This is a genomic window from Psychroflexus torquis ATCC 700755, from assembly GCF_000153485.2.
Taxonomy (GTDB): domain Bacteria; phylum Bacteroidota; class Bacteroidia; order Flavobacteriales; family Flavobacteriaceae; genus Psychroflexus; species Psychroflexus torquis.
On record NC_018721.1, the window covers coordinates 1,268,209 to 1,383,551 of the forward strand.

The window sequence follows — 115,343 nt, forward strand, 5'->3', positions numbered from 1 at the left end:
TTAAGTTGATAATAAATTACACAATAATAAAGAAGTACTCCTCTTACCCTCGAAAACTATCACCAAAAATCAACTAATACCAAATTAGTTTTTAAATGATGCATTAAAAATTTGAATTATACTACGACGTAGCTCAGCACAGGTTTTTTAATTGATTGAAATTAAAAATAATTAGCATAGCAATAGTTACGATAATTGTTTTTGATAAAAAGCAGGTGAAAAAAGCCTGTGCCGAATTCGTATCGGTAAAGCGATTTATTGAGACATTATAGGTTTAAATTGGTATAATACTCAAACTGCAGGAAAATGATAAAAAACAGCAGATTCTTACACAAAAAAAGCGTGATCTCCCTAAAAAGTACCTTATTTAGATAAGAAACTGAATAAAAAGGGATGCAAAGCACTCTAAAAACTATCTTCTCCTCTTGTAAGGTTCTTGCCAACTCATTGAATTCCCCCTTATTTAAAAATACAGGATCAGTCAACAAATCATATAGCGGACTCCACTGAGCCTGCCTGTCGTGACTAGGCAGGACATATACTTAGTTACTTAGGCAAAGTATTATTTCGGGTCTGGAAAGCAAATTGGTCCAATTGCACCTCCTTTGTAATTTAAAGCGATATTGTCTTTAAAATGAATATAATTACAACCTTGTTCGAATTCACGTTTCATATATTCTTCAGATTTTTCTTTGTATAATGCATATGAATATTGTCCTAGTCCACTTCTTGCAAACCCAATTATAGTTATTTCACTATTCTCTATTGAAATGCAATTAACCTCTTCAAGCATAGTTTTTACCTTAAGTAGAGTAGAATTCTTCCAATTCAAAATTTTTAATTTTTCATTTAAAGAATCAGAACCGTATTCCAAGTTTCGTCCTTTTGATATAAGTTTTGATTTTCCGTCAGTTGTTTTTTTGTAGATTTTTAAATCAATTGCAGCTGGCATAGTTAAAATATGGCTTTCGAGTACAAATTCAATCGACACAATTAAACTATCTGAAATCAAATGAGAAAATCTAGAGGGTAGACTAACCAATTTTTGTTCGTTTTTTTCAAGATTCCCAATTAATTCTGACTTGCTACTTTTTGGTAGGGAATACATCATTAATAAAAATTCTTTTGATATTTCATTTCCCTCGGAATATGCTGTTTTTAGCTCTTGAACTTTATCAGGATGAACATCTTTAATAATGACTTGAAATAATGAGTCTTTATCTATGTTTTTATTAAATTCTTGAGCATTGATGGAATTCAAAATAAAAATGTTCACAAGAAGTAGTAGTATTTTTTTCATATGCTTGCTAATATATGTGTAGCACCTTCGGATTCATATTCACTATCAAAAATCACACTATATGAGTTTGTATTAAGTCTTTTGAGTTCGCTTAATTCTTCTAAACTAGAACCATTAATAAATCCTGAACCTCCTAAATACATAATGATAAAATGATGCTCGATATTATATTTTCTTAGGATTTCCCTAAAGTATTTAACATCGTTTCTTCCTCTACACCTAAAATGATGTTACCCTCCAATTTCAACAAATCAACTACATCCAAGTTCGCTAATAGTATTTGAAATATACCGTTTTATGTACTTTTTGAGATGTTTTTATCTACAAATGATTTAACATAAGCTGAAACAGCTTCTGAATTTATCACAGCACCAAGACCTAAAAAATAACTTGCAGCGTTTTCATCTTTTCTAATAACCGATTCAGAAAGAATACCTACAAATATAAGTCGAGTCCCCATTATAATACCTCCACTATGGCCATAACTTCCTTGGTTGAATATGAAAACGGGACTACCGCTAGAACCAGGATATACACCTGCATCTATTAAAAATTTTTGTTCGCCATTAAAATTGTTCCAAATTGGTGATGATGTAATACCTCTTCTAATTAAGGGAGTTAGATTAACACGGTCAAGTAGTCCGCTTGGATAACCGATAAATGTAACATCTTCAATTGCACTTAATTCTTCAATTTGTTTTTTAGAAGGGATTATAGATTCATCAATCGTTCTATAAAAAACAGGTGTATTATTACTATTTAATTGATTAATTAATGGAGCAATTGGATGTATAGCTAAATCTAAATCTTTGTTTGCAGTCGATAAAAATGTAGCAGCACTTAATTCAACTCTTATTTTATTTATCTTAGGAGGCTTGTCTCCTTCAAGAGCAACGAATTCAGTGATTATTTGCTTTGCATCTGCAATAACGTGGTTATTTGTCACTAGCAATGGAACAGATTTTTCATCATCCAATTTGTGATTAATAATGAATCCTGTTCCGAATGATTTCTCTCCATTATTTCTTTCCACCCAAATTGGAAAAGTTGTATAGAGTAATTGTGTGCTTATATCATTTAAGTTCATATTTTATTTCTTTTGTACGTTATCAGGATTTGGAACCTTATTTAGCAGGTCTGTGGATAGGTCAGAGATAGATTTATTATCAGTGCTCCTAATAAAAAAGTAGGATGTTCCTGTAATTGCATATATAATAGGAAATCCAACAAAAACCAATTTCCCTAAATTTGTGTCGATTTTTAATGATGAGAAAATTCCACTAAAAAAACCTCCAATAAGAATTGCTGTAATAGCTAACAATATTTCTTGCCAAGGAATGTTGCTTTTACTATGTTTATCTAAAGTACCTCTAATATCTTTTAAAACAGAGGCTCTGACTTCTACAACAAAATCATTAGCTTAATCTTCTGGCACTGTTACAGAATATGTCCGAACAGAGGTGGTAAGGTTTTTATCTCCATCCAATTTAACCACATAATCAGGCGGTGGGATAAATTCTACTTTCGGTTCAAAATCTTTTTCCTCCATAATTTATTTTATTGTGCATAACGTGATGTTTATAAGAAAGTTGCGGTTTTGCGTGCGAGGATTTTCCGTAGAAAAATCAGGCGTAACAAAATTGCAACAACCTTTGGTTAAGCCTAAAACAGCAATTATTTTTATACGGTGTTAGGCAATATTTTTATACTTTTTTTGGTGCTTGTTTTATTCTTATCATTATATCTTTTCGTTCTGACCAGTCACATAATTGAAAACCTTTACTGTTACATAATTCAATTAGTTTCTTTTCGTTTTGCTCACAGATACTTTTTAAATCAAGAATTATTTGAGAAATATCTGTTCTAATAATTTTATTTTTATCTACTGTTTGAAGCCAAATATGATTAATCTCTTTATTGCTATGAGTTAAGTCTGGCATAGTAAATTCAAATTTTGGGCCATATTCAATTCCGCTGATTAATGTCATTGGGCTTATTTCGCTTGTAACTGGATTTTGGTAAAACCAGATTAAAATTCCATAAAAAGGACTTCTGTTTTTTAGTAACGATTCATTTATTCTTTCATTCAAATGCTGAAGTGTATTCCTAAAAGGATTTACGTGTTTAATCGAATTCAAAACTTCGTAATTACTATCAGATGGTAATTCTTTATAAATCTTAATAAATCGAGAAGTATGGTCTATTACATTCCAAGCGTGATTAAAAATAGCGGAAACACCTTCTTTCTTGTTTTCAGGTTTTGATATTTGTAATAATCTGTCCTCAAGACAAGAATAATTATGTTCAATCATTTCGAACGTAATTCTTATCGAGTCGAAAATCAAGAGTTGTTCTCCTTTCAATTCTCGCGGCAAATATTTTAAAGGCGAATTTTCACTTAAGATTTTCATTTTTTATCTAATGTTGCTAACATCCGTATAAACCCTATTCAAATCTTCATTATTGGGGATATATCTATTTTGGACGTTGTATTATAAGTATCATTAAAACTAACACTTTCATATATAATATCTAATGGACTTTTATGTTTTTTTCGGGAATAGCTAAAGATGGTCTGTAGTTTTTTACGCTTGCGGAGATATATGAGGTAAAGCGGCTTGGACGCGGCTTACTGTTAGCACGAGTCCCATATCTTATTTATTTTCAGCACTCTAGGACTAATCAACTTTTGGACAAGGTCATTTAACAAAAAATGAGCGTGATTAAAACAACACCCTATTGCTAAATGGATGTAATCCTGTCGATTTATAAAATACTGAGCAGCAATAATTGCTCTTAAATAATAAATCATTCCAGAGAAGTCATCCACAAACTGCTGAACTTCATCATAGGTCTTAAATTTAGCAGCTGAACTCGTTTATGGATTATTTCTAGTGACCTAGTTTATGAACCGGTTGGTTCGATAACAGTTCAAATCTATTTTGAAATTCAGTGGTGTGAATGCCAAAAACTTTTTGTTGGCTGAGTTGTATTCTGCGATGGAAAAGATAGTGTTTCAAAGTTTTCATGAGTCTTGTTTTTAAAATTGTTAGTTAGCTTCAGATTATCTGTAGCGTCTTTTCAAATTCCAATTGTAAGAATTTGTCTCTTTTAGTCGTCTTGAAATACTGTTGTTGTTTAAGGTTCTCATAGTTCTAATGTTTTAAGTTATATGTGTTTCTCTTTAATAGACGACGGACTTCTATGTTTGTTACAGTACCATGCTAAGCAAAGTACTTAATTTAGCATACTATTAACAAATAGCCGATTTATTCTTAGGTTTTGTGGCTTGTAGCCTTCCGTTTGTAAATCAATAATGAGATTTACAAACGAGGTACATACTAGGGGGAGTTACATTTTTAATAAGTCAGTTGCTAATGTGACTTTGTATTTCGTGAAATTAAAGAATGCCATTATGAATCTAATTCTTTTAATAAAGGAAGGTGAGAAGTGTTGCCAAACTGATTTTATACAGGGTTTTTAACAATGAAAACTTAGCTCAAACTTAAAATTTATATCTTTCGAGGAGCTTTGATAACCGATGAAACTAATTTTGTTACTTATTTAATTCCAGAGGTGCTCTTTTCACAATAAAAACCTCAAAAGCAGATGAGGGGTATAGTAATGAATAAAGATTCTATTATTCAAGATGTGACGGTTATAAACAAAAACTTAGGAAAATTTTCAAGAACTAATTCTAATGGCATTTTCAATGCAAGGGCAACTATAGAAGATACCTTACTTTTTTCTCATCTTTCTTTCAGCACCTTCAGTAAAAAAATAACTTATAAACTTTTGGAACAAGACACGTTAAGGATTCAAGTTCCAGATATGAGCAATCGCTTAAAGGAAATTCAAGTTAACGCTTATTCCAATATTAATGAAGTGTCCCTGGGGATTATAGACGAAAAACCCATCCGGCTTTCCAAGAACCAAAGGCGGTTAAAAACAGCAGGTGACTTTAAGCCTATTCACCTTCTAGCCCTTTTAGGGGGAACATTGCCTTTAGACCCGATCATCAACAAGATCTCTGGCAGAACCAAAAAACTGCTAAACTTCATCATAGGTCTGAAATTTAGCAGCTGAACTTTTTTGTGGATAATTTCTAGTGACCTAGTTTATGAACCAGTTGGTTCGATAACAGTCTAAATCTATTTTGAAATTCAGTGGTATGAATACCAAAAACGTTTTGCTGGCTGAGTTGTATTCTGCGATGGAAAAGACAGTGTTTCAAAGTTTTCATGAGTCTTGCTTTTAAAAGTGTTAGTTACCTTCAGATTATCTGTAGCGTCTTTTCAAATTCCAATTGTAAGATTTTGTCTCTTTTAATCCTCTTGAAATACTGTTGTTGTTTAAGGTTCTCATAATTCTAATGTTTTAAGTTATATGTGTTTCTCTTTAATAGACGACAGACTTCTATGTTTGTTACAGTACCATGCTAAGCAAAGTACTTAATTTAGCATACTATTAACAAATAGCCGATTTATTCTTAAGTTTTGTGACTTGTAGCCATACGTTTGTAAATCAATAATGGAGGTTTAAAAACAGAGAACCGACTAGGGGGAGTTGCATTTTTAATAAGTCAGTTGCTAATTTGACTTTGTATTTCGTGAACTTACACCATGCCTTTTTGAGTCTAGTTTTTTTTATAAAGTAGAATGATAAGTGTTGACAAACTGATTTTATACAGGGTTTTAAACAATGAAACCTCAGCTAAAAAATAAAATTTATATCTTTAGAGGAGCTTTGATAACCGATGAAACTAATTTTATTACTTATTTAATTCCAGAGGTGCTTTTTTCACAAGCAAAACCTCAAAAGCAGATGAGGGGTATAGTGATGTATAAAGATTCTATTATTCAAGATGTGACGGTTATAAACAAAAACTTAGGGAAATTTTCAAGAACTAATTCTAATGGCATTTTCAATGTAAGGGCAACTATAGGGGATACCTTACTTTTTTCTCATCTTTCCTTCAGCACCTTCAGTAAAAAAATAACTTATGAACTTTTGGAACAAGACACGTTAAGGATTCAAGTTCCAGATATGAGCAATCGCTTAGAGGAAGTTCAAGTTAACGCCTATCCCAATATCAATGTAGTGTCCCTGGGGATTATAGACGAAAAACCCATCCGGCTTACCAAGAACCAAAGGCGGTTAAAAACAGCAGGTGACTTTAAGCCTATTCACCTTCTAGCCATTTTAGGGGGAACATTGCCTCTAGACCCGATCATCAACAAAATCTCTGGCAGAACCAAAAAACTGAAAAAATTGGTCAACTTCGACCAAGATGAAAAGGTGTTTGACTTTATAGTCCACACTTATGAAGAGTACATCAAGGGAGACCTTGGGATTTTAGAAGAAGAATTTAATAGGTTTATCTATGTCCTCGCAAGCGATCCGTCAATTCTAAGCTCTATAGAAGAAGGTAATAGCTCACAGCTCAAATTTTTCATTCAAAACGCGGCGATTCCCTTTAAGACGGCTGCTGCCAAAGTTGATATGCCAAAAGAGGATTGATTCTTCCTTTCAGTTTAATCAGTTTGACTTGGTTTACGATAAATTCGATTATCTACTATTGATCTATAATTAAATCCCACTTTTGAAAACAAAAATTCAAAAACTGCTATCTTATTTTTTGAATTTTCCTTAGTGATATTGAATGTTCTAAACAAAAATTTAATGCCGAAATTTTGGGCTGTAAGGCCATATTTTAAGCTATAAACTCTATAAGACTCTATCTATTTTGAGCTAATATGAAGTTTAGTACAATAGTTAGTTCTCCGAATTTTTTTTTAAATGGCTTACGCACTTCTATTAATCCTATGTTTTTGAAGGAGTTCAGATTTAACCCATCGTTCAATCTTGCCATTTTTTTTACAAGCTGATCTAGTAAGTTTAGGCTAAACATATCAGTTTTTTAATTATAAGTACTGGATTTATATTCATACTCCATTCAAAAAAATACCCTGAAATAATTCTGAAATTGGACTATCTATAATAGGAATATTCAGAGATAGATAGGGTCCTATTGAACAAATAGATTTCTAAAATAACCAGGGTGTTTGTTCAAATAAAGCTGGCCTAAATGGCTGTAGACGGCAAAAATGAGATCTAAAAGTCTTGTTTTTAAAAGTGTTAGTTACCTTCAGATTATCTGTAGCGTCTTTTCAAATTCCAATTGTAAGAATTTGTCTCTTTTAGTCGTGTTGAAATACTGTTGTTGTTTAAGGTTCTCATAGTTCTAATGTTTTAAGTTATATGTGTTTCTCTTTAATAGACGACGAACTTCTATGTTTGTTACAGTACCATGCTAAGCAAAGTACTTAATTTAGCATACTATTAACAAATAGGCGATTTATTCTTAGGTTTTGTGGATTGCAGCCTTACGTTTTTCAGGCTACCTATCTAGAAAATTTAAAGTGAGGAATTGCAAAATATTAATTAGTTAAACTAGTGAACCTCATCATAATTTATTAAATGAACTAATGGTTAGTAACCCTAAATACAAACAGATGCCCTTTCAATTTAATTTTCCCCATTCACAGTAAAAAGGACAGGATTATTCAGATTTTTCATTGTATCAAATACAAATAGAGCGGAAGTCCTATAGTAATGTTAAGCGGAAATGTGATCGCTAAAGCCATGGGTAAATAAAGACTCGGGTTTGCTTTAGGAGCTGCAATTCTCATAGCAGCTGGAACAGCAATATAAGATGCACTTGCAGCTAGAATAGCGAGTAATAAACGATCCCCTGTTTCTTGTATCACATAAACCGATAATAAAGCAACGACACAACCATTTATAAGTGGTACTACGATTGCAAAGACTAAGGCAAACCAACCTTTTTTGATAAGAACACCTATTTTTTTACCACTAGTAATCCCCATATCTAATAAGAATACAGCTAAAAAACCTTTGAACAAATCTGTTGTAAAAGGTCTTATACCAGCGGCTTGAGCATCACTTGCTATGTAACCAATAACTAGACTTCCTAGGATAAGAACAACGCTACCGTTGGTGATAGCATGTTTTACAAGACCCCATATTTTGCTAGCAGATCGCTCTTCCCCTTTGGAACATAAGCTCATTAAAAGCACACCTACGATGATAGAAGGCGCTTCCATGAGCGCCATCACAGCAACCATATGACCACCAAATGGAATCCCTTCCATTTCTAAATAACTTATTGCAGTCACAAAGGTCACCGCACTTACAGATCCATAAGCAGCTGCAATTGCCCCTGCATTCTCAATAGAAAATTTTAGTCTTAGAATGAAAAAAGTATATAAAGGAATTAGTATTGACAAAGCGAGTCCTATGAAAACAGCCCAATAAATATCCGCTGTAAATTCACTATGCGATAGCTCTTGACCACCTTTAAAACCTATTGCAAACAATAAATAAAGCGAAATAAACTTTGATGAACTTTTAGGAATTTCAAGATCACTCTTAACTTGGGAAGCAAGTATTCCTAAAATAAAAAAAAGCAATGCTGGATTCGACAGGTTATCTGTCAAAAGATGAAGATCCATAGTGATTTGTTAAAGAACTGAATTAATCTATGACTTCTATTTCTAGGACACCATTGATTTTAATCTTTTTACCCGTTAATTTTGCTTCAATACAAATGGCTTTGAATTCTTTTCTTTTTTCGATTAACTCAGTCACACGACTATCATCGTAACCACTATAACTACTTACATTTTCTTCACACATAGATAGTCTGTTTAACTTATGAAAATTGATCTTCTCTCTGATGAGTCTACTAATGACTTCTGATGCTTCTGACGGTATAAATACTCCATCTACTAATTGAACTTTACTGAGTACTTTTTTACTTATTGACATCCTAGTAGTTATTTTTAATATTCTTAATATGAGGTAGTAGTGCTAATGCAGCGATTAGAAAAACAATGAAAAGCGACATCATTAAGAAAGATGACATGGGATGTTTCTCTATGACGCAAATAACAATAACGACCAGATAAGCTATACTTAATAAGGCTGTACCTACATATCTCATTACTCGATAAACACAATCCAATTTAACTTCTTGTAAAAGTTGAAATGATCGCTCCGGTGGCATCGAGTGTTCATTACATCTTCTGGTTTTAAATTGCTGTGGCATGATTTATCAAATAAAATATAAGCCACAAAGATGCAAAGTTCAATCCATTAATTTTAATTTATATTTGTAATGAAATTCATAAGTAAATATTATGTATTGTATCTGCTTAAAATAATTAAAAAATGAAGTCTTACAATAGCATCTGAAGCATTAATACCAAATTATACCAATTTAGTTATTAAATGCCGTATTAAAAGCCTTTAGAAAATGATGGTTTCCTGTTATAGATTTAATGGTTTCAGGTTTCATTTCGCAGACCATTTCGCTTAGCCATTCTTTTAAACTTTTCATCGATTCGAATCTTTGATTCTTAAATCGATTTTTAATGTATTGCCATACTTGTTCGCATGGGTTTAGTTCAGGATTGTATGGGGGTATTCTTAACAAGACTATATTTTGTGGCACCTCTATATTTTTTGTAGAATGAAACCCTGCATTATCAATCACTACAATTTTATATTCCTTTGGATTATGTGTTGAAAATTCCCGCAGATAGGCTTGAAATATGTTAGTACTTACACCATTTATTTCCCAAACAAAAGAGTCTCCGTTTATTGGAGAGTAACTACCATATAGATAGGTCGTTTTATAAATCTGTTGATAGGTCACTATTGGCTTTACACCGCTAGCAGTTATGTATTTTCCAAGATGATTCATCATTCCAAATCGAGCTTCATCTTGAAAGTATAAATTAACAGAGTCGTAACTATCTTTATTAAGACTAATTCTAATGTTATCTAGCGTATTAGGGAGTTTTTAAAAAAGCTTTTTCAGCCTCTACATCTTTTTTGTAGTGAGATTTCCTAGGAGTCTTGGGTTTTGTTTTAAAATGTTGAATCAAATACTCACGGATCCGTTGGTACTTAACAACTACGCCATACTCTTGTTCTACCCAATTTTGAGCATCCCAGTATCCCAAAAAAGGATTATTTGGGTCATGTACTCTTTGGGATAAACCCTTATGTATTTGTGGTGTAATAATTTTAGACGTTTTATTTTTAGGCTTATCAGTTAACATCATCTCAACCCCACCAGCATTGTAGTTCACAATCCACCTTTCTAGGGTTCTGATATGAATCCCTAAAAAATCAGCTAATTCTTGTCGGGTTTCAAATTTGCCAGACTTAATGGCTAGCAAACTCTTTAAACGTTTTTCTGCTTTTAAGGTTTTCTGTTTTAACAAGAGTTTGTTTAGCTCCGAATCTGATTCCTTGATCTCTAAAATTGCTTTTCTTCCCATTCATAAATATACGAAAAATATACGGCAATACAAAACATATTTGGTATTAGACCTATAATGACGCAATAAATCGTTTTACCGATACGAATTCGGCACAGGCTTTTTTCGCCTGCTTTTCATCAAAAATAATTACCGTAGCTAAGGCTATGCTAGTTATTTTTGATTTCAATCAATCAAAAAACCTGTGCTGAGCTACGTCGTAGTATAATTCAATTTATTCATACGGCATTATAAATATAATTTGGTATAAGACTACTGTATAGATGTTACGCTTTCGCGAAATCGAAGCTTATAAGAATTTCCTATAATTACATTTGCTCTGAAAAATTACCAATAAAAAAAGAGACCGTTAAGCCTCTTTTTTATACATAAATCACTCTACATTTATTTCCCAACAATATGCAACTCGACAAAATTCTTGTCCAAATACATGGTTTGAGTTTTTTGATCATAGTTTAAATCTTTAAAAGATATCTTGACATTATCTACCTCAATATATTTGATTTTAAATGGAAGTCCTATAAAATTAAAACGCAACGTTTCATATTCTGTCATGTATTTCCCATCTTTATATTGAGAAATAATGATTTCTTTTTCCTTTCCTTTAAAACTTAAATTTCTAAGACTGAAACGTCCTTTTTTATAGTCATAACCATCTGCTGCATCTTCATAGACAATAGATTTTTCTTTGCCTCTAGTGTAATAAACATCTAGCGTTAAAAATTCGATTTTCTTCTCTCCTACATACTGCATTACAGGATAACGCGGTATAATAGCCCCAGACTTCACAAATAACGGGATCTCATGAATATCTGCGTCCACCCATACTTCTTTCCCTCCAGTAATTGTTTCCCGCGTCCAGAAGTTGTACCACTCGCCTCTTGGGATGTACATTCTTCGTCCTTTGGCATTAGGTTCTAATATAGGACAGACTAAAATTTTATCACCGAATAGAAATTCGTCATTCCTATAATGGGTCTGCGCATCTTCTTGATCATAAACGACTAGTGATTTTAACATAGGCGTTCCTTCTTCAGCATACTGCCAGAAAGTGGTGTATAGGTAAGGAAGCAGTTTATAACGCAGCTCAATAAACTTTCTTGTAATATTAGTAATGTTCTCATCAAATGTCCACGGCTCTTGATCACCATGATCACCGCTAGAATGCACCCGACAGAAAGGATGAAAAACACCTAGTGCAATCCATCTTGCAAAAAGCTCTCCAGTGGGCTGCTCTGCAAATCCGCCTATGTCAGATCCTGCAAATGACATTCCTGAGAGTGCCATGCGCTGCGCTTGGATATTTGCAATACTCAAATGTTCCCAAGTTGCTACATTATCACCAAACCAGCTGGAGGAATATCGTTGTGTACCAGAATAAGCAGATCTTGTGATGACAAATGGACGTTTGGGATATATATATTTCTTTACACCTTCATACGTAGCCCTAGCCATTTGAGCACCATAAATATTATGTGCTTTTCTGTGAGAACATGGGTGTCCATCATAGTCATGACGCACGTCATCTGGAAATGTTTTATTAGGCACTCCCATAACCGCAGGCTCGTTCATATCATTCCATATACCAGCAAGTCCATTATCTGCAATCAGTCCTTTAAACAAGTCTGCCCACCAGGCTCTTACTTTAGGGTTGGTATAATCTGGAAAATAACATTCTCCTGGCCATACCTTTCCTTTCATATAAGGACCATCAGCTCGTTTACAAAAATAATCGTTTTCCATAGCTTCTTGATAGACATAATAATCTGGATCTACCTTGATCCCTGGATCTATGATCGCGATGGTCTTAAAACCTTCTTCTCTTAAATCGCTGATCATTTTAGTAGGATTGGGAAACTTCTCATTATCCCATGTAAAACAACGGAAACCGTCCATGTAGTCAATATCCAAATAAATAGCATCACAAGGAATTTGTAGCTCGCGGAATTTTGACGTGATCTCTCTTACATTACTTTCTGGATAATAGCTCCATTTACACTGGTGAAAACCAAGCGCCCATAAAGGTGGTAATTCTGGTTTACCAGTAAGCTCTGTATAAACACTTACCACACTAGTTACCTCTGGACCATAAATAAAATAATAATCCATGTTCCCCCCTTGCGCCCAAAAACTGGTCACATGATGACGCTCTTGTGCAAAATCAAAGAAGGATCTAAAAGTGTTATCAAAGAAAATACCGTAGGCAACTTTGTTTTGAAGACCTATGTAAAAGGGCACATTCTTATAAAGCGGATCTGTGGTTTTTCCAAATGCATATTGATCTGTTCCCCACATTTCAAATCTTTTGGCACGCAAGTTATTATCTGCTGGCTTATCGCCGAGACCGTAATAACTCTCACCAGGCTTTGCTTTCTTAGACATTTTCACTACCTCGCCACCATATTGATAACTTTCTTCATAATGAAAACCCAACTCATCTTCACAAATAATAGTTCCTGTGAGGTCAAAAATGCGAGATTTTAAATCGGTCTTTGCGATATGACATACGATCTTTGAGGTAGTAATCTCGTAGAAATTTTTCTTTTCTACAACACTAAGTTTGTTATAACCTCTATTACTAGTAGCTTCTACCGCATAAGAAAAATCTTTCTCAAGTTCACCGCCCGTACCATATTTAAATCTTATAACGCTGTCACGAAAGATTTGTACCTGCAAAATAACACCGTTATCAGCATGAAAAGTGAGCGTATCTACCACATGATCAAAAGAGGTTAATTTCCCTGGAAAGACATTTCCTTGACTGTGCAATTCTGTATTTGTAATCATAGAATAATGGTGTTCAGTACGTTAAAAACAACTTTAAGAAGATTGTTCTGATAAATGAAAATAGGAAAAACCAACTAAATTACCACGTTATAATTGAGATAGTTACGCCATGAATAGGATTGTGAATTTGATAAAAAACGGGGCTAAAATTGAGGAATTCACAATAAAATACGATTATATTTTTATTTAATAAAAGAAAAATAGTGAACAAAATCGCAAAACATTAATTATTCATATATTATACCAAAGTAAGCCTGCTAAATTAACAAATCTCTAAACTCCATAAACCAAAACTCCCAAAGGCGGCAATCTCAATTCTATACTTTGCTTCCTATTTTGCCAGTCTTTTTCTTGAGGCGTGAACGATTTTTTCACTACCCTATCAGATCCTCCATATTTCATCTCATCACTATTAAATAACAATTTATATTTCTTACTAGTTGGTAATCCTATGCGGTAATGATCTCGAACTACAGGGGTCATGTTACAAACTACCACTAGATGAGAATCCTTTCCTTTTCTTATATAACTGATCACAGAATTCTCGTGATCATCATAAGAAATCCATTCAAATCCCTCCTTACTAAATTGTTTCTCGTGTAAGGCTTTTTGTTTTTTATACAGCCTGTTCAAGTCTTTAATCACTTCTTGAATTCCTTGATGTGGCTCAAAATTAGTAAGGTGCCAGTCCAGACTTCCATTAAAGTCCCACTCTTCATGCTGTCCAAATTCTGATCCCATCATCAATAAAGTCCCTCCTGGATGTGTGAACATATAAGAATAAAGCAATCTCAGATTAGCAAACTTTTGCCACTCGTCACCAGGCATTCTTCCTAGAATGGAGCTTTTACCATAGACCACCTCATCATGAGATAAAGGCAACATAAAGTTTTCAGTAAATGCATAAGTCATGGAGAAGGTCAAATCATTTTGATGGTGACGTCTGTAAATGGGTTCTTTTTTAAAATATTGCAATGTATCGTGCATCCAGCCCATCATCCACTTCATCCCAAAACCTAAGCCTCCGACAGAGGTAGGCGCGCTGACCATAGGAAAGCTGGTGCTTTCTTCGGCAATGGTTTGTGTATCTGGATAATTGAGATAAACGGCCTCGTTCATTTCTTTAAGAAAAGCGATCGCTTCAAGATTTTCTCTACCGCCATATATATTAGGATCCCATTCTCCTTCTTCTCTGGAATAATCTAAGAATAACATACTAGCGACTGCATCTACTCGCAAGCCATCGATGTGGTATTGATCGAGCCAAAACAGCGCATTAGAAATTAAAAAGCTTTTTACCTCATTACGACCATAATTAAAGATCAAGGATTTCCAGTCTTGATGATACCCTCTTTTTCTATCTGGATGCTCGTATAAATGTGTTCCATCAAAATAACCTAATCCATGTGCATCTTCTGGAAAATGTGATGGTACCCAATCGAGTAGGACACCTATTCCAGCGTTATGACAGGCATTTACCAATTCTTGGAACTCTTCTGGATATCCAAATCTTGCCGTAGGAGCAAAATAGCCCGTGATCTGATAGCCCCAAGAAGGATCATAAGGGTACTCCATAATAGGCATGAACTCGATATGTGTGAACTGCATCTCTTTTGCATAAGCTACCAGATCAATAGAAAGCTCATGATAACTCAAGCTTCTATTCTCTTCCAGTTTCCTTTTCCAGCTGCCTAAATGAACTTCGTAAACAGAATAGGGTGCATCAAGTGCATTATTTTTCTTGCGTGATGTCATCCATTCTTGATCGTTCCACTTGGGTTTATAATCATATACAATACTACCCGTGCGAGGTGGATGCTCACAACGACGTGCGTAAGGATCAGCCTTTTCTGTAACTATATTATTATGTGAAGACTGGATTTTGTATTTATAAGTCGCGCCATGTGCTACGCCAGGAATAAATCCTTCCCAAATACCGCTGCTGTCCCAACGCACTTGAAGTTGGTGTTCCTTTTCTGTCCAGAAATTAAAGTCTCCTATGACAGAAACAGTTTTGGCACTAGGTGCCCAAACGGCAAAATAAGTTCCTTCCACGCCATCAATATTCATGACATGAGAACCAAACTTCTCATACAATCGGTAGTGTTTACCGCTCTTGAATAAATCAATATCAAAATCTGTAAAGCGACTGTATGTAATTACATGAGCCATCATTTAAAGAGAAAATCCTTTAGGGATGACAGCATTTTTCTTAATCACAACAATTCCGTCTTTTATGACATACGTAGCTGTTTCCGTATCTGTCAAATGTTTACCCCCATTAATTCTTACATCATCTCCTATACGCGCATTCTTATCGATAATGGTATTTTCTATAAAACAACGTTCTCCTATTCCCAAAAGCACCTCTGGCTTGTCTTTTTCCATGGTTTCTAGCGTCTCATAATCATCATTACCCATCATATAGGTATTGATCACTGTTGATTCCTTACCTATTCTTGAACGTATTCCTATGACAGAACGCTCGATTTTTGCGGCATGAATGATACAACCTTCAGCAATGACTGCTTTATTTAACTGCGTACCTGTTATTTTTGAGGTGGGCAACATTCTTGCGTTGGTATAAACGCGTTGCTTGAGATCATAAAGATTGAACTCTGGGATATTGTCGGTAAGACCAATATTAGCCTCAAAAAACGAATCTATATTTCCTATATCCGTCCAGTATCCTTCAAATTGATAGCTCAATATATCATACTTATCAATAGACTGAGGTATAATTTCTTTACCAAAGTCAATGGTACTTTTATCGTTCATTAACTCGATCAATAGGTCTTTATTAAAAATATAGATTCCCATACTAGCGAGGTGAACCTTCCCTTGTTTTTCCATATTATCACTTACTGGACTGGTCCAGTCTGGTAATAAGCTTGTTACTGGTTTTTCAATAAACGAGGTAATAGTGTTATTATTATCCGTCTTAAGAATACCAAAAGATGGTGCGTCTTTTGCATTCACGGGAATCGTAGCTAGAGATATTTTTGCTCCTGCATCGATATGTGCTTGGATCATTTCATTAAAATCCATTTGATACAACTGGTCCCCTGAAAGTATGAGTGCATATTCAAAATCATGTCTTAAGAAATGGTGCATGCTCTGTCGCACGGCATCTGCAGTTCCTTGGAACCACGCTTTATTATCAGGAGTTTGCTCTGCTGCAAGTACATCTACAAATGCAGAACTGAAAAAGCTAAAGTGATAGGTATTTTTAATGTGTCTGTTTAAAGAAGCCGAATTGAATTGAGTCAACACAAACATCCTTTTGATATTAGAATTAATACAGTTAGAAATTGGAATATCAACTAATCGGTATTTCCCTGCAATAGGAACCGCTGGTTTGGAACGACTCTCCGTAAGAGGATACAATCTTGTCCCTTGTCCACCACCTAAAATAATACTTAAAACTTTGTCATTAATCATAATCAGTTAGTTATAGAGTTATAAAGTTGTATATACACACTGGCAGATCGGTTCCAAGAATGGTCTATGCTCATGATCTGTCTTCTTATTTTTTTAAATTTTTTTTGGTCTTTAAAAAATGTTGCTGCTCTCTTTATGGAAGATACCATTTGTTCTACCGTGGTATCTGAATGGGTAAATCCAAAACCTCCATCTTCCACATCTACAATAGTATCTTTTAAGCCACCTATGCTTCTTACTACTGGAATGGTTCCATATCTTAAAGAATACATCTGGTTCAATCCACAGGGTTCTACTCGAGATGGCATCAATAAAAAGTCTGCTCCGGCATAAATCACATGCGATAGCTCTTCATTATAGCCAATATAAGCATTGTATTTGCCTTTAAATTTATCTTTAAGGTCCACAAGTCCTTGTTCTGTTTCAGGATCTCCTGAGCCTAATAATAAAATAGAGACTTCTTGATGATTTAGAACTTGCTTAAAAGCTTCTGGAAAAAGATCAGATCCTTTTTCATAAACCAGTCTTCCTATAAAAACAAAAAGGGGCTTATCAACATCTAAATCATAAGTGTCACATATCCATTTTTTATTAGCTTTTTTACCACTCAGGTTTCTGAATACTGTATAATTCATTTTTAAGTAGGAATCTGTTGCGGCATTCCAAACCTGAGTATCGATCCCATTGAGAATACCAATACATTTATCAGCTTCATGACTGAGCAATCCTTCCAGACCATTGGCCGCTATTTTTAATTCTTCCATATAACTAGGAGAAACCGTATTGACTCGCCAGGCACATTTTATAGCACAAGCCAGCGGGTTTATATTTCCATACCAATCTAATAAACCAGAGTGTTCTTCATTAAATGCAGGAATCAAATCGATTTGCTCATAAGAAAACCAGCCTTGATATTGAGCGTTATGAATACTTAAAACACTGGGTATATTTTTAAAAGCAACAAATTCATCGCAATGTTGCATCATAAAGGGAATCAATCCCGTGTGATGATCGTGGCAATGAATCACTTCTGGTAATTGCGTTTGTTTACCTAACCAGTGTAAAGCAACAATTTGAAAAGCCATAAACCGCTCTGTATCATCGCTAGAGTAAACATAACTTTTAAAAAGCAGCTCAGGAATATCGATCAAATTGAGTTCAAAACCCAGCTCTAAATTTAAGAGTTGAAGCACGTTAAATTTATATTCTCTGTCCGCTAATTTAAGCTTCCCTTCATCAATTTTTTTGAATTTATTTTTAGCAATAAATGCCAGGTCGTAAAAGGGCATTATAACGCTAGCTTGCTCTCCTAGATCATTTTGATATTTAGGAAGTGCTCCCACAACATCTGCCAGACCGCCTACTTTGGCCACTGGATAACACTCTGCACTTACGTGTGTAATTTTCATAATACTAATTTAGTATCTCACACAGATTAAATTGAATTAACCGGCGTTATTTTTAGAGACCTAAATATAATGGAAGAAACTGATATTTACATAAAATTATCCAATAATAAAAAGTGGATCTGTCGCCTAAATAATAGCTTCGTTCATATCTGAGAAAATTTCAAAGGGTTTTGAACTAAATTTATTTTCATAAAGCGCTGTATTCCAATTCATAGCACTATGAGTAACTCTGGACATAGCTTTTAAATTATCAATCTCAGCAACTTTTAAATAAACCAGAGGATTAACAAAATAGGAATTTACTCTATTTGTTATATAAACCTTCTATAAAATGTTTGTCTATCATCGCTCTTAAAGTTTGAGCATGCTCCACAACCAGTATCTCCCCTTCTTTTATTTGGTTGACTAAGTAATTTTTAAAAACAAAAACCTCAGAAGACCCTAGGTCGTAATACTTTAATGTGTTAATAAATAGGTACACCAGTAGGAGTGTTTTTTAAGGTTTAAAATTGGTGTATTTATTTTTTTATCTCTTTACCGTCCCTGCCATACTCTGTTGTTTTGGTGGTGCTTATTCCTCCATTAGGATTTTACGTTGTTATAATTTTAACGTATAAGTTTTCACCACAGGTATACACAGATTTTTTGATGCGTAGTTCGTATTCAAATTCTTCGATTAGCTCAGGGTATTCACCTCTAGACTTAGAGCGCTTCGCGATTTTTTATTCCTTATGTAATGTTTCAATAGTTAAGAAGTCTTCTATTTTTAATTCTTTTACCATTTTCAAAACTGATTTTCTTTATAACATCATTATTTTTATTAGCAAGTGATGTCTTTTTTATTAAAAAAAGCTAGGCTATTGGTTTTTTGTACCTATCCAGACTGTCCCTTTTGCTGTTCTATAATAGGTCATGTCATCGTCTGTGTGAATCATTGGGTTTCTATTTAGTTGCTTTTTGTACCATTTCTGACTAGCGGTATACTCTTTTTTAGAAGCATACACCTCTACTGTTTCGGCTATGTCTTCATTGGTGAAATTATATTCATCCACAGCGTATATCCAAGTAAAGGAATCTAACTCATTTTTTAGTTTTCCATAATTTTGAGTGGGCATTATTTTTTGTTTTTCTGGTCGATAGTAAGTGCTATCATAAAAATTTAAATAGCCATCTATAGCACAAACAACTTGTGAGTTCTCAATAAAAGGTTGATTCAACCATACAGCCAAATAATAGGGTTGATCTAGTGTTTTTAATTGTGTTTCCCAACTATTAAAAATTTCGACTAAACTTTCTATAATTAATTTACGTGCTTTGCGTTGCGGTTTTGGTATTCCTGCACCTGTTATAGAAATATCGCTAAAAGGTCGTACCCACACTTTCTCGTAATTTCTTTGGTAGTGAAGTAGGTAGTCTAGATCTAGGATAAGGCTATCGTTTTTCCAGTTTTCGATGTTCTTAAAAATACGCTGATGTCCTCTTAGTTTTTTTGTGTCCATGTGATTTTTTTATGTCCTTTTAGTGACTGTAGAAGTACTCTGGAATAGTTAGCCAATTGAATTGGCTAACTATTCCAATTAAATAATTATTATTTCTATTATTTTTTTAATCAACGCTACTTTGGTTTCTACTTTTAAATGAAAAGATTTTAAATCTTCACCACATTTCAATTTTAAAGAAATAGAAAATTATAAGGAAACCTTATATCACATTTAAGTATATTTCCGAAACATTATTTTTATCATTAAAACTGATAGATTCAAATATAAGTACATGTTTTATGGAATTCAAATATTGAGAACAGAATAGACTTTTTTAAGATTTTAGATATTTCTATAATCCTAGGTGACTTGATTACAGGACTAGAATAATACTGAATTTAAGTTATTACCAAAAATTTTAGCTTAAAAATAAAGTACTTTAACTCTGTAATTACCAAACTTTCCAATCATTTTCAATCGTTTCGTTTCGGCTAGTAGGCTGTTGTAATCCGTTGGTTATTTCTTTGACTTGTTCACTTACCAATTGTTTTAATTCACTAACAGTAATGGTTTCTTTCTCTATTAACTGATTCAAAATACAATAAGTAAAAACACCATTTTTAAGATCACCGCGTTCTTGAGCAAATTGTGTGCCTGCTGCTGCCGAAATTATTGTAGCCCCTGTAGCTCTATCTATATTATGAAACAGTTCTTTCATTAACTCGAAACTATTTTTCATACCCATTTTTGGGTTTTTACTTTTTACTACAATAGTACCTTTTAAGCCTTCTATTTCGTTTTCAACATTGGCAATAGCTTCTACTTCATCTTTATCTACTTCACCACTGTGACAAGCATCAATTAATAAAAGTTTCTTTCTGGAAGGGATACCGTCTAACAAATACTCCAAATCGTCATAGGGAAGTCCATTTTGTTCAGGTGAATTAAAATTAACATTGTAGGTTCCCAAATAATAATCTAGGTCTTTACTTAGCAAACCATGCCCTGAAAAACTGATGATGACTTTGTCGTCAACAGTTAAGTTTGTTAACCTTTTTTTAAGTGCTAGAATGTTTTTAATCGTCACATTTTGGTTGAACAAGGTGTCAATTTCTATTTGATTGCCATATTTTTCTTTGAGTTGTGCTGATAAATCTCTGATGTCCTTTACTGAGTAATTTAAGTCATGACCTTCTTCTTTATACAGGTCTATACCTATACCCACAAAATAGAGTTTTTCTTTTATATTTTCCTTTGGTGTGTAATTTATATAAAGTGGTAGGCGATAACTTTCAATTCCGTTAACATTCAAAACGGATGTTTCTATTTTATTTTTTCCTTTTGATAGTTTAACGACTAGCGTGGTATCAATAGAATTCGTTTTTTTATTTCTTACAGAAATACCTTTACTGCCATAAACAGGTACTTCATTAATCCATAAATTAAAACGGTCTAGTAAATAGGTGCTGTCCAATGCCTTTATGTGTAATTTTAATTCCGAATTATTTTGTTCATAAGCAATTTTATCTCGGTTGTAAAAATCACTTTCAGGAATGGAAAACCCCAGTTTAAAGCTTGTGGTATCTATTCCCAATTTTTTAATCCGTTTTTGCCATGCTTTTTTATAGGCTTTTATCATGGTTGTATCCTTAGAACCCGCAATACCACCGAGTACTTCTAGAACTTTATCTGGTCGGTTGTATTTTACATCTAATTGTTCAAAACCAATCGTTTGTAGACCTTTTATGTAGTAAAGTTTAGAAGCAGCCTTTTTAGTAGCAAAGTAATATCCGCTGGGAAGAAGCCATAGAACTTCTTTATTATTAAAAACAAATTGTTTAACGAGTTGTTTGCCTGTTTTTACATCCCTAATAATAATGAAGCTGCCATCCGAAGATATTTCATTAGCAATACCATTTTTTTTTCTCTTATTTTCAAATTGAATACTATGTAATAATTTTTTAGTTGAAAGGGCCCATATCTTTTGGGTTTTATCTTCTGATAATGTCAATAAATCTTGATTAACTTTATTAAATTGAGCAAAAGTTGCATTTGAGCTATAGCCTTTTAAAGTGTGTAGCAACTCCCCTTTATAAGCATCCCATACTTTTACAGTCCCATCCCTTGAGGTAGTAACTGCCATTTTTCCGTCTGGACTTAATGTTGTGAAAATAATTTGATCCGAATGGCCTATTAGTTTTTTATATGGGTTTGCCAATCCATCTTCAATTTTCCAAATAATAGCAGTTTTTGAATCTTTATATGAAACGGATAGTTCAAAATTCTCGAATTCATTGTTACCTCGTTTTGAGTCTTCTAAAATACTTATCAAACTTCCATTAGAAACATTCCAAATCCACTGTGATTCTTTCATTATTAATTCATACCCCATACCAGCATCTTCAATGAGTCTCATATCTGATTTAGTTAGCAGATATCTACTATCTGAAGAAAATTCTGAAGACACAGCAAATTCTGAAGACACAGCAAATTCTGTATCTAAAACATGTGCTAATTTGCCTGTGCTTAAATCCAATACTTGAGATTTTCCAGTATGGGAGACAATGGATAAGTATTTTTGATTTTCACTCACTGAAGTATGCCTTAATTCATCAACACTTGGGAAAAAAGAATGAATAGGTTTCCCTGTCGTAACGTCATACATATTAAATCCATTACTAGCACCTATATTGGCACTATATTGACTAAAAGAAGTACAAGCATTTACTAAAAAATACTTATGGTTTGGACTTATAGTAAATCCGCATTCACCGTCGTAAAATCCAGGAATGCTATAGATTGTTTTTTTTGTATTCAAATTATATCCAATAATAGATTTATTCTTCATTTGAAGAATAATATCTTCGTTTAAAGAATTCTTTAAGATGGCTAACGTTTTTGATTGCTGGAAAGAAATTGATTCTACTTTCCTTTTTATATTTATAAAAATTTGTGAATCACCATTATAGAAATTTACTGCAAATAATTCAGCGTTAGTGTTTAAAACGACACTTTCCACTTTGTCATTTAGTTTGAAGCTATTAATTAATTTATCAGAATATAATAGTTCTGTACTTTTCTTTCGCTTAGAGTTTGTTATTACAGCATAAGCCTTTGCCTCATCTGGAGAAAATTCATCTGTATTTATATCATTCCCTACGTCAAAACTATTTAAGAGATAGCCAGTAGAAGATTCCCATAACTTGACTCCATCTGAAGAAGATGAAATAATAAATTTACTATCAGTGCTAAAATTAAATGATGCTAACGGATATTTATGCCCCAAAGGCAAGCCAAGTTTTAGCTCTTGGCTAACAACCATAAATGACACCAAACAAAGTAAAATGGCCGCATATATCTGTTTTGGTACTCTTTTCATCCTTTAGGAATATCTGATTAAATTTATCTTTACTTCTTTTTTTTACGGTCTTCACAAATATTCCAGCCAATTCAATTGACTTTTATTTTTCAAATTATTCAATTTACAACTAGTTATTAATCAATTTTAGGATTTCTATCATCAACGCTTCTTTAGTTTTGGCTTTTAATTCAAAAGATTTTAAATCCTCACCACATCTCAGTTTTAAAGAAATAGAAATAGTATTATCATCCATAGTATACCCTCCGCTAATTTTACAAGCATTAGGAAATTTTGCTGAGTCAAAATAAACCAATGGTGAGCTTATTCCTTTTGAGGCTAACAATGATAATTCTTGGTTTAATAATTCGGAAAGCGCAATATTATCTTCAAAATCATCTGCATTCACTAAAGTAGATCTTACAAATACGGTCTTAGGACTTGCTAATGGTATTGCTTCTTTATCATTATTTCTAAGCATACCAATATCAAAGGAACCTCCTTTAGGTATTAGTAACTGTGGCTCTTGCACGCCTCCAATACCTTCTGCTAATTTTGGCACCGTTTCTCTAGCGTAATTCATGATGGTAAGTATATCAACATATGTATCCTCTTTTAGAGCGGCTCCTTTCATCGCTTGTAAAATAGAATACGTAAGTAACCCTTGTCCATACATGCTTGCTTCATAGCTTACAGCATCTGCTGCAGATCCTGAAATAATGTACATGCCTGTGCGGTCTTTCATTCTGTCAATTGCTTTTATTTGAGAGGGTTCAATATCACGTTCTGCAATGAGATTATCTACCGCTTTACCAGAACCACAAGCATCAATAATCATCACTTGTTTTAATGCGGGAATTTCCTTTAGCCAATCCACCCATTCCGCAGTAGAAATTGTATTATTATCTCTAATTGCTGGATCATTATAGGCTTCATTACTTGTAGCTGTAGCTTGTGATGTAAGGAAGTAGAAATCACCTTGATTGCCTCCCCAAGTGATGCCATGACCACTTAAATAAACGGTAATAATGTCTTCTGCATTAGCTTTAACGCTAATCTCCTTAAATATCTTTTTAATATTTTCTTTAGTAGGTAATTGATCAGATTTTGAGGTGATGGTATAAATATGCGTTCTATTTTTACTAAACAGGTTCTCTGCACCTAATTGCATTGCTTTAGAGATCGCTTCTGCATCATTAACGGTGTACTTTAAATTCAATTGATCATTAGCATAATCTCCTACGCCAATAACAACTGCAAAAAATTGTGGCTCTGTTAAAACTTCTTTTTTTATAATTGATTTCCCTTTAGCTCCTCTTCCTTGCACAAAACCATCTTCTGATGATGCTTTTACGGTAATTTCATTTTCTCCTTCTAAAAGATAAGGATGGTCTTTGATAGATACAGATATAGTTTGCTCACTTAATGTATAATCCATGTCGGTTGGTCTTATATCACCAACAGCTTCTTTACCATTAATAAATAATGATACTTTGCCATAACCGCCTTCTCGTTTTGTTAAGTATATGGTAACCCCATCTTTATTAAATTTTACTATTTCAACTTCAGGCTGCAATTTTAGTTCGCTCATATTACGAACATCAGGTAGCTTTTCTCCTTTCATTACTTTCTCCCAGAGTCCTGGTAACCAGTAGCGATCTTTTAATTGATCAAATTCTATGACCTCCAAACCTTTGGTCCAATACATTATTTTCATTGCTTCTGGTGATGCATCGAAAAGGCCAGAAGGATGGATGTGTACCCATTTTTTAGGATCACCTCCAATCATGTAATACGTAATTATTCTTCCAAAAGCTATACTCCATAATACAATACTTCCATCTTCAGATGCAGATATAAGAAATGTATCAAAACTTGTATCAAAGCTATCTAGAGAGTTAACAATTGCACCATGAGCTCCTAATCGTTTAAACTGGGACCAACCTATATTTGGTTGTAATACTTGAAAACCAATACTTCCTTGATTTGTGCCTACCCTTAGGTATTTGTTGTTAAAAAGTGTTAGACTTTCTGTACTTTTTTCTTGTCGTAATCGTAACCTGTTTCCAAAACCATGGGTCGGTATACTAGAACTAGCAGATAAAAACCCTGTTATCTTGTTGTATTTTATCTTGCTTAATTTTACTATACTATCAAGAACATTACCTAATTGCTGCTTACGCAAATATTCAAAAATACTAAAGCTGTATGGAGTATGAATGAACTCTGTTTTTGGTTTATCAAAACCTTTCAACTTACCATTATCAAGTGAAAGTATGAATTCTTTTAAATCATTATCTACGAAATAGAATTTTCGATCTAAAGGGTTTATGGAAGCAAATAAGATGGGTTCGATCTGATTTTGTAATAGGGAAATAACACTTCCATCCGCAAGACTAAAATTCTCGATTTTTTTATTATTAAAAATAGAGAAAGAATTGCTTTTTATATGAACCCTTATATCTGTAGGATTACCTTTAAATGAGGTTTTCTGAACAATAGTTTTAGAAGTAATATCTAAAATTTTAATAGAATCTGATGTGACCCAGGCTAATTTATTTAATACAGACTCAAGTTTTAATAAACTTATTGCCTTATTTTCCTCCTCAAAAAGTATGGTAATTATTCCTGTTTTAATATCTAATTCACTTAATGAATTCTGCTTATCAAAAAAGTAAACTTTTGACTTTAATGCATCAACTTGAAAATCAATGATAGCATAATCGATGTCAATAGTTTTTATTTCAATGTTCTTCCTGAAATTCCAGAGTTGTATAGAATTTTTGTAAAACAGTGCTAAAATATCTTTTTCTACAAATAAGAAGTCCTTTAGTTTTTTAAATTTCTTCCTAAAAATTTGAGTTTTTGATGCATCAAAAATTGTGATTATGCCTTGTTCACTTCGCATACCAAAAATTTTCTCTAAACCACACGCCTTTGCATCTATTGTATTGTCTCCCTTTAAAATGAACTCAAATTTTGACTGGTCTCTGATACTTATGAACTGAACTACAAAATTTTGATAAATTCCAATAATAAATGTTTTTGAGGGATCAATTTTAATAGAGTTTAGTTTTTGTGGGGTTTGAGTGTGATGATTTTCCGCTAAAATATTTTTTTCTGAATGGTTAATATTAAAGAATTCTTTCTCATTTTTTAGATCATATAATGAGGCACTGTTCTCCGAGTTTCTTACAAGAATTAAACTATCAGAAAAAAACCCAAATTCTTTTGAGTTTATTATATAGGGTATACTTGTGATAAGTTTTTCAGCTTTTATATCCCAGATTTTGATAGTGTTATCTCTTGAAATAGAGGCTATAAATTTACCACTTAGACTGTATATAATGTCTACTATAGTATCCGTATGTCCTACTGGAAGTCCAATTTTTATTTCTTGACCATACATGATATTAGTAAACAAAAAAAACAGCACTGTCAGTTTACATTTTAGAATTATTCTCATTTTTTAACACTATCTATTACTATTAAAAATAAAAAAATCCGGACAATATTTAAATATCATCTGGATTTAACTTTTGTTGTCAATAATAGGTTTAATTGTAAAAAAGAAAACTTAATTACAGATGAAATTTAACGTGAATTACTTTCTGTAAGTTTGTAGGTAAAGTAACTATCACAGTCTCCAGTGGCTTCCCATTCATAAGACCCTCCAGAAGTCATGCAATATACCTCAGTATATCCTCCAATAACCGTTACACTACCTTCATCCCAAGGGTGTACCCAACCTTCAAAATAACCATCTACATAAACCTTAATATCAAACCCTGTATAATTATCTACGTTAATTGTACAAGTAGAACCGCGAGTTGCAGCAGGTTTTGCAACCGCAACATCCGGAGCATCACAAACAAAGTCTGTTTTGATATTTGGATTTTCACCCCTAGTTTTAGGCACTTCTGTTCCAGTAATCTCGACTAATTTAGTTTCTTTTTCTTGACCAAAAGAATTAAAAGACACTAATAAAAATAGAAGATTAACCAATAGTAATTTTTTCATTTTGTTAAATTTTTTAGATTAATAATGCTGTAATATTATGACTAATTTTAGAAAAAAACAATTTTTGTGTTAATTTTTTCTTATTTTATTCATAAGTAAGTCATTTGTCCTGAATTATTTTTGTTTAGAACAGCAAAACTATATTAATTCAGGATTTAATGTTTTTATGAGTTTCGTAAATTGAAGAATAAACCTATAAAAGGTTTTAGAGTACCTTTTTAAAGTATTACAAAATGAACTAAAGTTTGCCTTTGAAAAGTATTAAAAGCTATCAAAAAAAGTGCAACCCAATGCGAAACTGAATTATTGACAACAAATTCTTACATAATTTAAGTAATTTAAATTTCAAAAGAATTGATTTTGAGCAGGTATGCTCACTTTAATAATTTTATTAGTCTTTTCCAAACATAAAAAAGTATTACTTTAGCAAAAAATTAACTTATAAATAAGAAACTTTCTAATAATCTTCATGTGTGAATTTTAAAAATTTTACAAAAGCCTTGCAGAGCACTCCCTATTTATTTGGAATTACATCTAACCATTTTAAAATTAATTTATACCTGCCACTATGAAAAAAATAATAGTAACACTACTTATCTTTTTTAGTTTTCAGTTAGCAAAAGCTGAAAAATACGCCTTAATCATTGCAATTGGAAATTATGACTATAAGACAACAGGATGGAGTAAAATTAGTTCAACAAACGATGTACCGCTTATAGAACAGACGCTAATTAACCAAAATTTCAAGAAAGAAAACATCACTCTTTTAATTGATGAAGCTGCTACTTTTGCTGGAATTAAAGCGGCTTTAGACAACCTGTTAAGTACAATAAAACCAGATGACATTGTTGTCATACATTATTCTGGTCATGGACAGCAAATTTATGATGATGATATAGACGAAGAAATCGATGGTAAAGACGAAGCTTTAGTTCCTTACGATGCCAACTCTAGATATAGTGATGCTTATACAGGACAAAATCATTTTAGAGATGATGAATTAGGAAATTATATCACAAAATTAAGAAATACACTTCAAACAAAAGGTCAATTATTATTACTTCTAGACAGTTGTCATTCGGGTTCATCAACTCGAGGAGGAAGTGCTAGAGGAAGTAAATCTGTTTTCGCACCTGTTGGTTGGGAATCTAAAAAGACAGAAGTCGAAAAAGGAAGTGATATGACCGAAAAATCTAAGGAAAAGCTTACTGAAAACGCTGCTCCTTTTGTACTTATTTCTGGAGCCTCAGCGAATGAACTAAATTATGAATATAAAGGATTCGGATCTTTAAGTTACGCCTTTTCTAAAGCCATGAGTAAATTAGGTAGTAATTACTCCTACAATCAATTGTTTGCCAAAATTAAAGCTGAAATGAATATTATTTCACCTAAACAATCTCCAACCATTGAAGGAGATAAGAACATGGCTTTATTTAATGACAAATATATTAAACAAGAGCCTTATTTTGAAGTAGTAAGTATTTCGAAAGATACTATTGTAAAAATCCAAGCGGGTAGATTACAAGGTTTATTTGAAAATACAACCGTTAATATTTTACCTGCAGCTACCACTAAATTTACAGAGGAGGCTGTTTTAGCCAAAGGCACTATTACCCTGTCAAAATTTAATGAGGCTGTCATAAAACTTGATAGAGACTTGCCAGATGCAAACGAAAAAAACTATTGGGTTTTTATAGATGAACTCTCTTACGGAGATATTGCAGTAGATATTTATTTTCATGAGTCTTTAAAAGACCAAGCAATAAAAGATGGTGTTGCCAATTTCTTGTCTGAAAAAAAATTAGGAAATATTGTTAAAGATAGCCTAATGGCAGATGCTGTTTTAATGCAAAATGGAAATACAATAACGCTTAATGCCACAAATGGGTTAGATGCAGTAGATAAAGATGCGAACACAAGAGGTGCTACTTCTGTTGAAGATATTAATAAAAAAATATTTAATTTTTCTCAAGGACAATATCTTAAAAAGTTTGAAATAAAAAATTATGATTATGAATTCGATTTTAAATTAATTCCTGTTGAATTTGACGAAGCAAAGCGGGTGGTTAAGAATTTATTGAATCCAAAAGATTTTGAAAATGAAAACGGAATACTTCAAGTAAGAGCTGGGGTAGATGACGTTGTATTACAAGTAACTAATAAAGGTAATAAACCATTCTATTTTAGTATTATCGAAATTTATGACACAGGATTAATTCTTCCCCTCATGCCAAATGTTAATTGCGACCTAAACGATGATGAAAGAAAATTGGCCCCGGGCCAAACGATGACCTTTAAAGATTGTGTTTTTTCTTTTGCACCGCCTTATGAGAAACTATTATTAAAAGGGTTTGCTTCATCAACTCCCATAAATTTCCAATCTACTGTTGAAACCAGAGGAGCAGATACTCGTGGTTCTTCAAATCCGTTAGAAAAATTTTTATCAAATAGTTATTCTCAAAGCAGAGGTCGTACTTCAACTAAAGTAACTGGTAAATTAGAAGGTTTTAGTACGGAGTTAATATATGAGATTGTAAAGGAGTAAGCTATGAGAATTTTATTAACCTTTTCTGTTTTATGGGCCGGCAACGGGTCATGGCAAAGATAAATAGTCATACAACTCGACTGGATTAAAATCTTTACAAACTTAATTGTAAATGATATAGACTTAAGTAGAGTTAACTTTTTTAATGCGTCCATCAGGAAAATTTATAATGACTTTATGAAAAAAAAAATAAACCTTAGTTTTTTGATCATTTTTTTATTTTTCCAATCTAATACTTTTGCACAAACCGATAAAGGCAATAATGATTGGAATGAAAGTCTTAATACAGGTATTCAAGCCCTAAACACGAAGTCATTTAATTCTGCAGAATCGGAATTAAAAAAAGCTTATAGAATAGCTATTTCTGTCTTTGATGAGAACTCAGAGAATTTAACAACTACAGCCTATTATTATGCAATAACTCTTATGCAGTTGGATAAAAATATAGAGGCTCAAGAACCTATGGAAATGGCTTTAACTGGTTTTAAATTTTTACACGGAGAAACTAGTGAGCAATATGCCACAGGATTGTCAATTTTAGCCAATATTTATTTAAGGAATAAAGTTTATAAATTGGCAGAGGAAAAATACTTAGAGTCCAATGAGGTTTTAAAAAACATGTATGGAGAAAATCACTATATGTATGGTATTGCCTTAACAAACTTCGCTGCTTATTACAGAAAAATAGAAAACTATAAAAAAGCACTCGAAACCCTTAATGAGGGCTTCGCTATTTTAAAAGATAATCCAGAATTTGATCAGCAATATTACAACAACTTAAGATATAATAACCTTTCGGAAATATATCAGGGTCTTGGAAAATTAGAGGAAGCGCTTGCAATTGAAGAAGAATCTTTAAACTATATTAAAATCAATTATGGAAAATTCACGACCAACTATGCCAATATACTAACAAGCATTGGAGGTATAAATATTGATTTAGGATATTTCAATAAAGCAGAAAAACACCTAGAAGAAGCTGCGTTTATCTTTGAACAATTAGAAAACTTAGAGAATGAAGAGGCATTAGGAAACACCTATTTGTTTATGGTGGCTTGTTATGTAGAGACATCAGATTATAAAAAAGCGTTGTATTATGCAAGTGAAGGTATTAGATTAACTAAATTAGAATCTAATACTCCGCCATTAAACGCTCTTAATTACTATGGAATTTTAGGACGATTAAGTTGGGAATTAGGAGATTTTACACAGACTAAAGAATATTTTCAAAAAATTATTGATGGTACAATTAAGTCTATAGGCATAAACGCACCTCAACTGCCCGTTTTAAAGTCAAATTTAGGCATGTGCTATAGAGAACTCGAAGAAACAGACAAAGCAATACAACTCACTCAAGAGGCTTTTAATATGGCTAAAGAAATGGAGTATTCCATTAAAGACAAAGAATACAGGACATGTCTAAATAATTTAAGTATACTATTATTAGATCAAAAAAAATATGAAGAGGTTATTAAAAATTTAAAAACCATTTTAGATGAAGAAGATAAATCATATCCTAATTATTGGCTAAAAGCGGTCGATCTAGCTGGTGTTTATATGATGAATAACCAATGCAATGAAGCTTTAAAATTACTTGAAAAAGCAATTGGAAAAGTAAAACAGTTTTATGGAAAAGAAGATCCAAACTACATAGCGACATTAAACAGTTTAATTATTGCACAACGTTGTGAAAAAAAGTATCAAAATCTGATAAATAATATTGAAGAAGCTAATCAATTAACTAAAAATCAATTATTAAAAAGATTTAGTTTTAGCCCCGAAAATCTACAACGTTTTTTTCTTGCAGATCTTGAGTATTCATTTAATTTATATGAGACCATAGGTTTAGATTTTAAGAATGATAAACTAGCTATCATTAATTTAGAAAATCAATTTTTGTTAAAAGGCCTCCTTTTAAATCAGTCTAAAAATATTACTGAAAAACTTGCAGATTTAAATGATGAGGTAATCAACTTACAGATAGATGAATACATAAATAACAAGCAACTTCTAAACAGGTTAGAAGTTGAAAAAAATCTTAATAATGAAGAGGTTTTAAATGACTTAAAAGCTAAAATTAGCAGATCTGAAGTAGAGCTAGTTCAACTTTATAATAAAAAGTTTAAAAAAACTATAGATTTTAATAAAAGTTGGAAAAAAGTACAGAAAAAACTAAAAGATAATGAAGTTGCTATCGAATTTTCAAGATTCAATAATATTTCATACCAGTCTTTAGACAGTACTTTTTACATGGCATATATCATTAAAAAAGGAGTAGATAAACCGGAGGTTATAAAACTTTTTGAAGAAGATCAATTATTAAAAATAGTAACATACGCAGGAGGTCTAAACCAGCTAAATCTATCACGGGGTTCAAAAGCATCAAATGTGGGTGATAAAATTAAAACCAATTCTCTTTATAATTTAATATGGAAACCACTAGAACAGTACTTGACTAATATTGAAACCGTTTATTACGCTCCTTCTGGTTTACTTCACAATATATCTTTTGCTGCCTTGAATACAGATAATCGCTTTTTAATTAACAAATACAATCTCTATCAGTTAAGCAGTACTTTTGAGCTTGCACAAGGCTTTGAACAACCCACTCCAGATAATATTCTTCTTATAGGAGGTATTGAATATGACTATTTAAAAAAGGAAACTCAAAAAAAAATAGTTAAAAACGAAAGTAAGCCTTTAGATTTATTAGCTATAAATTCGGAACGTGGAAAAGGTAATAAATGGAGTTATTTACCTGGGACTTTAAACGAGATTAATAATTTAAAAAAATTACTAATTGATAAAAATAAAAACTCTGAAATTTTAAAAGGTGATGCGGCAACTGAATCAAGATTCAAAAGCTTAAGTAATAATAGTCCAAATATTATACATATCGCTACTCATGGTTTTTTCTTTGAAAACAAATCAAAATCAAAAGACTTTTTATCATTTTCAGATGAAAACAGAAAATTTAAAGCCAATGAAAATCCATTAAAAAGAACAGGGCTTTTGCTGAGTGGAGCAAACTACGCTTGGATTAATGGAGATAACCCTTTTGAAATTGACAATGGTGTTTTAACAGCCGAGGAAATATCAACGTTAGATTTGTCCAATACAAAAATGGTGGTGCTTAGTGCTTGTGAAACAGGACTTGGTGATATTGATGCTAGTGAAGGAGTTTACGGTTTACAACGTGCCTTTAAAATGGCTGGAGTAGATATCATTATAATGAGTCTTTGGGAAGTTCCTGATGAAGAAACCGCAGAATTTATGAACCTTTTTTATAGCAATTGGCTTGGAGGAATAGACGTAAGAATTGCCTTTAACCAGACCCAACGCAGCATGTCTAATAAGTATAAAGATCATCCAGAGAAATGGGCTGCCTTTGTGTTATTTGAGTAAAAAATAAAAATTTATGTTATGAGAAAGATTTTGATCATATTCATTTTAAGTATTTCATTTTTGGGGTTTTCTCAAGAAGAAGAGATTCTTGATTTATACAACCAAGCAGAACAATACAAAGAACAACAAGACTATCAACAAGCAGTAAACACTTATAAACTAGTATTAAATAAAGCTAAAAGCACCTATGGTAAGTCCCATGAATACTATGGTATATTTTTAAATAATTTGGCTTTGTTGTACAAAAGTATGGGGGACTATCAAAAAGCATTGCCTTTGTATCTAGAAGCCCTTGAAAATAAAGAAAAGGCACTTGGAAAAGAGCATTCGGAATATGGAACAACTTTAAATAATTTGGCTGGTTTGTACAAAAGTATGGGGGACTATCAAAAAGCCTTGCCTTTGTATCTAGAAGCTCTTGAAAATACTGAAAAGGCACTGGGGAAAGAACATTCATCTTATGGAATTCGTTTAAATAATTTGGCTTATTTATACAAAAGTATGGGAGACTATCAAAAAGCCTTGCCTTTGTTTCTAGAAACCCTTGAAAATGCTGAAAAGGCACTGGGGAAAGAGCATTCAGATTATGGAATTCGTTTAAATAATTTGGCTGGTTTGTACAAAAGTATGGGGGACTATCAAAAAGCCTTGCCGTTGTATCTAGAAGCTCTTGAAAATACTGAAAAGGCACTGGGGAAAGAACATTCATCTTATGGAAAATATTTAAATAATTTGGCTGGTTTGTACTATAGTATGGGGGACTATCAAAAAGCATTGCCTTTGTTTCTCGAAGCCCTTGAAAATACTGAAAAGGCACTGGGAAAAGAGCATTCAGAATATGGAATTCGTTTAAATAATTTGGCTGGTTTGTACGAAAGTATGGGAGACTATCAAAAAGCATTGCATTTGTTTCTCGAAGCACTTGAAAATACTGAAAATGCAATGGGAAAAGAGCATTCATCTTATGGAATTAGTTTAAATAATTTGGCTTTGTTGTACAAAAGTATGGGGGAATATCAAAAAGCATTGCATTTGTATCTAGAAGCTCTTGAAAATACTGAAAAGGCACTGGGGAAAGAACATTCATCTTATGGAAAATATTTAAATAATTTGGCTTTGTTGTACCAAAGTATGGGGGAATATCAAAAAGCCTTGCCTTTGTTTCTCGAAGCACTTGAAAATACCGAAAATGCACTGGGAAAAGAGCATTCATCTTATGGAATTAGTTTAAATAATTTGGCTTTGTTGTACAAAAGTATGGGGGACTATCAAAACGCCTTGCCTTTGTTTCTCGAAGCACTTGAAAATACTGAAAAGGCACTGGGGAAAGAACATTCATCTTATGGAAAATATTTAAATAATTTGGCTTTGTTGTACCAAAGTATGGGGGAATATCAAAAAGCCTTGCCTTTGTTTCTCGAAGCACTTGTAAATACCGAAAAGGCACTGGGGAAAGAGCATTCGGAATATGGTATATTTTTAAACAATTTGGCTGGTTTGTACGAAAGTATGGGGGACTATCAAAAAGCATTGCCTCTTTTAATAGAATCTAATGACAACATTCTAAACCAAATAAAACAAAATTTCTCTTTTCAAAATGAAAAAGGAAAAGAAGCATTTATTAATAATATTGTGAGTGCTGGTTTAAATAAATTCTCACAATTTAATTATACAACTGATAATTCTTATTTAGAAAGTATTTCTGTAGGAACTAATAATATATTAACGAGCAAAGGTTTATTACTTAATGCTTCAAAAGATATTTTAAGTCTATTGGAGAGTCTTGATGATGAAGAGCACAATGATAAAATCCTACAATTTAGAGCTCAAAGAAAGTATATCAATACACAACAGCAGTTAACAATAGATAAACGTGTAAAGGATTTTACAGAACAAAAAGAAACCCTAGAAGAATTAGAAAGAGAACTGGTTAAACTGTACAATATAAATTTTGGTGAAGACCTTAACTATGTTAAAGACTGGAAAAAAACACAACTTAAAGACAACGAGATAGCTATAGAATATACACACTTTAGATATTTCAACAAAAAATGGACAGAAAGTACCATGTATGTTACTTACCTCTATAAAAAAAACTGGGAAACTCCTAAAGTCATCAATCTTTTTGAAGAAAAACAACTCAAAAAATATTTATCCTCATCAAACAACCCCAACATACTATATAAAACCAGAGGCTCCAAAGCTAAATCTACAACGGCACAATTGGCAGTTGCAGATAGTATCTATAATTTGGTTTGGCAACCTTTAGAAAAATATGTAGAGACCAGTGAAAAAATATATTTTTCCCCAGATGGTTTGTTACATAAAATAGCGTTTGCAGCATTACCCAATCCAGATAATAAACTCATTGGAGAAGTCTATGATATAAATCAAATGGGCAGTACAGCAGATGTTGGCATGAATATTAAATACCCAAACTTAGAGGATGTTCTGTTAATTGGTGGTGTGAAATATGATTACCAAATAGATTCTACAAAACAAAAAAAAAAATTACTTACAGCCTTTTAGAAAGCAAAGAGTTATTAGGAGATACAATCAACAGAAATATTTCTAGAAATGGTTTTAATTATTTAGAGGGAACAAAAAAAGAAATAACAGACATAAAAGCCTTGCTAGGTAAAAGCAAAGAACTTTCTGGTTACAATGCAACAGAAACAGCTTTTAAAAAATTAAGTGGCAATAGTCCATCTATATTGCATATTGCTACGCATGGTTTTTTCTTTCCAAAATTGAAAGAAAAACCAAAAAAGTCAGAATTATTAGGTCAGAAAAATTCTTACAGATATCAAGAAAATCCTTTACTTAGATCTGGTTTGTTGTTTGCAAATGCAAATTATTCTTGGCAAAACGGTAACAACCCCTATGAAGAAGATGATGGTATTTTAACAGCCTTAGAAATTTCTAATTTAGATTTAAAAAACACAGATATTGTTATTCTAAGTGCTTGTGAAACTGGTTTAGGAGATATTGCTGGTTCTGAAGGTGTTTATGGCTTGCAACGCGCTTTTAAAATGGCAGGCGTAAAAACCATTATAATGAGCTTATGGGAAGTACCAGATGCAGAAACGGCTGAGTTTATGAATTTATTCTATAGTAAATGGAAAAAATATAATAACCCCAAAAAAGCGTTTAAAGAATCTCAACAGGTGATGATGAATACATATAGAGATGAGCCACAAAAATGGGCATCTTTTGTGTATTTTGAGTAAAACCATTTAGTCATCCAAATAATAAATCATTGGTTATGAATCATATTCATTAATAACGATGGCGTACATGTTTTTTGCTCCACTTCCATGATAGATATAAGGTTTTATCCAATCTAGAAAAGTCTCAATTCCATAATCATAATTCTTTCTATTAAATATTGATTATACTATACAAGAACCGGATTCTTCGTATAATTTATTTACAATAGCAGAAACACCAAAATAGGAACTTGCTCCCATTAATTTTAAGCAATTTTCAGGAAGATTTGGGTCAATTTTATCAAGAGAGATTTGTTCACCCATTAAATATTTAATAGTACGAATTATAATATCAGGTGTTTCCTTTTTTAGTCTTGCACCAAATATTAATTCAGTATAATCTCCCACGTTTACTTGCGTTTAATTAATGCTAACAGTTAATAGCGCTTATTAACTTTTTTTTCCATACAAATACTAATCAAACAAAACCCAATCTAACTCTAAGTTTTCTGATCTAGAAGTTGGTTTTTGTTGATTGTTTGTTAATTTCTTTACACTTTGATAAATATAATCTTTAAGCATTGAAATCTTTATAGATTGCTTATTGTTAAATTTATCTAATGTTAATTCCTCCATCGCTTTTATAAAACTATAAGTAAAAACCCCATTACCCCATTTTTCGCTTTCAAAAGCATATTCTTTACCTCCAGCAGCAGAGATTACAAAAGATCCATTACCTCTATCTGAATTATTAAATGACGATTTCATAATTTCAAAACTTGTTTTAAAACCACTTTTATTTGATTTAATTATAGATCCTTTTGCGCCTTTAGGAATGTATGAAGTTACATTTTCTACCTTTATTTCAGTTTTATTTATTTCCTCAGCATCAAGCTCTCCACTATGGCAAGCATCAATTAAAAGTAACTTTTTTCTAGCAGGAATCCCTTCTACTAATTGTTGAATATCAGCATAGGATACTCCTTTAATATTTGGTTTATCAAAATCAATATCATGGGTTGCAAAATAGAAATCATTTGCATCATCTACCAAGCCATGACCAGAAAAAGAAATGATAACAATATCATTAATATTTGTGTTTTTTAATTGTTCCTTAAATGCTAAAATATTTTCTTTTGTAGCGTTTAAATTATTTAAAGTGTCTATGTGAATTCTTCCTTCAAATTTGGATTTAAACAATTTAGATAAGCTTCTTACATCTTTATCTGCAAATTTTAAATTCATAGTAGCGTCTAAATATTTAGAAACGCCAATTCCAAAATAATAAACTGTTGGTTTCTCATTATTTTCATAGGTAACTTCTAAGTTTAAAGGCTCACTTTTTACTCCTTCTTTATTAATTCCCAAAACAGTGATTTTATTTATTCCATTACTTAAAGTTATAGACTCTTTAAAAATATTTTGAATCGGCTTCTTTTTTAAAACGGGAACTCCGTTAATATAAACAAGTAAAGAATCTAACTTTACTTCTGTTTCTAGGTTTAGGCTTACGCCATTTGTTTTAGATATAGATGTGATAGCATCTCTATTTAAAAGTGAAATTTGAGGCTTTACAATAGCTAAATAATCTGTTTTTTCTGAATAACCAGAATACGCTAACCTTTTTAAAAAAGCCTTTTTATAAACGTCAATTAATTTTGGTTTTGTGTACCCTAATTTAGATAGAATTATATCTGGCCTATTTAAAAATAATTCATAACTGACTAATGGGAATGTTTCAAAGTCTTTTACAAAATGGTATTCTCTGATGATTTCTTTAGGAATAAAAAACTTTAAATCATCATTAAAAAAAGCTTTATAAACGTTTTCATTCTTTTTATGAATGGTAAAACTAGCTATTATTTCTAAAGATTCTAAATCAACTACATCTATAAATCCGTTTTTATAATATACAAAAAGCTGTTTTTCTGAACTTGTAAGATATGTTGCAGAATCATAATTTAATTTAATTTTTTTTACTGAATTTTCATCATCTAATTTCCAAAAAAGTAATTCTTGATTGTGAACACCAGCTAGTAGATTCTTGCTTTTTATAAAAGAAAATGGTGAAGAATTAAATTGAAATTTTGCTTCTTTTGGCAAGTTGTATTTAAAATTTGAAACAATTCCGTTACCTGTTACTTTTCCTTTTAAAACAGCGCCTTCTTTATTGTTCTCTTTGTAGATTATATTGTCATTTTTTAACGTTGCTAAAAATGCTGTATTTTTAACTTTTTGTTCTTTTTTACTATAAATATCACTAATTATAAAATAGTCTCCATTGATACCATTTATATAAGAAAAGCTTTCTGTAAAATACGCTCCCAAATTATATTTAAATTTTGATATCTTCTTTGTCTCTAAATCTATTAAATAGGAATACGATTTATTATTCTCATCATAATATAATGGTGAAATATCTAAGAATGCATGCGTTTGATTATGGTTTAAATAAATACCAACATTTATTTCTTCTTTTATTTTTGAGTCTATAAATTCACTTTTCCAAATAATATCACCTTTTTCATTTTTTAATTCTAATTGAATTAAGTTCTTCTTCTTTTCTTTCCTAATATAAGCTGCCAAAACATTTTGATTTTGCAAAAAATAAAATTCTGTTAATTTAAAGTTAGCTTTTTCTTCTACTTCCCTTTCATTTGTAACATTCATAATCTCTAAACCATCATACCCATAAAAGGTAAAATCTCCTTTATTACTTAGCGTTAATCCTTCATGTGTTTTCAAATATTCTCTGGTGTAATCTAAACTCCATCTTTGAGATTTATCAACTTCTGGATAATAAGAAAACACACCATTTATCCTATTATAAACAATGCCATGATTCGTAATAAAATAATTTTCTCCAGGGTTCCAGTCAAACCGAAAAGGAAGTTTTAAATTACCTTTTTCATATTCAAAATTGCTATTAATTTTATCAATTTGTAGTAAATTAAATGAACTTAGTTTTCTGCTGTATAAATACATATCAAAATTTTCTTCCTTGCTTTTTTTAAATGCTTTGTACAAACTATTATAATTAGCTTCTTTTATTTTTTCTAAATCTTTGTGACCAATCATAAGCAGTGTTTTTTCATTTTCTGTAAATGATTTATATACTCTAAAATCTTCTTTTTTAGGATAGCTTTTCTGTTCTAAATTAAGAATATCAAGTGATGATATTTTGTTTTTATAATCAATAATAATTTTATTTCCGCTATGCGAATAAGCTCCTATAGCATTCTCTTTTAATGATATTTTTGATAATTTTTTTGTTGTTTTATGAAACAGCATTACACTATCTAACTTCCATTTTGAAGGCTGAAGTTGTGTATTAAAATAACTGTATTTTTTATCAGATTCAATTTTAAAACAGATACTATTTTTTGAAATCGATAAGATGTCTTTATAACTATCTTCCAAATTTTTATTTAGCGACAACGTTTTTAACAAATGGATTTTCTGTAAATTAAAATTCCATAATTTATTATTAGAAAATATATACACGTTTCCGTTTTCGGAATTAAACTTAAAAGTTGTTTTAAAATTAAGTGGGGTAAATTCTTTATTTTGTATTTCTTTTTCTTTATAAATACCAGATTTTACGTCTAAAATTCCAACAAAAGTTAGTTCTTTTCCATTTTTTTTCAAGAAAAAAATAATATTTTTAGAATTTGGATTTAGTATTGCTTTTATTTCTTCACCTTCAAGAAAAAACTTGTACATTTTTCTTTGATCTCTTGCTGACCATATAGAAAAATTATGCTCTCCTTTAAATAACAGTAGCTTATTAGAACTAGATACAAGTTCTCTATTATTTAATTCATTCAGCTGAATATAAACCTTATTTACATCATATAAAGCAATATTTTTCTGCTCTTGACTGTAGGATTGTGTCGATATTAAAAATATAATTAAACAAAATAGCTTCATAGTCTTCTTGATTTTTATAATGGACTCTTACTAAAATAATTAATAATAGTAAGAGTTATTAAAATTACTTTTTTTTATTCTAATTAAAATCCCTATAAATAGGTAAATTAAATTTTCTCTTATCTTTACAAAAAAATAATTATGCTTTTAAAAAAGGGAATTACTTCTTACGTTGCTTCTTTTATTGTTTTATCAGTTTAACTATCATCTTGTGCTAGTCACAAAAGATCGAATATAAAATCTAGTGAAAATTTTGTCGTAGAATTAATAAAACCTAAATCTAGGGGTCTTGCAAACGTTGCTTTAGAAGAGCTGTTTATAGGAGCTAAGTATTTGGCTGATAAATCGTCTAAACAATTGGTAAATACCTATACAAATTCAATATCTATCAATGATTATTACAATAATTTTAGCGGTAAAATTGAGAAAACGTATACTGGAATTCAGCTCAAAAAATATGGTAATCCAGTAGAACCTGAACAGAAAAAAGCAATTAAATCTATCATAAGTAGAGAAATTAATGCAGCTCCCCAATCTAGAGGTGAAAAAGGAACCTCATTAAAGCTTTTGGACATACTCCCTGCAGAGAACGAAGATATGCTTAATTCCCACGCAGTCATTGGTTTTGAAAGTGATGAAAAAAACCCAGGAGTAACGCGTTTAAGTTTTAATGAGCTAAGCGTTTTTTTTTCAAAAACAAAAGTTTTTACCGATGAGAATTTAAATGCTAGAGTTTTAATATCCATTGAAAACCAATGGAGAAGTACAGATGGGGCTCCAAAAACAGCAGTTTTAATAGAGCAAGAATATGATTTTAAAAACATTAAGTATGGCTATAACAATCAAATTGATGAATCTATTTTAACAAAATGGTACTCGTTAAAATCATCTTGAAACTTGTATTTATAAGGTTTCTGATTTTTTGACAATAATGAAATTTCCTTGTAAGCGCCATAAAACATGAAGTCCTCATTGACATATTGCATCGCATTTTTATAAGAGTACAACTTATATAAGTTCTCATAGCGGTTGTCCTTAGCTAAAGAATTACCGTTAAAGTCAAAAAATTGGGTTTTAAGTTTTGAAGGTTCATACTCTGATAAAACCATGATAGTATTTTCTCCAATGGTAAAGTCTAAAATGTAGTCTCTATTTAATTCAAAGGCTTTCTCAAAGTTCTTGTATACGCTTAACTTACCATTACCCAAATGCGCGAGAACATCACCTTTGTTAGATGTTTTAAGGTTTTGGCTATAACTAAAGGTTTCTATCAAATTTGGATAAAACTCATTATCTCCTTCTGTAACACGGATATAGACAATACTGTCTGAAGTAGAAAAAATAAGTTTCCCAAGTCTCGAAGAGTAAGTCATTGATGCTGAAAAATCTGGCTTGTTATGGGTTATAATAAGCTTATAATTTATGTTGTCATAAACGTTAATTTTATCTGAATACTCAATGATAATGAGGTTTCTATTATCATCAAATTGTACAGATATTGGTGTGGTCTCAAACCCCGTTAATCGTTTAAGTTCGTCACCTGTATAACCATCATAAATAATGGTTTCTTTTAGCGGGAAAATGTTAATTGCTATCTTATTATTAATTCCCGACACATCAAAAGACGAAATATTCAGGTTTTCATTTGAGGAATGATTAAAGGTTTGATTTTGACTAAAGCCAATTAGATTCATTAATAAAGCTATTTGGAAAATTAGTTTTTTGCTATTTACAAAGTCCATACGTATTACAAATTGAAGTTTCTATTTCCGTCTCAGACAGGCCTAAGTTCTCTAAGTCTTTAATTAAATTCTTATAATTTAACTTTAAATCTGCATAGGTGTTTTTATCAATCAAAGTAAAATTAAAAAAATATAAGTTTTTTACATTAGGAAATTCTGACGTTGAAACGGCCCAGTCAAATTGAGTGCCTTCAGAAAATATATGTTGATTTTTATACAAAGAAACTCGGCTACCATTACTCTCTATTTTTAAGATTTCATTTGTCGCTATATTTTTCAAAAAGACATAATACAGTTTTTCGTTTTCAACCAAATCCCATTTAAGTGTGATTTTTGAGTTATAAATCTTTGAACTATCCCTTGGGAATTTCATAAGAATTCCGCCTCTATAGACTCCTGCTATTATGGCTTTATTCGAACCTTTATCTAGTAGTTCACTCCATATATATTTAAAATAATCTGAAGTTAAATTAGAGCCTTGTTTAGTTTTCTCATATTTATATAACTCATTAAAACTATAATCACCGGCTTTATTTATAAAATAAATGTGGCCATTCGCATCAATAACACTTATTTCTGAGTTAGGAAGAACACTCAAATTTGATTTGGGCTTTATAAAATCTCCCTTAATTAATGATTTTTTTATGTTTATGGATTCAATTAAAACAATTCCTTTTGTTTTAAATACACACAAGCTATCTTGAGCCAAGACAAGGGTATTACAACTTAAAATAATAATTAATTTAATAAATGACTTTCCCATTTAAATCGTTTTTTAATGTAGGTTAACATATGTATATAGAAAATAATCATTTCTAAACCGAATAAAGTAAGAACCAAAATAGGTGTAATATAGATGTAAATATTAAATTTCAATAGTAAAAGAGTGATGTATAACAAAACAATAGAAACTACCAATTGTATTATTTTTATCAGTAAATCAAACAATAAGGGGCTTCTTTTAAAAATTTTTAAACCAAGAAAGATTCCAAGAAAACAACAAGCAATTGCTATGCTATAGGTAATGAAACTGGGAATTTTTTTAACAAAATTATCTTCGGTAAGCATTTTAACAATGTTGGCATGTATTACTATCCCATACATATCTGGTAATGACCTTCCTGCAATTTTTGTATTTAATGGTGTAAAATGTTTATCTTCAACATCATAAATATTTGCTGTAGGAGTTCCTAAATAACCAAAGAGTACAATGGCATCTTTAATCGCAGGAATAGGTTTGTTTTCTAATATTTCTTCAATATCATACGTTAAAAAAGAATTTTCATTACCTATATAATTTATAGGTAATTCGTCCTCTAATCTCTTCAATGTATTCTCGTTTTTAATGTAACCAGAAGTCAAAGCAATTTGAGTAGAAAATGAATAGGCAACATTTGGCATTTTTCTAACACCTACAAAATCTCTTATAACTCCATCTTGCTTCTTTAAATTAATGTTTATATACCCTAATTTTTCATCTCCATTATTGAAATAGTCATGATTCTTAATAATCGTATCCTTGTCAAAAAAATAAGGTGTTATAATGTTTCTATTCTTCTGTAATGTTCTTTTTAAAATGGAATCGATATAGGAATTTTTTTTCTCTTTAAACAAAATATCTAAGCCAATGGCTTTAGGCTTTTGTTTAGAGACTTTATCGATAGCCAGAGCAATTGTAAGTCGGTCACTTTGTTTTATATTAATTATAATAATATCGTTTACCCCTTTTGGTTCATGAAACAACTTTGAGTAGTATACATCCGTAAAACTAAAATCTTTAAATGCCTTAGTAAAAGGGTTTAATACAGTTGCGTTTATTAAAATAAAGTACAGAATTCCAGAGACTATAATTGAAAAAATTGTACAATACAAAGCGTCTAACCAAATTTTTCCAATTCCTTTTTTTGGCATAGACTAATTATTTATATTTGAGTAATTGAAGAACCATTTTAAATGGTAAAATTTATGTTGTGGTTTAATATAATTCCTCTTATGTACAAACGAACTCCTCCCCTAAAAATTAATTCTTAAAACCTATACTCTGATTTTTTTGGTTCGACTAAAAACCTTTCAATTGCCTCAATATTTTATCTCTCACAAGCTTACAACCATAAAAGCACAGTAAAAAAATATTCTTTTTATTCTTCTTCGTTAAATAAAATAAGACAGTATAGCCTTAATACATTAAAGTTTAAATTAGATAGGTCATTTATCTCAATGAAAATTAAAAGATTAAACAATTTACAATAAATACCCTAAGTAAAAAAATACAAAATAATATTGAAAACATCAAAAGAACAACTTTTAAGTCATTGCAGATGTACAACAGGATGTGCTTTGTGATGAATTAATTTAAGTCTGCCTTCTGTATGTATCCGAACTGATGGTATTAATAATTTATATGGGAATGTTACCAACTGGCAATAATTTAACCAACGAAATCTAAATGAAGACTATTAGTTTTCGATGTTCTTAAAAATACGCTGATGTCCTCTTAGTTTTTTTGTGTCCATGTGAATTTTTTTATGAAACTATTTCTAGAATTTGCAGAGTGTCTTATTTACTCCCTATATAAAATTTTAAAGGTTGTCTTTTTGTGAAGCCATGTTTCATCATTTTCAACCACATAGGAGTTTATTTCTTTGGTGTTAGCATGCTCATCAAAAATATACTCGTACCTTCTGTTTTCTGGTAAACTTGCAATTATGATAAGTTTGTTAGATTTATATTCTAAGTCAAAAGTTTGCATATTTTTGTAGTTAACCCCTTCATTTTTAGAAAAACCTTTGCTGTTTTCTACTACTTTAACTAATTCATTTTTATCATTATATAAAAAATCAACAGTATTTAGATTTATAAAAGTGTCATCATCGGTATATTTTGAATAGTTTATTTTTTCTATCGGCTTTTGCTCTTTATCTAAAGGCACAAAATAGAGTACACTGTGCGTCTCTACTTGAGTTAACAATTTATTTTTATAGGAATAGGTGGTCGTTGTAATGCTTATCCCGTCACTTGTTTCAAAGCTTTTTTTAGAGCGTATAGTCCCATTTTTGTTATAAGTGGCAGTTTCAATTTCCTTATTATTATAATCATCGGTAGTGATCACTTTTAGTAACTTATTTTTCTTGTTGTACGTATATTCTGTACTGTAATACAATACACTAGTGAGGTCTGCAGAAGTTACAATTTGCGCGTCCTTTAACTCATAAACTTGATAAACATAATCCATTTCTTCATCAAAATGGAATAATTGAACGGTATTGCCTTTTTTTGCAATACTATCAACCCCTATGTGATCTATAATAGGTTTTCTGCTTATTCTAAGATCCTTGAAAGCATGGTTTTCAAATTCAAAACTTGACGTATCAGCACTAATAATACGTTCATCTGGATGATACACTAATCGAACATTATCAACTTTTTGTACGTTTCCAGAATAATTATGGAGATCAAAAAAATAGGTTTCCGAAAAGAAAAACAAGAGTTCCTTTTCTGGTGAGGGAAATTCTGGCTTGTCTAAAACCAACAGACTCTCTTTGTTTTTTTTCTCTAAGCTATTATTTAGTACATAGGTGGAGGTATCCATTTGTGCTAACGCATGGCTTGATATTAATAGCAACATTAAAAAACTCAATTTTTTAAAGAAACTATTGCTGATCAAGTTTTTAATCATTGAAAAACGATTCTTTTTTAATGAAACAACAGAGTCATACTCATGCGTTGTGGTCCATTTAATATCACATTCATTAAATCCATCAAAACACGCTACGGGCTTTAGATCATAAGCAGCTAAAGTCATTATAAAACGTTCCATACCACCAAATGGATAGTTAGCAGTAGAAAATTTAACAATGCCCAAATGGTCATTTATCTTTTTAAGAGTATCCATCTCCACTTCAAAACCATATTCTAGATAATTAAATATTGAAACCACATCTTGACTACCAAACGATTCTAAACTTTCATTACCTCCTTGTAAATAACTTTCTAGAAAAACCTTTACATAATTTGGTAATAATGCTTTGCACCTATAAATTTCGGGTTCTACTTGATGATCTAAAAAGGTATTTAATTCTTCTACTGCAGCATCTACTTCCTCTTGAGATTTCATTCCATCCCAATCAAATTCGGGACCTACATCATCAAACTTAAAACCAGGCTGTCTTACTTTAACCATATGATCGTAGAGTTTTTGAAAATCTTCAAACCTTGATGAATCTTTTATTTCAAATTTAATGTATAGCATGATTTTTAAAAGCCTTTATATTATTAACTTATCTCTTGGTGTTTTTGAACAAACTTTTTTGAACCTTAATATTCTAGGTGTTAGTTGACACAGCGCTCTGATATAATTTCACGCTTATTTCTAACATAAATTTCCGCTAGTGCTTTAATTTTTTCTTTTTCTTGTGGGGCAATTGCTCTTAAAATACGTGAAGGATAGTTGAAGAGATATGCATGTACTTTGAGGTTATAGCTCTTATCATCCTTGCGCATACTGGCATATTTAGCTAAGTCATGAGAGCCATAATAATAGGATTCGTCATCTAACCAAACATAGTTTTTATGAGGCAACACCAACATCGTGATGTTATTACCGTCAACGGCTTTATAAAAAAATGGAGTGCTATTAAGTAGCTTTGCGTCTTGCTCCTGTAGATTTTCTAAATTGGCATTAAAATCTTTTAAATCTATAGCCACAAAAGTTTTCTTTTTTAGATTTATAATACTCCAAAACTCCTCTAACGTATCACTTTCTTCTTGATAGCGTTGGAAATTAACACGCACAACATCGCCAATTTTTACACTACTAACAAGGCTTATGGAACCATTAAAATTAGTCCAAGTTTCTAAATTATTTATTTTACTGTTTTTTATTTCGGCGAGGATAAGGTTTTCATTGGTATCTACATAAAATAGGTTGTTTTCATCTACTTTTAAGTAATTAGTGTTTTGAGGTTGTAGCAACGAGTGTGGCTCTTGGCAGTCACGAAGAGTAATGTTGTCTTCCAAATTTAGAGTTTCATTAAATTTGAAAATTTCTGAAATTGCTACTTTTGGAATTAAATAACCATACTGTTTTACTAACTCATTTATTTTAGTACTGTCTAAATTGCTATAATATGCTACATACACATAGGTTACAAGTGTGATTAACTCATGTGTATCAGCTTCTATTTGGTCTACATATTGTTGCACCAAATCGATAGTGTATATTTTGTTTTCAACAGTATTTAATATATAGCTATCCTTAAGTTTTTGTGACGTATAGGGTAGAATATTAGTTGTATTATAAAGATAGGCAGTGCTGTCTTTTAAAACCACATAGGCATCCTTTGCAACTGGCAAAACAGCCTCTTGAACATACTGCATTTTAAGACCGTTGTTTAAAACGAACTGTTGCGCCTTTGCTGTAAAGACTATAAATAAAATAGACACTAGTATGGCAAATTTCATAATTTTTTTGGACCGCTTACGCGGTTATAAATACAATTGCCTTTTTGGGCTAGCGCCCTTTTTAGGCAACTGTATATTTTTAAATTACTTTTTTTTAACCTAGAAAGAAACAACCCGAAAACCGTTGTTAAGTGTTCCCGAATCCAAAGAGTAACCCTCTTTTGCTGCTGTTTAAACTAAAAACTGTGAAGGCAGATTGGTAAAAGGTTAGAAATATTCCTAGAAAATCACCACCATCCCCGAATATTATACACTGGATTTTGAGCTTGGTTTCTACCATAAGTCAATGCTATTTCCTTCATAGATTGCAGTTGATTCACAGCGACTTCAGTACGGTCGTCTTGTTGTTTGAAAATAAACTGCCACTCGCGATCATCCACTTTTTTGATTCTCGTATTGATATCACGAGACAAACGTTCTACATCCGGATAACATTTAGCATTAGGGTCTATCTGATTGAGATAGCTTGCTGCATCGTTCGCTGCGTTAAAATCTAGACCAGCATTCCAGGCGTTTCTAGCTTTATTCAAAAGCAGCGTACAATCTCGGTCTATCTTTTTTTGAAAAAGCGGCTTAGCCATATCTATAGCTTGGTTGTAGCAATCTTTAGAAATAGTGGGCACAGATGTAAGGATAAAAATTGCATTTTCGAATTGATTCTGATTGACTAAAGATTCTGCATCTTTCAGAATGAAATCGCATTCGTTATTATAATATTCTAAAATTCTTTGTTTTGCAGTTCTCAACAAATTCTGTAATTTATTATCCCCAGATGAAATTTGCCTAACTGCTGCAACATAAGCTTTGGTTTCATTTCTACCTACGCCTTTCACATTTATGGCTGTACTGCCAAACTTTTTACCAGTAATACCATCGCCAACATAGACGGCAACTTCTAGGGTTAAAGCCACTTTGGCAGGCGCGCCGGGAACCACATATTTATCTAACACAGAAATATTTGGTGTGATGATAAATCTGGTATTGTAGTTTTGTGAGTCGCCTAATCCATTGGCTGTTACCACTTGTGCAAGTTTACTCTGCAAATTATTCCTAGCGACAAGCGGCAGGTTTTCAACTTGATCTGAGACATAAGGCACAATAGAAATTCTACCTAAATCGTCTAATTTTCCTAATTCGTTTTGTGCTTCAGCTTTGCCAAATACAAGCAAAAACACAAGTAATATAAATATCTGTATTGTTTTCATAATTATTTTTATTTACTTCCTAAAAAAATTGTGGCTTCTCCTAAACCTCGAGTTGTAATTTTATTTACAATATTAAAAGGTTCCTTTCGTAGATACTTGCTAAGGTCACTTGCAAAACGCCTTGTATCCATAGCGCGCTGACTACCATTCCTTTCATAGTATAAAGGAATTCGCACCTGATCGAAAACCAACATATTCTCTGTGGCGTCTTTGGTTGAAAATCTTCCTTTTACAGAATTATCCGCCATCCAATCTTCTATGATAAAGCCTAACTCTTCATAATCTGAACCGTATTCGGTTTCTAAATCATTTTCCCAATCGCCCCATCTTAAAACTCGAATTGAAACTTCACGACCGTTTTCAAACATGTCATCAAAATGATTTTGCAATGTATTGGCAAAAGGATCGATTTGTGACAACACCGCTTCTTCCAAAAGCACCGGTAATTCAGCAGAAAAAGAAGGCGCACCAGTTCCAGCTGCTGTTGCAATTTGTTTATTAGAATAAGCATCTAAACCTTGCAAATTAAAGGTGATTGATTTTTTGGGTCCAGTGGTGTTTATCGTCCAAGTCAGCTGCATGATAATGTCTGCTTTGGCTTGGTTAAGCAATGCATCTACTGGACTCTCTGCCACTTCTGCTCCAGATGATTTAGAGCTTCGCATGGCATCTATTGCACTGGTCGAGTTGATACTCTTAATTTCAGATTCCAAGTTTTTTAAAGGAAAACCACGATCTGCCATCAATCCATTTAGTTTACTAATTACCAAAAGCAAGTCAGAATTTTGCTGAAAAGCTGCGATATAATCTGGGACGACTTCCAAAATTCCCTGATTGTCGAATTCCACAGTGTAACCATTTTCGACACACCAGTTATCGCTAGGTACAACCATAATTGTAGGTTTTTTGGCTTGCGCATTCAGATTGAATGTAAAACCAATAGCCAAGATCATTATAAATTTTGTTACTAATTTCATCATTATTGAATTATGTTATCTTTTTGTAAATGTGATTTTAGTCCTATCATATCGACTTCTACAACCAGTTCATAGGCTGTTTTTCCATCGCTAACGGGATTAATTTCGAGTTTGCGTTCCAACCAGTTTTTCGCCGGAAAGGTGACATAGTTTTGAAAACCTCCATTGAAAGAAAAAAACTGATTGAAGTACAATTCGTGATCTCTTTTAGCATTGGGATTGGATACTAAAGGTCTTACAAGGCAGTCTGAAGATCCGTTCCTGATACCTTTGAATAAAATTTCGTCTACCGCTTTAATCCTAGCGTCTGTTTCTGCTTGGTGTTGACTTAGACCAATCCCCCAAGTTTTAACGATTTGAGAACCATTGTAGCCTTTCCCTACACATTCTGTGGCGTAGTTATAATAACCTGAAATCGTTTTTGCTTTTGATTTGCAAGCTGACATTAATACCACAACTACCAGACTTAATATTACTGATGTAATTTTCATAGTTTTAGATTTAAAAACGTGATGACAAACCTCTTAGAATCCCAGCGTCTTCGAGTTCTTTACGAAGCAAGGCTTTGTTGACTGAAACAACAATACCGATTTTGTATTCTTTTCTTCTGAAAAGCCCACTACCCCCAATTTCATACCGGTCTCCAGCCTTTACTGCACCATCTGTCGTTAAGTTGACGAATTTTTGATATTTGCCACCTTCTTCAAAAAAAGCATCAAAATAATCGACTTTTTCTTGCTCTAAATTGGAATTTCTTGCCAAAGCTGGTTGACTAACACAACCTCTATCACCCTCAGGAATACCTTTAAAAATAACGCCGTGAATAGCGTTTTTCTTGGATTGTTCTATCGCGACATCTTTGTTAAATGAATAAGAAAAAATTTTGATCAAATATATGCCGTTACTTCCCACACCTTCGCATTCTATCTCGTAACGCCAATTTTCGGTGTCTTCATCAGCATTCTTTTTAGCTCTTTTCTGAGCTAATAAGCTTGAGCTAAAAATCACCATTAGCAGCAACATTAAAACCATCTTCAATTCTTTTGTCCTCATAACATTGTGTTTTAGTTAATTTGTCTGATTAGCATGCCTGATGCATATTTATTACTACTTCCTTTAAAAAGTGTATAGTCCTCATTTTGTAATGCGCCATCTGCTTCTTCTGCCATAAATGTGTTATCCCAAATATGCCTTCTATCTACTTTAATTGTCCCTATACGTTTATAAGAGGTCTTTCCATCATCAAGCACCTGTTCCAAAACCTCAAATTTGTCGCCTTTTTCCAAGCCTTCTTTGAGACCGATTTTTGCTTTGATTGGATCTCCACTGAGTAATGGTGTTTTTACTCTAAAATCTTCAAACGTGCGTTGAAGCTTGCCAATGTTTTTATCTACAGCTCTAATCGTAGCTATTTCTATAAGTTCTTCATCGGTTTTTGAAGTAAAAATTGTGGACTGCAGATTGTTTCTCGACACTTCACTACCAACGTATTTGAGTTTAAAGAAGTCTGTAGATTCAAATTTCGCTTCCTTGTTGTCGTCTAAGTTTGATTCGTCAATCCAGAAATCTGTATAAAATTTGTTTGCGGTTTCTTCATCCCAAAACAGTTGATACAAATAGGTGGTTGTCCTAACAAAGTAGCCTTTGCCTAAAACATCTGAGGCTGCTTCCCCTAAGCTTGCTATTGTCGCTATATTTTCTCCGCCAGGAACAAACGATGCTACGGTGGAAATCGCATTGAGAAACCCCCCAGTTTTTTTGGCTTGTTCTTCTTTATCGGTGTATTTGTAATCGTAAACGATTACAAATGTATTTCCTATGAGTTCTTCTCCTGCATCTTGAAGTAAAGCGCGACCTCTCTTACTCTCCATAGCAACTTTCACATTTAAATCTGAAGCATCATATTGACCGCGTTCTGCGACAAGACTCATATTGAAAGCACCATTCTCATCTCTATTGAACCATCTTGAAATTAAAGACTTGGCAACACCATTTGCATTTAGATAGTTCTCGATATGTTCGGTTTGGTCTTTTTCGCCACCAGTACCTGGAATTAGGTAGGGTCCAATATTATGATTGTTGAATTTTTCAGACAATTCTGTATTTCCAAAAGCATCTTTAATAATATGGTAGTGCTCTCGAGTTTGGTCATCAAGCATAAGTGTGTACAGTGAACTTCTTCTGTATTTCATTTCAGACAATTCATCTCGACTCACTTTATCAATATCGTATTTTTCTCCGTCAGACTCAACTGTTATGGTGGCTAGACTTGTAGTATTAGCAACCTCTCCTCCTTCATTTTCTAGGGCTTGAAGTATTGATTTATAGTGTTGCTCTCGCTTATTTAGCATATCGAAACTAACCTCTTCCATAGATTCAACGCTTACGTTATCCGAGCTTAAAGCTAAACTTGTATTGGATAGCAACGTTTCTGAAGCCATTGAAGCACTCATAACGCCTGAAGGAATTGCTGCCATATTTTTTGCAATTTCTTCCATAGGACTGAAAATGTAAGAATTAATTGGAGCATTGAATTCGATTTTAGTACTCATTTCTGTCATCATTTTACCTGTTTCAAAATTGGTCACTATCATTGTTTTTACAGGAATTTTTATCCCATTATATTCGGCCCAATCTTGGTATTTCATCGTACTTTCAGTATCACCATTTATCATAGTTTCAGAAACTTTCAGCCAAGAATCTTTATAAAAATAAGAAGTTACTTCTGTAATGTCATCAGCTTTATAGCTTACCGCAAATACTTCCTTACCGTTAATTGTTTTCACATATATTTCAGCGTTTTCGGGAGCATTTAATTCAGGAAAGAATACCACAGGCTTGTCGTATAAAGCAAGCATATTTTCATCAAAATCCATTTTAAAACCAGTAGACAATTCTGTGTAGCCAGAGTTGCCGTTGTAGACTGTTTTAGTCGTGACGCCATCTGCTTTTACGATTGATGCCAATTTACCTGACTTGTCTCTTGCCGTGAGCACGACGCTGTTCATGATGGTTTCAGTTCCAGAAAAAACACTTACTATATTCATAGACTCTTCTTTAACCATAGATCCTACTTGCTCTAATTTCTCACGTCCACCAATGGCATTAATGTAGTTTTCAAATACCATCTGAACGCTCACTTCAGAACTGTCAATTTTAGATTCTAGAACTTCAAAATCTGCTCTAGAAGGTTCAATAATATCTTCAGCAAAAGCAGTACTGATTGCTGAGATAAAAACTAAGTAAGTAATAATTGTTTTCATATTTCTAATTTTAATGTTTGTAAATTTTTTAAAAATATTATTTCGCAGTTACTGATGCAGTGGATAGAATTTCATTTTCGTTCTTTTTGTAGTGACTGTATGTTTTCCCTTTGTAGTACCAAGTAGATGATATCTCTTCTCCTTTATAGTTGGTAAATGAATAGGTTGCTGTATTTGTTCGGGTATTTATCACGAAAGTATTTGTTCTAGGTGCACTCCAAGTCTTGTCAGATTCGCTAAAATCAGAAATAGTAATTTGGTATTGATTGGAAGCAGTTTTTTTCCAAGAAGATTTTTGTTTAAAACTTGAAGTTTGGCTTGTTTTGAAATTGCCCCCATTAAAAAAGGCAAAAACTGGGTAGCTGGTTTGGTCATAATACTCATTGTAATCTTTGGCGACCCAATAGCCTACTACATCTTCTTGTTTTACTCCAATACTGTCCTTATATATGGCTGTTACGAGCTTTAATTCTCCACATAACTTGTTTGAAGTCTCGTTATATTTATCTACGACTTCTCTAATTTCATCCTCAATAAGCAGCGCTTCCTGTTGTCCCCTTCTTAGAGTTTGACCACCAACACTATAAGAATCTTGTTTTGCATCACACACGAGTTTAAAATACTTGCTGCAAAGAGAAGCTGGTGTTGCTACGTCCCAAGATTCTGCACCATCCGCTAATTTTCTATATTTAGAAACTTTTGCTTGTTCTTCAGGGCATTGTGCGTAACCAGTAGAATTGATACCTATGAATACTACAATAAGTAAAGGAAATAAACATTGTATTTTGGTTTTCATGATAGATTTATTAGAGTATTAAAAAAAATCAAAGTTGTTATCTAGGTCAATAGCGTCTTTGTAAGAAAAAAGTAATGACTTTTAAGTAGAGCACAGGCTTCATAAATAACTCATTGAATAATTTGCTTTTTTTATTGTAGGTCAAACATTAGGCAACCGCCAGATGTTATTTGGAAATTCCCACTCCAAGTGGTTGAGTTGCATTGAGCAGTAAAACTATGATTTCCAGCAGGTAAGCTAAACACTTCCCCTTGGGTACAGTCGCTGATCCCATCTGGATAGTAATATTGCAAGTATTGGGTTATACTTCCAACGGTAATACTAATTGAGCTACAACCATTATCTTTTCTGGTATAAAATGCTATTTCACCATTATCGGTTGTGGATCCGCCACCTCCATCACAAGGAAATTCATTAGAAAGGCTGTACGTAGATGGATTATGAGTCTGTTGAGCTGCTGCATCCCATGGAGCTAAAATTAAACTATTTCCATTTTTTTGGATCCTAAATTCTACTTCATCGCCGGCATTAAACAAAGTAAAAAAAGCAATGTCAGTATTTTCCCATCTTAAGCTTGAATAGGTTCCTGGAACAGGATTTCCATTACTGCAAAATTTTGGAGTTTCAGAAGTTAGGTCTATGTAAACCTCCTCTCCACTTTTTTTCCAATAGTTGTCTGCCCAACTGGTTGAAGTGTTATTATCATTACTATCAATTATGCCAGAGTCATCTTCCTCACTTTCACAAGAGAAAAGAAAAATTGACATAATAAATAGCAGTAAATAAGGTAGTTTTTTAAGTTTCATAATTTATAGTTTAATGTTAGTATTACTATTTATTAAAGAATCAGGGTTATGGTGAGTGATAGAAGAATATCGATGGCACTCTATTGAGGTCTAAAAACTTCTCCATTTATGGTTAATCCTGGATAGTCACTAGACGTTCCAAAATCTCAAGTACTAGACCGATTTGAAAACAGTCCTGTTGCGCTAATATGGTTCCCTACAAGATGTTTATTCACCTCACTGGAATCATCTTCACTACTTCAAGAAACAGTAAAAAGACTGATAGTAAGCGTTAAAAGAAAGAATACAAATTTAAGAGAGTGCTTCATGATAAAAATTTTTAAGAGTTATAATTATTGAGGTAAAACAATGGAAATAAATGCATTACACAAAATTTTTGTCGTGAATGACGTGAAAGGTATCACGGCCGACACATATTTTTTATATAAATAGCCTAATTCGTTCTTTTAAAAACAAATTAGGCTATCGCTTTGTTACTCGAAAATGGTAGTATTTAAAAAAGTGATTCTTTACTTAATCTTCTTTGTGCAATATATCTTTAAGCTGCTGTTTGTAGATTCTGGATAGATTGATCCAGGAGCCGTTATCCAACATCACCTTTGTTGAGTTGATGATTTTTACGCGTTGTATGTTTACGATATATGAATTGTGTATTCTAACAAAAGATGATGGCGGTAGTTGTTTTAAAACCTCGCTTAGTTTGTTACGGTCTACCTCGGGCTTGGTTTTAGAATCTAAATAATACTCTACATAATGCCCATCAGACTTTACATACAGAATGTGCTTGCTATCGATAACTGCTTTACTTTTAAGGTGAATAAGTTCGCTAAATACCTCTGAACTGGATTTTTGTTGTGCTTCTTTAAATTGAGCCAACTCATCTTGAAGTGTTTGAACTTCTATTTTTATAAGGCTGTTTTTAGTAAACAATCTATAAACAATAAATGCAGCGAGCAGTAATACTATAAAAATGATCAATTTGTAAATGATAGAGAGGTTTTGCAGTTTATTTATAAACTTGTTTTGCTCTTTGGTTTTATACTTAATACCTAATTCTGCAATTTCCTTTTGAGTTAATACTTCATTAAGACTGTCTTTTAGTAAAATATACTGGTTTGCATATTTTAAAGATTGCTCTAGATTATTATTTTCCTTATTGGCTTTTTGAAGGTTTTTAAGAATCTGAAATTTTTGCCTGTGTGTTACCGCAGTTTGTAATGCAGAGTCTAAGTAGCTGATTGCTTTCGGGTAATTTTCGGTTTTAATATAAATATCGCCCATGTTATTATATTGTACCGCGATGGCTTTAGTAAGCCCACTTTTTTTCTTGAGGTTTAATCCTTTTAGGGTATAAAAAATCCCTTTGTCATAATTTTCTGTGCGCACCATGGTTTGCGCAATACTATTGTAAATGGGTGCACTTACCGATACTGGCAAACTATCAAGCTGCACGATATCTTCTATCAAAGTAATGATTTCTAATGACTTATCAATGTCAAACGCATTAAAATTCGCAATGCGATTACCTTGTAATTGCGCAAAAAGGACGGCATTAGATTCAAAGAATAAGGTCGATTTTTTATAATAGTCTTCTGCAAACTCGTGCTGTTTATTAAGCATATATAAATCGGCTATGTTTACATACGTTTTTCCTAAATTAATACTGGTGTCGTCATTTTTCTCATAATAGTTAGCTACATCAAACAAATCTTCTAAGGCAATTTTAGTATTGTTAAGCTGTCGCTGGCAAACAGCCATATTTATCTTTACTTTATAAGCATCTTCTTCTTGGTTAGTTGCTATGGATACATTGTAACAGCGTTTAAAATAAGCATAAGCTTTCTTATAGTCCTTTTTAAAGAAATATATTCTACCATATTGGTTTAATATCTCAGAAAAGGTTTGGTTTAAGGTGTCTTTTGGTGTTAGAACTCTATAGGCTTTCTCCGTATAAATTAAAGAGCTGTCTATATTCTTAGATTCAAACGCTACAGCCTCCTTATAATAAGTAGTAGCTTTTTCTAAATTGACGTTTTGAGCACTTGTTGTTATGCATACTAATACCATTAATATAATAACTGAAATTTTCATAAGTCGGTTGTAATACAATTTTAAAATTGTGAGTGGGATGATTAATTGTTAAGGCTATTTTATATCGAACCATAACTACCCAAAAATTTGATTATTAAAGTAGTTTGATCCTCTTTTGCTTTCTTTTTTGAAAAATAAATGCTTTTTTTGAAGTTTATATTTAAATAAAGATATAAATATTTTGTTAATTTAACGTATTTTAAAATTAATTGGCTGTTAATTAACACCTCTTTTTATCCAAGCATAAAAAACATCAAAGGCTGAAGTTAGAATAAGACTCATAATAAAATGGTGACTTTGACTTCTCCATTTCAAAAAAAATGTTCGCTTTTGCAACAATAATGAAGCATAGCCTTCTTAATATCTGCTTTATCTTCAATATCTTGCACACCTGTGCCATCCCTTTCTGTCTTTAAAGTTTTTCAAGCTCTGCATTTAAGCTATAACCCTTAATAGAAATGAGTTTATATTTAAGAATTTTGAAGAACAAACCCCTTGGGAAACCTTCTTGATATTACTCTTCTTTAGCAGATCTTATGTTCTCTCGAAAATCGAAATCAGGGAAATGTGCTTTATAAGCATGCCACTTCTCTTTGAGTACCTTTTCATCTTGAAAATCGATGTGTTTTTAAATAAAAGGGCTTTGAGATGACGCCATTAGATATAAAATCTAAACAGAGATTGGACTTCTATGATTCAGCAGGTCTGCTTTTAGTAAAAAATTAGTCTCGCTTATATTTTTTTGCTTAACGTTGATCTTTTTTACTGACCTAGAATTGAAACCCGCTCCTGTAAATAGACATCCAAAAAATGCTATCGCATCTTTCTGTCTTTTTTAGTTTCAGTAAATTCTTAAATAAGTTTAAAACGGATTAACCAGCGTTGATACAGAGTAGAAGCCCACTCCTGCAAATAGACATCCAAAAAATACTACCGCATCTTTCTGTCTTTTTTTAGTTTCAGTAAATTCTTAAATAAGTTTAAAATGGATTAACTAACGTTGATCCAGAGTAGAAGCCCGCTCCTGCAAATAGACATCCAAAATCTGCTATCGCCTCTTTATGTCTTTTTTATTTGGCATAACCCCTCAAGCAAGCTTGGGGTTATGCCAAATAAAAAATCCAATGCTTTCACATTGGATTTCTGCTTGATGTGGGTCATACTGGATTCGAACCAGTGACTTTTACCCTGTCAAGGTAACACTCTGAACCAACTGAGTTAATGACCCGGTTAAAAAATAAAAAACCCTAACATTAAGCTAGGGTTAGTGGGCGATGAGGGGTTCGAACCCCCGACCCCCTCGGTGTAAACGAGGTGCTCTGAACCAGCTGAGCTAATCGCCCTAAATTGGGATTGCAAATATAAACCTTATTTTGATTTCACAAACAAAAATTTCACTTTTTATAAAATTTCTGCAACGGTGAATGTACTTCCTCCAACGAAAATGACATCACTAGCTTTAGCAGATTGCTTAGCGGTTTTAAAAGCGTCTCCCACACTCGTAAACACGTCGCCATTCAAAAAGAAATCCTGAGCTTTTTTCTGTAAATACTCAGCCTCCATCCCCCTAGGAACATCAGGCTTACAAAAGTAATAGAGAGCTTCTTTTGGAAATAAGGGCAATATCTTATCCAGATCCTTGTCGTTTACAACGCCTAAGACGATGTGGAGGTGTTCGTAAGATTCCTGTAAAAGCTGTTTTATGACCAAACGCAGTCCTTCTTCGTTATGTCCTGTGTCGGCAATAATTTTTGGTTGCTGACCTAGGGTTTCCCATCGCCCACGGAAACGCGTGTTCGATTTGACGTTTGCCAAACCGTTTTCAATTTCTACTTTTTTAATAGCCCATCCCTCAATCTGATTTAAGACCGCTATGGCTTGCAAAGCAGTTCTGATATTGTTTTTCTGGTAGCTTCCTTTTAGATCACAGTCAGGAAGTGCCGTCTTTAGGTCTTTTGCAAAATGTATAAGAGCAGTTTCTGCTTTGGCTTTGTTTAGAAAAACAGGCTTGGTCTCTGGCTCTGTTTCACCAATGACAACAGGAATATTTTGCTTGATAATACCTGCTTTTTCACCGGCGATTTTTTCTAAAGTATCACCCAAAAAAGCCATATGGTCTAGTCCTATATTAGTGATAACAGAGAGCAGAGGAGTGATAATGTTGGTAGAATCCAGTCGACCTCCAAGCCCCACTTCAATAATAGCGATGTCTACCTGTTGTTTTGCAAAATAGTCGAAAGCCATACCTACCGTCATTTCGAAAAAGGAGAGCTGCTGAGTTTCAAGAAATATCTTATGATGGCGAATAAAATCGATAACCTCTTGCTCAGGGATCTCCTGACCATTAATCTTGATGCGTTCCCGAAAATCTTTAAGATGTGGAGAGGTGTATAAACCTACTTTATAGCCAGAAGTTTGTAAAATAGAGGCAAGCATGTGGCTCACAGAACCCTTTCCATTAGTGCCCCCTACGTGGATACTTTTAAAATGCTGTTCTGGAAAACCCAGTTCTTTTGATAACTCTAGGGTGTTTGTTAAATCTTTTTTGAAGGCTGTTTTTCCTAATCGCTGATACATCGGAAGTTTCTCAAACATCCATGTTAGCGTTCCTGAGTAATCCATATCTATTCAGATAATTTAAAGACGTAAGTAATAAAACCAATTTGGGTAGTAGGTGCTTTGGTATCACCGTTAAATTTGGTAGCTAAAGCTGCTCGCTTTGCAGGATCCAAAAGGCAAGAAGTGCTATTGGTAGTTCCTTTTACACCAGCTGTTGCTTTTACAACATCACCATTTCGGTTCACTTCAATTCTTACGACCACCTCACCAGATTCGTCGCATTTCTGTACAAACTTTTGCTTGCTTAGGGCCTTGCGACCTCCAAGGCGGTAATAGCCATCTCCGTCGAGACCTTTTCCTGTGCCATAATAATTGTTGGCATTAGGGTCTCCATCAGGATCACCCTTGTCCCCAGTTTGGTTGTCATCTCCTTCACCACCTTCAGCCTTACCATCGTTTTTAGGGCCATTCATAAGGCTTTCCATGGCATCTGTAACAGATTTCTCTGGCTTCTGTTCAGGAACAGGCTCGGGCTCAGGTTCTGGAGTAGGTTCAGGTTGAGTCTTCTCAACCTTCTGCTGTACTTTTTCTTTGGGTTTTTCTGGTTGCTCTTCAGTCTCCTTCACCACCTTTTCACTTTTCTCAATGACGGGGGCTTCTTCAGTTTCTTGAGTGACGACTTCTTCTTTAATGTCTTCTGTAGTGCTCAGCTCTTCAACCTCTTGAGGAGGTGGAGTAGCCGTTTTTTGTGGAGAAGTCTTGATAGGTTCAGTCGGCTGAACTTCTCCTGAACCAAAATCTGTAGTTCCAAAATTCACTGCGATCCCACGTTCCTCTGGTGGATCGAGATAGTGTAAACCAAAGAAAAACATCAATAAAATAAACAGGAGATAGAGTCCTGTCGTAATAAGGAATGATTTTTTCTCGTGTTTCGTTTTGAATATGCTCACAGCTTAATTGGGTTTAACCGCCAAAACTATTTTAAAACGGTTTCTGTTGGCGATGTCCATAATGAGGACCGCTTTTTCTATTGGAACTCCTTCTTCAGCTCTCAAAATAATCGTAGGCTCTTCAATGCCATTTAATTTTAATTTTAGGGCACTCTCTATTCTGTTGGAATTTATTTTCTCATCATTGATGTAGAAATCCAACTCTTTGGTGATGCTTACGGCCACATTTTGTTGAGACGTAGTTTTACCTTTGGCCTTAGGTAAAATCAAGTCTAGGGCTTCTGGAGTAATGACCGGTGATGTTAACATAAAAAAAATGAGCAGCAAAAAAACAATGTCCGTCATAGACGACATACTAAAGGTGGCACTCACTTTATTTCTACCTCGTAAATTCATAATTAACTAGGTTCGTTCAATAAATCTAAGAAATCGACTGCAGTAGCTTCCATTTGGTGAATGACCTTATCCGTTCTTACCACCACGTGATTATAGGCGATATAAGCAATAATACCTACAATAAGACCCGCGACAGTCGTTGTCATTGCGGTATAGATACCCTCGGCAAGAGAACCCATCTGCGCTTGTCCGCTGCTGGTCGCCAATTCATGAAACGCTAAAACCATCCCAATCACGGTTCCTAAAAAACCAATCATTGGCGCTGCTCCTGCAATTGTTGCAAGTACACTTACGTTTTTCTCTAACTTATAAACTTCTAGTCGGCCTGCATTTTCAATTGCTGTGTTGATGTCTTCCAACGGAGATCCTATTCTAGAAATGCCTTTTTCAGTAAGTCTAGCAACTGGAGAATTTTCTTGGGCACAACGTATTTTGGCGGATTCAATATTACCAGAAGTCACGCTATCTTTTATTTGATTCATGAAATTCTTATCGGTCTTCGACGCTGCGTTGATGGCGAAAATGCGTTCAAAATAAATATAAATAGCAAAAAACAGAAGAACCGCCAAAATCAATATAATAATAGTTCCTCCAGGACCTCCACTAAAGATTAAATCGATGATGGATAAGGTTTTCTCTTCTACAAGTTCCTCTGCAACATCAGGGGTTTGTTGAGCAAATGTTATAAGCATGGGCTATAGGGTGTTAATGATATAGATAACGCTAAAATAAACAATAAATTTTATCACTCAAAAACAATTTATAAGCTTAAAGCAATTGTTTTAAGGCAATTTCAAAAGCATGACTGCTGATGTATTTTTTATCATTACTTTGTTCAAAAGTGCGTTGAATAGCATTTTTAAGTGTGATAGAGATATCATCAAAAAGAGCTTCGTCGGTCATTAACACTTTGCGTTCCATAAAGTAAGCAAAGACACGAGCCATTCCACAATTGGCGATAAAATCTGGAATAACACTCGCTTTCTGGTCGGCATATTCCATAATAGGGCCAAAGAAGATTTCTTTATCGGCGAACGGCACATTTGCTCCACATGAAATAACTTCCAAGCCATGCTCTACCAAACTATCGATTTGGTCTTTCTGGACCAATCGCGAGGCAGCACAAGGGGCGAAAATATCGGCGCCAAGCGACCAAAAAGCTTTGTTAGCCTCTTCAAAAGGAATAAGATCTTTGCTCTGTAATGTATTTCCTTCTTTAGCTAGAAACAACTCTTTGATCTCCTCATAGCTATATCCATCTTTGTTGATAAGGCCTCCATCTCTATCTAGAATCCCAATGATTTTAGCTCCCATTTTGGACAGATAGAAAGCAGCTGCCGAACCTACATTCCCAAAGCCTTGGATAATGGCTGTTTTCCCTTTGACATCCCCTCCATAAATATCGTAATAATGCTTCACTGACTCTGCAACTCCAAAACCTGTACACATATCTGCGATGGTGTATTTACGAGATACATCTGGGCTATAAGCGGTGTTTTCGATCACCTTAATGACCCCATGGCGTAATTGCCCAATCCTATTAATCTTATCGGCTTCGGTAGGGTGAAAATGTCCATTAAAAACACCTTCCTGTGGATGCCAAACGCCACAGCTCTCCGTGATTGGAATCACTTCATGAATTTCATCAACATTCAAGTCACCCCCTGTGCCGTAATAGCTCTTTAATAATGGTGAAACTGCTTTGTACCAGCGTTCTAAAACTCCCTGTTTTCTGGGATCTTTGGGATCAAAATTAATTCCCGATTTGGCTCCACCAATGTCTGGGCCTGAAACCGTAAATTTTATTTCCATAGTTTTAGCCAGAGATAAGACTTCATTTTCATTTAAGCCTTCACGCATCCGTGTCCCTCCACCAGCGGCGCCCCCTCTTAACGAGTTGATAACCGTCCAGCCTTCAGCTTCAGTTTCTGAATCTCTCCAGTGGAAGACAATTTCTGGAGCTTTATCTTCATATTTAGTCAGTAATTCTTTCATAGGAAACAGTTCAAATTATAATTCTTTGGGAACAAATATAGAGATTCGTAAAAGCTCTGTTTAGAAAAAGGTTCAAAAATTCCTAATTCTATATTAAGGCACATAGATAAATCCAGCAGAATGGTCTTTCGAAGAGCCCGTTACGGAGGCTAACACATTGGTTTCCTCACGGTCTCTTAAGACTCCCAATAAAGCAAAAATGAGAGCTTCTTTATAATGAAGAACTTTAGCGTCTGGGAGAATTATCTGAGCTTGAGTTTGCGAGGCAATGAGTTCTAATACATAGGAATTTAAAGCACCACCGCCTGTAAAAAGTACTCGGGAGCTATTGCGTAAGGAGTTTGCAATCTTTTTGGCGAAGTGATGTGTACAGGTGGCAATAATTTCTTCTGAAGATAATCCCGATGATTCTAAAAGCGGAAAAAAATAAGCTTCCAACCATTCGATGCCTAAAGATTTCGGGGCTGTCTCAGAATAATACTTGAGTGAATCCAGCTTTAAAAGAAGGTTTTTATTTGGAGTTGAAGCCTTGGCGATTTCACCTCCTTCGTCAAATTCCACCCCTAAGGTAATAGCATAGGGATTCAAGACTTTATTCACAGGGCAGATGTCGTAAGCAATGCGCTTGTCGTTGCTTTCAAAAGAAATATTTGCAAAGCCTCCTAAGTTGATGCAGGCCTCGTAATCTCCGAATAACAGTCGATCGCCTAGAGGGACTAATGGGGCTCCTTGACCTCCTAAAGCCACATCTTCAACTCTAAAATCGCAAATAACTTTATGACCCGTTAGCTTAGCTAATTCTGGTAGATTACCAATTTGATAGGTGAGCCCGCGTTCAGGTTGATGTAAAACAGTATGTCCGTGAGAAGCTATAAAATCGATGGGAGGTAACTCATGTTCTCTTAAGAATCGACTGATGTAATCTGCAAGTAGGATGGTGTAATCTTTATCCAACGATTTCAGACTTTCCATAGAGTGCTGGTGGGCCGTTTGCAACTTTTCCCCCCAAACTGAAGAATAAGGATAAGTAATAGCCGCCTTAATTTCAAAAGTCCACGTATTGTTTTCAAAAGAGAATTGACAATGTGCAAGATCCACACCGTCGAGTGAGGTGCCGGACATTACTCCGATAACAGAATAGCTCTTCATACCAATAAATTTGAGATCGAAATTAGAATAAAGTAAACAAAGAAATAGAGTTTAAATGATAAACTTGAAAATAGACTCAAGGTTTACATATTTTACACAAATCTTAAATTTTGATTGGTTGTATTGAAAAATATGCGGTTAAATCCTATATTTGTAACAGAACTTTAATAAAACTGAAACAGTTACTGTATGGATTTTAAATTAACAGAAGAGCATGAGATGATTCGTCAGGCAGCGCGAGATTTTGCTAATAATGAATTGAAGCCTGGAGTTATAGAACGTGATGAAAATGAAGAATTTCCAAAGGAGCAAATTAAAAAACTTGGTGAGCTTGGATTTATGGGAATGATGGCTTCACCAGATTATGGTGGAGGGGGAATGGATACCGTTTCTTATGTCTTAGCGATGGAAGAACTTTCCAAAATAGATGCTTCTGCATCGGTTGTCGTTTCGGTGAATAATTCTTTGGTATGTTGGGGTTTAGATACATATGGTTCAGAAGAACAAAAGAAAAAATACCTTTCTAAGTTGACTACTGGCGAGAAAATTGGTGCATTTTGTTTAAGTGAGCCAGAAGCAGGCAGTGATGCAACGTCTCAAAAAACTACAGCTATCGATATGGGGGACCACTATGTGATCAACGGGACTAAAAACTGGATCACCAATGGTAACTCTGCAAGTGTGTACCTTGTGATTGCTCATACCGATAAAGACAAAAAACACAGAGGTATCAATGCTTTCATCATGGAGAAAAACATGGAAGGATTTGTTGTTGGACCTAAAGAGCGGAAAATGGGTATTCGTGGAAGCGATACGCACTCTTTGACTTTCAACGATGTGAAAGTGCCTAAAGAAAACAGAATAGGAGAAGATGGATTTGGTTTCAAATTCGCTATGAAAACCCTAGCCGGTGGAAGAATTGGTATTGCAGCTCAAGCTCTTGGTATTGCTGCTGGAGCTTATGAACTAGCTAAAAGCTATTCTAAAATAAGAAAAGCATTTGGAACTGAAATCATGAACCATCAGGCTATCGCTTTCAAACTTGCAGATATGCATACGAGTATTGAAGCAGCTCGCCATATGGTGATGAAAGCAGCTTGGGATAAGGACAATGGTCTTAACTACGATCTTTCTGGCGCTATGGCAAAACTTTACGCTTCGCAAGTGGCCATGGATGTGACTATAGAAGCCGTTCAAGTCCACGGAGGAAATGGGTATGTAAGAGAATACCACGTGGAACGTATGATGAGAGATGCCAAAATCACACAGATTTATGAAGGCACTTCAGAAATACAAAAAATAGTGATCTCCAGAAGTATTCTGGCAGATTAGGGAGTTGGTTCTATAATAGTAAAGAGCTGTTTTACTTGTATGGTAAACAGCTCTTTTTTTATGCTTTAATGTTGGCTTTGCAATTGAAATTTTATTACTGAATTCAATAATTCAACCCAATCGCTAGACGGATACTTTTAAGATGTAATTAATTTCATATTGCTTAATAAATATAGGTTTAATTTGGTATAACACCATTTTAGCTAGACTTCTTATGTTTTAATTTCCCGACCTTCTTTATCGAGATTCTTTAAAGTTTAGCAATTGCATTAAAGAAACAATCTTCTAATTATCAAATAAACAAATTAAATGTTAAATATTTTAATACTATTTAGCTTTTAGTTAACTTCATTAAAAATTATTGTGAAAAATCTATACTCCCCCTCAAAAAAAATATTTATTATTAACTCTAGTTTTCTTAGTTAGTGCTAATTCTTTTTTCGCGGGAGTATTATATCTCAGAAAAAATGCTTGATGCTTTATCCTCCCAAAGCAAATCCTTAAATGTTGACGGCTCTTTAAACTTAAGATTTCAAGAAAGTGCTTATCAAAATGATTTGGACAATTATTATTTAGCTAGCAATTCATCTTCTTACCTTATCGTAACAGATTTAAATAATGGCGGATCCAATAATTATATTTTACAATCCAATTTATCTGAAATAAGTATCGATTTATCAATTTATACTTCAGGCAATTATGTTGTTACTTTAGTTTCCGATGGTAATATTATAGAATCTAAAAATCTAATCAAAAGCTAACTCCTATGAAAACCATCACTCTTATTATAGTTTGTTTGATAATTTACTCATTTCAAAGTCAAGCTCAGACACAAGAACTTCTAGACAATACTTGGTATCTCGAAAAAGTAGTGATTGATGAAGTTGAATACTTAACTCCCAGTAATGATGAAATCAACCAGGTCATTCTTGATTTTGATACCGATTTTATCAATACATACCCAGCACCGTCGGAATGCTTTGCCTTTTTAGGATCAATAGATTTTAACAACAATAACTCATCATTTTCAAATAGTGATGCTTCGCCATCTTTTCCAGAATGCAATCAAGAGGAAAACTCAAATTTTTATGTGTATTATATAGATGAATTCTATTGGCTAGAATCTGGGAACGAAACTCAAATTTTTGAATACAATATCACCGAAGAGTCCTCAGCTCTTAAAAAACTTACCATTACCAATACCAATAATGATCAGGCCGTTTACTATTCAGAAACTTTGTCAATTCAAGATGTGGATGGTTTTGGAACAGTAATACTTTACCCTAATCCATCTCAAAATGAGTTTTCTATTGAAAGTGATGTAGATATAAAGCAAATTAAAATGTATAATCAGTTAGGGCAAGTTGTGTTGGAGTTTGATGATATTAAACCACAGCCATCATATAACATCTCAGTGCTGTCGAAAGGAATTTATTTTGTAGAGCTATCTTCTGTTCAAGGCAAGAAAATCGTGAAAAAACTTATCAAAAATTAAGTAAACTCTCCAAAGAATCTAGAAAACTAGGCTCTTTTTGGCTCTATGGAAAACTTTAGTCTTCACAAGTGGCCATGGATGTGACTATAGAAGCCGTTCAAATCTACGGAGGAGATGGGTATGTAAGAGAATACCACGTTGAACGCATGATGAGAGATGCCAAAATCACACAGATTTATGAAGGCACTTCAGAAATACAAAAAATCGTAATTTCCAGAAGCATTCTGGCAGATTAACCTAAAATCTGAGAACGTATTTTAGAGGTCAACATCGCTGTTGACCTTTTTTATTTTAAATAGTAGTAAACTTGCGCATCAAATAGGAGCTATGAAAATATCTGTAGAATTAACCCTTACGCCCATCCAAGATGATTTTGAACCTGTCATTATAAACTTAATAAAAGCGTTGCGAGCTTCAGACTTAACTGTGATCGAGAATCCGCTGAGTACTCAAGTCTATGGAGAGTATGATAAAGTGATGGACGTTCTTCAGAAAGAGGTGAAGACCGCTTTTGAAGCCATGGATCGAGGCTTGTTATATATGAAACTAGTAAAGTCTGATAGAAGTGACTACACGCCTCATTTCTGATTTAAATTGAATGTATGGCTTTTCATACTTATTTTAATAATAACCTTAAGTTTGTGATTTCATAGTTTAAAATTTGAATGTGGATCTGTTTTTAGATTGGTTATTTTTAGAATATCAAGACACGCCAACACACTTTTTGGTCCTTGAAATTATCGCTATTATTTTTGGGCTTCTAAGTGTTTTGTTTTCAAAAAAAGATAATATTCTCGTATTCCCCACCGGTATTGTAAGTACACTCATCTTTGTGTACATCCTTTATGAGTATAATTTACTCGGTGATATGATGATAAACGCCTACTACTTCCTCATGAGTATTTATGGCTGGCATAGGTGGACTCAAAAGGTAGATGATTCTCATTACATTCCTATTAAAGAGGCAACACGACGAGAAAACCAGCAATCTATTTTTATATTTTTAGCAACTGCAGTTTTCGTCTGTATCGTTTATGAAGTATTCGATAAATGGGACGGTTGGGTAACCTACGTGGATGTGATCACCACAGGAATATTTTTTGTTGGAATGTGGTTAATGGCCAAAAAAAGATTAGAGAATTGGATCTATTGGATCATAGGAGATCTTATCTCAATTCCATTATATTATTACAAAGGTCTTACTTTTACGTCCTTTCAATATATACTTTTTACTATTATTGCCGTTTATGGATTTATAGCATGGAGAAAAAACTTAGACAAGCCGAAGACGAGCTTATTAAAATAGTCCTTTATGGACCAGAATCTACAGGCAAAACGTCGCTTGCTAGAGCTCTAGCTCTTAAGTATAATACGGAGTGGGTTCCAGAATTTGCAAGGGATTATTTACAAGACAAATACAATGCTTCTGCAGAGATTTGTAAACCCGAAGACCTCATCCCTATTGCTGAAGGGCAACTAGAATCTGAAAATTTTAAATCTCAAAATGCAAAGCAATACGTGTTCTGTGATACCAATGTTTTGCAAACTTTAGTCTATGCCAAAGCTTACTACAAAAACTTTCAAGATAAGATTTTAGAGCAATGTGCAGAAGAGTGTCATTATGCTCATTACTTCTTAACTTATATAGACACTCCTTGGGTAGAGGATGATTTACGCGATAAACCTAACCAGAGAAAGTCCATGTTTACTATATTTGAACAAGAGTTGATTCAAAGAAATCTACCTTATACTATTTTAAAAGGAGATTTGAAGCAACGTTTATACCAAGCCGCATCTATTATTAAAACGCTTTAAACATTAATTATGAAGATTCATCCTAGAGACATTTTTCACATCGAAAACCATGAACTCTCTATAGATAAGATAGAAAAAGATATAGACTATTTAAAAAAAGGATTCCCCAGCTTAGAAGTCGTAAAACCTGCAACTCTTAATGATGGGATCATCACTTTTTCCCCTGAAGAAGAAGAGACTTTGATCGATATTTATCAAAATTCTGAGGTAGAGGCTATCAAATTTGTGCCTGCTAGTGGAGCAGCATCAAGGATGTTCAGATCGCTACATCAGTTTATGGAGGAATATCCGGCATCACAGATGGACTTTGAAACTTTTCTTCACCAAGACCATTATAAAGATTTGTTTGGTTTCTTCGGCACTATGGAAAACCTTCCATTTTATGATGATTTAAAATTTGCCTTAAGTGAAAAAGGTGTTGATTTTGATACCCTATCCCAAGGGGATAAAGCTTTGAAGCTAACAAAACAAATGCTGGCTCCTGAAGGTTTTCAGATGGGAGACTTTCCAAAAGGTCTTATTCCATTTCATAAATATGCTGAAGAAAAGCTAACCGCTTTTCAGGAGCATCTCTTTGAAGCGGCTAGGTATGTTGTGAAAGATAAAGAAGCAAAAGTGCACTTTACCATTTCTAAAGATCATTTGGATAAATTTCAAAGAAAACTCAAGGAGGTCAAGCCCAAAATAGAAGACGCAACGGGAGTGAACTTCAACGTAGAGTTTTCTTTCCAACATCCTTCTACAGATACTGTTTGTTTAGACACTAACGGGGATCTTTACAGAGATGATCAGGGTCATATTTTATTTAGACCTGCGGGGCATGGAGCTTTAATCCAGAATTTGAATGCATTGGAAGGAGATCTCGTGTTTATCAAAAATATAGATAATGTTGCTCATCAAGACTCTACAGACGAAAAAAGCAAACCCACACATAAATATAAATCTATTCTTGCCGGGAAACTCATTCAGCTTCAGGACAAAACTTTTAGTTATTTGAGAGCCTTAGAAAAAGAAGCCTGTGATGAAACTATAGTGAAAGAAGCAAAAGCTTTCTTAAGAGATCAGTTGAACATCCATATTGACCTCCAAACGAAAGAAGACGTTTTTTATTACCTCAACAGACCTATACGTGTGTGTGGAATGGTAATAAACGAAGGAGCACCAGGAGGTGGGCCGTTTTGGATAAAAAATGAAGATAACAGTGTTTCTCTCCAAATTGTAGAAAAATCGCAAATAGATTTATCTCAACCTGACCAAAAAGAAAAAATGGAAGCCTCTACCCATTTTAACCCTGTGGATATTGTTTGTAGTTTGAAAAATTATAGAGGTAAACCCTTTAATTTGGAAGATTTCGTCGATACAAATAAAGGCTTTGTTGCAAATAAATTTGTGGGCGGCAAGTCCATAAAAGGACTGGAATTACCAGGTTTATGGAATGGTGGTATGGCTTTTTGGAATACTGTATTTGTAGAAGTTCCTACTCATATATTTAATCCTGTAAAAACAGTTTTAGATTTGCTTAAACCTGGGCACCAACCCGAAAAAAATGTTTAACAAAGAAGCGTTGCTTAGAGAATTAGAATTTCAATTTGCTTTAAGTGGTGGGCCTGGAGGTCAACATGTCAACAAGACAGAAACAAAGGTGATTTTGATTTGGGATCTTCAGAAGTCTGGAGTCTTTTCAGCATCACAAAAAGAACAGTTGCAACAACGCCTTGCTTCTAAAATCAATTCTGAAGGGCTCCTTAAATTCAACGTTTCTAAAACCCGAAGCCAACATCAAAATAAGAAAATAGCAATTTTAAATTTTGAGGATTTAGTAAAGAAAGCTCTTCAGAAGAAAAAAAAACGCATTAAAACAAAGCCTTCGCGATCTGCCAAACTTAAACGCCTTCAGAAAAAGAAAAAACATTCGGAAAAGAAAGTCAATCGCCAAAAGCCAGAGCTATAATTTAAGCTGAATTTTGGCTTGCGTTGATGTTTTCATACAAAACTCTGATTACCATTTTTTCACGAGTAATTATATTTGGATCATTTTATTGAATCTTTTGTAATACCAAATTATATTTATAATGCCTTATGAATAAATTGAATTATTTTTTGATTGATTGATTGATTGAAATCAAAAATAACTAGCATAGCCTTAGCTACGGTAATTATTTTTGATGAAAAGCAGGCGAAAAAAGCCTGTGCCGAATTCGTATCGGTAAAACGATTTATTGCGTCATTATAGGTCTAATTTGGTATAATACCAAATTAGACCTATAATATCGTATACATAAATTGAATTATTTTTTTAAGATCTGTCTAAATTTTTCTACGTATTCGGACTTTTAACTGACTTAACATTAAAAATATTAAAGCAAATACAGTCACAAAAAAATAGGAAACTTACTCTCAAAAATGCGGAAACTATTTAAAATTATTGCAGGTTATTGTTTTATACCCCATTTTTAAGTGACTAAAACACATTATTTTGTATTTAGAAACTAACCAATGACTCTTAAAATCTAGTCTTTACCAGCGCTAATTTGAAATATTAAGTTAGAAATTGAATCCTTAAAATAAGGATTATTTTTTGAAGTCAATTCGAAATCATTTCTATAAGTTTGCACCTTATCTCAAAGGGGTGTTTTGCAATAGCAAGACTGAGATCATACCCAATGAACCTGGGCAAGTAATGTTGCCAAGGGAAAATGACAACTATAATTGTCATACATTGTTTAGTTCTCCTGATGCCAGAGTGGTCATCAGGTTTTTTAATGTTTAATTTTGAATAACTGCCCCTTTTATTCGTGAATCATTTTACGAATGAAAACCAAATTATTTCTACTATGCTCAATCCTTTGGGGTTGGCAATCCTTCTCACAAAACTACGTTGTAGAAGGACAAGTCACTGAAAACGGCAAACCGCTTAAAGATGTAAGTGTGTATGCTAAATATACCAACTACGGCGCTGTTACCGATGAGAATGGTAATTATCAACTAAATTTAGAAAAAGGCAACTACACCATAGTATTTGCACATGGGAATCGCCAAGAGGTTAAGCTACTGTTGATGTCTAACCAAACCTTGGATATGGATATGGCCAAAGCCGAAGAATCTCTTGATGAGGTTTTAGTAAAAGCCTTTAGAGTAGAGGCGGACTCGCCTATCACTCACTCTAATTTTACCAAAAAAGATATTGAGAGCCGAAATCTTGGACAAGACATCCCCGTTTTACTGAATGTGCTTCCTTCTGTGGTTTCTACTACCGATGCAGGTAATGGTATAGGCTATACGTCTATAAGAGTGAGGGGAAGTGACGCGTCTAGGGTAAACGTGACCCTAAACGGAATTCCTTTTAACGATCAGGAAAGTCAAGGTGCCTTTTGGGTCAACTTACCTGATTTTGCTTCCTCTACAGAAAACCTTCAGTTGCAAAGAGGGGTAGGAACCTCTACCAATGGTTCTGGAGCTTTTGGGGCTAGTGTTAATATCCTCACGGAAGCTAAAAATGACGAAGCAAGTGCAGAGATTAGCAATTCTATTGGATCGTTTAATACCAGAAGACACACTGTTGAATTTGGAACGGGACTTTTGGAAGACAAGTTTACATTCTCTGGCCGTTTATCTCAAATTAAATCGGATGGTTATGTAGATAGAGCTTCCTCTGATCTAAAGTCTTATTTCTTGCAGGGGACTTTCCAAGATGGAGGGACCTATATCAAGGCTCTTGCCTTTGGAGGTAATAATATTACTTACCAAGCTTGGTATGGTATAGACAAGGAAACCTTGGAAACCGATAGAACTTTCAATCCTTCAGGAATGTATACTGATGAAGATGGAAATAGGCAGTTTTACGATAATGAAGTTGATAATTATAAGCAAGACCATTATCAATTGCACTGGAATCAAAAAATAAATAAAAATTGGACGAGTAACCTTGGTTTAAACTATACCTATGGTCGTGGTTATTTTGAACAGTACAAAGAAAATGCAGATTTAGCTTTTCATGAGATTGAGCCACTGCAAATAGGTGGGGAAACCATAGAAAATTCAGATTTGATTCGCAGACGTTGGCTGGATAACGATTATTATGTGGTAAACGCCACGATAAATTATACAGATAACCAACTTGATTTTACGTCTGGATTATTTTATAGCCATTATACCAATGATCATTTTGGAGAAGTGATTTGGTCTAGGTTTGCTGGGAATTCAGAAATCCGAGACGACTATTATTTTGGAACTGGAACCAAGCAAGAATTTACAGCCTTTACAAAGGCCACTTGGAGGCTGAATGATCAATTGAGTTTTTTTGGCGATCTACAAGGAAGGTTTGTAAACTATAAGACCAGAGGTTTGACATCGGATAAGGTTAATCTTTTGGTGGATCAAAACTTTAATTTTTTCAACCCTAAAGCGGGAGCTACCTTTCAAGTTAATGAAGATCAACAACTCTATGCCTCTTATGGTAAAGCACAAAGAGAACCCAGGAGAAGTGATTTTGAAAACGGTATCACAAATCCAGAGATCCTCGACGATTTTGAATTGGGCTGGAGACTCGATTTAGGAAAGTCTTCGATTAATACTAATTTATACTATATGTATTACCAAGACCAAATGGTTTTGACTGGTGCTTTGGATGATGTGGGTGCGCCCGTAAGGGAGACTAGTGGGGAAAGTTACCGGTTAGGCTTAGAAATTGATGCTGATATAAAAGTGTCGAGATTATTTTCTCTTAGACCTAATTTGACTCTAAGCCGAAATAAAAACATTGATTTCAGAGCGAATTTAGGTGGTGAAGTTCAAAACCTTGGTGAAACTAATATTTCCTATTCTCCAGAAATTATAGGAGCTAATCAGTTGATATTTCACCCTAATGAAGTTTTTCAAATTAGCTTGATTTCTAAATATGTTGGAGAACAGTATATGGGTAATATCGATAGTGAAGTCTCCCTCCTAGATGGGTTTTTTACTAACGATTTGAACATTGTTTACGAGTGGAAAAATGCTCCCTTATTTAAGTCGGTCGTGTTTACAGGCTTAGTCAATAATATTTTTAATGTTGAATACGAATCCAATGGTTATTTCTTCTTTGGTAATTTTCAAAATGATGCTGGTCAAACAGAGAGTTTTGAAGGTGCAGGTTATTACCCCCAAGCAGGTATTAATTTTTTAGCAGGCGTTACCCTTAAATTTTAATCTATTTAAATTTGCATATTGTCCTAACCAAAAAGACCTCGGTATTCCGAGGTCTTTTTTAAATTACAAACTAGCCATTATGGATTGTTAATGTCCGATAAAAGTTAAAAACAAGTAGTTATATTATATTTATAATGCCGTATGAATAAATTGAATTATACTACGACGTAGCTCAGCACAGATTTTTGATTGATTGAAATCAAAAAATAACTAGCATAGCCTTAGCTACGGTAATTATTTTTGAAAAAAGCAGGCGGAAAAAGCCTGTGCCGAATTCATTTCGGTAAAACGATTTATTGCGTAATTATAAATCTAATTTGGTATAAGTTGGTAAAAGCACCCAAAGCTCTACTTCTTCTGAGGATCGCCAATGCGGATTTCTTTTAGTCTTTTGAGAGGCCGCTCCTACAGATTTTTTATAACACTTTTCCAGTTGAAATCTGTTTCCTTCAGCTAATTCTTTCTCTATAGGATGAACAGTAGTTACATTTGTTATTTCTGCTAAATTTGAGAAAATAAGCACGAGCTTCCCGTCTGGCAACAGTCTTTTTTTGGCAGCAATAAAAAAATCTGGAAATAAGGTTTCATTATAATAAATGGCGCTGTCCATACGTCCCAAAGTATCAGTTCCTGGCAACCAAGGTGGGTTAAATACAATCAATTCACTTTGCTTTTCCCATTTCCCAAAAAGATCCCCAAAATCCAATTCGATCTTTCGAGATAGCTTTGTGGTTCCCATAAACTCCTTTAATCCAATAATAGCATTAGGATTTGTATCTGTTGCATAGACTTTTTGAAAACCGTGTTGAACCATTTGCAAAGAGAGAACTCCACTCCCTACTCCAACATCTATCGCTGTTTTTTTTGGCCCTTTGTAGCGTTTCAACCAATTATCAAAAAGAACCAAATGCTCGAATCGTGTTGGAAAGTAGGTTCCGTAATAAGGATGTATTTTATTCCGCAGTACAGGTATGGAGACCCCGTTTTTATACCATTGCCATGCACTATTCAGGCCCTGTACTTGTGGAAAGGTTAAAAAGAAATGATTGTTATCTGAATAAAATTTTTCTAACCATCCAATACTAGGAGATCGCTTTGCTACTATTTTTTGATCGATAATTTCCAATAAAATGAGATTCGAAAGTCTAAAGTATTCTGCGCGATACTCATGCTGCTCTTTGAAGGATTTGTTAGGTAGTTTACGTTTCAGATAATTGTGCAATTCCTTAAGAAGGGATATGCCATCATTATAAAACTCAGTGATAAGTATGGATTCACCTTGTATCAAGTCCTCGATCGTAGACTCGACATTACTTTCACGATGAAACGATTTCTGTTCTTTACTAATCGCTATTGGTTCTGGCTTATTTATTTCTAGTTCAGCACTCATAGGTTGGTTTACGTTTTTTTAAAATATAGGTAATCATTTCGCTTAATTCCGCAATTTATAGATAATAATTTAAAACTTTTTTAGAACTCAATTCAATTGCATCTAAACACAAAGTCTCTATTTTTGAACGGATTTTAATCTTCCACCCTATGGCTTTAAACAAATCCTTAGTTGTTTTTTTAAGTTTACTATTTGTATCCACAATAAGCCTTGCTCAAGTTAAGATTAGCTCTTGGAACATCCGACATTTAGGAAATTCTAAATCCAAAATTGAAATTGAGTTTATGGCAGAAACCTTGCGCGATTTTGATGCTGTTGCCATTCAAGAAGTAGTCGCTGGAAATGGCGGTGCGCAGGCGGTGGCCAAACTAGCCGATGAGCTCAATAGAAAAGGCTCACGTTGGGATTATGTGGTAAGCAAACCCACTCAAGGTGGAACTTACAGCTCGGAGCGATATGCATTTCTATGGAAAACTAGCCGATTGAAAGTTGACAGAAAAGCGTGGTTAGACCTAGATTGTATCGAGGAGTTTGAGCGGGAACCCTATTTTATAAGATTCAAATTTGAAAATCAAGATTTCACGCTTGTGAATATTCACGCTGTTCCAAAATCTAAACAACCAGAGCAAGAATTAAAATATTTAAAGCTTTACCCAGAGCTTTATCCCGATGAGAACTTTATATTCTTAGGAGATTTTAATTTACCCGAAAGCCATAGTGTATTTAATCCTTTAAAATCTAAAGGCTTTATTTCTGCACTAGTTAATCAAAAAACCAGTTTGAAAATGAAATGTAAAGCTGGAATTTGTCTGGCTTCAGAATATGATAATATATTTATAGACTCTAAAGCTTTTAAGATTCTAAAAACCGGCGTCGATTTGTTTTATGAAACATTCACAGACTTAAAATCTGCTAGAATGATTTCAGATCACATCCCTATTTGGGTTGAATTTGATTTCAACTAAAATTAGTAATCGGTCACCGTCCCCCAATTTTCTCCACTTTTAATTCGGTAGAGTTGCATTTCTGAAATCCCAAACTGTTTAGCAATCATTTTCATACGAGTACGACGGTTAGGGTCATGAATCTTGCGTTTAATGAGTCTTACCTTAGCTTCGGTAAGTTTGGAGTAAGTCCGCTTTTTAGGTCTATTAAGATACTCCGGATTAGTAAATTGATGGTTTTCTTTCTCCTTTTTGGTTGCCCACTTTAAGTTTTCGACTTTATTGTCTTTTTTGTCATAATTGAGATGAATGACATAAATCCCGTCACCTTGTTCCAAAAAATGTTGTGCTACCAATTTGTGAACATAACGACTAGTTGACTTTCCGTTTTCTTTTTGTTTGAGAGGAATGGTTTGGTACCCGTTGATAAAAAACTCATTTACCAAAACTTCACTAAAAGCTTGGCATTTTATAAGCCTTCCGTAGTTGGAAATTTTATACTTTTCGGTGTTGGCAATTTTTTCGTCGAAGACCATGGGCTTCCATTGCTCGTTCCAGTAATTTCGAATCATTTTGTCTTTATTTTGAAATAAATCAATACTTATGATGAGGAATCGATTTTAAAATAGATTTGGAATTATACTGCAATTTAATCTATTCTTTTAAAATACTACTGATAAATTCACTTTTTAAAAATGTAGCTCGTTAAATGTTAAATATCATAACATTGGCAATAAATATTAACTTAAAGTTATATTAATTACATAGATTAGTTAAAATTAAACTAAATAATTGATATGAAAAAAGTTAAACAAAAATCGCTGGGCTTTCTTATATTTTTTGTTTTTTTACCTGGATTGGTATTAGCACAAGAAACACTCACAGGAAAAACAGTAGAGCAGTCCACGGGTAACATCATACCATTTGTTAACGTTGTGGAAAAAGGAACCTCCAATGGGACGACTAGTGACATGAATGGTGAATTTTCTTTATCTGTAGAAAAGTTACCCACAACTTTAAGATTCACTTATCTAGGGTACGAATCTCAAGAAATAAATGTCACCTCTTCTTCACCATTTACAGTTTCGTTTATTGAATCTGCTGCAACTTTGGAGGAAGTAGTCATTACGGGTTTAGCGACTTCCGTAAAAAGATCCAATGCTGCAAATGCGGTTTCCTCTATTTCCTCTCAGGAATTGGTAGGAAGGGCTTCTCAACCTACTTTGGATGCAGCTCTGGCCGGTAAATTTGCAGGAGCTTTGGTCACAAGAAATTCTGGTGCCCCTGGCGGCGGTGTTTCTGTAAAACTTAGAGGAATTACCTCTGTCTTTGGAAATTCTCAGCCTCTTTATATAGTAGATGGTGTTTATATCGACAACAGTAGTATTTCTGGAGCAGGACTTAATTTTGTTTCTCGAGCAGCTGCTGGAGGAAGTTCATCTTCCCAAGATAACCCTTCCAACAGAATAGCAGACTTGGAGGCTAATGATATTGAGCGGGTAGAAGTACTGAAAGGAGCTTCAGCTGGAGCCATTTATGGAGCACGTGCTGCTGCTGGTGTTATTATCATTACAACCAAACGCGGAAAAGCAGGTGATACTAAAGTTTCCGTTCAACAAGAATTAGGATTTAACTCTATTATAAACTTTAGAGGCCAAAGGAATTATACCCGAGATATTGCTGAGAACGGATTTGGGGAGGGTCAAGGAGACCTATTTGCTCAAGCTCAACAAAATGGAAGCCTAGTTGATTATGAAAAGGAAGTTTTTGGAGAAGAAGGCTTTATAAGTAATACTTATGCCAGCGTTTCAGGAGGATCCGACAACACGACTCTTTATGGATCGTTCTCCAACAGAGAAGAAAATGGAATCGTAGAAAATACAGGCTACAATAGAAAGTCTGCAAGGCTGAATGTCGTTCACGATTTTTTTGATGATAAAATGAAATTATTTGTAGGGGCTAATTATATAGATTCTAGCTCTGATAGAGGATTTTTTAATAACGACAATTCTGGGTCCACGATTGGAGTTACTCTTACCTCCCTTCCACCTTGGGCACAACTTTCCCCAAATGCAAACGGAGTCTATCCCGACAACCCTTATGGAGGATCTAATCCCCTTCAAACTATAGCCTTGATCACTAGCCGGGAAAATGTAAATAGATTTGTTTTAGGGAGTACCTTGGATTATGATGTTTACCAAGGTCAAAACTCTAGTCTAAAAGCACAATTTAGATTTGGACTTGATTATTATCAGTTGCAAACAACAGCTTTATTTCCGAAAGAGCTCCAATTTATGGATCCAGCTAACGGAGGCATAAACGGAGTGAGTGCTTTAGGAAATACTAAAACCAGAAACAATAACTATTCTGCCTTTTTAGTCCACACCTATTTTACTGATGACAATATCACCTTCACTTCTCAAGGTGGTATAACCAGAGAAAGTTTTTCTATAAATACAGTTAATAATGTGGCTTCAGACCTCATTGGTTCAGAGTCAAATTTGGACCAAGCTGGGAATATAAATGTAAATCAATTCCGAAGAGATCAAGATGACTCAGGCTTCTTTATTCAAGAAGAAGTAAACTACCAAGACAAGCTTATAGGAACTATTGGTGTGAGAGCAGATAAATCTTCAAACTTTGGAGATGCAAATACTCTATTTTACTATCCAAAAGCATCACTTGCAGTCAATCTTCATAATTTTGATTTTTGGAAAAGCGATTTCCTCACAGATTTCAAACCAAGAATTGCTTATGGTGAAGCAGGAAATTTCGCACCATTTGGGGCTTTGTTTACTACACTTGTAGGGAATTCAATAGGAGGTCTTCCTGGTATTGGAGTCCCAGGGACTTTGGGGGATGCTACGATTAATCCTGAGCGCCAAAAAGAATTGGAATTTGGATTTGACGCTGGTCTTTTAGATAATCGCATCCGATTACAAGCCTCTTATTATATCAAAGAAGTTGATGATTTAATTCTTCAAGCTCAAAATGAACCCTCTTCAGGATTTACGAATCGATTTTCGAACGCTGGTAGCTTAAGAAACGAAGGACTAGAGCTTACCATGGATGCTGATGTATTACGGGAAGGTGATTTCAAATGGAGTACTAATGTCATTTTCTTTAGAAACAGATCTGAAGTCACCAGACTTGATGTAGATCCTTTCGATTTAGGTGGTTTTGGTACAGGCCTAGGAACCTTCAGAATTCAGGAAGGCCAAAGCGCTACACAAATTGTAGGAAATAGTGCTGAAGGGAGTATTATAAAATTAGGTGATGCAGAGCCAGACTTTCAAATGACATTTACTAATAATTTTAGTTATAAAAACTTTGACCTTTCCTTTTTATGGCATTGGAAAGAGGGCGGAGACAATATTAACTTAACGACTTTACTAACAGACCTCGGACAAACCTCTAATGATTATGATGATTTTAGTTTAGACCCAAGTGGACAATTGAGTAATGGTGATTTTAGAATAAATTCCTTAATTAACGGTATTGCAGCTCCTTTTGTAGAAGATGCTTCTTACCTGAGACTAAGAGAAATAGCACTGAGTTACACTGTTCCTGATAAGGTAGTTCAAAGTCTTTTCAAAGGCTATGTTTCCAATATCAAGATGGGATTGACGGGATTAAACCTAGTTAATTTCTTTGATTACAATAGTTATGATCCTGAAGTCTCCAATTTTGGCTCAAACGGTCTATCAACAGGGGTAGAGGTCACACCATACCCAACTTCAAAACAATATTTATTTAGAATAAAAATGGACTTTTAATCAAAAAATATAGACTTATGAAATTAATACATAAAATCTTATTCTTACCAGTGGTATGCCTCATGACTTTGTCGTGTGAGCTGGAAGATGGAGAGAATTTAAATGGACCTACTGCAGAGTCCATACAGGACGGTATTAGCCGTGGTGAATTAGAACAAGCCATTACAGGTGTACTTTCGGATATGCGATTGAGAATTGGCACCCAAGTCGACGGCCAATCTTTGGCTGGACGAGAATATTACAGATTTCAAAGTTCAGATCCTCGATGGTCTTCAGATGTGATGACTGGAAATCTGGATAACAATACGTTTTACACGACAGCTCCTTACAGTGCTAGGTACACTGCAATTAAAGATGCTAATTTGATAATACAAGGCATTGGAAATAGTGAAGGGATTTTTACCGGGGCCGAAATCACAGTTTCTAAAGGCTTCCTGAATACTATTAAAGCCCATGAACTGTTGATGGTTCTTAATCAACAATATCAAAACGGAATTCGAGTTGATGTGTCAGATCCGGATAATTTAGGCCCTTTTTTAGGGTATGATGAAGCTATTGCTTTTATTTCTAATCTATTGGGGGAAGCTGCAACGCAGTTGCAAAACAATGGAGGTGAATTTCCTTTTTCACTGCCTGACGACGGTGAAGGATTTACAATTGCATCAACTCCTGCCGATTTTCTTCAATTCAATAAAGCTATTCATGCTAGAGTTGAGGTCTATCGAGGAAATTACACAGAAGCTGAATCCCTGTTGGAAGACTCCTTCATGAACTTAAGTGGAAACCTTAGTGAAAGTGTTTATTTTACATTTTCACAATCTGGCCTAGATTTTCCCAATCCATTGTTTTTCAGTGTCAATCAAACGGTAGCCAATGCTAGAATTGCACATCCTTCTTTTATTGCAGACACGTTGACGGGCGACAGTAGAATTAGTAAAGTAGTGAGAAGAGAAGAAGTCTTAACCCAATCTGATTTAAGCGGTATTTACAATGTTTTCGTTTATGACAATATTGTAGATAATGTAGATATTATTAGAAATGAAGAACTTGTTCTTCTTTATGCTGAAGCTTTACATATATCAAATCCAAGCGAAGCTATCAATGCTATTAACATTATAAGAAACGCAGCAGAGCTAGATGATTACACAGGTGGCGATTCTCCAGCTGAACTCGTTGATGAAATTTTATTGCAACGGCGTTATTCTCTTTTTGCTGAAGGTGGACATAGATGGATAGATATGAGACGTTTTAACAGACTCGATCAACTTCCAAATGACAGACCAGGAGATAATGTTTTCGTTCAATTCCCAACTCCTATTGCAGAAAACAGATAGGAGTTATAATGATAAGTTATATTTAAAAGCGCTGTGTTTAAGAACACAGCGCTTTATCTTTTTTAAAATGCACTTAAGAGTTTAAAACCCAATTCGTCTATACGTGAGGCTTTAGGATGAAATGCAGACACATTAGTTAAAACAATAACAGCCTTTTGAATTTCAGGAATAACAAAAACGGAAGCCGAATAACCACCGGTTCCTCCATTATGCCAATATAAATTATGGCCTCGCTCATCTTGCAAAATATGCCATCCTAGGCCAATCCTTAAATTTGCATTGACTAAGAAAGTGGATAAGGTCGTTAATGAAAACGCAGTTTCTGTATCCTCAAAATGGGCCTTTACAAATTTTGAGAGGTCGGCAGTAGAAGATAATACTCCACCAGCGCCAGCAAGAACTCCCATATCCCATACAGGTGTAGGGTTTCCATCTTGATCTAAGCCTTGAACCAAATTTGACTCAACAAGATTGCTGTCTAGTGTAGAATTTTTCATCCCTAAGGGCTGAAAAATTTTTTCTGAAAGTAAGTTGTCAAAGGTTTTATCTGTGGCATTTTCTAAAGCATTAGCCAGAATACCAGCACCCAAATTTGAATATTGATAAATAGGCTTTGTGGTATTTGGTACTTCCATTTCTGAGGTTAAGTAAAACTCCAGATCTGCTTCAGTATAAGTAAGGTAAGGATTTTTAGGGTCTGCTAAAGCTAAGTTCAAATTAGAAGGAAGCCTTGGTAAGCCAGACGTATGGTTAGAAAGTCTTTCTAACGTAATTGAAGTATTGGCAAGTGGAAATCTAAAAAACTGCTGAAGCGAATCTGTTAATTTTAATGTCTTATCGAGAACAAGGCTAGCCAAGAGTGTAGAGGTGAAAACCTTGGTAACCGATCCAATCTGAAATAGGGATGCACTATTGTCTAATTGATTTATTGTGTCTGAGAATTTTACTTGCCCGTAATAGTAAGTGTCATCGTGGTCTATTAATGCTACGGAAAATTGAGTTTGAGATGGGAATTCAGTTAAGTAATTTTTTAAAGTTTGGTGAATCTTTTCATCTAGACTTTGAGCATATGAACTAAAGCCAAGCATGATCGCTAAACAGATTAAAAAAAATAATTTCATCTTTCTTAAGTTTAAATGAACAAGATGTGTTTCAAAAGAAATAAAGAGTTTTAGATGGATTAAACAAACTGGTAGTCAGAAAACTTATCTTCAACTTCATCAAAAACAGCAAATACATCTTCAGAATGATCGGAGGTCACCATTTTCATCCTATAGTCTTTGAAGTGAGGGATTCCCTTAAAGTAATTGGTGTAATGTCGTCGCGTTTCAAAAACGCCTAGCTTCTCCCCTTTCCAATCGATGGCCATTTGCAGATGACGTCTGGCAATATCAACGCGCTCTACCAAAGAAGGTGGTTCACAATGCGTCCCCGTTTCAAAATAGTGTTTTACCGCTTTAAAAAACCAAGGAGACCCTATGCTCGACCGACCAATCATTGCTCCATCGAGTCCATATTCATCTCGCATGAGTGCAGCTTTTTCTGGACTATTTACGTCCCCATTGCCAAAGACAGGAATATGCATCCGCGGGTTATTCTTGACTTCTGCAATAGGTTTCCAATCTGCTTCTCCCTTGTACATTTGAGCTCTTGTACGCCCATGAATTGAGATGGCTTTACAACCCACATCTTGAAGTCGTTCTGCAACTTCATAAATTTTAATGGAATCATGATCCCAACCTAATCGGGTCTTAACAGTTATAGGAAGATGGGTATGTTTCACCATTTCCCCAGTGAGTTTCACCATAAGATCTATATCCTTCAAAATGCCTGCTCCTGCTCCTTTAGAAACCACTTTTTTAACTGGACACCCAAAGTTGATATCTATAACATCTGGCTTAGTCTTTTCAACAATTTCAACAGACCTCAACATCGAATCTAGGTTAGCTCCAAAAATCTGAATACCAACCGGGCGTTCTCTTTCGTAGATGTCGAGCTTTTGCATGCTTTTGGCAGCATCACGAATCAATCCTTCAGAAGAAACAAATTCAGTATACACCATGTCTGCACCGTATTCCTTACAAAGCGCTCTAAATGGAGGATCGCTTACATCCTCCATTGGTGCAAGAAGTAATGGAAATTCTCCAAGTTCTATGTTATCTATCTTAGCCAAAATTTTTTAGTGTAAAACTACAGAATTATAAACAATTTCCATAAAGCTTTTAACACTGTAAAATATAAGCCTCTTAAGCCAAACAATTCCATTATATTTGCAGAGATAAATTCAAATGCTTTTTAAGCGTTTGTAGAGGATAAAGGGACTATGAAGAACATTCGAAATTTTTGCATAATAGCTCATATAGACCACGGAAAAAGCACCTTAGCCGATCGTTTATTAGATTTTACAAAATCTGTGACAGAACGTGAACGAAAGGAGCAACTTCTAGACACTATGGATTTGGAGCGTGAACGTGGAATCACCATAAAAAGCCACGCCATCCAAATGGTTTATAATTATAAAGGAGAAGACTTTGTCTTCAATCTTATCGATACACCTGGGCATGTAGATTTTTCTTACGAAGTATCTCGATCTATAGCGGCTTGCGAAGGAGCTTTGCTCATCGTAGATGCCGCGCAAAGCATACAGGCGCAAACGATTTCAAACTTATATCTAGCTCTAGAAAATGATTTAGAGATTATTCCAGTCCTCAATAAAGTAGATTTACTTAGTGCTAGCCCCGATGAGGTCACCGATGACATTGTAGATTTAATCGGTTGTCATCGAGAAGATGTCATTAGAGCAAGTGCAAAAAACGGTACTGGTATAGAAGAAATATTAAATGCTATTGTAGAACGTATTCCACCTCCAAAAGGAGATCCTGATGCTCCGTTAAGAGCTTTGGTTTTCGATTCTGTTTATAATCCTTTCCGTGGGATTGAAACTTACTTTAGAGTTTTTGATGGAAGTATTAAAAAGGGACAACAAATTAAATTTGTGGCGACCGGTAAGAATTATTCTGCAGATGAAGTGGGGACTTTAAAACTGGTTCAATTTCCCAAAAAAGAGATCAAAGCAGGAGATGTTGGCTACCTGATTACAGGTATTAAAAATGCAAAAGAAGTAAAAGTTGGTGATACCATTACCGACGCTGAAAATCCTACTAAAAATACAGTTGCTGGTTTTGAAGAGGTGAAACCCATGGTTTTTGCGGGGATCTATCCTGTTGAAACTGATGAATACGAAGAGTTGAGATCTGCAATGGAAAAGCTTCAACTGAATGATGCTTCGCTGGTTTTTGCACCAGAGAGTTCTGCAGCTTTAGGTTTTGGCTTTAGATGTGGTTTTTTAGGAATGCTTCACTTGGAAATTATTCAAGAACGCCTAGAACGTGAGTTTGATATGGTTGTTATTACAACTGTCCCTAACGTGTCTTATAACGCTTTCACCTTAAAAGATAGGGACACAGCTATTATCGTTAGCAATCCAACCGATTTACCAGAACCTTCTTATTTAGACCGTGTTGAAGAGCCTTTTATTAAGGCCAGTATTATCACAAAATCTGGTTACGTCGGCCCTGTGATGTCGCTATGTATAGAAAAGCGAGGACAAATTACCAACCAGACTTACCTGACTCAAGATCGTGTAGAACTGAGTTTTGATATGCCCCTAGCTGAAATTGTTTTCGATTTTTATGATCGATTAAAGACAGTTTCCAAAGGCTATGCGTCCTTCGATTATTCTCCAATTGGAATGCGAAAATCCAAGTTGGTAAAAGTAGATCTTCTATTAAACGGGAATAGTGTAGACGCCCTTTCTGCTTTACTTCACGCTGACAATGCTTACGATATTGGGAAAAGAATCTGCGAGAAATTAAAAGAACTTATCCCTAGACAACAGTTCGATATTCCTATTCAAGCGGCTATCGGTGCAAAAATTATTGCTAGAGAAACAGTAAAAGCTTTAAGAAAAGACGTGACAGCCAAATGCTATGGTGGTGATATTTCTCGTAAACGAAAGCTTTTAGAGAAACAGAAAAAAGGAAAGAAACGCATGAGACAAGTCGGTAATGTAGAAATTCCTCAAGAAGCGTTTATGGCCGTTCTAAAATTAAATGATTAATTTTTCACATCCAGAGCGTCTCTAAGCGCATTTCCTACAAGCATAAAAGCCATCACCAAACTCATTATTCCTAAGCCAGGAATAATGGCTAGATAGGCTTTCCCTAATATAATATAGCTATAATGATCTTTGATCATAGCACCCCAACTTGGCGTAGGAGGTTGAGCGCCTATTCCTAGGAAGCTTAGCCCGCTTTCTATCAATATAGCGGCAGCGAAATTGGCAGCAGATATAACAATTACCGGAGCCATGATGTTAGGAAGTATATGTTTTGTAATAATTCTTTGATTTTTAAACCCTAAAGCTCTTGCTGCTGTAACGTATTGTGAAGATTTTACACTCATCACTTGACCTCTAACCACTCTAGCCACTTCCACCCACATCGTTAAACCTACCGCGATAAACACCTGCCAAAATCCTTTACCTAAAGCTAGCGTTATGGCAATCACTAAAAGCAAAGTTGGTATGGACCAGGTGACGTTGATAAGCCACATCACTACAGCATCGATTTTCCCTCCATAATATCCCGATATTGAACCCAAGAAAATACCGAGCACAAGCGATATCAACACTGAAATAAATCCTACTGAAAAAGAGATTCTTATCCCAATAAGCATCCGGCTTAGCAAATCTCTGCCATATTTATCGGTCCCTAACCAATAGGTTTTGGTGGTGACAAGGTTAGTTATATCTCCTTCGAAATCTATTTGAGATACGTCAATTTCATTTTCTAAAGCGGACTCTTCCATACCGTATTCGAGATAGTAGAGTTTATCACCTTGTTCTTTATAGGATTGAATAGGAATAATAGTATTCGCTGTTTTATCACCAAAAAATGATTTGGAGAACCAAGATTGCTGATCTTGATTAGGACTGGGCAACTCAATAACTTTGGTGGTAAACCCTGGGGATTTCGAATGAATACTCAACGCCATGTTATTGGCATTTTCTGAATCGTCTGGAGACAAGAGATAGGCAAAAACCCCTATTAATAAACAAGCGACGACGTACCAAAAACTTAAGACCCCCCAAATATTTTTTTTAAATTTTTGGAGGGCTAAGTGAGTTAAAGACGTATTTCTGGTCAAACTTCTAGAATTACACCTAATTAATCTTTTCTTGCTGCAAGTTTGATAGAACTTTCATCAACGTTTAAATCTTGAAGTACATTAATAGCTTCTTGTACATAAACATCTTTCGACAAACTCTCGTGCCATCTCTTTCTCTTTTGGGTTAAAGATGAATCTTGAGCCATAAGAGACTCTTCATAAGGCAAGGAGCTATAGGTGAGATCTGTTTTATAATTATTGATATTATCAAACTTTTCAGACATATTTTTTACCTCTGCCATTTCTTTGTCATAGCTGTCATAGTTTAAACTATATGAGTTTTGATTTCTTTGTGCATTGATCCATTTTGCATTTTCATCTATCAATTGGATTTGAGCATTATTGGACAAGCGATCTCTACTTGAAGCAATTACCTTTTCAAGATTAGAATACCCTCTCCACGCTTTATAATCTGCAGGGGCAATTTTATCCCATGGCATTGGGTTTTCATAATCCCTTTCACCAATATCGATGTAAGAATATCGGTCAGGAACAGCAACATCGCTTTCTACTCCTTTAAGTTGGGTTGATCCTCCATTGATTCTGTAAAATTTTTGAGTCGTAATTTTAAGTGCTCCCATGTCTCCAAATGTGCTATTATTTCTCATCCAGCGGTTGAGATCTACAACATTCTGCACAGTTCCTTTACCATACGTTTGCTTGCTACCAATCACAACAGCTCTATTGTAATCTTGCATAGCAGCGGCTAGAATCTCCGAAGCCGAAGCTGATAATTCATTCACAAGGATAACCAAAGGTTTATCCCAAATCACATCGGCATCGGTATCTTTTAAAACTTCTGTATTATTTTTCGCATCTCTAACTTGAACCACGGGTCCATTTTCAATAAAAAAGCCAGCAATATCCACTACGGTAGATAAAGAACCGCCTCCATTATTTCTGAGATCTATCACTAAACCTTCTGCTCCAATCTCATTAAGACGAATCAATTCTTTTTTGATATCTGAAGCTGCATTTCGTTCGTCATAATCTTGCATATCAAAATAAAATTTAGGCAAATTGATGACACCATAAGACTTTCCGTTTTTTATCACTGATGAAGATTTAGCATAAGTTTCTTCAATCTCTACAATATCTCTTGTAATGTTGATCGTTTGAGAGCTTCCATCTACTTTTTTAACGGTCAATGTTACTTTGGTGCCCTTAGGCCCTTTAATGAGATCCACCGCGTCGTCGAGTCGCATTCCACGGATGTCTACTGGTTCTTCTTCATCCTCTTGTTTCACTTTTTGAATCAAATCGCCAACTTCAAGCTCTCCATTAGTCCATGCTGGACCTCCAGAAATTACCTCAACAATCTTTACGTTGTCTCTTTGTTTTTGTAACCTAGCTCCAATTCCTTCTAGTTTGCCAGACATCGAAATATCGAATCTGTCTTTGTCTTGTGGAGCAAAATAATTTGTATGTGGATCGAATTGACTGACCACTGAATTGATGTATAGGCTAAACCAATCTTTTCTTTCAAGATCAGACATGGCATCAAAATAATTTTCAATAGATTCCTTAGTGATCTCACGAGCATCTTTCTCCAGCTCTACATCAGATTTTTTGTCTACCTCTTCACCATTTTTGATTTTCTCTGCCTGTTCTTCTTTAAGTTCATGGAACGAAGAAAGTGTTGAAAACTTGAATTGCTGTCTCCATCGTTTCTTCAATTCAGATTTACTAGAGGCATAGTCTTGTTTTTCATAATCTGTATTAATCACCTCTTCTTCTTGAAAATTGAAGGGCTTTGTAAGTAATTCTGAGTAAAACTCTTTAGCCTCTTCCATTCTTTGAGTTAGAATTTCGACAGTAAGGTTGAAAAACACTAAATTTTTATTTTCAATCTGATCATCAATCTGAGTTTTAAAGGCTTCAAAATCTTGAAAATCACTAGCTAAAAAATGTCTTTTTATAGGATCTAAACCTTGGATGTAATCTTTAAAAACAGCCTCAGAAAATTCATCATCTATCTCTTTCATATCAAAATGGCCTTGCTCAATAACATAGGTAATGAGTTCAATAAGGACTTTGTCCTTATCTGAATCTTCATCAAAATCTTTAGTTGTAAAACTACAAGACGTGACAGACAGGAGAGTTACTAATAATAAAATAATAAAATTGCGTCTTACTTTGTATCGTTTCATCGTATCAAAATTCATTTAAACTTGAGTTTACTAATGTAATATATTCTAATGTACAGTAAAAATTATACCACATTTTTTAATGCTAGCTAATAATTTGTTAAACGTCATAATTCATTTTATTACGAGCTAAAATGATTATTTTAGCCCCTTGAAAATGAAATCTATGCAAACAGAAAACAAACCTTTAATATTAGTCACGAACGACGATGGCATCACTGCCCCTGGCATAAGACATCTTATACAAATTATGAAAACTATTGGAGAAGTAGTTGTCGTTGCACCAGACAGGCCACAAAGTGGAATGGGACACGCCATAACCCTCAGTGACAATTTATATTGCGACCCAGTTACCATCGATAAATATTCACAAGTCAAAGAATATTCTTGTTCAGGCACACCAGCGGATTGTGTAAAAATAGGAACCCAAGAAATCCTAAAAAGAAAACCAGATTTATGTGTTAGCGGAATTAATCATGGGTCTAATTCCTCCATTAATGTCATTTACTCTGGAACGATGAGTGCTGCTGTAGAAGCAGGAATAGAAGGAATACCTGCCATTGGGTTTTCTCTGCTAGATTACTCTATGGAAGCTAATTTTGACCATACAACCAAGTATATAAAACGCATTACAAATAATGTCATACAAAATGGCCTTCCTAAGGGAGTTGTTCTTAATATCAATTTCCCTAAGGCTGGAGAAGAAAAACTAAAAGGTGTAAAAATCTGCAGACAAGCCAAAGCCTTTTGGAGAGAGCAATTTGATAAGCGACAAAATCCGCAAGGGAGAAATTATTATTGGCTCTCTGGAGAGTTTGTAAACGAAGATAAAGATGGAGGAACAGATGTCGAAGCTTTAGAAGCAGGCTATGTGTCTATTGTCCCCGTCATGTTTGACCTTACAGCGCATCAATTTATTGATGATTTAAAATCTTGGCCCATCAATGATTAAAAAAGAAATTGCCATAGGCTTCTTAATAGGGATCACTGCCAATCTCGCAGGCATGTTCCTGTATATCAGCATCATCATGCAAAGGGAGTTTGAAATGGTTCTCAGCAAAGCTTCAGAAGAAGGTGTACTTGGAAGCATTATTGCTTTGGGTGCTATTTTAAACTTTTTGCCGTTTTTTGTGTTTATTAAAAAAAAGCAAGATTATAGAGCACGTGGGGTAGTCATGGCCACTATTTTGAGTGCAATTATTATTCTAATTACTAAATTTATTTAATATATGTATAGTCAATCATTTGAAATTCGCTGGAGTGATCTGGATGCTAATCGGCATTTAGCAAACTCTTCCTATCAGAATTTTATGAGCCATACGCGAATGGCTTTTCTTGTGGAAAATGGCTTTTCTCAGCAGGAACTGGTAAAGTATAATATTGGTCCAATTGTATTTTATGAACACATCTTCTATTTTAAAGAAATAAAACCTGAAGACAAGGTAAGGGTAAGTTTAGAACTAAAAGGCCTAAGTGAAGACGGCATGTTTTTTCAGTTTGAACATAACGTTTATAACCAAAAAGGAGAGAATTGTGCAAGATGTGATATGATGGGATCGTGGATTGATCTCAAATCGAGACAACTCACTGCTCTTCCAGAACATTTGCTATATCCCTTAGAGCATTTAACTAAAACTGAAGATTATAAAGTACTGACCAAAGAGGATACTAGGAAATTTGGAGTGAAACCAAAACATCTCGATAAAGTATAGGCTCACTAAAATTTTAAAAGCAAAAAAGGTTCAACGAAATGTTGAACCTTTTTTAATTCTATAAATAAGCTTATAATCTATAACTGAGGTAATAAAACAGTATCAATGGCATGAACTACACCATTAGCAGCTTGAACATCAAACACAGCGATGGTGCTTACTCTGTCATTAGGATCTGTTAAAGTTCCAGCGGTAGCATCTACCGTTAAATCCGCTCCCAATGTAGACACAGTTCCATTCGTAAGATCGGTTGATCTTACATTAAATCCTGCAACAACATGTGTATTCAAAGCAGCAGTTAAAGTAGCTGGATCAATGTCTTCAATTCCTTCAACACCCAATTCAGCAAATAAATTGTCAAAAGCTGAATTAATTGGAGCAAATACTGTGAATGGAGCTGGAGCAGTTCCATTTGGGGTAGAAAGCGTCTCCACATAGTTTTGTGCTTCCTGTCCGTCATCGGTAAGTGCAGCAACTAGACTACTGAAATTGGGATCTGCTGTTGCAAAAGTGACTACGGTTGGAAGGCCTATTACCGCGTCAACAATATGCACAACCCCATTCGCCGCTTCATTATCTGGAGCTGTTACAGAAGACACACCATTTAATCTTACACCGTTATCTAAGTTGATATAAAAGCTCAAGTTGTTTTCAGTACCACCAAATGTAGCTAGAGAATTTGTATAAGTTGTTTCTAAATCAGTAGAAAGTACGGTTCCTGCTAAAACATGATTTAACAAAACTTGAGTTACTACTTCCACTGGAAGATCTCCTAAAGCTGAACCATTCAAGAATATATCGAATGCAGCGTTGGTTGGAGCAAAGACAGTATACTGGCTCGCCCTGTCGTTTAGAACTTCATCAAGACCTGTCAATTGCAATGCAGCAAACAAACTAGACAAGTCATCATTCATCATAGCCAACCCTGTAATTGTTGGGTCAATAACATCAACTATCACTTGTGGTAATAACACCTTGTCTATAGCATGCACAACACCATTATTAGTTTGCACGTCTACTATTGCAATATTGGCATTTGCCTCTGTAGCATCCATAACCTGAGCTCCATTTGATAAGTCGAACTCTAATTCTTCGCCTTGCAAAGTTGCTGCTGTTAATCCTGTAGTAAGATCGCTTGATCTTACGTTAGATCCAGCAATAACATGATATTCTAAAATGGTAGCTAAAGTTGCAGGAGCAACATCACTCAAGCTCGAAGCACCCAGACCACTCAATAGGTCATCAAAAGCAGCATTCGTTGGAGCGAAAACCGTAAAAGGTGAGCTTTCAGAACCTGATAGAATATCTACATAATTTGTTTGATCTGTACTCGCTGCGATTAAAGCACTTACTAGAGTGGAAAATTGAGGATTTGCAATAGCTTGATTAGTAACGTCTGGAAGACCTATTACATTTTCAACGGCATGTATAACACCGTTAGAGACTAATATATCTACTTGAGATTCAAATACAGAAGCTCCACCATTATTAGCTCCACCATTTATGACTACTCCATTTTCAGTATTTATAAATAAGCTAAGGCCTGAAGCTGAGGCTGAACCCACTGCCAATGAAGAAATGTATCCAGTCGTTAAATCGGTGGATAAGTTGGTTCCAACGACAACATGGTTTAATAGAACTTTTGTTAACAAATCTACGGGAACTTCTCCAAGGCTTGAAAATCCGTTAGCTTGAAGAAAAGCAGTAAAAGCAGTATTATTGGGAGCAAACACAGTATATTCATCAGTGCCGTTAAGTACTCCTACAAGGCCCGCAACTTCCAAAGCCGCGCCTAAAGATGAAAAATCATCATTTTCAGCAACAAACTCTGCAATAGTTGGATCTCCCTGAGGAGGAGCTGGTGCATCATCATCATCTGAACATGATACAAATGCTGAAGCAAGAAACGCCACAAGCAAAAATTTCGGTAGTAATTTCATAGTTTTTTGTTTTATTGTTACATGCATAGGACAAACACAACTCAAAAATTACTACCCTGAAAATCATTTTTAGTAAGGGTTTAACAAATAAGAGTGAAAATACTAAAGAATACTTAAATAAAAATAAAAGGTTTATTCACTACTCACAATGGGAAGGCGAAGAATCCAGCATATCAATAAATTCTTGGTTGTCATTGATAACAGTTTCACGAGAAATTTTATTAAGAAGTGAAATAGGATAGCCTATTTCGTAAACATCAGAATCATGGAGATTTTCTAGGTAGAGAAAGATATCCTTGTTATTGAAAAAATGATGCGTTTGAAAAGATGAGTTGACATCATTGAAATCCTTTAGGGTTAAAGGAAATTCTATTGAGTAACAATTAAAGGACGTGATACTTTGAAAATCGTCACACTGATTGATCAATTCATTTAATTCAAGTGTAGAATTTACCTCCTGAATGATATAATCACTAAAGACTATAGAGACCGGAAATACAATCTCAATAGCATCGTCTTCTCTCAAAGGACTCAAATCTTGAGCTGAATTAAAAACTCGGAGTTGATTATTGATGGAAAGCTCGTAAGGAAAAATAAGACTAAAACAGAAAGCATTGTCTATAAGATCGTCAAAAGAAGCATTGTGAGAAGTTATAGATTTAAGTTTAGAGGAAAGATCTGATGAATGGTGTAAAGTATTTTCATCTACTACCAGTGGAGCATCGTTTTCATAGCAGCTCACCATTAAAATGGGAAACAATAAAAAAATAATCGATTTGTGAAAATTAAACATATTTTTCAGCTTACACTTATAAAACAACTTAGGACTAATAATTCCTACCAAATTAAACTTTTTTTATAATTTTGAATCTATGAAAAATGCAAAACCTTTATTTGAAAATACCTATGAAAAAACTGTGTTTTCAAAACTTCATGAAAGGTATGCAAAAGATTTACACGATTTTATTTACTATAAATTTGGAGAACAGTATAACCCAAAAGACAAAGTTCAGGAAGCTTTTATGAGACTTTGGGAGAATTGTAAAAAAATATCACCAGAAAAAGCTAAAAGTTACTTGTTTTCTGTAGCAAACAACACCACTCTTAATACGATAAAGCATAGAAAAGTGGTCTTAAAATATGAGTCGAATGCTTCAAAAAACAACTCGAATATTCAAGACCCTCAATTTTTACTTGAAGAAAAAGAATATTTGAATAAATATCAGAAGGCATTATCCAACCTTACTGAAGAAAAAAGAGTTGCTTTTATGCTCAATAGAGTCGAAGGGAAAAAACATAAAGAAATTGCAGAGCTGTTGGGGATTTCTAGAAAAGCTGTTGAAAAACGAATCTACTCTGCACTCAAACAACTTAGACGAGATATTGATGGAATTTAACAGTTATAGAGTAGGAGATTTTATAAGTAAATTGTCTTATAAGTGATTAGATTGCTATGAAAGAGGAATATTTAATTGAAAAGTGGATCAGAGACGAGCTCACTTCAGAAGAATGGGAGGCGTTTAAAAAATTAGACGTCTACCCTTCTTATGCCAAAATCTCTGAAACAGCAAAGCATTTTAAAGCTCCTGAATTTGACGCTCCAAATTCTCTCATTAAGCTTAATTCTGACCTTCATTCACCTGCTCAAAAAACACCCTTCAATTTTTACAAAACCATTGGTATTGTGGCAGCTATATGCATCACAGTATTTTCAGCTATAAAACTACTAAATCAGACTTCATATTCAGAAAGCATACAAACTCAAGTTGCTGAGACTAAAACTTTGAGTCTGCCAGATGACTCTGAAGTGAATTTAAGCGCTAAGTCAATTATACAATTCAACTCTTCAACTTGGGCAGAAGAGCGGGCTTTAGATTTGGAAGGCGAAGCCTTTTTTAAAGTTTCTACAGGGAATGTATTTACAGTAAAAACAAGCTATGGAAGCATTCAGGTTTTAGGCACACAGTTTAACGTAAAGTCAAGAGCATATGGGTTTGAAGTCACTTGTTATGAAGGCTCTGTAAAAGTAATTATTGATAATAAAGTATATATACTCCAACCCAAAGAGGCCATAAGTTTTATAAAAGACAAAATCTCTAATTCTAAAACTTATTTATCGAAACCAAGTTGGATCAATAAGACCTCACAATTTAAAAGTACTTCGCTAGAATCGGTTTTACAAGAATTTAACATCTATTACAACATAGAGTTTGAAACCTCAGCCATCAATTCTTCTAGACTCTATACTGGAAGTTTTGTCCATAATGATCTTGAAAACGCCTTAAAATCCATTACTTTGCCTTTAGATTTGACCTACCAGATAAATGGTAAAAAGGTCGTATTGTCTAAAAAGTGAGATTACTGAATTTACATTCTTTTTTACTTATCCTTTTGAGCTTTAGTAGTTATGGCTATGCTCAAAACTCAATCCGTGAACAAAGTTTAGACGAATTTTTGAGAACTATTGAGAATCGATTTGAAGTTAAATTTTCTTATGCTGATGATCAGATAGAAAACCTTATTGTAACTCCCAATTCTTCTTTAAATTCTCTAGTAGATTATCTCAACTTTTTAGAAATATCCTCTCCTTTCATATACGAACAGCATTCCGACAAAAACATACTCATCATACCAAATGATAATGAATTTGAACTGTGTGTGATCGTTAAAGATGAATTATCTCAAAACCAATTGACAGAAGCATTTCTTAAGGTTGGCAACTACCTTTACAAACCAAATGCTTCAGGCCAATTTAAAATACCTGTAAACGCTAAAGAAATTGACTTAAAGATAAGGGCGAAGGGCTACGCTCCAGAACTAAAAAGAGTTATGCCTAGCGAAACAAAATACTGTATTGAAGTTATTGTTTCCCCTTTTTCCGTAGTGCTAGATGAAATTATCCTAACTAATTATCTAACAGGAGGCATTCAAAAATATCGGTCGGGGATTTTAAAACTCGATTATGAAAGCTTTGGATTGTTACCGGGGCTGGTAGAACCTGATGTTTTACAGAGTATACAAGCGCTTCCCGGCATAACCAGCCGCCAAGAAAGTGTGTCCTATCTTAATGTAAGAGGAGGCACTCATGATCAAAATTTATTTTTGTGGGACGGTATAAAAATGTATCATACCTCCCACTTTTTCGGGATGATTTCTGCCTTTAACCCCTATATGACCAAAAGCGTAAAATTGATCAAAAACGGAACTTCCTCACGATACGGTGATGGAGTTTCTAGTGTGATCGATATGCGAACTAAAGATTCTATTGTGAAATCTTTTAAAGCTGAAATTGGAGTGAACCTGATCAATGCTGACGTTTATATTGAAGCCCCTCTAACGTCTACCTCTTCTATCGAGTTTTCTTTTAGAGAATCCATCAACGATATTTGGGAGAGTCCAACCTACAATCAATATTTTGATAAAATCTTCCAGAACACTGAAGTTACCAACGAAACAAATCCTGCCTCTCAACAAAATAATGAATTTATATTTTATGATGCTACATTAAACTATAAACACAAGCTCACTGAAAAGGATTATATAAAAGGTAATTTCTTTTACACACACGATGAATTTTCTCTAAACAGGTTTGAAATCTTAGGCAATAGAATTAATACAAGGTCTAGCGAACTCGAACAAACCAATGTAGCTGGTGGAATCTATTACAATAGGAACTGGTCTGAAGCTACAAAGACTGAAGTTCAGTTTTATACTTCCAAATACAATCAAAATTCTATCAATACGAATTTATTGAATGAACAAAGCCTAAAGCAAATCAATGAAGTAAGAGAAATTGGAGTCCGTGTTAATCTGAAGACCAATTTATCTTCAAAGCTTAGTCTAGAATCCGGATATCAGTTTAACGAGACAGGGATTCTCAATTCAGAATCTATTAATAATCCAGGTTTTTTTAGAGAAACTCAAAACTCTATTTTAACGAACAGTCTTTATAGCCAGTTAAACTATCTGTCAACAAATAAAGACCTCAGTGTAGAATTTGGGGGAAGACTTAATCATTTTTCAAAATTTGACAGGGTGTTGATTGAGCCTAGATTCAACTTAAGTTATAAAATAGTGGACCATGTTTACCTAGAAGTTCTCGCTGAACAAAAAAGCCAGGTCACCTCTCAAGTTATCGATTTACAAACGGATTTTTTGGGTGTTGAAAATAGAAGATGGGTCCTCTCCAATCCTAATAACCGACCAATTATACAAAGCCAACAAATCTCGACTGGACTCAATTATGTAAAACCAAGCTGGTTTATCAATGCAGACGTCTACTACAAACACGTAGAAGGAATAACCACACAAGGACAAGGTTTTCAAAATCAGTTTCAATTTTCACAAGTGCATGGAAGTTATGAAGTAAAAGGAATTGATTTTTTAATCAATAAAAATTTCGATCCCATTTCTGGATGGGCAAGCTATTCCATATCCGATAATTTTTACCGTTTTGACGCTTTAGACACATCGCGTTTTCAAAACAATCTGGATATACAACATGTGATTTCTTTTGGATTGAGCTACGAGAAAAAAGGCTTAAAATTATCTACTGGATTTAACTGGCATTCTGGAGCTCCTATAACACTTCCCCAAGAAAATCAAGGTGTGAACCCTCAACAAATTCTATTTCAAGGACCAAACGCGGAGCGATTACCCGATTACTTTAGGTTGGATTTTTCAACAACCTACAACTTTGCCATTTTTAAAAATATAAATGCTCTTGCAGGTTTGTCCTTCTGGAATGTCTTTGGAAACTCGAATATATACGATCAGTTTAATCGGTTGGATGACGATCAAAATATCCAAACCTTTAAACAACGAGGTTTAAATTTTACACCAAATTTGGTATTCAGACTGAAGTTTTAATAGCCTCTAAAAGATTTGTATCTAAACATCAACTAGTTTAAGAAGAATTAGTTTTTTACAGCAGTTACAACTTTAGTATATTTCAAATCTTAAATCGCTATGTAAACTGAACTTAAGGAAGTGTTCTTTAAACTTTTCACTCAAACTCAAGTCTTATATATATTTGCAACTCTAATTTGATAAATTACTATGAAACAAATTCTATTTTTCACCACCTTTCTTTTTGCTTTATGTGCTCAAGCCCAAGAAGTGAAGCTTAAAGACTACTTACCTCAAGATGTCACTTATAATCAAAATATTCCAACCCCAAGTGAAATCATTGGTTTTGTTCCTGGAGAGTGGCATGTTTCTCACGACAAACTGGTTCTATATATGAGAGCCATAGCAGAATCCTCAGATAGGGTTAGTATAGAAAACAGAGGGTTTACTTATGAAAGAAGACCTCTTATTTTACTTACCATTACCTCTCCAGAGAATCATAAAAATCTAGCTAAAATTCAAGAGAACCATCTCAAAATTATATCTGGTGAAATCTCAGAATCTCAGTTAGAATCTATGCCTATTGTAGTGAATCAGGGATTTTCTGTTCACGGTAATGAACCTAGTGGTACCAATGCTTCTCTAGTTTTAGCCTATTATCTTGCTGCTGCAGAAGGCCCTTCTATAGACCGGATGCTAGAAAATACGGTTATACTTCTCGACCCAAGTTTCAACCCAGATGGTTTACAACGATTTGCCTATTGGACCAATACCAATAGAAGTACAAATTTGAATCCTGACCCTCAAGATCGTGAATTCTTTGAAATTTGGCCAGGGGGCAGAACAAATCATTATTGGTTCGACCTCAATAGAGATTGGCTTCCCCTACAACTTTTGGAAAGCCAAGCTAGAGTAAAAACATTTTACGATTGGAGACCTAATGTCCTAACCGACCACCATGAGATGGGCTCCAATTCTTCCTTCTTTTTTCAACCTGGTATCCCAGAAAGAACAAATCCCCTCACCCCTCAACTCAACCAAGATCTTACTGAACGAATTGGTAACTATCATGCTAAAGCTCTAGACAGTATCGGTTCTTTATATTATTCGAAAGAGAGTTTTGATGACTTTTACTACGGTAAAGGGTCTACCTTCCCAGACATTAATGGTTCTATAGGTATTCTGTTCGAACAAGCAAGCTCTAGAGGTTCTGGACAAATGACTGATAACGGATTATTGACATTCCCCTTCACTATTAAAAATCAGTTTACCACAGCCCTCTCCACTTTGAAAGCTTCCTTAGAACTGAAAACTGACATTCTCAAGTTACAGCATAATTTTTATAGAAACGCCGAGAAGAATGCTGAAAAGGGAGCTTATGTGTTTGGCAGAAAGAACGATCCTGTCTTAGCTAACGAATTGGCAAAAGTCTTAGAGCAACATCAGGTAGAGCTTTATAAACTTAAAAAAAATGAACGCTTTGACGGAAAGGATTTCGACCAAAATTCATCGTATATCATTCCTAAAAACCAATTACAACATAGAATCGTGGAGGCGATGTTTGAGGAGCGTACGAGTTTTAACGATAGTATTTTTTACGATGTATCCGCCTGGAGTTTCAGACATGCTTTTGATGTAGATTTTGCTGAAGTGAAATCTATAGATATGGGTAAAAAACTAACTTCAGTAGAATTGGACATCCCCAATGACCTTCAAAAATCTAAGTATGCCTATGCTTTGCGCTGGAATGATTTTAATGCCCCAAAGGTGTTATATAAAATCATGGATGAAGACATCCGTGTAAAGGTGGCTCAAAAACCATTTCAATCTAAGACTGAAGCTTTTGATTATGGAACTATTGTTATTCCCGTACAAAATCAACAGAAAACTAGTACCGAAATCTACACTCTACTGGATGAATTACAAAAAGACAACCATGTAAAAATTTCACCATTAAAAACTGGATTAACCCAAGGAATTAATCTTGGAAGTCCCAATATGAGTCATCTAAAAATGCCTAAAATTGCTATGCTTGTTGGCGAAGGAGTAAGGTCTTATGATGCTGGGGAAATATGGCACATGCTAGATTTTAGGTATGAGATTCCAGTCACTAAACTGGATGCCAAAGATTTTAATAGGACTAGCCTTGAGAAGTACACCCACTTGGTTATACCAAGCTCAAGTTCTGATGCCTTAACCCCTTCAGGAAAAGAAAAACTAAAAGACTGGGTAAGGAAGGGAGGAAACCTCATCGCCTACAAAGGCACCATGAATTGGCTTAAAGCTGAAAAGATGATTGACTTTAAAACAAAAAAAGATAGTATCGTGGCCAATGATATCAGTTTTATAGAGCGTTCAGAATTTTATGGTGCTAAGCGAATTGGAGGAACTATTTTTAAAGCTAAAATTGACAGATCTCACCCTATAGTTTATGGTTATAATAATGACGAGATAGCCCTTTTTAGAAACTCCAACTTAATGCTAGAGGCGGACACTTTAAGCTTTAACAATCCTATTCAATATACCAACTCACCTTTATTAAGCGGATATATAAATGCAGAAAATTTAGAGTTAATTAAAGGCACTGTCCCCTTCAAACAAGATGGATATGGAAGAGGAAATGTGATGATCTTTACTGATAATACCAACTTTAGAGCCTTTTGGCTTGGAACCTTTAAGTTATTTTTAAATTCAATCTTTTTTAGCGACCAGATGTAAAATAGGTATTCCAATCCCTTACACAAGTCCATTTCTATATATAGAAATGGACTTGTGTGTTTAGTGTAAAAATTAGTGTAACTTCAATACTAGATTTATGTTCAAAATAAAACTATGAGAGCAATGGTCATTTCAGGTGGAGGAAGCAAAGGGGCGTTTGCAGGAGGCATTGCAGAATATCTTATCACCGTTTGCAAAAACGACTATGACCTTTTTGTAGGCACCTCTACCGGAAGCCTACTTATTCCATTGCTTTCTATAGGTGAAATTTCTAAGCTTAAGGAGGTGTATACCTCTGTGAACCAAAAGTCAATTTTTAGTAGAAATCCTTTTATCATCAAAGAAAGGGATGGCGAATTTGAAATCAGAATCAATCACCTCAACATCCTCCTAGGATTTTTAAAGGGTTCGAAAACCTTTGGAGAAAGTAAGTCCTTAAAAAAATTAATTTTGAGAACAGTCACTCCAAATTTTTTTGAGAAAATGAAGAATCAACATGTAGATGTGGTCGTCACAGTCTCCAACATAAGTTTGGGCAAGGTCGAATACAAGTCCGTCAAGGATTTTAATCGCGAAGAATTTTGTGATTGGATATGGGCTTCTGCTAACTTAGTTCCTTTTATGAGCTTAGTTAGAAAGGATGGTTACGAGTATGGGGATGGTGGATTAGGCAATGTTGTTCCTATTGCAGAAGCCATTAACAGAGGCGCTAAAGAAGTAGATATCATTTTATTAAAAACTGAAAAGCCATTTCAAAAAAAACCAGTAAAAAATGTCCTAGAATTAACGACTCGGATATTTGATTTCCTTCTGGAGCAGATTATCACCAATGATATTATGATTGGAAAATTGAGGAGTAAACATGATGAGATCACGCTCAACTTTTATAATCCTCCAGAAATGCTCACCAAAAACTCTCTTATTTTTGAACCTATAAAAATGAAAAAATGGTGGGATTTAGGTTTTGAGTTTGCACAACAGAACAACCACTATTGCAGAAGAATTCAGACCAAATTATTTCAATAAATGGATAGCGTTTTAATAATATATTTATGATTTTTAGAAATCTAAATCCAAAAAAAACAACGTGAGTTTTACTCAAGTAAAAGTTAAAGATTAGCATGGCTTGGCGATTGAAGAAGGAAGAGCTCGGGAATATTTAAGATTAAACCAAGACCTAATCAACATGACATTCATATTTCAATCTCTGCGGATGTTGTAAAGAGAAGAAAGTTAACCGATTATCCTTCTGTTTACCCAGAGGTAAAAATAGTAGCGGGGAGAGTGTAATCGATCACAGCAGAAAAAGCCTATAAAGATAGTAGCTTGCTTACCTCCTCACCTTGGTCTGGTTACCCAAATTTTAAGAGAATTTTAAAAACTAATGAGAGCAACACTTAAAAAATAATATATGAATAACGAACTGATTGAGCAAAAAAGCTGGTGGAAAAAAAATTGGAAGTGGTTTATTCCTGTTAGTGGACTCTTACTCCTTATATGTTCTGTCTTCATTTCTTCTGAAATAATGGGGATTGGTACTGATTTTGCTCAGGCTTATTCCGATACGGAGCTTTATAAAGATGCTATAAAAAAAGTCGAATCTGACCAAAAAGTTAAAGAACTACTCGGTGAAATAGAACCGATTGACAAATTTGCAATTTTAGAGGGGGAAGTTAACTACTCAAATGGAAACCAAAGTGTAAATTCTACCCTCCGGATACAAGGAACGAAAGGAAAAGCCAAAATGGATATTTCCGCAGATCGAGTTGAGGGCCAGTGGGTCTTTAAAAAGATCAATGTCCGAATTAAAAACTCAGACAATAGCAAACAAACGATTGAAATTATAAGAGATTCCAAAAAGTAGTGACGTAAATACACTTATAGTATCTTAGACATATAGAAGCCTAAGTTTTATAAAGTGTAGTCACTATAGTTCCTTTTTGGCCATTTAAAATAACAGATAATAACTGCGTTTCTTCCTTGACCTTTAAGTGAAATGGTCCTGCCGTTAAGTTGACACCACTTTGCTTTTTTAGTCTAATTCCTTGTCCTGAAATAATATCTTTATTGGGTATAAAATCCCCTTCAGGGACATGTTCGGTTACGATGATGTATTCAAAATTGGATAATTTACTCACTATACGTTGAATTTCAGTATTCGATAAATGTTGTAACACGTGTCTTAGTAAGGCACAACCTCCAGAAGGCAAATCATCTATCGCGATATCCAAACAATGGAATTCTAAATGGTCTTCCCTATATTTTTCTGTATTCCTCTCTATAAGGCCTGCAACTATATCGATAGCATGGTACTTTCTGGTATAGTTCACCAATTCTTTTCCTATATTGAAATCGCCACAGCCTAAGTCACAAAGAGTAAGTTCATTTTGAAATGAATCCAAAAATGAAATGACAACCTCTATGTATGGATTGACCACTTTAGGATGATGGGAGCCTATGCCTGAATAGAAATCGGAAGAGCTACCTCCCCAGAGTTTCATTTCATAAATCTGTTCCATAGCTTCTTTTGTAGGCCAAGGTTTCTTTATGCTCCTTGATTTATTTTCTTTTTCCTTCATAAGCCCCGCTAAGGTTTTTAAAAACGAAGGTATCCAATTTTAGTATCACACTTCATGCTTTTCACTTCGGCTCTATGTACCAACCTTTCATTTTGAGTAAATTGCCTCAGGGCAAGCCTATAAGACATTATATGGGAAAAAGTTCATAATTCATGGCAAGCCTCGGAGCATTTTAATCTGGATTATCGAGTAAATAAAACGAATAATGATGGAAGTATAATCCATACTCATCTTAACTCTGTTATATTGCATTTAAAATCACTAATATGAAATTGAACTTATTGTCTTGTGATGCTCAAAGGCCTGATAAAAGAGCGATAGCTAAATGTATTACAGAGATTTCACCTGGTATTGGAGAACCTTTGTCAAGCGAACTCACAGATATACTTTTAGATGGAGATGCCGTGGATATTGAGCTGGAAGATAAAAACTCTGGCTCTGCTTTAAGGGCACTGCGAAAACTGGATATTGACTATGAAATTATAGAGTGAGCGATATGACTACGAGTAAGGTTTTACCGATTTTAATAAGTTAGGAAAATCATAATTAATCAAAAGCTAAGCTGTTTTTTAGGAATTTCGCTAGGGAATAGGTAACGTGTAAATTGAAAAAGCCAACACGAATTGTAAAAACTGGTGCCGGCATTTTTCAAATCAGTTACTTAGAATATTTTTGTACCAAAGGCATTAATTCCATACTAAGCCCCTGGGCCATTTCCATACTTTTTACAGCTAGTTTGGATTGAGTTTCTAGCATTTTTTCTCCAACTTCAGACTCGTAAAATTTCAATAATTGTTTTACATCTTCATGGGAATAATATTCCATTGACATTTCAGCAACATTCAAATAATAAGTATCCATAATAGGCTTCAAGTCTTTTTTAAAACTTTCCAAATTTTCTGCAGGAATCATAGTGTAAAGTTGACTAAAAGAAGCTTCCACAGCATCATTCGATAATTTTGTGAGCTTAAGTGCATCTTCTTTGAACGACTCATTTTGAGCTTGGGTTATTCCGAAATTGACTAGACAAATCAATAAAATAATTAGTGTTTTCTTCATAATAAAGGGATTAATGGTTTTAGTTATAGGAAGTGAAAATAAAAAATTCATTTTTAGTTGTAAAGGAAAATTAAAGTTCAGTTTATAGCGAATTCATTAAAATCTACTTAAGCATTAGACCCTGAGGTTTAATTCCAGAATAGTTCTAATACCAAAATATATCTATAATGCCGTATGAATAAATCGAATTACTTTTTGGTTGATTGAAATTAAAAATAATTAGCATAGCCTTAGCTACGGTAATTATTTTTGATAAAAAGCAGGCGGAAAAGAAACGATTTATTACGACATTATAGGTTTAATTTGGTATTATACCAATTTAGTTATTAAATGCCGTATTAAAAGCTTTTAGAAAATGGTGATTTCCTGTTATAGATTTAATGGTTTCAGGTTTCATTTCGCAGACCATTTCGCTTAGCCATTGTTTTAAACTTTTCATCGATTCGAATCTTTGATTCTTAAATCGATTTTTAATGTATTGCCATACTTGTTCGCATGGGTTTAGTTCAGGATTGTATGGGGGTATTCTTAAAAGAACTATATTTTGTGGCACCTCTATATTTTTTGTAGAATGAAATCCTGCATTATCAATCACTACAATTTTATATTCCTTTGGATTATGTGTTGAAAATTCTCGCAGATAGGCTTGAAATATGTTAGTACTTACACCATTTATTTCCCAAACAAAAGAGTCTCCGTTTATTGGGGAGTAACTACCGTATAGATAGGTCGTTTTATAAATATGTTGATAGGTCACTATTGGCTTTACACCGCTAGCGGTTATGTATTTTCCAAGATGATTCATCATTCCAAATCGAGCTTCATCTTGAAAGTATAAATTAACAGAGTCGTAACTATCTTTATTAAGACTAATTCTAATGTTATCTAGCGTATTAGGGAGTTTTTAAAAAAGCTTTTTCAGCCTCTACATCTTTTTTGTAGTGAGATTTCCTAGGAGTCTTGGGTTTTGTTTTAAAATGTTGAATCAAATACTCACGGATCCGTTGGTACTTAACAACTACGCCATACTCTTGTTCTACCCAATTTTGAGCATCCCAGTATCCCAAAAAAGGATTATTTGGGTCATGTACTCTTTGGGATAAACCCTTATGTATTTGTGGTGTAATAATTTTAGACGTTTTATTTTTAGGCTTATCAGTTAACATCATCTCAACCCCACCAGCATTGTAGTTCACAATCCACCTTTCTAGGGTTCTGATATGAATCCCTAAAAAATCAGCTAATTCTTGTCGGGTTTCAAATTTGCCAGACTTAATGGCTAGCAAACTCTTTAAACGTTTTTCTGCTTTTAAGGTTTTCTGTTTTAACAAGAGTTTCTTTAGCTCCGAATCTGATTCCTTGATCTCTAAAATTGCTTTTCTTCCCATTCATAAATATACGAAAAATATACGGCAATACAAAACTTATTTGGTATAAACCCGATAATAAAATTTAATTATTTAAAAAAACTATATTAAGATTTTATAAATATTTTTTTTGCTGTGATATCTAAATTCAAAACCGTTTTATTGCTATTTATTTCAATTCTTATCATTTACTGCCAAGATGATAAGAATTCGCAGAATGTTACTATTGATCTCGAGCTTAATAGCACACAATAATATAAATAAGTTTTGTGCTCTTACCTAATCTTCCTTTTGTAAAGGCTTGAAATTACTATAAACCCAAAATTGTAACCTTAACAAACCCTGCTATTTTTTTAAGCCGTGTTGTAAATAGTTATGACGTAAAACTTTATGTGATTAATTAAACTTAGGTCTAAAAATCGACACTATTAAGGTGAATAACGTGAGGGCTAAAAGACATAAAAAACTGACTTTAAGACTAAAGCTATCTGAAATATAACCAAGAATTACTGGACTTAATAAAAATCCAAAAAATCCTATTCCTGAAACAAAAGAAATACTTTTAGAAGCCGAAATTCCTCTTGTATTTCCTGCGACTCTAAACAATTCTGGAATAATAACAGACAAGCCTAATCCTATAATTCCAAATCCTATTACACTTAATAAAACTTGGCTTAAAAGCACACACAAATATCCCATACAAGCAAGAATAAATCCTACTACAATAATTCTTTTAGATCCGATTTTTTCACTTATTCCATCACCAAAAAATCGTCCTATTGTCATCATAATAGAAAATACAATAAATCCTAAACCTGCTAAGTTTTGGGAAGAAATTTCAACTATTTCAATTAAATAAATAGAACTCCACTGCTCAATAGATCCTTCACTACTCATAGCAACTAGAGCCAAGAAGGCTAATAAAAATAGAGGTTTATAGACTTTGAAAGGAACTTTACTTTTGTTTTTAAGGCCTTTATTTTCAGTCATGGTATAGTACTTTTTTGATAATAATAAATTCGTCACAACAACGAGGAAGATCATTAAAAGCACATGGTATAATGGTGCGTCCAACAAGGCTATAAGTAAAGTACCAATAAGTGCTCCTAGTGCACCCCCTAAGCTAAAAAAGCCATGCGCCGCCGACATAATGTTCACCTCATCTTTCTTTTCAATTTCTGAGATCAACGTATTCATAGAAATATCTGTAAGTGCAGAAAAAATACCTACCACAAATAAAGAGACGCATAACATCGTAAAATTGGTAGCGATAAATGGTCCTATAAAAGCTATTGAAAAAGCACATATACCAAAAAACGTACTCTTACCTAAACCTATTTTGTGAGTAACGTAAGGGACCACAGGAATAAAAAGCAGAAGTCCTAAAGCCAAAGAGAACAATGCAAAACCAATTTCTGAATCATCAAGTTCTAACTTCTCTTTTACTTGCGGTATATACAATACCCAAGTCCCTATCATGATATTTAAAGAACAATACACCCAAACCACTGAAAAGTAGCGGAAATCCGATAGGATAAGTTTAAGTGAATTCATTAAAAAATAAGTTTTGGCTCCTTAAGTTGATTTAGATTATCTATTAGATTTTGATCCAAAAGTGTCAACCCATATTGATAAGAGGCATTCATCCAGCCAAATCCTTCTTGCGTAATGTATTGGAAATCTGTACCAACATTTCCATATTCGGCAAACACTTTATGTGTGGCTTCCACCACATCATATTTTTCGGGAATTGTACCATTGTAATCCACAGCATTCTTTGTTATCATGTAGAGCCATCGGTATACTAATTCTTGTAATTGAGCATCATAACCGTAATTTTTTAGGCCTTTCCAAATCATCATTTGGTGAGGTGCCCAACCGTTTGGATAATCCCACTGACGAGCTGGACGTGAATCTGAAATGATGCCACGGCTTTCTTTTGTACTTGCTGCAACCCCTCCTTTTTCTATTAACAGTGGTAAGCAATTTTTAACTAATTGTTCTGCCTGCTCTTTAGTTGCCATCTCAGACCACATCGGTGCAAAGGTTGTAGCAGAAATAAAATTGGATTGCTTGTTGTTCTTAAAATCATAGTCAAAATACATGCCTTTATCTCCATTCCAAAGGTATTTATCTGAAAGCCTTCGACGATCTTGGTGTTTTCTAATCCAATAATCTGACGAATAGTTTTGCCCTGTAGAGGTTTCAAAATTATCATTAAACTGACTACTGATTAAAAAAGCAAAATCCTTTTCGTATTTATAAAGCAATGCGTTTAATTCTACTAAATTAAGATCAGCACAGTTACCTTCAATTCTATAGGAAGTATCATGACCAGACTCGCGCACACTGCGATCATGAATAAAGTAAGCATCAAGTTCTGGGTTGATTATTAAATCAGTTTGATTTTTTAATTCGCCAGCATGACCACCATCCCTTTGATACCTAACAACATACTCCTCAATAGAGAGTCCAGCCTCTTCCGCATATGGTTTTAAAATAGCATCAAAATGCCCTTCCTCAGTTTCAGGCGGAATTCTAAGTCCTTCGGCTAAATAACGGTTTAGCCCATTTGATGTTAATCGCTTTCCTTTTTCCATCCATACCGTTTTGTATTCTTGAATGGCGGTTTCCAAATGACTTCTTAACCAAGTTTTATCAGCAGTGACCTCAAATACTTCTCTAATTAAACTTGAATAGAACGGTGGTTGGGTTCTTGTTAGATAATACGATCTATTGGCATTTAAAATTTTTCCATAGTATTCAATTTCATATTGAAAATTATCGGCCATTGCTTTGGCTAAATCAACCCTTCCATCCACGATTAACCCAATAGATTCAAAGTAACTATCCCAACCATACATTTCATTAAAACGGCCTCCAGGGACAACAAAGGGAACTCCCTGCAATTTTCCGTTCTTGTTTTCAAGTTTTAGGGTTAAAATTCCAGGTTTGTTATTAATAGATTTTACATATTCTGGTGTAATAACCTCTGGCAATTTATAGGTCGTAATCGGTAATTTTTTTTCTAAGCCCTTAAAATAGCCAAATGAAATCGAATCGGTATAGGGAACATAGATTCTAAGATCTTCAGAAATTAAACTTTCATTTTTAGAATCTATAATGAGATTTTTAATACCATCTTCATCCAAATGCCGTGTCAAACCGTCCCAATAATAAGTTTTTATTAATCTTGATGTTCTATCTACTGGGAGCTCATCTATATATTTAGTCTTGATATTAGCAAGGGTTTTACCTTCATTTTTTGCCAAAACTAGCTCTTGGAGTAATTTTGATAATTCGAATGTTCCTTTTATCTCAAATGTATTTCCAGAGCTTGTTTTTAATTGGAATACTTTAGGGGATTTGTCTTCAATAGTAATTTTTTTATCTCCATCTGTGTCTTCTTGTTTTAACAATTTTTCTAAGGTCTGATTTATTTGCACCTCAAAGGCGGTGTCTCCTGAGAATCTATCTTCAGACTTATTTTTACATGATATCATGACAAGCGATAATAAAATGAACATTTTTAACATATTTTTCATCGATGATTTTTTTAGTAAAAGTTAATTTATCCTTTTGTTTTTTCATTCAACCGCATTGCTAAAAACGCAGCAATAGCAAAAAATACACCTGCAAAAAGCATAGCATTTATCGCATTTCCATCAAGCAGGTATTTATATATTGGACCAAATGTTAAGGTTTGAATTCCCATAGGGATAACGATCATCATATTCAAAATACCCATATAAACTCCTCTTTTATCTTGGGGAACAATCTTTGAAACCATGGTATAAGGGATTCCCATCATGGCTGCCCACCCGATACCAAATAACACCATTGGTGCTAATACAAATAGGGGGTCAGAAATATAGGGAATAGTAAATAATGCAATTGCGGTACCTACCAAGCTTAAGGCATACACCTTTTTTCCTCCAAAGCGGATAGTTAAAGGTACTAAAGCAAGCGCCACAAGCATGGTTACAATATTATAAGTTAAACTCATTTTAGCGGCTTGCGAAGCGGCTTCTGAAGTAGAATATCCCATAGTAAGCTTAAATAGAGGTGTTGTAAATTGCCAATAAATAAAAAGCGCATACCACTGAAATAAATATACAGCACCTACTTTCCACATAAATTTAGGCATCACCTTTATTGACCCCATGATCTCTAAGAAGGGTTTTCTAAATTTATGACCTAAAGGCAAACTTTTAATTTTATTAATTTCTAACACTTCTTTTTCAGAAGGTGGAATTTCTGGTGTTTTTAAAACAGACCATAAAATAGTAGCTAAAGAAAGAAAAGCACCAATAAAAAAGGAGTAATACAACCATTGCGGAATGATTCCTGATTCTAACGACTCTCCCCCAAACAAATATTGAAATAAAACAATAGAACCATTGGCTAACAATATCCCTGCACCAACAAAAAGGCTTTGCATTTGGAACCCAAGACTCAATTGTTTTTCTGGCAATTTATCTCCTATAAAAGCTCTGTAGGGTTCCATGGCCATATTGTTACCAACATCAAGAATCCATAGTAAGCCTACCGCAAACCAAAGCACAGGACTGTGCGGGAATGCAAATAAAGTCAAGCTACCTAGTAAGGCACCAATTAGAAAATAGGGTTTACGCCTTCCCCAGCGATTAGACCAAGTTTTGTCGGACAGTGCACCAATAACAGGTTGTACAATTAATCCTGTGACTGGGCCTGCAATATTTAATATGGGCAGCATATCCTCTGGCGCTCCTAAATATAGAAATATAGGGTTGATAGCTGTTTGTTGCAAACCGAAACTATATTGAATTCCTAAAAATCCAATATTCATATTAAAGATCTGCCAAAAGGATAAACTTGGTTTTTGTAGCTTCATATTAAAATCATATCATTAGTTATTTACATTTCAAACTAATACTTGGTGGAAGAAATTAACCCATAAAATAAAAACAGACACCAATTTAAACCTATAATGTCGCCATAAATTATTTTACCGAAACGAGCTCGGCACAGGCTTTTTTCGCCTACTTTTTATCAAAAAACCAGTGCTGAGCTACGTCGTAGTATAATTCAATTAATTCATACGGCATTATAAATTTAATTTGGTGTCAAATATATTCAGAACAGAACTTCGAGGTTAATTTTCTAAGTCCTAAAAAATTATGATGATTATTCAACAATACTAAGTGCAAATCCACCACCTGGGGCTAATTTTACTTTTAAACTGGAAGCATTTGTTAGTTCTAATTCTTCTATTTCATAAGCTTGTGGGTTGTTATCCCAATCTGCGTTTGGTGCATCTTTATATAATTTTGCTTTGTAGGTTTTTCCCTTTTCTAGAAAATTAAAGGTAAGCTCTTGTGTCCTTTCGTTTTCATTAGTAACACCTCCAATAAACCAATTCCCTGTTTCTCTTTCTTGTCTTGCAATGGTTACAAAATCGCCCACTTCACCCTCTAATACTTTGCTTTGTTGCCAATCTACCCCAACATCTGTTATAAACTGAAAAGCAGGATGTAACTTCCCGTCAACCCTATAATTCTCTGGTAAATCGCAGGCCATCTGGATAGGACTATAGATTATAACATATAAAGCTAGTTGATGTGCTAACGTTGTATTGACTTGATTTTGCTTTTTATATCTGTTGAATTTTATATCAAATACTCCAGGCGTAAAGTCTATAGGACCAGAAAGCATTCTTGTAAATACTACAGTTGATATATGGTTTGGCGGATTTCCGCCATCTGTTGCCCAAGCGTTAAATTCTTGTCCTCTTAATCCCTCTCTTGAAATTGCATTTGGATAAGTTCTACGTTTTCCTGTCGCTTTAATGGGTTCGTGAGCATTTATTGCAATTTCCTTTTTCGCTGCTTCCACCAAAACCTTATGGTAGTGATTTACCATCCATTGTCCATGGTGATATTCTCCTTCTGGAATAATTTCGCCAACATATCCTGTTTTTACTGAATTCATTCCGTTAGCTTTCATAAAATCATAGGCCTGGTCCATTTGCTTTTCATAGGTTAATGGTGCTGCAGATGTTTCATGATGCATAATAACCTCAACGCCCTTTTCTTTAGCATACGCCATCACTTCATCAAAGTCATAATCTTTATAAGGGGTCATAAAATCAAAAAGTCCTTCTCTATCTTCCGCAGAGGCAAGCCATTTACTCCAGCCTGTATTCCAACCTTCTACTAAAAAGCCTTTTATGCCGTTTTCTGAAGCAAAATCGATATACTTCTTAGCGTTCTTAGTGGTAGCTCCATGCGAAGATGATGCTGATTTGCCTTCGGTATATGTATTCATATCCTGACTCCCTTCCATATCCCACGTAGATTTTCCAATATGCATTTCCCACCAAATACCCACATATTTCATCGGCGTAAAGTAGTCTACATCTCCTAATTCATTTGGATCGTTTAAATTCAATATCAGTTTAGACTCGATTAAATCTCCTGCTTTTTCTGCTATTTGGATGGTTCGCCAAGGAGTATTAAAAGGTACTGTTAGCTTGGCTTTTGCTTTCAGCCTTTCAGAACCTACCAATTCGCTCGTCATTTTTAAATTTATTGGGTCCACTTTCATCGTCATCCCTGCATAGTTTGTTAAATCTGCTTCATGAAAACTCAGGTATAACCCTGTATCCGTTTTCATAGTAACAGGTGTATTTACTGCATTATAAGGAATATAGGTTGCAGATAAATTTTCATTATTTTTCTTAGACAATGCATCAATTTCAGAAAATTTTGTTTCACTATATAAATGCTCATAAATATCCCAATCGCCAGGAATCCACCAAACGCTGTGATCTCCAGTCAAATTAAAATCAGTATTTTCATCTGTGATTAATATTTCCTTTAAATTGGTCTGTTCAGGAAATTCATATCTAAAACCCATGCCATCATCAAATACTTTAAAATGGATATTTAACTGTCTTTTATCAGCTGTTTTTTCCTCCAAGTATACGGTGAGTTCATTGTAGTTATTTTTTACATCAATTTGTTCGCCCCATGGCATTTGCCAAGTTTCATCTATGGTTGCTATTGAGGATTTTATAATTTTAAAGTTATCTTTTAAAGGCGGAAGATCCTTTAAATCGAAACTCATGAATGAGGTATCGATAACTATCTCACTTTTGTGTTTTACCAAATACATTGGATTTCCTGTTTCTGACAAGGCAAATTCGATAGAGATATTTTTATCTGGAGAATCTATAGAAAAACTTGTTTTCGTGTTATGACAAGCGGTTAAAAACAAGAGTGATAAAAGTAAAAAGCTAAAATAAAGGCTTTTTTTTTTCATAATATGTGAGATTAATTAAGTGAAACAATTACAGCCTGATAGGGCTTAAGAGTAATAGTATGATTATTTATAGCTAAGCTGTTATAATTATTAATTTGTATTTCTGCTAGCTGTTGTATTTGCGGTGATGTAATGGATGAATCATGGTCTGTAAAATTTAAAAGCACCAACATTTTTTTACCATCTAATACTCTTGTATAGGCATAGATGTCTTCATTATTTTTATCTAATAACTCATATTTCCCATAGACTAAAACCTTGTTTTCATTTCGAAGTTTAACCATTTTTCTAAAATGATTAAGCACACTAGTGGGATCTTTCTCCTGTTTAGCAACATTGATGTCTTTATAATCTGGATTTACTTTCTTCCAAGGGGTTGTCGTTGTAAATCCAGCATTTTTTGAATCGTTCCATTGCATTGGTGTCCGAGAATTTTCTCTAGAATAAAAATTGAGATTTTTCATAAACTCCCCTAAATCTTTACCCTCCTTAACCGCTCTTTTATAATCACCCAGAGCAGATACATCAACGTATTCTTCAATGCTTGGCATGTCTATATTCGTCATGCCCAATTCATCTCCAAAGTAGGTGTAAGGTGTACCTCTCATGCTTAGCATAAAGGTATTTAGCATTTGAGCAGAAACTGTCCTGTATTCTGGACTTGAGTTCCCAAATCGATTAACTAATCGTGAATTATCATGATTGGAAAGAAAAATAGAAAGCCAGCCTTCTTCGGCAAAAGAAGTATCCCATTTAGTAAAGATGGCTTTAAAGTCAGTTAATTTAAGTTGGTCTGAACCTACATAATCAAAATGATAGGCCATTTGGAGTTCGTTGCGATCTGCATCTACAATATCATGTGCGTCTTGCAATGTGGTTCCTGCTCCTTCTGCTACAGCAAAAATATCATATTTACTAATGACTTCATTGTACATTTCGTTGAGGTAACCATGTAAAGGTGGATTCATTCCATACCATTTATCATACTCTTCTTCGTGTCCTTTTGGCCATTCTGGGAAGATAGTGTCTTTACTTGCATATTGAAACGCATCCATTCTAAACCCATCAACTCCCTTTTCTGCCCAAAATTTCATAATATCATAGACTTCATAACGGACTTTAGAGTTTTCCCAATTTAAATCAGGTTGTGCTGCTGCAAAATAATGTAAATAATAGGCGTTGGTCTGCTCATCATAGGTCCAAGCTCCTTCTGGATCAAATAAGCTATGACGAAAAGGTGGCTCTCCCTTTTCTGCTGGCCACCAATGGTAATACTCTCTATAAGGATTATCTCTTGAGCTTCGAGATTGTTTAAACCAGTCGTGCTCATTGCTACTGTGGTTGACTACAACATCCAAGACAAGTTTAATTCCACGCTTGTGCATACCGTCCAGCATATTCTGAAAATCTTCCATGCTACCATACCTTGGTTGGATCACTCTGTAATCGCTTACATCATACCCATTATCTACCATTGGAGACTCAAAAAAAGGATTCATCCATACCATGGTAATGCCCAAGCTTTCTAAATAATCCAATTTTTCGATGACACCTTTGAAATCACCAAAACCATCGCCATCAGAATCTTTGAAACTCTGAGGATATATTTGGTATAAAACTCCTTCCTTCCACCAAGTTTTAGAGATGTCAATTGAATTTTTAACCTTGTTTTCTTTTTTCATCTCTTGCTAATTTTTACACGCTGCAATGCAGACTAGGACTGCCATACATAAAATTAATTTTTTCATGACTATTTCAATTTAACAGGCATAAAAATTTCTGCTTTCCAACTTAATTCATCTCCACCATAATTGGGGTTGTTATAGAAAAATTCTACAGGTGTTTTATGTATTTCAATTTCTTGTCGTTTTGCCTCTTCTAGCAAGGCATACCAAGCTCTATCTGAAGTTATATAATTTCCATTATAAATAGCTTTAATGGCCTTTACACCGTTATACTGCTTGTATTTTAGATCCTTATGTTCCGGTAAAGAATCACTCTTCATAATAGGAAAACAAAAATTGTACGCGATACTGTCATTTTCGATATTCCAGTTGGTCACTTCAATAAAAGGAGTGCCATTCATTTTTATACCATCGTTAGCTAAAATTGAACTTAGAAATGAGTAATTCCGCATCATTCCTTTTGCTTTATTCATCTGTAAGTCTTTTATAGAAACATAAGCGCAATAGGTGGATGGCGTTGTGCTTTCTCCAATAACCGATACTTTAATTTTTTTTAGATGGCCCTTTAATTTGTCCATAAAATTGGTGATTGTCTTTAGTGTAACTTTTTCAAAATCTGTATTAGAAAACGGAATAGACATTTTATTTTGAAAGCTGTTTTCTTTGTTACTTACATAGACTTTCACTTTAGAAACAGAATCGTTTACAGAGCTTATTTTCCAATTATAAAGATATACAGTATCATTTATATTGATTTTCTGAGTTAGACTATTTAAGTTTTCTTGCTGAACAATATTTGACCCCTCTAAACCTAAATTCCATTGTTTTAAGGATTGATTGATCGTGCCGGCGGTCGTATTCACTTTAAAAGTGACTAAATAATCATAAGGTTTTAAAAATAAATACCAAATTAAAAATCCTGCTATCAAGAGACCAACTAATACAACTATTTTCTTCGTGATTTTACTCATGGGCCATTATAAGATTTTCAGTTACCAATTTTCCTATCTTTTTACCTTGGTCTAGACCAATTTCTACAGAAGATCTAAAATGTATACCACCATACATCCTACTTATGGCAGCTTCATCTGCAGCAGCTTCAAAGGAAGCAAAAGACCGTATTGGTAATCCGAAAACAAGCTCTGTATCGTCATCAAAATAAAAATTATTTCCAAAAATTGAAGTCAAAACGGTAGATGCAGCACCAGAGGCTACAGAATGTCCGCTGGTATATTCTGGAAAAGGAGGTGTTTGTAAAATTGGCTTCCATTCATCATCAAAATACGTCTTGATTAGTGTTTCTGGCCTTACCAAATTAGACCTGTATTTTTCATCCCAACAACTGATAAACGCATCAGCAATAGCAATAGATGTTTTGGTATAAGCAAAAATAGTTTTGTTAAAATCTGCACCACTTTTTTTAGACGCGATCTTTGTAATTCCTATCCAATGGGCACCAGGCGTTATTTTTTTAACGGCGAACATTAAATGCCCTCTAGTTACAGTAACGTAAGGATTGCAATCCCAAAATTGTGCAATGGCTATTTCTTCTGATTGATCTCCTTTTTTGGAAATTCTATTGCTAATATCATAGACTTCCTTTAATTCTTTATAAAATATAGAGCTTTTATCCATAGAAAATTCAGGCGGAGGGATAGGTTTAAATTGGGCAGCAGAATCTAAGACAAAAGGACGCATTTTATCCCAATGAGGTTCTAAGCCGTCCATATATGAGGGTGGAGTGGGCTGCCATCTAGATTCCTCTTTAGAATTTACCCTAAACTTAGACATCGTCCTAGTTTGAGCGTAATTATCAGCCCCCATCCAACTTGTAATAAA

86 protein-coding genes, 2 tRNA genes and 1 pseudogene (1 of these 89 running past the window's edge) are annotated in these 115,343 nt (G+C 34.1%); 31 read left to right on the top strand and 58 right to left on the bottom strand.

Annotation, left to right across the window (positions count from 1 at the left end; all coding sequences use genetic code 11):
* Positions 1 to 562: 562 nt before the first annotated feature.
* The 4 genes from P700755_RS05610 to P700755_RS05625 all read right to left on the bottom strand — a co-directional run bounded on the left by P700755_RS05610 (position 563) and on the right by P700755_RS05625 (position 3,711).
* Entirely contained in the window at positions 563 to 1,300 is a 738-nt protein-coding gene (locus P700755_RS05610; protein WP_015023758.1) for a hypothetical protein, read from the bottom strand.
* A gap of 295 nt (positions 1,301 to 1,595) precedes the next feature.
* A complete protein-coding gene (locus P700755_RS05615; protein ID WP_015023760.1) occupies positions 1,596 to 2,387 on the bottom strand; it encodes a S1 family peptidase in 792 nt (263 codons plus the stop codon).
* 333 nt (positions 2,388 to 2,720) lie between these two features.
* Entirely contained in the window at positions 2,721 to 2,849 is a 129-nt protein-coding gene (locus P700755_RS20970) for a hypothetical protein (RefSeq protein ID WP_015023762.1), read from the bottom strand.
* A gap of 154 nt (positions 2,850 to 3,003) precedes the next feature.
* A complete protein-coding gene (locus P700755_RS05625; protein WP_015023763.1) occupies positions 3,004 to 3,711 on the bottom strand; it encodes a hypothetical protein in 708 nt (235 codons plus the stop codon).
* Positions 3,712 to 4,924: 1,213 nt separating this feature from the next.
* Here P700755_RS05625 and P700755_RS05630 point away from each other — a divergent pair.
* Both P700755_RS05630 and P700755_RS05635 read left to right on the top strand, forming a co-directional pair.
* Positions 4,925 to 5,386 (top strand): hypothetical protein, encoded by a 462-nt coding sequence (locus P700755_RS05630; protein WP_211206097.1) that lies wholly within the window; start codon positions 4,925 to 4,927, stop codon positions 5,384 to 5,386.
* Between the two features lie 615 nt (positions 5,387 to 6,001).
* The gene (locus P700755_RS05635) at positions 6,002 to 6,820 is read left to right on the top strand and encodes a peptidase associated/transthyretin-like domain-containing protein (RefSeq protein WP_015023765.1); all 819 of its coding nucleotides are present in this window, start codon (positions 6,002 to 6,004) and stop codon (positions 6,818 to 6,820) included.
* Between the two features lie 1,055 nt (positions 6,821 to 7,875).
* Here P700755_RS05635 and P700755_RS05640 read toward each other — a convergent pair.
* The 12 genes from P700755_RS05640 to P700755_RS05700 all read right to left on the bottom strand — a co-directional run bounded on the left by P700755_RS05640 (position 7,876) and on the right by P700755_RS05700 (position 27,167).
* Complete coding sequence (locus P700755_RS05640; protein WP_015023767.1) at positions 7,876 to 8,835, bottom strand: sodium-dependent bicarbonate transport family permease; 960 nt, start codon at positions 8,833 to 8,835, stop codon at positions 7,876 to 7,878.
* Positions 8,836 to 8,857: 22 nt separating this feature from the next.
* On the bottom strand, positions 8,858 to 9,151 hold the full coding sequence (locus P700755_RS05645; RefSeq protein WP_015023768.1) for a hypothetical protein: 294 nt from the start codon (positions 9,149 to 9,151) through the stop codon (positions 8,858 to 8,860).
* A 451-nt stretch (positions 9,152 to 9,602) separates the two neighbouring features.
* On the bottom strand, positions 9,603 to 10,163 hold the full coding sequence (locus P700755_RS05655; RefSeq protein ID WP_083858478.1) for an IS630 family transposase: 561 nt from the start codon (positions 10,161 to 10,163) through the stop codon (positions 9,603 to 9,605).
* Between the two features lie 13 nt (positions 10,164 to 10,176).
* Positions 10,177 to 10,671, bottom strand: a complete 495-nt coding sequence (locus P700755_RS05660) for a helix-turn-helix domain-containing protein (RefSeq protein ID WP_015023771.1) — start codon at positions 10,669 to 10,671, stop codon at positions 10,177 to 10,179.
* A gap of 384 nt (positions 10,672 to 11,055) precedes the next feature.
* On the bottom strand, positions 11,056 to 13,458 hold the full coding sequence (locus tag P700755_RS05665; protein ID WP_015023772.1) for a glycoside hydrolase family 31 protein: 2,403 nt from the start codon (positions 13,456 to 13,458) through the stop codon (positions 11,056 to 11,058).
* A gap of 273 nt (positions 13,459 to 13,731) precedes the next feature.
* A complete protein-coding gene (gene glgB, locus P700755_RS05670; RefSeq protein ID WP_041758640.1) occupies positions 13,732 to 15,630 on the bottom strand; it encodes a 1,4-alpha-glucan branching protein GlgB in 1,899 nt (632 codons plus the stop codon).
* Positions 15,631 to 15,633: 3 nt separating this feature from the next.
* Entirely contained in the window at positions 15,634 to 16,899 is a 1,266-nt protein-coding gene (locus tag P700755_RS05675; protein ID WP_015023774.1) for a glucose-1-phosphate adenylyltransferase, read from the bottom strand.
* Positions 16,900 to 16,901: 2 nt separating this feature from the next.
* Positions 16,902 to 18,308, bottom strand: a complete 1,407-nt coding sequence (locus P700755_RS05680; RefSeq protein WP_015023775.1) for a glycogen synthase — start codon at positions 18,306 to 18,308, stop codon at positions 16,902 to 16,904.
* 857 nt (positions 18,309 to 19,165) lie between these two features.
* Positions 19,166 to 19,807, bottom strand: a complete 642-nt coding sequence (locus P700755_RS05685; RefSeq protein WP_015023777.1) for a hypothetical protein — start codon at positions 19,805 to 19,807, stop codon at positions 19,166 to 19,168.
* Positions 19,808 to 20,240: 433 nt separating this feature from the next.
* Complete coding sequence (locus P700755_RS05690; RefSeq protein ID WP_015023778.1) at positions 20,241 to 23,168, bottom strand: caspase family protein; 2,928 nt, start codon at positions 23,166 to 23,168, stop codon at positions 20,241 to 20,243.
* Positions 23,169 to 23,277: 109 nt separating this feature from the next.
* Positions 23,278 to 26,613, bottom strand: coding sequence for a caspase family protein (locus P700755_RS05695; protein WP_015023779.1), 3,336 nt, complete (start codon positions 26,611 to 26,613; stop codon positions 23,278 to 23,280).
* A 128-nt stretch (positions 26,614 to 26,741) separates the two neighbouring features.
* Positions 26,742 to 27,167, bottom strand: coding sequence for a hypothetical protein (locus P700755_RS05700; RefSeq protein WP_015023780.1), 426 nt, complete (start codon positions 27,165 to 27,167; stop codon positions 26,742 to 26,744).
* A 568-nt stretch (positions 27,168 to 27,735) separates the two neighbouring features.
* On the opposite strand from P700755_RS05700, the gene P700755_RS05705 reads away from it, so the two are divergent.
* The 4 genes from P700755_RS05705 (at position 27,736) to P700755_RS05720 (ending at position 36,347) form a co-directional block, all read left to right on the top strand.
* Positions 27,736 to 29,712 (top strand): caspase family protein, encoded by a 1,977-nt coding sequence (locus P700755_RS05705; protein WP_015023781.1) that lies wholly within the window; start codon positions 27,736 to 27,738, stop codon positions 29,710 to 29,712.
* Positions 29,713 to 29,889: 177 nt separating this feature from the next.
* Entirely contained in the window at positions 29,890 to 33,117 is a 3,228-nt protein-coding gene (locus tag P700755_RS05710; RefSeq protein ID WP_015023782.1) for a CHAT domain-containing protein, read from the top strand.
* Between the two features lie 18 nt (positions 33,118 to 33,135).
* Positions 33,136 to 35,646 (top strand): tetratricopeptide repeat protein, encoded by a 2,511-nt coding sequence (locus P700755_RS05715; protein ID WP_015023783.1) that lies wholly within the window; start codon positions 33,136 to 33,138, stop codon positions 35,644 to 35,646.
* A gap of 38 nt (positions 35,647 to 35,684) precedes the next feature.
* A complete protein-coding gene (locus tag P700755_RS05720; protein ID WP_041758168.1) occupies positions 35,685 to 36,347 on the top strand; it encodes a CHAT domain-containing protein in 663 nt (220 codons plus the stop codon).
* Positions 36,348 to 36,509: 162 nt separating this feature from the next.
* On the opposite strand, the gene P700755_RS05725 is transcribed toward P700755_RS05720, so the two are convergent.
* Both P700755_RS05725 and P700755_RS05730 read right to left on the bottom strand, forming a co-directional pair.
* Entirely contained in the window at positions 36,510 to 36,734 is a 225-nt protein-coding gene (locus P700755_RS05725) for a hypothetical protein (RefSeq protein WP_041758169.1), read from the bottom strand.
* 66 nt (positions 36,735 to 36,800) lie between these two features.
* Entirely contained in the window at positions 36,801 to 40,256 is a 3,456-nt protein-coding gene (locus P700755_RS05730; RefSeq protein ID WP_015023786.1) for a caspase family protein, read from the bottom strand.
* A 333-nt stretch (positions 40,257 to 40,589) separates the two neighbouring features.
* On the opposite strand from P700755_RS05730, the gene P700755_RS05735 reads away from it, so the two are divergent.
* On the top strand, positions 40,590 to 41,150 hold the full coding sequence (locus P700755_RS05735) for a hypothetical protein (protein WP_015023787.1): 561 nt from the start codon (positions 40,590 to 40,592) through the stop codon (positions 41,148 to 41,150).
* Here P700755_RS05735 and P700755_RS05740 read toward each other — a convergent pair.
* The 21 genes from P700755_RS05740 to P700755_RS05840 all read right to left on the bottom strand — a co-directional run bounded on the left by P700755_RS05740 (position 41,099) and on the right by P700755_RS05840 (position 63,645).
* Entirely contained in the window at positions 41,099 to 41,950 is an 852-nt protein-coding gene (locus P700755_RS05740; RefSeq protein ID WP_157609257.1) for a hypothetical protein, read from the bottom strand. The genes P700755_RS05735 and P700755_RS05740 overlap by 52 nt on opposite strands.
* A gap of 31 nt (positions 41,951 to 41,981) precedes the next feature.
* Entirely contained in the window at positions 41,982 to 42,761 is a 780-nt protein-coding gene (locus tag P700755_RS05745) for a hypothetical protein (protein ID WP_015023789.1), read from the bottom strand.
* On the bottom strand, positions 42,737 to 43,909 hold the full coding sequence (locus tag P700755_RS05750; RefSeq protein WP_015023790.1) for a CHASE2 domain-containing protein: 1,173 nt from the start codon (positions 43,907 to 43,909) through the stop codon (positions 42,737 to 42,739). The genes P700755_RS05745 and P700755_RS05750 overlap by 25 nt, the downstream gene beginning before the upstream one ends.
* Positions 43,910 to 44,558: 649 nt before the next feature.
* The gene (locus P700755_RS05755) at positions 44,559 to 46,247 is read right to left on the bottom strand and encodes a hypothetical protein (protein WP_015023791.1); all 1,689 of its coding nucleotides are present in this window, start codon (positions 46,245 to 46,247) and stop codon (positions 44,559 to 44,561) included.
* An 80-nt stretch (positions 46,248 to 46,327) separates the two neighbouring features.
* Positions 46,328 to 47,458, bottom strand: a complete 1,131-nt coding sequence (locus P700755_RS05760) for a hypothetical protein (RefSeq protein WP_015023792.1) — start codon at positions 47,456 to 47,458, stop codon at positions 46,328 to 46,330.
* A gap of 227 nt (positions 47,459 to 47,685) precedes the next feature.
* Positions 47,686 to 48,663, bottom strand: coding sequence for a hypothetical protein (locus tag P700755_RS05765; RefSeq protein ID WP_015023793.1), 978 nt, complete (start codon positions 48,661 to 48,663; stop codon positions 47,686 to 47,688).
* A gap of 8 nt (positions 48,664 to 48,671) precedes the next feature.
* Positions 48,672 to 49,640, bottom strand: coding sequence for a DUF6175 family protein (locus P700755_RS05770; RefSeq protein ID WP_041758644.1), 969 nt, complete (start codon positions 49,638 to 49,640; stop codon positions 48,672 to 48,674).
* A 2-nt stretch (positions 49,641 to 49,642) separates the two neighbouring features.
* Entirely contained in the window at positions 49,643 to 50,131 is a 489-nt protein-coding gene (locus P700755_RS05775; protein ID WP_015023795.1) for a hypothetical protein, read from the bottom strand.
* A 10-nt stretch (positions 50,132 to 50,141) separates the two neighbouring features.
* Positions 50,142 to 50,693, bottom strand: a complete 552-nt coding sequence (locus P700755_RS05780; RefSeq protein ID WP_015023796.1) for a hypothetical protein — start codon at positions 50,691 to 50,693, stop codon at positions 50,142 to 50,144.
* Positions 50,694 to 50,704: 11 nt separating this feature from the next.
* Positions 50,705 to 52,903 (bottom strand): hypothetical protein, encoded by a 2,199-nt coding sequence (locus P700755_RS18655; protein WP_015023797.1) that lies wholly within the window; start codon positions 52,901 to 52,903, stop codon positions 50,705 to 50,707.
* Between the two features lie 37 nt (positions 52,904 to 52,940).
* Entirely contained in the window at positions 52,941 to 53,699 is a 759-nt protein-coding gene (locus P700755_RS05790; RefSeq protein ID WP_015023798.1) for a hypothetical protein, read from the bottom strand.
* A 131-nt stretch (positions 53,700 to 53,830) separates the two neighbouring features.
* Positions 53,831 to 54,505, bottom strand: a complete 675-nt coding sequence (locus P700755_RS05795; RefSeq protein ID WP_015023799.1) for a hypothetical protein — start codon at positions 54,503 to 54,505, stop codon at positions 53,831 to 53,833.
* Positions 54,506 to 55,018: 513 nt separating this feature from the next.
* Positions 55,019 to 56,596, bottom strand: a complete 1,578-nt coding sequence (locus P700755_RS18660) for a LytTR family transcriptional regulator DNA-binding domain-containing protein (protein WP_015023800.1) — start codon at positions 56,594 to 56,596, stop codon at positions 55,019 to 55,021.
* Between the two features lie 1,153 nt (positions 56,597 to 57,749).
* Positions 57,750 to 57,824 (bottom strand) — tRNA-Val (locus P700755_RS05805).
* A 40-nt stretch (positions 57,825 to 57,864) separates the two neighbouring features.
* Positions 57,865 to 57,939: transfer RNA gene (locus tag P700755_RS05810), tRNA-Val, on the bottom strand.
* Between the two features lie 58 nt (positions 57,940 to 57,997).
* Positions 57,998 to 59,218, bottom strand: coding sequence for a bifunctional folylpolyglutamate synthase/dihydrofolate synthase (locus P700755_RS05815; protein WP_015023801.1), 1,221 nt, complete (start codon positions 59,216 to 59,218; stop codon positions 57,998 to 58,000).
* A 2-nt stretch (positions 59,219 to 59,220) separates the two neighbouring features.
* Positions 59,221 to 60,105 (bottom strand): hypothetical protein, encoded by an 885-nt coding sequence (locus P700755_RS05820; protein ID WP_015023802.1) that lies wholly within the window; start codon positions 60,103 to 60,105, stop codon positions 59,221 to 59,223.
* Between the two features lie 3 nt (positions 60,106 to 60,108).
* Positions 60,109 to 60,501 (bottom strand): ExbD/TolR family protein, encoded by a 393-nt coding sequence (locus P700755_RS05825; protein ID WP_015023803.1) that lies wholly within the window; start codon positions 60,499 to 60,501, stop codon positions 60,109 to 60,111.
* A 2-nt stretch (positions 60,502 to 60,503) separates the two neighbouring features.
* Entirely contained in the window at positions 60,504 to 61,193 is a 690-nt protein-coding gene (locus tag P700755_RS05830; protein WP_015023804.1) for a MotA/TolQ/ExbB proton channel family protein, read from the bottom strand.
* Positions 61,194 to 61,269: 76 nt separating this feature from the next.
* The gene (locus tag P700755_RS05835; RefSeq protein ID WP_015023805.1) at positions 61,270 to 62,496 is read right to left on the bottom strand and encodes a Glu/Leu/Phe/Val dehydrogenase dimerization domain-containing protein; all 1,227 of its coding nucleotides are present in this window, start codon (positions 62,494 to 62,496) and stop codon (positions 61,270 to 61,272) included.
* Between the two features lie 93 nt (positions 62,497 to 62,589).
* Positions 62,590 to 63,645, bottom strand: a complete 1,056-nt coding sequence (locus P700755_RS05840) for an anhydro-N-acetylmuramic acid kinase (protein ID WP_015023806.1) — start codon at positions 63,643 to 63,645, stop codon at positions 62,590 to 62,592.
* A 189-nt stretch (positions 63,646 to 63,834) separates the two neighbouring features.
* On the opposite strand from P700755_RS05840, the gene P700755_RS05845 reads away from it, so the two are divergent.
* The 10 genes and pseudogenes from P700755_RS05845 to P700755_RS05885 all read left to right on the top strand — a co-directional run bounded on the left by P700755_RS05845 (position 63,835) and on the right by P700755_RS05885 (position 73,474).
* Positions 63,835 to 64,977 carry an acyl-CoA dehydrogenase family protein gene (locus P700755_RS05845; RefSeq protein WP_015023807.1) on the top strand — a complete coding sequence of 381 codons (1,143 nt, stop codon included), beginning with the start codon at positions 63,835 to 63,837 and terminating at the stop codon, positions 64,975 to 64,977.
* Between the two features lie 467 nt (positions 64,978 to 65,444).
* Entirely contained in the window at positions 65,445 to 65,738 is a 294-nt protein-coding gene (locus tag P700755_RS05850) for a hypothetical protein (RefSeq protein ID WP_015023808.1), read from the top strand.
* A 5-nt stretch (positions 65,739 to 65,743) separates the two neighbouring features.
* Positions 65,744 to 66,472 carry a T9SS type A sorting domain-containing protein gene (locus P700755_RS05855; protein ID WP_015023809.1) on the top strand — a complete coding sequence of 243 codons (729 nt, stop codon included), beginning with the start codon at positions 65,744 to 65,746 and terminating at the stop codon, positions 66,470 to 66,472.
* 59 nt (positions 66,473 to 66,531) lie between these two features.
* Positions 66,532 to 66,708: pseudogene (locus P700755_RS19125) on the top strand (acyl-CoA dehydrogenase family protein); the annotation flags it as partial.
* Between the two features lie 91 nt (positions 66,709 to 66,799).
* Positions 66,800 to 67,060 (top strand): thiamine-binding protein, encoded by a 261-nt coding sequence (locus tag P700755_RS05860; protein WP_015023810.1) that lies wholly within the window; start codon positions 66,800 to 66,802, stop codon positions 67,058 to 67,060.
* 79 nt (positions 67,061 to 67,139) lie between these two features.
* Entirely contained in the window at positions 67,140 to 67,778 is a 639-nt protein-coding gene (pnuC, locus tag P700755_RS05865) for a nicotinamide riboside transporter PnuC (protein ID WP_015023811.1), read from the top strand.
* On the top strand, positions 67,733 to 68,287 hold the full coding sequence (locus P700755_RS05870) for an AAA family ATPase (protein WP_015023812.1): 555 nt from the start codon (positions 67,733 to 67,735) through the stop codon (positions 68,285 to 68,287). Before pnuC ends, P700755_RS05870 begins: the two co-directional genes overlap by 46 nt.
* 9 nt (positions 68,288 to 68,296) lie before the next feature.
* Entirely contained in the window at positions 68,297 to 69,841 is a 1,545-nt protein-coding gene (locus P700755_RS05875; RefSeq protein WP_015023813.1) for a DUF4301 family protein, read from the top strand.
* Positions 69,834 to 70,238, top strand: coding sequence for an alternative ribosome rescue aminoacyl-tRNA hydrolase ArfB (gene arfB, locus P700755_RS05880; protein WP_015023814.1), 405 nt, complete (start codon positions 69,834 to 69,836; stop codon positions 70,236 to 70,238). The genes P700755_RS05875 and arfB overlap by 8 nt, the downstream gene beginning before the upstream one ends.
* A gap of 860 nt (positions 70,239 to 71,098) precedes the next feature.
* Positions 71,099 to 73,474, top strand: coding sequence for a TonB-dependent receptor (locus P700755_RS05885; RefSeq protein WP_015023815.1), 2,376 nt, complete (start codon positions 71,099 to 71,101; stop codon positions 73,472 to 73,474).
* Positions 73,475 to 73,778: 304 nt separating this feature from the next.
* Here the strand turns inward: P700755_RS05885 and P700755_RS05890 are convergent, their stop codons facing one another.
* A complete protein-coding gene (locus P700755_RS05890; protein WP_015023816.1) occupies positions 73,779 to 74,864 on the bottom strand; it encodes a methyltransferase in 1,086 nt (361 codons plus the stop codon).
* A 149-nt stretch (positions 74,865 to 75,013) separates the two neighbouring features.
* On the opposite strand from P700755_RS05890, the gene P700755_RS05895 reads away from it, so the two are divergent.
* On the top strand, positions 75,014 to 75,829 hold the full coding sequence (locus P700755_RS05895) for an endonuclease/exonuclease/phosphatase family protein (RefSeq protein WP_015023817.1): 816 nt from the start codon (positions 75,014 to 75,016) through the stop codon (positions 75,827 to 75,829).
* Positions 75,830 to 75,831: 2 nt separating this feature from the next.
* Here P700755_RS05895 and P700755_RS05900 read toward each other — a convergent pair whose 3' ends face one another.
* Positions 75,832 to 76,380, bottom strand: a complete 549-nt coding sequence (locus P700755_RS05900; protein ID WP_015023818.1) for an HNH endonuclease — start codon at positions 76,378 to 76,380, stop codon at positions 75,832 to 75,834.
* Between the two features lie 225 nt (positions 76,381 to 76,605).
* On the opposite strand from P700755_RS05900, the gene P700755_RS05905 reads away from it, so the two are divergent.
* On the top strand, positions 76,606 to 79,584 hold the full coding sequence (locus tag P700755_RS05905; protein WP_015023819.1) for a SusC/RagA family TonB-linked outer membrane protein: 2,979 nt from the start codon (positions 76,606 to 76,608) through the stop codon (positions 79,582 to 79,584).
* A gap of 17 nt (positions 79,585 to 79,601) precedes the next feature.
* Positions 79,602 to 80,918 carry a RagB/SusD family nutrient uptake outer membrane protein gene (locus tag P700755_RS05910; RefSeq protein ID WP_015023820.1) on the top strand — a complete coding sequence of 439 codons (1,317 nt, stop codon included), beginning with the start codon at positions 79,602 to 79,604 and terminating at the stop codon, positions 80,916 to 80,918.
* A gap of 62 nt (positions 80,919 to 80,980) precedes the next feature.
* Here the strand turns inward: P700755_RS05910 and P700755_RS05915 are convergent, their stop codons facing one another.
* Positions 80,981 to 82,039: a serine hydrolase domain-containing protein gene (locus tag P700755_RS05915; protein ID WP_015023821.1), complete on the bottom strand. Its 1,059-nt coding sequence runs from the start codon at positions 82,037 to 82,039 to the stop codon at positions 80,981 to 80,983.
* A gap of 59 nt (positions 82,040 to 82,098) precedes the next feature.
* Entirely contained in the window at positions 82,099 to 83,091 is a 993-nt protein-coding gene (gene dusB, locus P700755_RS05920; RefSeq protein ID WP_015023822.1) for a tRNA dihydrouridine synthase DusB, read from the bottom strand.
* Between the two features lie 150 nt (positions 83,092 to 83,241).
* On the opposite strand from dusB, the gene lepA reads away from it, so the two are divergent.
* A complete protein-coding gene (lepA, locus tag P700755_RS05925; protein ID WP_015023823.1) occupies positions 83,242 to 85,038 on the top strand; it encodes a translation elongation factor 4 in 1,797 nt (598 codons plus the stop codon).
* Here the strand turns inward: lepA and P700755_RS05930 are convergent.
* Together P700755_RS05930 and P700755_RS05935 are read right to left on the bottom strand one after the other, a co-directional pair.
* Complete coding sequence (locus P700755_RS05930; protein WP_015023824.1) at positions 85,035 to 86,126, bottom strand: ABC transporter permease; 1,092 nt, start codon at positions 86,124 to 86,126, stop codon at positions 85,035 to 85,037. The two genes, lepA and P700755_RS05930, sit on opposite strands and share 4 nt — an antisense overlap.
* 20 nt (positions 86,127 to 86,146) lie before the next feature.
* Positions 86,147 to 88,312 carry a carboxy terminal-processing peptidase gene (locus tag P700755_RS05935; protein ID WP_015023825.1) on the bottom strand — a complete coding sequence of 722 codons (2,166 nt, stop codon included), beginning with the start codon at positions 88,310 to 88,312 and terminating at the stop codon, positions 86,147 to 86,149.
* 148 nt (positions 88,313 to 88,460) lie between these two features.
* Between P700755_RS05935 and surE the strand changes: the two genes are divergently transcribed.
* Genes surE through P700755_RS05950 form a run of 3 tightly spaced genes read left to right on the top strand, consistent with a single transcriptional unit; the run spans position 88,461 to position 90,006 of the window.
* A complete protein-coding gene (gene surE / locus P700755_RS05940) occupies positions 88,461 to 89,246 on the top strand; it encodes a 5'/3'-nucleotidase SurE (protein WP_015023826.1) in 786 nt (261 codons plus the stop codon).
* Entirely contained in the window at positions 89,239 to 89,520 is a 282-nt protein-coding gene (locus tag P700755_RS05945) for a hypothetical protein (RefSeq protein WP_015023827.1), read from the top strand. The genes surE and P700755_RS05945 overlap by 8 nt, the downstream gene beginning before the upstream one ends.
* A gap of 3 nt (positions 89,521 to 89,523) precedes the next feature.
* Positions 89,524 to 90,006 carry an acyl-CoA thioesterase gene (locus P700755_RS05950; protein WP_015023828.1) on the top strand — a complete coding sequence of 161 codons (483 nt, stop codon included), beginning with the start codon at positions 89,524 to 89,526 and terminating at the stop codon, positions 90,004 to 90,006.
* A 77-nt stretch (positions 90,007 to 90,083) separates the two neighbouring features.
* Here the strand turns inward: P700755_RS05950 and P700755_RS05955 are convergent, their stop codons facing one another.
* Complete coding sequence (locus P700755_RS05955) at positions 90,084 to 91,946, bottom strand: fasciclin domain-containing protein (RefSeq protein WP_015023829.1); 1,863 nt, start codon at positions 91,944 to 91,946, stop codon at positions 90,084 to 90,086.
* A gap of 139 nt (positions 91,947 to 92,085) precedes the next feature.
* Positions 92,086 to 92,739: a hypothetical protein gene (locus P700755_RS05960; protein ID WP_051007937.1), complete on the bottom strand. Its 654-nt coding sequence runs from the start codon at positions 92,737 to 92,739 to the stop codon at positions 92,086 to 92,088.
* A gap of 79 nt (positions 92,740 to 92,818) precedes the next feature.
* Here P700755_RS05960 and P700755_RS05965 point away from each other — a divergent pair, with 79 nt between their 5' ends.
* The 6 genes from P700755_RS05965 to P700755_RS05990 all read left to right on the top strand — a co-directional run bounded on the left by P700755_RS05965 (position 92,819) and on the right by P700755_RS05990 (position 101,376).
* Positions 92,819 to 93,343, top strand: a complete 525-nt coding sequence (locus P700755_RS05965) for an RNA polymerase sigma factor (RefSeq protein WP_015023831.1) — start codon at positions 92,819 to 92,821, stop codon at positions 93,341 to 93,343.
* Positions 93,344 to 93,399: 56 nt separating this feature from the next.
* Entirely contained in the window at positions 93,400 to 94,302 is a 903-nt protein-coding gene (locus P700755_RS05970; RefSeq protein ID WP_015023832.1) for a FecR family protein, read from the top strand.
* The gene (locus P700755_RS05975) at positions 94,299 to 96,815 is read left to right on the top strand and encodes a TonB-dependent receptor plug domain-containing protein (protein ID WP_015023833.1); all 2,517 of its coding nucleotides are present in this window, start codon (positions 94,299 to 94,301) and stop codon (positions 96,813 to 96,815) included. Before P700755_RS05970 ends, P700755_RS05975 begins: the two co-directional genes overlap by 4 nt.
* A gap of 189 nt (positions 96,816 to 97,004) precedes the next feature.
* Entirely contained in the window at positions 97,005 to 99,512 is a 2,508-nt protein-coding gene (locus P700755_RS05980; RefSeq protein WP_015023834.1) for a M14 family metallopeptidase, read from the top strand.
* Positions 99,513 to 99,626: 114 nt separating this feature from the next.
* Positions 99,627 to 100,538, top strand: a complete 912-nt coding sequence (locus P700755_RS05985) for a patatin-like phospholipase family protein (RefSeq protein ID WP_041758173.1) — start codon at positions 99,627 to 99,629, stop codon at positions 100,536 to 100,538.
* A gap of 385 nt (positions 100,539 to 100,923) precedes the next feature.
* Positions 100,924 to 101,376, top strand: coding sequence for a cytochrome c oxidase assembly factor Coa1 family protein (locus P700755_RS05990; RefSeq protein ID WP_015023836.1), 453 nt, complete (start codon positions 100,924 to 100,926; stop codon positions 101,374 to 101,376).
* 40 nt (positions 101,377 to 101,416) lie between these two features.
* Here P700755_RS05990 and P700755_RS05995 read toward each other — a convergent pair whose 3' ends face one another.
* The gene (locus P700755_RS05995) at positions 101,417 to 102,091 is read right to left on the bottom strand and encodes a class I SAM-dependent methyltransferase (RefSeq protein ID WP_015023837.1); all 675 of its coding nucleotides are present in this window, start codon (positions 102,089 to 102,091) and stop codon (positions 101,417 to 101,419) included.
* Positions 102,092 to 102,357: 266 nt separating this feature from the next.
* On the opposite strand from P700755_RS05995, the gene P700755_RS06000 reads away from it, so the two are divergent.
* Positions 102,358 to 102,582, top strand: a complete 225-nt coding sequence (locus P700755_RS06000; protein ID WP_015023838.1) for a hypothetical protein — start codon at positions 102,358 to 102,360, stop codon at positions 102,580 to 102,582.
* 166 nt (positions 102,583 to 102,748) lie between these two features.
* On the opposite strand, the gene P700755_RS06005 is transcribed toward P700755_RS06000, so the two are convergent.
* From P700755_RS06005 to P700755_RS06050, 10 genes are all read right to left on the bottom strand, one after another.
* On the bottom strand, positions 102,749 to 103,150 hold the full coding sequence (locus tag P700755_RS06005; protein ID WP_245536008.1) for a DUF2059 domain-containing protein: 402 nt from the start codon (positions 103,148 to 103,150) through the stop codon (positions 102,749 to 102,751).
* Between the two features lie 319 nt (positions 103,151 to 103,469).
* On the bottom strand, positions 103,470 to 104,030 hold the full coding sequence (locus P700755_RS06010) for an IS630 family transposase (RefSeq protein WP_083858480.1): 561 nt from the start codon (positions 104,028 to 104,030) through the stop codon (positions 103,470 to 103,472).
* Positions 104,031 to 104,043: 13 nt separating this feature from the next.
* The gene (locus P700755_RS06015; RefSeq protein ID WP_015023841.1) at positions 104,044 to 104,538 is read right to left on the bottom strand and encodes a helix-turn-helix domain-containing protein; all 495 of its coding nucleotides are present in this window, start codon (positions 104,536 to 104,538) and stop codon (positions 104,044 to 104,046) included.
* Between the two features lie 375 nt (positions 104,539 to 104,913).
* Positions 104,914 to 106,071: an MFS transporter gene (locus P700755_RS06020; RefSeq protein WP_015023842.1), complete on the bottom strand. Its 1,158-nt coding sequence runs from the start codon at positions 106,069 to 106,071 to the stop codon at positions 104,914 to 104,916.
* Entirely contained in the window at positions 106,071 to 108,062 is a 1,992-nt protein-coding gene (locus tag P700755_RS06025) for an alpha,alpha-trehalase (protein WP_015023843.1), read from the bottom strand. Before P700755_RS06025 ends, P700755_RS06020 begins: the two co-directional genes overlap by 1 nt.
* A 26-nt stretch (positions 108,063 to 108,088) precedes the next feature.
* Entirely contained in the window at positions 108,089 to 109,390 is a 1,302-nt protein-coding gene (locus P700755_RS06030; protein ID WP_015023844.1) for an MFS transporter, read from the bottom strand.
* Positions 109,391 to 109,683: 293 nt separating this feature from the next.
* Positions 109,684 to 111,819, bottom strand: coding sequence for a glycoside hydrolase family 97 protein (locus tag P700755_RS06035; RefSeq protein WP_015023845.1), 2,136 nt, complete (start codon positions 111,817 to 111,819; stop codon positions 109,684 to 109,686).
* Between the two features lie 11 nt (positions 111,820 to 111,830).
* Positions 111,831 to 113,501 (bottom strand): glycoside hydrolase family 13 protein, encoded by a 1,671-nt coding sequence (locus tag P700755_RS06040; RefSeq protein ID WP_015023846.1) that lies wholly within the window; start codon positions 113,499 to 113,501, stop codon positions 111,831 to 111,833.
* A gap of 68 nt (positions 113,502 to 113,569) precedes the next feature.
* Positions 113,570 to 114,475 carry a GyrI-like domain-containing protein gene (locus tag P700755_RS06045; protein ID WP_015023847.1) on the bottom strand — a complete coding sequence of 302 codons (906 nt, stop codon included), beginning with the start codon at positions 114,473 to 114,475 and terminating at the stop codon, positions 113,570 to 113,572.
* Positions 114,468 to 115,343, bottom strand: the 3' portion of a protein-coding gene (locus P700755_RS06050; protein WP_015023848.1) for a vanadium-dependent haloperoxidase. 468 nt of this gene lie beyond the right edge of the window; 876 of the gene's 1,344 nt are visible here — the last part of the coding sequence; its start codon lies off the right edge, out of view — the gene reads right to left on this strand; the stop codon is at positions 114,468 to 114,470. Before P700755_RS06050 ends, P700755_RS06045 begins: the two co-directional genes overlap by 8 nt.

Bases quoted from the DNA above. Each gene is read 5' to 3' on its own strand.
- P700755_RS05795 (WP_015023799.1), bottom strand. From the start codon at position 54,505: ATGAAACTTAAAAAACTACCTTATTTACTGCTATTTATTATGTCAATT.
- P700755_RS05715 (WP_015023783.1), top strand. From the start codon at position 33,136: ATGAGAAAGATTTTGATCATATTCATTTTAAGTATTTCATTTTTGGGG.
- P700755_RS20970 (WP_015023762.1), bottom strand. From the start codon at position 2,849: ATGGAGGAAAAAGATTTTGAACCGAAAGTAGAATTTATCCCACCGCCT.
- lepA (WP_015023823.1), top strand. From the start codon at position 83,242: ATGAAGAACATTCGAAATTTTTGCATAATAGCTCATATAGACCACGGA.
- glgB (WP_041758640.1), bottom strand. From the start codon at position 15,630: ATGGCTCATGTAATTACATACAGTCGCTTTACAGATTTTGATATTGAT.
- P700755_RS05900 (WP_015023818.1), bottom strand. From the start codon at position 76,380: ATGATTCGAAATTACTGGAACGAGCAATGGAAGCCCATGGTCTTCGAC.
- P700755_RS05710 (WP_015023782.1), top strand. From the start codon at position 29,890: ATGAAAAAAAAAATAAACCTTAGTTTTTTGATCATTTTTTTATTTTTC.
- P700755_RS05705 (WP_015023781.1), top strand. From the start codon at position 27,736: ATGAAAAAAATAATAGTAACACTACTTATCTTTTTTAGTTTTCAGTTA.
- P700755_RS05855 (WP_015023809.1), top strand. From the start codon at position 65,744: ATGAAAACCATCACTCTTATTATAGTTTGTTTGATAATTTACTCATTT.
- P700755_RS05660 (WP_015023771.1), bottom strand. From the start codon at position 10,671: ATGGGAAGAAAAGCAATTTTAGAGATCAAGGAATCAGATTCGGAGCTA.
- P700755_RS05780 (WP_015023796.1), bottom strand. From the start codon at position 50,693: ATGAGGACAAAAGAATTGAAGATGGTTTTAATGTTGCTGCTAATGGTG.
- P700755_RS05685 (WP_015023777.1), bottom strand. From the start codon at position 19,807: ATGGACACAAAAAAACTAAGAGGACATCAGCGTATTTTTAAGAACATC.
- P700755_RS05700 (WP_015023780.1), bottom strand. From the start codon at position 27,167: ATGAAAAAATTACTATTGGTTAATCTTCTATTTTTATTAGTGTCTTTT.
- P700755_RS05625 (WP_015023763.1), bottom strand. From the start codon at position 3,711: ATGAAAATCTTAAGTGAAAATTCGCCTTTAAAATATTTGCCGCGAGAA.
- P700755_RS05615 (WP_015023760.1), bottom strand. From the start codon at position 2,387: ATGAACTTAAATGATATAAGCACACAATTACTCTATACAACTTTTCCA.
- P700755_RS05835 (WP_015023805.1), bottom strand. From the start codon at position 62,496: ATGAAAGAATTACTGACTAAATATGAAGATAAAGCTCCAGAAATTGTC.
- P700755_RS05635 (WP_015023765.1), top strand. From the start codon at position 6,002: ATGAAACCTCAGCTAAAAAATAAAATTTATATCTTTAGAGGAGCTTTG.
- P700755_RS05870 (WP_015023812.1), top strand. From the start codon at position 67,733: ATGGAGAAAAAACTTAGACAAGCCGAAGACGAGCTTATTAAAATAGTC.
- P700755_RS05680 (WP_015023775.1), bottom strand. From the start codon at position 18,308: ATGAAAATTACACACGTAAGTGCAGAGTGTTATCCAGTGGCCAAAGTA.
- P700755_RS05850 (WP_015023808.1), top strand. From the start codon at position 65,445: ATGCTTGATGCTTTATCCTCCCAAAGCAAATCCTTAAATGTTGACGGC.
- P700755_RS05675 (WP_015023774.1), bottom strand. From the start codon at position 16,899: ATGATTAATGACAAAGTTTTAAGTATTATTTTAGGTGGTGGACAAGGG.
- P700755_RS05910 (WP_015023820.1), top strand. From the start codon at position 79,602: ATGAAATTAATACATAAAATCTTATTCTTACCAGTGGTATGCCTCATG.
- P700755_RS05845 (WP_015023807.1), top strand. From the start codon at position 63,835: ATGGATTTTAAATTAACAGAAGAGCATGAGATGATTCGTCAGGCAGCG.
- P700755_RS05665 (WP_015023772.1), bottom strand. From the start codon at position 13,458: ATGATTACAAATACAGAATTGCACAGTCAAGGAAATGTCTTTCCAGGG.
- P700755_RS05895 (WP_015023817.1), top strand. From the start codon at position 75,014: ATGGCTTTAAACAAATCCTTAGTTGTTTTTTTAAGTTTACTATTTGTA.
- P700755_RS05905 (WP_015023819.1), top strand. From the start codon at position 76,606: ATGAAAAAAGTTAAACAAAAATCGCTGGGCTTTCTTATATTTTTTGTT.
- P700755_RS05755 (WP_015023791.1), bottom strand. From the start codon at position 46,247: ATGCTATACATTAAATTTGAAATAAAAGATTCATCAAGGTTTGAAGAT.
- P700755_RS05645 (WP_015023768.1), bottom strand. From the start codon at position 9,151: ATGTCAATAAGTAAAAAAGTACTCAGTAAAGTTCAATTAGTAGATGGA.
- P700755_RS05740 (WP_157609257.1), bottom strand. From the start codon at position 41,950: ATGAATCTAATTGGCTTTAGTCAAAATCAAACCTTTAATCATTCCTCA.
- P700755_RS05765 (WP_015023793.1), bottom strand. From the start codon at position 48,663: ATGAAAACAATACAGATATTTATATTACTTGTGTTTTTGCTTGTATTT.
- arfB (WP_015023814.1), top strand. From the start codon at position 69,834: ATGTTTAACAAAGAAGCGTTGCTTAGAGAATTAGAATTTCAATTTGCT.
- P700755_RS06035 (WP_015023845.1), bottom strand. From the start codon at position 111,819: ATGAAAAAAAAAAGCCTTTATTTTAGCTTTTTACTTTTATCACTCTTG.
- P700755_RS05825 (WP_015023803.1), bottom strand. From the start codon at position 60,501: ATGAATTTACGAGGTAGAAATAAAGTGAGTGCCACCTTTAGTATGTCG.
- P700755_RS05860 (WP_015023810.1), top strand. From the start codon at position 66,800: ATGAAAATATCTGTAGAATTAACCCTTACGCCCATCCAAGATGATTTT.
- P700755_RS05875 (WP_015023813.1), top strand. From the start codon at position 68,297: ATGAAGATTCATCCTAGAGACATTTTTCACATCGAAAACCATGAACTC.
- P700755_RS18660 (WP_015023800.1), bottom strand. From the start codon at position 56,596: ATGAAAATTTCAGTTATTATATTAATGGTATTAGTATGCATAACAACA.
- surE (WP_015023826.1), top strand. From the start codon at position 88,461: ATGCAAACAGAAAACAAACCTTTAATATTAGTCACGAACGACGATGGC.
- P700755_RS05770 (WP_041758644.1), bottom strand. From the start codon at position 49,640: ATGAAATTAGTAACAAAATTTATAATGATCTTGGCTATTGGTTTTACA.
- P700755_RS05885 (WP_015023815.1), top strand. From the start codon at position 71,099: ATGAAAACCAAATTATTTCTACTATGCTCAATCCTTTGGGGTTGGCAA.
- P700755_RS05630 (WP_211206097.1), top strand. From the start codon at position 4,925: ATGAATAAAGATTCTATTATTCAAGATGTGACGGTTATAAACAAAAAC.
- P700755_RS06045 (WP_015023847.1), bottom strand. From the start codon at position 114,475: ATGAGTAAAATCACGAAGAAAATAGTTGTATTAGTTGGTCTCTTGATA.
- P700755_RS05730 (WP_015023786.1), bottom strand. From the start codon at position 40,256: ATGAAGCTATTTTGTTTAATTATATTTTTAATATCGACACAATCCTAC.
- P700755_RS06030 (WP_015023844.1), bottom strand. From the start codon at position 109,390: ATGAAGCTACAAAAACCAAGTTTATCCTTTTGGCAGATCTTTAATATG.
- P700755_RS05775 (WP_015023795.1), bottom strand. From the start codon at position 50,131: ATGAAAATTACATCAGTAATATTAAGTCTGGTAGTTGTGGTATTAATG.
- P700755_RS05965 (WP_015023831.1), top strand. From the start codon at position 92,819: ATGAAAAATGCAAAACCTTTATTTGAAAATACCTATGAAAAAACTGTG.
- P700755_RS05960 (WP_051007937.1), bottom strand. From the start codon at position 92,739: ATGTTTAATTTTCACAAATCGATTATTTTTTTATTGTTTCCCATTTTA.
- P700755_RS05935 (WP_015023825.1), bottom strand. From the start codon at position 88,312: ATGAATTTTGATACGATGAAACGATACAAAGTAAGACGCAATTTTATT.
- P700755_RS05890 (WP_015023816.1), bottom strand. From the start codon at position 74,864: ATGAGTGCTGAACTAGAAATAAATAAGCCAGAACCAATAGCGATTAGT.
- P700755_RS05690 (WP_015023778.1), bottom strand. From the start codon at position 23,168: ATGAAAAGAGTACCAAAACAGATATATGCGGCCATTTTACTTTGTTTG.
- P700755_RS06015 (WP_015023841.1), bottom strand. From the start codon at position 104,538: ATGGGAAGAAAAGCAATTTTAGAGATCAAGGAATCAGATTCGGAGCTA.
- P700755_RS06000 (WP_015023838.1), top strand. From the start codon at position 102,358: ATGAAATTGAACTTATTGTCTTGTGATGCTCAAAGGCCTGATAAAAGA.
- P700755_RS05955 (WP_015023829.1), bottom strand. From the start codon at position 91,946: ATGAAATTACTACCGAAATTTTTGCTTGTGGCGTTTCTTGCTTCAGCA.
- P700755_RS05945 (WP_015023827.1), top strand. From the start codon at position 89,239: ATGATTAAAAAAGAAATTGCCATAGGCTTCTTAATAGGGATCACTGCC.
- P700755_RS05830 (WP_015023804.1), bottom strand. From the start codon at position 61,193: ATGCTTATAACATTTGCTCAACAAACCCCTGATGTTGCAGAGGAACTT.
- P700755_RS05950 (WP_015023828.1), top strand. From the start codon at position 89,524: ATGTATAGTCAATCATTTGAAATTCGCTGGAGTGATCTGGATGCTAAT.
- P700755_RS05915 (WP_015023821.1), bottom strand. From the start codon at position 82,039: ATGAAATTATTTTTTTTAATCTGTTTAGCGATCATGCTTGGCTTTAGT.
- P700755_RS06005 (WP_245536008.1), bottom strand. From the start codon at position 103,150: ATGAAGAAAACACTAATTATTTTATTGATTTGTCTAGTCAATTTCGGA.
- P700755_RS05790 (WP_015023798.1), bottom strand. From the start codon at position 53,699: ATGAAAACCAAAATACAATGTTTATTTCCTTTACTTATTGTAGTATTC.
- P700755_RS05970 (WP_015023832.1), top strand. From the start codon at position 93,400: ATGAAAGAGGAATATTTAATTGAAAAGTGGATCAGAGACGAGCTCACT.
- P700755_RS05980 (WP_015023834.1), top strand. From the start codon at position 97,005: ATGAAACAAATTCTATTTTTCACCACCTTTCTTTTTGCTTTATGTGCT.
- P700755_RS05610 (WP_015023758.1), bottom strand. From the start codon at position 1,300: ATGAAAAAAATACTACTACTTCTTGTGAACATTTTTATTTTGAATTCC.
- P700755_RS05745 (WP_015023789.1), bottom strand. From the start codon at position 42,761: ATGGGAAAGTCATTTATTAAATTAATTATTATTTTAAGTTGTAATACC.
- P700755_RS06025 (WP_015023843.1), bottom strand. From the start codon at position 108,062: ATGAAAAATATGTTAAAAATGTTCATTTTATTATCGCTTGTCATGATA.
- P700755_RS05985 (WP_041758173.1), top strand. From the start codon at position 99,627: ATGAGAGCAATGGTCATTTCAGGTGGAGGAAGCAAAGGGGCGTTTGCA.
- P700755_RS05995 (WP_015023837.1), bottom strand. From the start codon at position 102,091: ATGAAGGAAAAAGAAAATAAATCAAGGAGCATAAAGAAACCTTGGCCT.
- P700755_RS05760 (WP_015023792.1), bottom strand. From the start codon at position 47,458: ATGAAATTTGCCATACTAGTGTCTATTTTATTTATAGTCTTTACAGCA.
- P700755_RS05840 (WP_015023806.1), bottom strand. From the start codon at position 63,645: ATGAAGAGCTATTCTGTTATCGGAGTAATGTCCGGCACCTCACTCGAC.
- P700755_RS05750 (WP_015023790.1), bottom strand. From the start codon at position 43,909: ATGCCAAAAAAAGGAATTGGAAAAATTTGGTTAGACGCTTTGTATTGT.
- P700755_RS05990 (WP_015023836.1), top strand. From the start codon at position 100,924: ATGAATAACGAACTGATTGAGCAAAAAAGCTGGTGGAAAAAAAATTGG.
- P700755_RS05640 (WP_015023767.1), bottom strand. From the start codon at position 8,835: ATGGATCTTCATCTTTTGACAGATAACCTGTCGAATCCAGCATTGCTT.
- P700755_RS06020 (WP_015023842.1), bottom strand. From the start codon at position 106,071: ATGAATTCACTTAAACTTATCCTATCGGATTTCCGCTACTTTTCAGTG.
- P700755_RS05815 (WP_015023801.1), bottom strand. From the start codon at position 59,218: ATGGATTACTCAGGAACGCTAACATGGATGTTTGAGAAACTTCCGATG.
- P700755_RS06040 (WP_015023846.1), bottom strand. From the start codon at position 113,501: ATGAAAAAAGAAAACAAGGTTAAAAATTCAATTGACATCTCTAAAACT.
- P700755_RS05695 (WP_015023779.1), bottom strand. From the start codon at position 26,613: ATGAGAATAATTCTAAAATGTAAACTGACAGTGCTGTTTTTTTTGTTT.
- P700755_RS18655 (WP_015023797.1), bottom strand. From the start codon at position 52,903: ATGAAAACAATTATTACTTACTTAGTTTTTATCTCAGCAATCAGTACT.